This window comes from Algibacter sp. YIN40 (assembly GCF_057219435.1).
The window spans coordinates 346027-461369 of record NZ_JBXVVC010000001.1; the positions used below are offsets into that span (position 1 = coordinate 346027).

Sequence of the window (115343 nt, forward strand, 5' to 3'; positions counted from 1 at the left end):
CCAGATATTCTGAATGAAATATCAACCAACGTTTGGCTGAATATTATATTCTTTGTCATTTTTGTGTTTTTTGCTTTTTCATTCTTTGGTTATTATGAGTTAACTCTACCATCTAGTTGGACCAATAAAACAACACAAGGAGAACATGCTGGCGGTCTTATTGGTATCTTTTTTATGGCATTAACTCTTGCTATTGTATCTTTTTCATGCACTGGCCCTATTCTTGGATCCTTACTTGCAGGTTCTTTAACAGCCGATGGAGGCGCATGGCAACTTACAGCGGGCATGGCTGGATTTGGTGTTTCTTTAGGGCTCCCTTTTGCACTATTTGCAATGTTCCCTAACATGATGAATGCCTTACCAAAATCAGGAGGTTGGCTAAATACAACAAAAGTTATTTTAGGCTTTTTAGAGTTAGCATTAGCATTTAAGTTTTTGTCCAATGCCGATCTAGTAGACCATTGGGGGATATTAAAAATTGAGCCATTCTTAATACTTTGGGTTATTATTTTTGGTAGTTTAGCACTGTATTTATTTGGAAAAATAAAATTTCCGCACGATTCACCAATAAAAAAATTATCCTTTTCAAGAATTGCTGGAGGTATTCTAGTTGCATCCTTTACAATATATTTAGTGTCTGGTTTTAGAGTGAATAAAGAGAGGAATACATTTACTTCGTTATCTTTACTAAGTGGTTTAGCGCCACCTGTAGGATATAGTTTCATATATCCACAGGATTGCCCTAATAATTTAGAATGCTTTAAAGACTTAAAAACAGGTATAGCCTACGCAACAAAAGTAAATAAGCCCATCATGTTAGATTTTACAGGTTATGCCTGTGTAAATTGCAGAAAAATGGAAGAACACGTATGGTCCATTAAAAAAATAGACAATTATTTAAGAGACGATTATGTGTTAATTTCACTATATGTAGATGATAAAAAAGATTTACCAATCGAGCAGCAGGTAAAAGTAAATCGCGTTAATGGTGGCACAAGAGAACTTGAAAGTTATGGACATAAATGGGCTAATTTCCAAACGCAGTTTTTTAAAACCAACTCCCAGCCTTACTATGTTTTATTGAGTCCCGACGGAAAAGAAGTTTTAAACACGCCTGTTGCTTATACACCAGATGAGGATGAATATGAAGAATTCCTAAAATGTGGTTTAGAGGTTTTTAACAACCAAAAGTAGTGACATTATTAAAATGAAATCTGAATAATTATGCTTAGTTCAACAACAAAGAAAAAATCTAGTTTAGAGCAATATTTTGAAGCATTCAGAAATAATATTGTCGGGAATAATGAATATTTCGAATCTCCTTACGGAAGGAAAAAAATTATTTATGCCGATTGGACTGCTAGCGGAAGACTATATAAACCTATAGAAGAAAAATTACTTAACGAAATAGGGCCATTTGTAGCCAACACACATACCGAAACTTCTATTACAGGATCGGCAATGACACATGCTTATCATGAAGCTAGAAACATTATAAAAAAGCATGTTAATGCTTCAAAAGATGATATTCTCATAACTGTTGGAACAGGAATGACGGGAGCCATCAATAAATTTCAACGTATTTTAGGATTAAAGGTTAATGAAAATTTAAAAGACCATACAGAAATTCCAGAAGAAAAAAGACCCATTATTTTTGTGTCTCACATGGAACATCATTCTAATCAAACTTCTTGGTTAGAAACTATTGCAAGAGTAGAGGTAATTCCTTCAAATAAAGACGGCTTACCATGTCTTATAAAACTAGAAGAGTTAATAGAAAAAAATAAAGAGTGTCCCATAAAAATAGCTGCTTTAACAGGCTGTTCTAATGTTACTGGTATTAGAACCAATTACCATGACATTGCTAAGGTCATGCACAAAAACAACGGTTTATGCTTTGTTGATTTTGCATGTTCAGCACCTTATGTAAATATTGATATGCATCCAGAAACTGAAGAAGAATATTTGGATGCCATTACCTTCTCTCCTCACAAATTTTTAGGAGGTCCAGGTTCATCAGGAGTATTAATCTTTAATAAAAAATTATATAAAAACCTTGTGCCAGACAACCCAGGAGGAGGTACGGTAAGCTATACAAATCCTTGGGGAAATCATGATTATATTGATGACATTGAAACTCGTGAAGATGGAGGTACACCTGGGTTTTTACAGGCCATCAAAATTGCACTTTCAATTCAACTTAAAGAGCAAATGGGTGTTCAAAATATTTTAGACCGTGAACACGAATTAATCGACATTGTTTTTAACAGCCTTTCTGAAATTGATAATTTACAAATATTAGCCCCTAAGCACAAAGATAGATTGGGTGTGTTTTCGTTTTATATAGATGATGCGCATTATAATTTAATCGTTAAACTTTTAAACGATCGCTTTGGTGTACAAACACGTGGTGGCTGCTCTTGTGCTGGAACTTATGGGCATTATTTATTAAATGTAGATGAGCCAACATCAAAGGCTATAGAACAAAAAATACTAGAAGGCTGCTTAATTGAACGACCAGGCTGGATACGCATGTCTATTCATCCAACAATTACCAATACCGAAATGAAATTTATATGTGATGCTATAAAATCTGTTGCAGAAAACTATAAATTATGGGGAGAAGATTATGAATATGATGCTATTAAAAACGAGTTTATTCATAAAGGTAATAAGTCTATTGAAAAAGAAATAACTAAAGACTGGTTTAAACTTTAAAACTCTTCTCTTGTAATTAACTCATAATTATTCCGTCCAAAAGTTGTAGATTGAGTAACTAACTAAAGCCAACTTCATGTCGACCAATAAAATTGAGATTGCAAAACTTTCGGAATTAAAAGAGAAACAACCCGCTTACGCTTTAGTAAAAAACACCGACTTAGTAATTATTAAACATGAACAAGGGATTTCTGTTTTGTACGGAAGATGTCATCACCGCGGTGCTCTTTTATCAGATGGCCATATTGATGGTCATAATTTAATTTGTGGCGTTCATGGCTGGGATTACCGATATGATACTGGAATTAGCGAATATAATAACGATGAGCAGCTTCACAAATTTCAAGAGTATATAGAAGGAGATTCTTTATTAGTAGACGAAAACGAAATTAAAAATTTCGAACACAATCATCCACAACCTTTTAATCGTGAGGATTATTTAGGAACATACGCAGACACACATCCAGAAGACACCGAGCCTTATACAGGGTACATAAAAGAACTCGCTAAAAACGGATTAAAAAACATTGGTCATCACGGATTTTCAGCATCCATGGGAGTAGATAGAAACACGCTACCCAAATGGAATGATATTCAATTTTTACCAGCACAATTAGCAACACGTCCTTTATTGGATGATGAGTCTGTTGCAACCAAAGTGGTTATTGGTCCAAACGCAAAAAAGCCACTGGAATTAGATATGCCACTTTTTGTGAGTGATATGAGTTTTGGAGCACTATCTCGTGAAGCTAAAATCGCTTTAAGCAAAGGAGCCGAAATGGCTGGAACAGGAATTTGTTCTGGTGAAGGCGGTATGTTACCAGAAGAACAAGCAAGTAACTCAAGATATTTTTATGAATTAGCATCAGCGCAATTTGGATTTTCTTGGGATAAATTAGATAATGTACAAGCCTTTCATTTTAAAGGTGGTCAAGGTGCGAAAACAGGAACTGGTGGTCATTTACCAGGAAATAAAGTAAGCAAAGAAATAGCAGAAGTAAGAGGTTTAAAAGAAGGCGAAACTGCTATCTCGCCAGCAGCAAATCCAAATTTTCATTCAGCTGAAGATTTTAAGGTTTTTGCCGATAAGGTACGTGAACGCACGGGAGGCATTCCTATTGGATTTAAAATTGCAGCAAGTCATATAGAAAAAGACATTCAATTTGCACTCGATGTAGGTGTAGATTATATTATTCTAGATGGTCGAGGTGGTGGAACTGGTTCTGCACCAACCATTTTAAGAGACCATATTAATGTACCAACTATTCCTGCTTTAGCTAGAGCAAGAGCCTATATGGATAAAGTAGATGCAACTGATATCACATTAGTAATTACAGGAGGCTTACGTGTTGCCGAAGACTTTGCAAAAGCCATGATGCTTGGTGCAGATGCTATTGCCGTTTCAAACTCAGCTTTACAAGCTATAGGTTGTTTAGGCATGCGCGCTTGTGGAACTAATAACTGTCCAGTTGGTATTGCTACCCAAAAAGAATCTTTAAGAAGTAGATTAATTATCAATCAATCTGCTAAACAGCTTTATAATTATTTCTCAGCAACCAACAATCTAATTAAAGTTGTGGCAAGAGCTTGTGGTTATGACGATATTACCAAATTTAGTCATGGTGACTTGTCGACGTTCGATTTAGATATACACAAATTAACAGGCATTAATTACGCTGGACTCAGCTCTTAATTCATCAAAAGAACAAACTTTTTACTTAACAACAAACCGACTTGTATATCTATCGGTTTTTAAAATGTATACGCCGTTTGAAAAGGCACTTATATCAATACTAGTTTTATTTAATTCAACCGTAGTTTTATATATTAATTTACCAAAAATATCAAATATTTTAAGTAATCCTATTTTATCGATATTTGTTGAAATAAATAATTCGTCACTACTGGGTATAGGATAAATTTTAATTTTTTTTTCAAATTTAATATTCTCATTGACTGATAAGGAATTTAAAGCATCAAAGCCAATAGTTTGGCCAACATCAGCTAAATTGTAAGGACCAACTATACCATTGGCTCCAAATTCTTCTGCTCCCGCGTCAAAATCCAAGGCTCTATTACCGTAAAGAATATCTTTTGTTAAAAACGAATAGCTTCCTATACCAGCGTCAATAGCTGGACTGCCAGAGGCAAGTCTATAAAAATCACTTCCGCTAGTTAATAATCCAGAAGCTACTGTTTGGTTTGAATTTACTCCGTTAGTTAAATCCCAACTTCCATTTTGAGTTATATTTCCTTGATAAATTGAAGACCCTCCTGTTGGCGCTGTAAGCTCTTGAAGTGCCGAATCACTAGAATTCAGCATGATATTATTAGCAATAATTAGGTTTTCTGGTGCAAGGGTTGCACCGCTTAAACTAGTTCCAATTCTAATAGCTAAATCACAGTCAACAAGCGTATTATTTACAATCTGTACATTTTTAACTTGAAAATATTGATTTAATTCAGAATCTTGTATGCCATTCATAACATTTATACCTCCTGTTGCACTAGAACCAGCTCCTCCAGGTTTTCTATGATTAACGCCTTCAATATAGTTGTTGTATATTTTATGGTCTTCACCAATTACCCTAATACCTCCTGAAAAATCATTGTTTTCTGCAAAAAAGTAATTATTATATACCTCGGTACCATTGCCATGTCTTAAAGTTAAGGTGCCTTGATAGTCCCTAAAAGTGTTATTATAATATTTATTACTACCACATTTGTTTGAGATAATTTCTACTTCACCAGACCAGTTATTAAAAAAATTATCATAAACTTCGGTAAAAGAATCAGACATAGATGTAGTACTTACACCAATTCTTATCGCATCTTGATCGTTTAATCCATTTACATTATTATCAACAGGCACTCTATCTGCGAAATAATTGTGATGAATTTTAGAATAATCGGGCGTTGAATTATTATGATTATCATTAATAATACTACCTACGCCATTTTTTCCTAAAAAAGAGCAATAACTCACCTCATTGTATTCACCATAAATAATAATCCATTTAAATATATCCTCCTCTTGACTTACAGTACCGTTATACGAATCTATTTTTATATTCCTAACATGACAGTTTACACAATCATTATTACTAGAATCTCTAAACTCGATAATAGGTTCTATTCTATTACTACCTGAAATAAGTCCGGACGGATTTTGAAAAATAATGCCTTCAAAAATAACATAAGAACCTCCTATACTAATGTTACATCGTCCTTCAAAAAAAACATTTCCAGGGTTTTGAGCTCTTATAATACAAGGCTGAAGTTCTGTTGCATTTACATTAATAGATATTTGAATATCTGTCCAAGTACCATCAGTTAACTCAATAGTAGTTCCTGCAACTGCATTTGAAACAGCATTTTGAAGTTCCGTATTATTACTAACAACTTGCGAATTAGCATTAATAATAAATAACAACACTAATAAATAAAAATAATTTTTCATAGCTTCTTGCACTTTTGGAAAACCAAATTGGTTAACCAATTTTCAAATATAAGAAGTTTTATTTACAAATAACTGTAGTTTGGTTAATATTGAATTATATAAAACCATGTTGTTTTGCGTGCTGCAAGGCAAAATCGCTACTCTTAACCAAAAGAACTGGTGTTGCTTTATAATCTTTATATAATCTGGATACGCGAAGCATTTTCTTTTTATGATTTACACTTCTAAGATAAATAGCCAGAATTCTACCTGGAAAAGTTTCAGCAACATCCATATAAATATCGGCATCGTACTCACCACTATCACCTATTAAAATGAATTTAAGCTTAGGGTAGGTTTTTAAAATATTGATGATTTCAATATGTTTTTGAGGACGATCACCAGATTTTTTTTTGAATATATCCTTAAAACTTCGAAGTAATATGGGCCCTTTTGGAAAGGTATTCTGTTTTAAAAAGAACTCGAGATAACGATATAAATTCCACGGACTATGACTCACATAAAAAATAGGATTAGCGTTTTCTCCAGATCCGCCTCGATGTAATTTATGATAAAACTCTGCTGCACCTTCTAATGGGATTCGGCTTGCTGCACTTTTAAAAATACTATTGAGTAATACTTTCCATTTTAGCATTGAAACGACACCAGTATGAATAATGGTATCATCAATATCGCTAATCACACCAAAATTTGCTTGATCTGATGGTATCAATAGTTCTCCAGGAAACTGATTGGAATTTTGAATATTGCGTTTAATAGTAACATCATCATATGCCACCTCAAAATGGAGCCAACCTTCGGAATTGGTTAAAAGGTTTAAGTCATTAACTTTTTCGTCTATTTTAAAGTAACCATGCCCGTCAGTTGTCGTTTTTAATGTTTTTCCATTTGGTAAGGTAACATTAATAGTAGTGTGCTTGATTTCATCAGTCTCAAAACGCTTCCATGAATTTATAAATAATCCCAACAACCCTTTTTGCTCCAAATTAACACTTTCATCTTCAATAGCTCTTCCTCTTAAATATAAATGATTTGAAGTTCCATATGTTTGAAAAACAATTATTTGAAGTGCATCTTTTTTAAACATTAAGGTTATTATATTTGATTTAAAAATACAAAAAAACCACGTTTAAAAAACGTGGTTTTATATTTAAAAAGTTTTCTCTTGGTTAGTTTAGAACCTCTTCTTCAATAACCTTTTAAACTTTTATGTTTACATCTTTTACTTCTTCATTTAAAGCTTCTAAACTAGCCTTTACTTCTTCCTCTGTACCTTGAATAGTTTTGTAGCTAGTTGATGCTTCTCCATTTTCAGTTGTAACAGTAGTAACTACAGCTTTAACGGTTCCATCTTCATTATTATTCATTTCCACTTTTACTTCTTTTGAAACTTCAACCTGCTCTTTAATATCATTTTCAGAAAGATAAGCAGTAACTGCATCCGAAGACAATGCTATACTAGGCGCTATAACTAATGCCACTACAGACATTAATTTAAGTAATATATTTAACGAAGGCCCAGAAGTATCTTTAAATGGATCTCCAACAGTATCACCTACAACAGCTGCTTTATGAGCTTCTGTTCCTTTTCTACCTTCTTCCTCAATTGTTTTCTTTGCGTTATCCCAAGCACCACCGGCGTTTGATTGGAAAATAGCCATAAGAACACCACAAGTAGTTACACCTGCTAGTAAACCTCCTAACATTTCTGCACCACCTAAAAAACCAACAGCAACAGGAACGGCAATAGCTAATAACCCTGGTAAAACCATTTCTCTAATAGATGCTTTTGTAGAAATATCTATACATTTACTATAATCGGCAACACCATCGGCATCATCAAATATTTTTCTATCAGCATCAGATGCTTTAGACATATCTGAATCATACTTGCGCATAACTTCTAACGCAGCCTTTAATTTCGGAATGTCTCTAAATTGACGTCTAACTTCTTCAATCATTGCCATTGCGGCACGACCAACAGCATTCATAGACAACGCTGAGAATACAAATGGCAACATACCACCAACTAGCAATCCTGCCATAATTTTAGGCTGAGATACATCAATAGCAGTCACATTAGCTGTCTTCATAAAAGCAGCAAATAATGCTAAGGCTGTTAAGGCTGCAGAAGCAATGGCAAATCCTTTACCAACTGCTGCAGTTGTATTACCAACGGCATCTAATTTATCTGTACGTTCACGAACCTCACTTGGTAATTCTGCCATTTCAGCAATACCCCCTGCATTATCACATATAGGACCATAAGCATCAACTGCTAATTGGATACCTGTGTTTGCTAACATTCCAACTGCTGCAATAGCAATACCATATAAACCAGCAAAATGATGTGAAATCATAATAGCTGCAGCAATTAAAAGAATAGGAATCATTGTTGACATCATACCAACACCTAAACCAGCAATAATATTTGTGGCAGCCCCAGTCTCAGATTGTTTAACAATAGACATTACAGGTTTTTTACCTGTAGCTGTATAATACTCTGTTATTTTACCAACACCTAAACCTGCAACTAAACCTGCAATTGTTGCCCAAAATACACCCATAGCTCCGAAAGGCAACCCTTCAACAGATTCAGGAATTAAAGCATGTATAATAAAATAAGATGCCACAACCATTAAACCTGCAGAACCAAATTCGCCAATATTTAAAGCTGTTTGTGGATTTCCACCATCTTTTACTTTTACAAAGAATGTTCCTAATATCGACATGATGATACCTACAGCTCCAAGAACTAGAGGTAAATATACTGCTCCTAAACCACTAAAATCTGGTGTTAGAATAAAAGCACCTAATACCATTGTTCCTATAATAGAACCTACATACGATTCGAATAAATCGGCTCCCATACCAGCAACGTCTCCAACATTATCTCCAACATTATCAGCAATAGTCGCAGGGTTTAACGGATGATCTTCTGGAATACCAGCCTCAACTTTACCCACAAGATCGGCACCAACATCGGCAGCTTTAGTATAAATTCCTCCACCTACACGCGCAAATAAGGCTATAGATGAAGCTCCTAATGAAAACCCAGAAAGGACATTTAATACCATTCCTAAATTTTCACCTCCAGGCCACATACCTTGATATACAATAAATAACCCACTCAATCCTAAAATCCCTAAACCTACAACACCTAGGCCCATTACAGCACCACCAGCAAATGCCACTTCTAATGCACGTCCTAAAGATGTTCTTGCAGCTTCAGTAGTTCTAACATTTGCTTTTGTTGCTACTTTCATACCAATAAATCCTGCTAAGGCAGAACAAATAGCTCCAATAATAAATGATACGGCAACCATACCACTTGATCCTACTTCCGTTTCGCCTTTAAAATATAATAAGACAGCTACTGCAGCCACAAATATTGCTAAAACCTTGTACTCAGCTTTTAAGAATGCCATGGCACCGTCTGCTATATTCTTAGCAATACGAGACATTTTTTCATTACCAACGTCTTGTTTTGAAACCCATCCGCTTTTTAGAAAAACGAAAATCAAAGCTACAACACCAAAAAGCGGTAAAAATTTTACTATTAATTCCATATTAGTTAGTTTAAGTTAATTAATTTTCAACGTCGCCAAAAATAGGAAAATCTATGTGATAAAAAAAGCCACCTTATATTAAAGATGGCTCATTTTTATGTCGTTTTATTAAGAATCTATCAATTAAATAGTAAAAGTACGTTTTTTCTTGTGCTCACTTTCATCATAACGTTGTACACATTGGTGATAAATCTTTACAGCTTCTTCTGCATTTCCCCAACCACCTGTATCTACTTTTTTCTTTTCTAAATCTTTATATACTTGGAAAAAGTGTTCTATTTCTTTTAATCTATGAGGGTTTAAATCTGCGATATCAAACTTCTGATTCCAAACAGGGTCTGAAACAGGAATACAAATAATTTTCTCATCTGGTCCTTTTTCATCAGTCATATGAAAAACCCCAATTGGTCTTACCTCCATAACAACCATAGGATATGTTGGCTCTGTGCCTAAAACTAAAACATCCAATGGATCTTGGTCTAATGCTAATGTTTCAGGAATAAATCCATAATCTCCTGGGTACATCATTGATGAAAACAACATACGGTCAAAGCGAATTTTGTGTAATGTAAAATCGTATTCGTATTTATTTCTACTTCCTTTTGGTATTTCAATTAACACATCAAATGTTAAATCTTTTTTCTTAGTCATAATTTCAATTCTATTTTGGGGTGCAAAGGTACTGAACACTTTAACCTTTTACAACAAATAAGGAATCCCTTATAATCTTTTTACATAACCTTAATTGTTAGTTAAAGAATAATCTACGAAATATGATATTCACAAAATTTAACATAAATATTTATTACCTTGGAATCTTTATTTTGAATCTGACTAACTCACATCTTTATGAAATATTATATTACTTTTTTTTGTGCTTTGTTTATACTACCATTAGTGGCTCAAAATCAACCATGGCAAGGAAGATTTGAACCCATAGACAACCTCATGGCTTCGCCAAACAGTTATCGAACAGCGAGTGGCGCACCTGGGAAAGCGTATTGGCAACAACGTGCCGATTACAAGATTAGGGTCGTATTAGATGAGAAAAACAATACTATTTCTGGTGAGGAAACCATTACCTATTACAATAATTCTCCAGATGACCTTAGCTATTTATGGATTCAGTTAGAGCAGAATGTCAACAAAAAAGGGAATGAAGACTTTGGCAGCATAAACAACAATTTAAAAGATGGCATGAATGCACGCCAGATGCAATTTTTGACGCGAGCTATTGATTTTCCGGCAGGTTACACCATAAAACATATTAAAGACACAAATGGGGAGCCAATTAGATCTTTAGTGAATAACACCATGATGAAAGTATTATTGGAAGAACCTTTAAAATCTGGCACATCCATGAGTTTCTCTATTGCTTGGTCTTACCCAATTACAGATCGTAGCATGTATTTACTTTCTAGAGAAGGTTACGAGTATTTTCCTGAAGATGATAATACCGTTTACTTGATTGCGCATTGGTTTCCAAGAATGGCTGTTTATAATGATACTGAAGGTTGGCAGAATCAGCAATTTCAAAAACTAGGAGAATTTGCGTTAGAATTTGGTGATTACGAAGTTGAAATAACTGTTCCCGAGGATCATGTTGTAGCTTCAACAGGCAAATTACTTAATGCTGAAAAAGTACTTAGCAAAACACAACGTGATCGAATGGAAAAAGCGAAAAAATCGTTTGACAAACCAGTCATGATAATTACGAAAGAAGAAGCTGAAGCGAATGAAAAAACAAAATCATCTAAACAAAAAACGTGGAAGTATACTGCAACTAACGTTAGAGATTTTGCATTTGCATCATCTAGAAAATTTATGTGGGATGCTCAAACTGTAAAATTGCCTACAAATACTGTGATGGCAATGTCATATTATCCAAAAGAAGGACTTCCAGTTTGGCAAGAAGAATCTACAAAATCTATAATGCATGCATTAGAAGTATATTCTGAAGCGACTTTCGATTACCCTTACCCTGTAGCTATTTCTGTTAACACATCTAATATAGGAATGGAATTTCCTATGATTAGCTTTAATGGTGGGCGTCCAAAAAATGGTAAAATAAGCGATAAGGCAAAACAAGGCATGATAGGCACAATAATCCATGAAGTTGGACACAACTGGTTCCCTATGATTGTTAGTTCAGACGAGCGTAAATGGATGTGGATGGACGAAGGTTTAAATACTTTTTTACATCAAAGAACCGTAAGAGAGCGATACCCTGATTTCAATCACGTTACGCCTAAAACCATTACGCCTTTTATGAGTGGTGATAAAAATATATTACGCCCAATAATGACGACATCAGATAATGAGTTATTGTCTCAATTTGGAGCAAATTTTTATATGAAACCAACTGTGGGACTTCAAATGCTAAGAAATTCTATAATAGGAAAGGAATTATTTGATGCCGCATTTAAAGAGTACGCCAACCGTTGGAAATACAAACATCCAAATCCATCAGATTTATTTAGAACCTTAGAAGATGCAACCGCTACCGATTTAGATTGGTTTTACAGAGGCTGGTTTTTTACAACCGATCATGTGGATATGGAATTGAGTAATGTAAAATGGTTTAAAGTCTATGAAGAAAACCTAAATATTGAAGACCAAAAAAGAAGTCGACAAGTTAAAATTGAAGGTGATAGCAACAGTGAAAATCCAAAAGATTTCTCTAATGGTCCAGAAATCATTACTATGAATACGACTCCAGATAATGCTTATGGCGGATTTTTATCAAGACTTGATGAAGCTGAAGTTAAAAAGCAATTATCTGGGAAAAACCTTTACGAGATAACAATTAAAAATAAAGGCGGTTTAGTAATGCCTGTAACGATTGAATGGGTTTTTAGCGATGGCACTTCTGAAATTGATAAGCTCCCTGCTCAAGTCTGGCGTAGAAATGAATACGAAATAAAACAAGTTTTTGTTAAAGAAAAAGAAGTAAGAACGGTTAATCTTGATCCTAACTTTGAGTTTGCCGATACCGACACTAAAAATAACAGCTTCCCGAAAGTGGAAACACCATCTGAGTTTGATGAGTTTAAAAATAAGCAAGGGAGTAATTGATACGTTTATAATTCATATAGTTAAGTTAGGCACAAGTTGACATCAACCAATTTAAATAATCATGAAGAATCTTACTATTCATAAATTCAAGCCAATCGGTATTTTTCTTTCAATTACATTAGTACTAAGTGCAATTTATTATTTTCTTATAATTTATTCTGGCACTCTTGGTAGTGGCTGGGGACAATTTACAATGGGACTGATGTGGTGTCCTGGTATTTCTGCTTTGATTACTGTAAAGCTACTAAAAAGAAATATTTCTGATCTAGGATGGAAATGGGGCAAAACAAAGTATCAAATATGGAGTTACTTAATTCCTCTTATATATGCACTAATTGCTTATCTGGGTATTTGGGTGTTTGGATTGGGTGGCTTCTTTGACAAAGAATTTGTTGTTAGGTTAACCAACTCTTTTGGCTTTGGGGAAATAGGAAGTGGTTTTATAATAGCATTCTACTTCATTTTATTCGGAATTTTCGGAACAATCCGTGGTGCTGCAAGTGCTTTAGGAGAAGAAATTGGGTGGCGTGGATTTTTGGTTCCAGAACTATACAAAACAAAAGGATTTACAAAAACTTCAATGATTTCTGGTTTTATATGGGGGATTTGGCATTTGCCAATTTTGCTCTTTGCTGATTATAATAGCGGCACACCTTCTTGGTATGCAATGTCTTGTTTTATGGTATTAATTATTAGCATGAGTTTTATTTATACATGGTTTCGTATAAAGTCTGGAAGTTTATGGACGGCAGTTATACTTCACGCCAGTCATAATTTGTTTATTCAAAGGATTTTCTCCCCTCTAACTGAAGATACAGGAAAAACTGCTTATTATATAGATGAATTTGGAATTGTATTACCAATTATAGGAATTGGTTTTGCTATTTATTATTGGAGTAAACGAAAAGAATTAAACCCAGTAACTAACACCATATAAAATTAATTGCTCATAAAACACAATTTACGAAATTCCTCATAGCCCTTCTATCTGTGATTTATTTGCTAAATTTATTCCTTAAACTACGCAACTATTTTTATGCAACAATGTTGACTGTAATATGAATATAACCAAAAAAAGTAATGTAGATAAAGATAAGTTATGCATTGATGAATTGACAAATCGGTTCTTTGATTTATTCAATAATACAGATGGTAAAACTCCAAAAGTTAAAGACATAAAAAGCATTTTCATAGAACAAGGAATGATTATCAGTAATACCACAGGAAAACCTATGGTTTATGGATTAAAAGATTTTATTGAACCAAGACAGAAAATGTTGAGTGATGGAACATTAAAAGATTTTAGCGAAAATGAAGTGTCTCATAAAACTGAAGTTTTCGAAAATATAGCACATCGATTTTGTTTTTATGAAAAGTCTGGAAAACTTAATGGTAACCCTTTTAAATCTGAAGGAATGAAAACTCTTCAATTTGTAAAAATTAATGGTGAGTGGAAAATGACTAGTGTTGCTTGGAGTGATAAAGAATAAATATTACAGACAACAACCAGTATAATTAATTGCGTGATCTGTGTGTTCTCAGAAAATCCCAGTGAATTTCTCTCTAGTTTGCTTTCTTTTATTTAACTTGGTTCTTGCCAGCGTAACTAATTAATCAAAATATGAATTCTAATAAAAAAACTGGAAGGCTTGTAGGTCTATTATTCCTAATCATTTTTGCAGCTGGAATTACTATCTACCAATTTTTACAAGGTCCAATACTTTTTTCAGATAATTTTATAACTACTACTTCTGCAAACTCAAATGAAATCATATTTTCGACCTTACTTTTATTTTTAAGTGGTATAACATCTGTTGTTATAGCCACAATTTTATTGCCCATTTTTAAAAAACATAGCACTCCTTTGGCTTTTTTATATTTAGCATTTAGTATACTAGGTTTTATAGCCATATCTATTGACAATATTAGTGTTCTATCTATATTAGAATTAAGTATAGAATATACCAAAAATGGAACTGGTAATTCTGATATATTAAATACCTTAGGCAGAGTTTATTATAAAAAACATTGGTGGACACATTACTTGAGTCTTCTCATTTCTTGCTTACCAGTTTTTATTTTATACTATACATTATACGTGACTAAATTAATTCCAAAAATCATTTCAGTTTTTGGAATAGTAGCTGTAATGCTTATGTTTATTGAAATATTATTTTCGATTTTTGGAAATAGCATTAGTATGAATATGCTTCTTCCAATAGGGCTCATTCAAGTAATTCTTCCTCTTTGGTTAATCTTTAAAGGATTGGGTTCTAAGTTTTTAGAAACTGAAATGAAATAACGGAATTTAGATAGAAAAAACACATCATTAAGACGTATAAAATTAATTGCTGGTGCAAGGTTACTTGCGAAAATCTTTACGAATTTCTATTCGGTTTGTATTTGCTAATTTAGTATACAACAATGCTAAACAAAACATCTAAAAATAAAACCCAAAACTGCCAGTTACGCCAAATTTTCTAGCCTCTGGATACAGGAAATCATCTTTATAGTTTCCTCTAAAATTAAAGTCTATTCTAAAAACCTTAAAAATATTACCAATCCCAAAGCTATATTCGTAATAAGGTTGGGATGATGGCGCAACTAAAGGAATCGTGTTTGGATTGCTTGTAGAACTCAGTAATCTATTTTCTTCTGAAAGTTCTCCCCAAACACCTCGAATACTTATAATTTCTCTTAGGTTAAATTTTCGTAAAAATGGAATTCTTGAAAAGAAACGTCCGTTAAAATTATGCTCTAAATGCACTGAGGTATAAGTATCAGATACAAACTCATAAAAATCTAACTGAGAAAAAGTATTATAAATTGAAAAATAGGTTTGGTTTCCAGGGATAACACTTAATAAACCTAATGGTACTTCTCCAAAAGTTTTGCCAGCTTCCACTGTAGTTGTTAATCTACCAAAACCTCCTACCTGCCAAGGTTGTATATATGAAAACTGTACTTTGGTATAGTCGAAATCGCTGTCAAACATGCTTTTATCGCCACGACTTACTTGCGCAAATAAACGCGCAAAATCATCATTAGCTATTTTGCGCTCAACACCAAACCCTGTCATTTTTCTTTTTGGGAAATATGAGAGTGATAACGATGTTTCAAATTGTTTAATTTCTGATTGAATCCCATTCGCAGTATTGTAATCTAAGCTAAATGTTGGCGATGCAGATTCTAAGGTTCTATAATTAGCTCCCAATCTAAAAATAAGATTACGCCAAGGCTCAGCTTCAACAGCAAAACTTGTTAAATTTATGGATGTAAGTTTGTCGTTAGCACCTGTACCCACCACCGAAGACGATGCTAAACTTCGACCTAAAACATCGGTACTGGTTGTTAAACTAGCTCCTATTTGTTCTACATCGCGTCTGTTTCCACCAGAAATAATTATACGCCGCTTTTTATCAAGCAACCACTTTCCAGAAATACCATATTTGAATTTATCATCTCTAAATCCGTAGGCCAAAAAACCTTCTAAACGCCACAAATCATTTCTTCCAAAATAAGTGCGACCACCTGCGCGTAAACGCAAACCTTCTACTTCGTTAAAACCGAAAGTTGAAAATATAGGGCCATAATCTAAAGGCAAAGAGTTGAATTCAATATAACCCGATGCCAAAATACTGCCCAAATTATAAAGACGTTTAAACTTTTTAACCGTTTTTAAAGTGTCTAACATTTTATAAACACCTTTTTCATCTTTATTTAAAGCTTCGAGCCTATTTTCTGTCCAAAAAGTTTCATCTCTATCATATACATCCTTATCGTAATTATAAACTTCGGTTTCGTAGAATTTCTTGTCCTTTTCAATATCGAATTTATAATTATCGTAAAGTGTTGTACGTTTTCCATAGACGCCACGTGATTTTTCCTTTTTACTAAATGCAAAATCGGACATCATATAATCACGTTTCACTAGAAACAAAGAATCATTTAATACCTCAAATTCTTGTTCAATATAAATCTCCTTAACCCAATTGATATTAGCACTCTTAGATGCTTGAAGGTTTATTTCCTTAATAGCATAAGTAGAGTCTGCAACCCAAAAATCGCCTTTAAATGTCAATTCATTTTTTCGTCTTGGGTAATAAATAACATTATAACACCATTTATTATCTATAAAAGCGCTATCACTTAAAACATAATTATAAGTACTTATTCCGGTTTTAGATAACGGGCTAACAAAACTCTTATCAAAAAACTTTAGGTAGTTATCATAAACGTTAAAATCGGAATACAAATCGTCTACAAAGTCTATAATCACTTGATTATCGCTAAACCCAGAGTTCTTATTTCCTTTAAGTTCGTTTTTTTCCTTGTTTATAATGTTGTCTCCATAAACTTTTGAAACCGCTTCGTTAATAAACATTGGCAGGTATGTTTTTCCAGTAACGCGAGATGTATCAACCTCATCGAAAACAAACTCCATACCTCTAAAAAGTTTACTTTTTATTAGACCACTATCTATTGTATTAAGGTCGAATTCGACTTTTTCATATTTATCGTATTCGTATTGATTGAATTGCTTCAAACCATTACTTCGCTTATTATCCCAAATTTTTCGTAGTAAATCTATTGCTGGGTTATTCTTTTTAGATTGCTTTCCAGAAACAATAACCACTTGATTTAATTGTGATGCCTCTTCGTTAAGGGTAAATTTTAAATTATAAGTTACTTTTTTATCTAAAGGAATGTCTAAGGTTTCATAACCTATAAAAGAAACTGTTAAAGCATCCCAAGTTTCATCAGATTCTAAATAAAATCGACCATCTTCATTGGTGATAGTACCTTCCGTAGACCCTTTAAATATGATATTAGCAAAAGAAATGGGTTCATTAAACGCATCAAACACGTGGCCACTAACTTTAGTTTGAGCCATTCCGGAAAACATTCCGATAAAAAATAGGGTGATAAGTAATCGTAAGTTCATATTATAAAAAAAACTTCATCAACAATCATGCTAATGAAGTTTATATAACGTAAATTATATTAATTTATTTGTACAAAACCTTTTTTACTGCTTTTATCACATCTTCATGGTTTGGAAGCCACTCAGCAAGTAAAACAGGGGAATATGGCGCAGGTGTATCTGCTGTATTTATTTTTACAATTGGCGCATCTAAATAATCGAATGCTTCAGACTGCACTAAATAAGTGATTTCTGTTGCAACATTTCCAAAAGGCCATGCTTCTTCCAAAACAACCAATCGGTTTGTTTTTTTAACAGATTCAACAATAACTTTTCTATCCATTGGACGAACGGTACGTAAATCTATAATCTCGCAAGAAATGCCTTCTTTCTCAAGTATATCTGACGCTTTATAAGCTTCCTTAATTATTTTTCCAAAAGATACTATAGTAACATCTGTTCCTTCACGCTTAATATCTGCAACACCTAATGGCACGATGTATTCGCCTTCTGGCACTTCTCCTTTATCACCATACATTTGTTCACTCTCCATAAAAATAACTGGATCGTCATCACGAATAGCAGCTTTTAATAGTCCTTTAGCATCATAAGGATTAGAAGGCACAACCACCTTTAATCCTGGCGTATTAGCAAACCAATTTTCGAAAGCTTGTGAGTGAGTAGCTCCTAATTGACCTGCAGAAGCTGTAGGCCCTCGAAATACAATGGGGCACTTAAATTGACCACCCGACATCTGTCTAATCTTTGCTGCGTTATTTATAATTTGATCTATTCCAACTAACGAGAAGTTAAAAGTCATATATTCAACTATTGGTCTGTTACCAGTCATTGTAGACCCTATTGCAATACCTGCAAAACCTAGCTCTGCAATAGGCGTGTCGATTACACGTTTAGCACCAAACTCATCTAACATACCTTTCGAAGCTTTGTAAGCTCCGTTATATTCAGCAACTTCTTCACCCATTAAATATACGCTTTCGTCTTTACGCATTTCTTCGCTCATTGCTTCACAAATCGCCTCTCTAAATTGAATTGTCTTCATTTAATGTATTTTAAATCGAGTTGCAAAAATAACAATAAATGCTTTATATTCTTTAAAAGAATTATGCAAATTTACTATGCGTGCATAGTAAATATTCAAAATAAAATATTTAACTTCGTCCTCTGCAAAAATTACAATAATTAAAATCGATTATAATGAAAATTTTAGTGTGTATTAGCCATGTGCCAGACACGACTTCGAAGATTAATTTCACAGAAGACAACACAAAATTTGACACTAATGGCGTACAGTTTGTTATTAATCCGAATGACGAATTTGGACTTACACGAGCTATGTGGTTCAAAGAAAAACAAGGCGCCGAGGTTACGGTTGTAAATGTTGGAACTGCTGAAACAGAGCCTACACTTCGCAAAGCTTTAGCGATTGGTGCTGATGCTGCAATTCGTATAAACACCGTTGCGACTGATGGTTTTTCGGTTGCAAAACAATTGGCAAATGTTGTAAAGGATGGTTCTTACGATTTGGTTATTGCTGGTCGTGAGTCCATAGACTATAATGGTGGTATGGTTCCAGGTATGGTGGCCGGAATAATTGATGCCAATTTTGTAAACAACTGCATTAATCTTGAAGTTGAAGGAAACAATGCCACTGCTACAAGAGAAATAGATGGTGGAAAAGAAACCGTTTCCACTTCACTCCCTCTAGTAATTGGAGGTCAAAAAGGTTTAGTTGAAGAAAGTGATTTACGAATTCCAAACATGCGAGGTATTATGATGGCTCGTAAGAAACCTTTAACCGTTTTAGAACCAATAGATGCGACTGCTGAAACATCTTCGGTATCATTTGAAAAGCCTACACCGAAAGGAGCTGTAAAACTGGTGTCTCCAGATAATTTAGATGAATTAGTACACTTACTTCATAACGAAGCTAAGGTGATTTAGCTTGCTAAAGTATTCCGAACTTGTTTCGGAATCTTTTTAAAAACAGCAAAAAGATTAATAAGATCCTGAATCAAGTTCAGGATGACAAAATCAAAAATTTATGTCCGTTTTAGTATATACAGAATCAGAACAAGGAACTTTTAAAAAAACAGCATTCGAAGTAGCGTCTTATGCCAAAGCTGTTGCAGACCAAATGGGATCAACCGTTACAGCTATTACTATCAATGATAGTAATTACAACGAATTGGGTAACTATGGTGTAGATAAGGTATTAAACGTTAACAATGACAGCTTAAAAAGTTTTAATGCTAAAGGCTATGCTGATGTTATTAAGCAAGCAGCAGATAAAGAAAACGCCAAAGTTATTATTGTAAGCTCTAGTGCAGACAGTAAATATCTTGCACCACTTTTAGCTGTTGGCTTAAATGCTGGTTATGCTTCCAACGTTGTTGAAGCGCCATCAAGTATTACGCCTTTAACCGTTAAACGTAGCGCCTTTACAAATAAGGCTTTTGAAGTATCTCAAATAAACACAGATATTAAAATTATTGGTCTTTCAAATAATTCCTTTGGATTAGTAGAATCTAATGGTAATGCTTCCGCGGAAGAATTTTCACCTACTATTTCAAATGCTGGAGTTACAATTGAATCTGTAGATAAAGCTACAAACAAAGTAAGTATTGCTGATGCCGATATTGTAGTTTCAGCAGGTCGTGGCTTAAAAGGTCCTGAAAATTGGGGCATGATTGAAGAGCTTGCCGACATTTTAGGTGCTGCAACAGCTTGTTCAAAGCCAGTTTCAGATTTAGGCTGGAGACCTCATAGCGAACATGTTGGGCAAACAGGAAAACCAGTGGCCTCTAACTTGTACATTGCTATCGGAATTTCGGGTGCTATTCAGCATTTGGCTGGAATTAACGCATCTAAAGTAAAAGTAGTTATTAATACTGATGCCGAAGCACCTTTCTTTAAAGCTGCAGACTATGGTGTTGTTGGTGATGCCTTTGATGTTGTTCCGGCATTAATAGAAAAATTGAAGACTTTTAAAGCACAACAATAAAATATTTTTTATAAATTGTATACGCGTACAGAACTGCGTAAATTAGCATTTTGTTCTTTAATCTGTCATTGGCAGTTTGGTAAAGTTCTAATTTAAACAGTTCTTTGCTTTTTTATAAATTATGAGTTTAGTAAGATTAAATATAAAGGGAATATCTTATAGCCAAACCCAAAATGGTGCTTACGCCCTTATTTTAAATGAAGTTGATGGAGACAGGAAACTCCCTATTGTTATAGGTGCTTTTGAAGCGCAATCTATAGCTATAGCATTAGAAAAAGAAATTCGCCCACCAAGACCTTTAACTCACGATTTATTTAAAAATTTTGCCGATCGGTTTGACATTGTTGTCAAACAAGTGATTATCCATAAATTAGTCGATGGTGTTTTTTACTCCAGTCTAATTTGTGAGCGTGATAAAATTGAAGAAATTATAGATGCCAGAACGAGCGATGCCATCGCTTTAGCACTTCGTTTTGATGCTCCAATTTTTACATATAAAAACATTCTTGACAAAGCAGGAATCTACCTAAAAGTCAACCCTAGTAAGGATGATGAAGAAAACGAAGATAGTGTTTTGGTAGACGATTTACTTGCCGACGAGATAGAGCTCGATGTGCCTCAAGAAAGCTACAAAGGAAAAAGCTTAGAAGAACTTCACAACCTTTTAGACGAAGCTGTAACTAATGAAGATTATGAGAAAGCAGCTAAAATAAGAGACGAAATCTCAAAACGATAATTTTACATTACACTATGAAACAATTTCTTTTGCCTTTTGTCGCTATTTTTTTATTATCTACTTCAACAATTATAGCGCAAGACACAACAGAAACCATAGTTGTCGATTCACTTCAAACTAGTATTGCAAGTCAAGATTCATTAGAAAATATTTCTATAGATGTACAATCTTTAAATGAATCCATTTTAACAGATATGGCTGAAAAAGTATCTAAACCTGATAACACTTCTACCATTATTCCAAGCCAAGGATTTTCTGTAAACAGTTTGTGGCGCGGTGTTCTAGGTATGATAACATTGGTTTTTATAGCTTTTCTTTTTAGTAGTAATAAAAAAGCCATTAACTGGAGAGTTGTTGGAATGGGTTTGGCTTTTCAATTATTAATAGCGGTAGGTGTTTTAAAAATTGAATTTATTAAAGGAATTTTTGAGTTTGTAGGTAGTCTTTTTGTAAGCGTTCTCGATTTTACTAGAGCAGGAAGTAAGTTCCTTTTTGAAGGCTTGGTCGTGGACATGGATACTTTCGGATTTATTTTTGCTTTTCAAGTATTACCAACTATTATTTTCTTTTCAGCACTAACATCCGTTTTATTTTACTTAGGAATTATTCAGAAAGTAGTGAAAGGGATGGCTTGGTTATTATCAAAAGCTTTAAAAATATCTGGTGCCGAAAGCTTAAGTGTTGCTGGGAATATCTTTTTAGGACAAACTGAAGCACCTCTTTTAATAAAAGCTTATTTAGAAAAAATGAATAAGTCCGAAATGTTGCTCGTCATGATAGGTGGTATGGCAACCGTAGCTGGTGCTGTACTTGCAGCTTACATAGGTTTCCTTGGTGGCGACGATCCGGTTTTACGATTATTTTATGCAAAACACTTATTGGCGGCATCAGTAATGGCGGCACCTGGTGCTATTGTAATTTCTAAAATCCTATATCCACAAACCGAGGATGTTAATACAGATGTAACGGTGTCTCAAGAAAAAATAGGTACAAATTTTTTAGATGCGATAGCCAATGGCACCACCGAAGGATTAAAATTAGCCGTTAATGTAGGTGCTATGCTTCTAGTTTTTGTAGCTTTTATAGCTATGTTCAATGGTATTTTAGGTTGGGTTGGAGATGTGTCTTCTTTAAACGGATGGATAGCTAAGAACACTACTTACGATAATCTTTCTTTAGAACTTCTATTAGGTTATACCTTTGCTCCTCTTATGTGGCTTATTGGTGTGGCTAAAGAAGATATGGCTTTAATGGGACAACTACTTGGAATAAAATTGGCGGCTAGTGAATTTGTGGGTTACATACAATTAGCAGATTTAAAAAACATAACAAACGATATCCATCTTAGCTACGAGAAATCCATTATCATGGCAACATACATGCTTTGTGGATTTGCCAATTTTGCATCTATAGGTATTCAAATAGGTGGTATTGGCTCTTTAGCTCCCGGACAACGTAAAACATTATCTAAATTCGGTATGAAAGCTCTTCTGGGTGGCACAATAGCTTCTTTAATTTCTGCTACTATTGCAGGTATGATAATTGGGTAACAATTCACTTTCTTAGGTTAATAACTTTATAATAACATATTGCAAATCTTATCCTATCTTTTTGGCAGATTTTCATATTTTTAGCTCCATCAAAAAATGAATTAGAAGACCTAGTAAATGAAACAATACCACGATTTAGTAAAACACGTTTTAGAAAACGGGAACGAAAAAGGAGATAGAACAGGAACAGGAACAAAAAGTGTTTTTGGGCATCAAATGCGATTCGATTTAAGCGAAGGATTTCCCATGGTTACTACAAAAAAACTGCATTTAAAATCTATAGTTTACGAATTACTTTGGTTTTTAAAAGGCGACACAAACACTAAATACCTTACCGAAAATGGTGTACGCATATGGAATGAATGGGCTGATGAAAATGGTGATCTAGGGCCAGTTTATGGACACCAATGGCGCAACTGGAATAACGATGAGATAGATCAGATTAAAGAGGTGATACAGACTTTAAAAAGCAATCCTAATAGTCGTAGAATGTTGGTTTCTGCTTGGAACCCTTCAGTACTCCCAGATACTTCAATATCTTTTGGAGAAAATGTAGCTAATGGTAAAGCAGCTTTACCTCCATGTCATGCGTTCTTCCAATTTTATGTGGCAGATGGCAAACTTTCTTGTCAGCTTTATCAAAGAAGTGCCGACATCTTTTTAGGCGTTCCTTTCAATATTGCTTCTTATGCCTTATTTACTATGATGATGGCTCAGGTTTGTGGTTATGAAGCAGGCGAATTTATACACACCTTTGGTGATGCACATATTTACAGCAATCATTACGAGCAACTAGAATTACAATTATCGAGAGATATTCGACCGTTACCAAAAATGATTTTAAATCCTGAAATAAAGGATATTTTCGATTTCGATTTTGAGGATTTTACATTGGTTGACTATAATCCACATCCACATATTAAGGGTATTGTTGCAGTATAAAAAAAGCACCTTCTAAAAAGAAAGTGCTTTCAATAAATTTTTGATGTGTTTTAACTAAACAGTTACAACGCCGTTATCTGCTCCAGCAAAGTCATTCCAAGCATAAGAATCTGCTTCAGAATCATTTACATAAGCACCGTCTACGACATACTTAAACTCGTAAGAGCTGTCTTTGTCTAAATCGATAGTCCCTTTAAAGGTACCATTCTTTAATTTTTTAAGTGGTGCTTTTTTAGCGTTCCATTCGTTAAAACTTCCTACAACAGCAACTTTTTTAGCATCTTCTGCTTCAATAGAAAAAGTTACTTTACATATAGGTTTACTCTTTAAATACTGTTTTTTAATAGCCATAATAAAATGTGTTGTTTTATGGGACAAATTTATTAAAGAAATAGTTAATAATTAACACTTTAGCTCATTTACACTAAAGAATTATCAATTTATTAATATCTGTTCACATTAATCTAAAGTATATAAAAATTTAAGAATAAAAATGTATAATTATCATCCAAAAAGTATCTTTTTTTACTGATTTTAAGGATTTTTAAACTAAAACGATTTCGCTATTTAGCTCTATATTTTATTATAAATTAGTTAAAAAACTTTAACTTTACATGCATTAAAACGAACCCATGTTTGGAAAAAAGAAACCCATCCCTACTATAGATAAAGACCAATTAGAGCTCATTGAAAATGCTCAAAAACGTATTAAACAAAAGAAACGTTTGTATGTTCATTTTGTGATATTTTTAATTGGCGCCATCTTTTTAATAATAGCAAACACAGTTTTAGGTATTGGCAAAGACTTGAAATTTTTCGAAATAAACTGGTTTGTTTATGCCATTCTTTTGTGGTTATTCTTTTTTTTATACCACGCTTTCAATGTATTTATTACCCATAAATTTATGGGTAAAGCATGGGAGAAACAAGAACTAGATAAATTAGTTGCAAAACAACAAGAACGAATAGACAAACTAAAAGCCGGCTTTTTAAAAGAAGAAAAATTAATCGCTCATAGTGAAGTTTATAATGAATCCATTTCAAAAGTTCAAAATTTAGAATCAAATAATTCTAAATCAGAACTAACCATTATTGTTGCAGCAGCAGAAAACGATGCTATAGGGTTAGGGAACAAACTTATTTGGCATTTAAGTGATGATTTAAAACGTTTTAAATCACTAACAAATAAGCATCATATTATTATGGGGCGTAAAACATTTGAAAGTTTCCCAAAGCCTTTACCTAACAGAACTCATGTAGTTATTACGAGACAAAAAAACTATAAAGTCCCTGAGGGTGTAATAATTGTACATAGTTTAGAAGATGCTATTGATGCTGTTAAAAATGATTCTCAGCCATTTATTATAGGCGGTGGACAAATCTATAAACAAGCAATGGGTCTTGCAGATAAAATAGAACTTACAAGAGTTCATGAAGATTTTGAAGCGGATACATTCTTTCCCAAAATAGATGCATCAGTTTGGACTGAAATAGCCAATGTATTTCATAAAAAAGATGAAAATCATAAGCATGAGTTCTCTTTTGTGACCTATGAAAGAAAGTAGTATATGCGAATACCCCTTCTTATTATAAGTTTTATAACTCTTTTAGGTTGCAATACCAATAAGACAAAAGAAAAAACGTCTTCTATAGTTTTAGAAAGAAGTTTATTCTCAAAATACTTAAAAGATTCTATTAATTACTCAATCTATTTACCTGAAAAATTCGAGAACACTAAAAATCATCGCATCCTTTATCTAATGCATGGTCATGGTGGAAGTAACAAAGACTGGTTTAATGAAAAAGAAGGGAATATTAAGCACATTTTAGATAGTCTTATTAGAACTAAAAATATTAAACCAACAATTGCCGTATCACTTAACGCAGGAAATTCGTGGTACCTTAATAGCATAAAACCAATGGAGCTAATCTATATTAATGAATTTATTCCTTATATAGAAACTGAATATGACGTTTTAGTTAATCGCAAAACAAGAATGGTAGCAGGAAATTCTGCTGGAGGATTTGGCGCATTAAACTTTGGTTTAAAATACCCTGACTTATTTGAATCAGTTATTTTACTTAGTCCAGCCGCTTATTTTCCATCGCCACCCAAAATTTCTTCTTCTAGAGTAATTGATGTTTTCAAATATAACGGTGTTTTTAATGACTCAATTTGGAAATCCAACTCGTATAGAAATTTAATTGACGCTTCTAATGGCATAACAAATTATCCAAAATTTTATACCTCAACAGGTGACGATGATGCCTACGGTATTTCTAATGTAATATTCGAATTAAAATCATTTTTTATTACTAATCAAATAGACAGTGAAGTTTCAGTAATTAAAGGTGGACATGATTGGGCAGTTTGGAATGAATGCTTTACAAATGATTTAGTTCGAATCTTTAACGATTAAATAAATCAATGGTACAAGAAATCCAATTGCGCATTACACTTAAAGAGGAAAAACAACCAAATATATTGGTCATAAAATCCGCAATTAAGTTAGCCATAGACCGAAAACATATTTCAGGCATTAAAGTCTTAAGAAAATCACTTGATGCCAGAAAACCAAAGATTATATTTAATTATAAAGTTTCCGTATTTATTGATGAACCAGTTCCCAATAGTTCTGAATATACCTTTGATTACAAAGATGTTTCAAAGGCCGACCCCATACATATTATTGGTTTTGGTCCTGCTGGTATGTATGCGGCTTTACGCTGTATTGAGCTAGGCTTTAAACCCATAGTTTTAGAGCGTGGTAAAAATGTGCAAGACCGTAGACGCGATTTAAAAGCCATCAATCAAGACCATTTTGTAAACGAAGATTCTAACTATTGCTTTGGCGAAGGTGGTGCGGGAACCTATAGTGACGGAAAATTATATACGCGTAGTTTAAAACGTGGTGATGTCCGTCGTATTTTTGAAAATCTTGTCTTCCATGGTGCCACAGATCAAATTTTAGTTGATTCGCATCCACATATTGGCACTAACAAATTACCAAAAGTGGTTCAGAATATTCGTGAAACGATTCTTAAGTACGGGGGTGAAATTCATTTTGAAACACGCGTAACTGATTTCATAATAAAAGACAATAAAATTCAGGCTATACAGATTCAAAACGAAAAAGAATTGACTACCGAAAAAGTCATTTTAGCAACAGGACATTCAGCAAGAGATATTTTTTACCTGCTTGATAAAAAGCAAATTGCATTAGAAGCAAAATCTTTTGCAATGGGGGTACGAGTTGAGCATCCACAACATATTATCGATTCAATTCAATACCATTGTTCAGGCTCACGTAATGAATTACTCCCAGCGGCTTCTTATGGTTTAGTGGAACAAGTTAAAGACAGAGGGGTTTATTCATTTTGTATGTGTCCGGGTGGTTTTATAGTTCCTGCGGCTACAGCAAATGGCGAAGTAGTTGTGAACGGCATGTCACCTTCAAAACGAAATAATTTATATGCTAATTCAGGAATTGTAGTTGAAATAAATGTCGACACCGACTTACCTAAATATGAAAAATTTGGTTCTTTAAAAGGGTTAGAATATCAAAAAAACTTGGAGCGTTTAGCTTTCACTTCAGGTGGCAGAAGTCAAGTAGCACCGGCACAACGCTTAACAGATTTTGTTGAGGGTAGATTATCTAATAGTTTAAATAACACCTCTTACCAACCTGGTTTAAAATCAGCGCCTTTGCATTCTTTATTACCTAAATTCATTGGTGGTAGATTAAGAAAAGGATTTGAAGCTTTTGGAAGAAAAATGACAGGCTATTATACTGAAGAAGCAAATATTGTTGGTGTTGAATCTAGAACATCATCACCAGTTTCTATCCCAAGAAATAATCAATTACAACATCCACAAATCTCTAACCTCTTTCCCTGTGGTGAAGGTGGTGGTTATGCGGGAGGCATTGTTTCTGCGGCTATGGATGGCGAACGATGCGCAGAAGCAGCTACCAATAACCTATAGTTGCGATTTTATTACTATTTTTGCCACACTTAAAACTAACATTATGAACGCATATATTTTTCCTGGTCAAGGTGCTCAATTCTCAGGAATGGGTTTAGACTTATATGAAAACTCCCCTTTAGCTCAAGAATTATTCGAACAAGCAAATGATATTTTAGGCTTCAATATCACAGATACGATGTTTGAAGGCTCCGCTGAAGACTTAAAAGAAACCAAAGTAACACAGCCCGCAATATTTTTACACTCAGTAATTTTAGCAAAAACGCTAGGGGATAGTTTTAAACCAGACATGGTTGCAGGACACTCACTAGGTGAATTTTCAGCTTTAGTAGCAAACGGCGCTTTAACTTTTGAAGATGGCTTAAAATTAGTTTCTCAGCGTGCTTTAGCAATGCAAAAAGCCTGTGAATTGCAACCAAGTACCATGGCTGCTGTTTTAGGATTAGATGATGATGTCGTTGAAAAAATTTGTGCTATGACAGAGGGTGTAGTAGTTGCTGCTAATTATAACTGCCCAGGTCAACTTGTAATTTCTGGTGAAATTGACGCAATAAACAGAGCTTGCGAAACTTTAAAAGAAGAAGGCGCACGTCGTGCATTAGTTTTACCTGTTGGAGGAGCGTTTCATTCACCTTTAATGGAACCTGCTCGTGAAGAATTAGCTGCTGCTATTGAAAACAACGTCTTTAATACACCCAACTGTCCAATTTATCAAAATGTTACTGCTAATGCTGTTACTGATGAAGCGGCTATAAAAGGCAATCTTATTTCTCAATTAACAGCTCCTGTGCGTTGGACGCAATCTGTGCAACAAATGATTACAGATGGCGCTACATTATTTACAGAAGTTGGACCAGGTAAAGTTTTACAAGGCCTGGTAAAAAAGATTAATAGAGAATCTAAAACAATTTCTGTAACGCTAGAATCTAACAGCTAAATGAAGTTATCAAAACGCACCCTCTACATTTTATTAGTTATTATTTTAACTATTACTGCCGACCAAATTTCAAAAGTAATAGTTCGAGCTAAAGTTATAGCAGGAAGTCAAACAGAAATCATTGGTAGCTACTTATCATTACACAATGTAGAAAACGAAGGTGCCTTCTTAGGTATGGGCAGTGAATTAAATGATACACTTAGAATCATTTTATTACTTGTATTACCTGTTGTTGTTTTAGGTCTCGTTTTACGGTACATTTTAAAAGACAAGAATTTAGACAAATGGTCTTTACTTGCTTTTTCAATGATTATTGGAGGTGGTATAGCTAATGTTTTTGATAGAGTCGTATTCGGTTCCGTTACAGACTTTCTTTATATCAAGTTAACCGATTTATTGAGAACAGGTATTTTCAATATTGCCGATTTAGCTGTAACTACTGGGATGATTATTTTGGTGGTTGTTAGCTTTAAGAAGAAGAAAACAAGTAAGTGATAAATAAGCTTTACTTTGAAAAGTAAGCTTTTTATAAGTTGATTCGGATATTTTAGCTTTTCGATCTCACTTTCTGCTCCCACTTCCAAGCGGAACTCATGGCATCATCTAGGGATAATTCTGTTTTCCAACCTAACTCATCATTTGCTTTATTAGTATCGGCATAAGCAGAAATTACATCACCTTCTCTCCTACCTACAATTTTATAATTTAATTTTTTACCTGATACTTTCTCAAAGGAATTTACGACTTCCAATACGGAGCTCCCCTTTCCTGTCCCAAGGTTGAAGGTTTCATAATTAGATGTATTATTCCCATTTAGTAACCGTCCCAAAGCTATAACGTGGGCTTTAGCTAAATCTACAACATGAATATAATCCCGAACACATGTGCCATCTGGTGTTGGATAATCATCCCCAAAAACAGATAACTCTTTTCGTATACCAACAGCTGTCTGTGTAATAAAGGGCACTAAATTTTGTGGCACGCCTATTGGCAATTCACCTATTTTAACTGATTCGTGCGCTCCAATCGGATTAAAATATCGTAATGCAATTGCATTTATATTAGGAACAACTTTACAGGTATCTCTAATAATTTCTTCTCCAATTTGCTTCGTATTTCCGTAAGGTGACTCTGCCTGTTTTACAGGAGCATTTTCAGTAATTGGTAATTCATCTGCTTGTCCATAAACAGTACATGAAGAACTAAAAATGAATGAAGCATCTGGCAATTTTTTAAGTTCCTTTAGAAGGTAAACCAAAGTTCCAATATTGTTTTCATAATATAACAGTGGCTCCTTAACACTTTCTCCTACTGCTTTACTAGCCGCGAAGTGGATAACTCCTTTTATATCGCTATGCTTTGCAAAAAAGGCTTCAACTTTATCTTTCACTTTTAGATCTAACTTTTCAAAAATTGGTGTTTTACCTGTAATAGATTTAATCCCATCCAAAACATTTTCTGATGAATTAGATAAATTGTCTATAATTACAACCTCATATCCTTTATTTTGTAATTCAACTACCGTGTGCGATCCTATAAACCCTAACCCACCAGTAACTAGTACCTTATCCATTTATAAATTTTTTAATTGTTGAAGTAATAAATTCAATTTGTTTGTTATCTAATTCTGTGTGCATAGGTAATGAAATCACCTCTTTTACTAATTGATTAGTCACTATAAAGTCTGCATCATTATACCTTTCGTTTTGATATGCTTTTTGTTTATGCAATGGTATTGGGTAATAAACTCCGCAAGGAATTCCATTATCATTTAAATGTTTTGCTAAAGCATCTCTATTCACTCCCTTTATTCTTAAAGTATATTGATGAAAGACATGACAATCACAAGTATCACAGATATTACTACAATTACTACTAACTGTTTTAGGTGTGACAATACTATCTATTCCCTCAAAAGCTTTACTATATTTAATTGCGGCAGTTTGCCTAGCCTTATTATAGCTATCTAAAAGTGGCAACTTAGCATCTAGCACTGCCGCCTGAATACTATCCAATCTCGAATTTACACCTACCACATCATGATGGTAACGTTCATACATTCCATGATTAACTATACCTCTAATAGTATGTGCAAGTGCATCATCATTTGTGAAAATTGCACCACCATCACCATAACATCCTAAATTCTTTGATGGAAAAAAAGATGTTGCTCCAACATCGCCAATAGTCCCCGCTTTTACCTTGGTTCCGTTTTTATAAGTGTAATTTGCACCAATAGCTTGAGCATTATCCTCAATTACATATAAATTATGCTTCTTAGCAACCTCCATAATAGCCTCCATATTCGCACATTGACCAAATAAGTGAACAGGAACAATCGCTTTGGTTTTAGGTGTAATTGCTTTTTCTAAGGCTACCATATTTATATTGAAATCATCTTCGTTCACATCTACTAAAACGGGTATCAAATTAAGTAAAGCAATAACTTCAACCGTTGCTGCAAATGTAAAATCTGCTGTTATTACCTCATCTCCTGGTTTTAAACCTAAACCCATCATAGCAACTTGTAAAGCGTCAGTTCCATTAGCACATGGAATAACATGCTTGACACCTAGGTATTGTTCTAAGTTTTTTTGAAATTCATGTACTCTAGGACCGTTTATAAATGCGGTGTTTTCAATAACTTCTTGGATAGAAAGATTAACCTCATCTTTTATATCGGTGTACTGACCTTTAAGATCAACCATTTGAATTTTCTTCATTTTAAAAAAATTAAGATCTTTTTTTGTCAAATTAAAGATCAGATTAAAGAAAAACTCCTAAGAGTTTTGACTTCCAAAATTACAAAAATAGAGTAGGTTATCCATAGAAATCTTTCAAAGAAATGTATTTTAGCATTAAAGAAGAAAACATTGAGTTTCATTTACAATATTGGAATTAAAATATCGGATTTCGCACTAAAATGTGTATCACCTTTTGACAAAAAGATAAAATTTGGCGTAAACGGTCGTTCTGAAACATTTGACGTTCTGCGAAGTAACCTAAACACTAAGAGTAAAACGCTTTGGTTTCATTGTGCTTCTTTAGGCGAATACGAACAGGGGTTACCTGTTTTTAAAGTACTTAGAAATCATTATAACGACCATAAAATTGTGCTCTCCTTTTTTTCTCCTTCTGGTTATGAAATTCGCAAAAATAGTCCTATTGCTGATATTGTCATTTATATTCCATTAGACACCAAAAAAAATGCAAAACAATTCATAGATATTGTTAATCCAGAACTAACTGTATTTGTTAAATACGACATTTGGCCCAATTTTTTAAATGAGATTAAAACCAGTAACTTAAGAGCAATTTTAATCTCCGCTTTGTTCAGGAAAAATCAACCATATTTTAAATTTTACGGAAAAACACTAAGACAAGCGCTGTTTTCTTTTGAACATATTTTCACTCAAAACGAATCTTCAAAACTGCTCCTTGAGTCTATTAATTATAAGAACATCACTGTTTCTGGCGATACTCGATTCGATCGTGTTACAAATCAATTAGAGCAAGACAATACATTAACATTCGTTAAAAATTTTAAAAATAATCAGCTATGTCTTGTTGCGGGCAGTACTTGGCCAGAAGATGAACAGTTATTAATTAATTTAATTAACTCTGAAAAATCAAATAGTATCAAAATAATTATTGCTCCACATAATATTAAACAGAATCAAATAAAAAACTTAAAAGAAAGCCTTTTAGTTGATACGGCATTATACTCTGAAAGAGAAAATATAAACCTTGCTAAAGCACAAGTACTTATAATCGATTCTATTGGAATACTTTCGAAAATTTATAGCTATGCAGACATATCTTACATTGGAGGAGCGATGGGTAATACAGGGTTACATAATACACTTGAAGCTGCTGTATTTGGCATTCCGATTATAATTGGAAAAAATCATATTAAATTCCCTGAAGCACAAACTATGATTAATAATGGCGGTATGTTTTCCGTTTCAAACCAAGAAGAATTTAACGAAATATTAAATAAATTGATAAAAAGTAGTGACTTACGGTTAAAATATGGGTCTAAGAATTCAGAGTACGTAAGAAAAAACAAGGGAGCTGTCATCCAAATACTAGACTACCTGCGTATATAAACTATAAAATCAAGAATTGTTAAAGCTTTCTTAATTTTTTTTAAAAAAAGTCATTAAATTGGCACTTGACTATAAATAATTAACACTAAAAACAAAAAACATGAAAAAATCAATTTTAAGTATGGCATTAGTAATGGCATTAGGTTTATCTTTTACATCTTGTAGAGACACTAAAAAAGCAGATTCTGTAGAAGATGCTGTTGAAAATGCAACAGAAGCTGCAGGTGATGCTATTGAAGAAGCAGCTGAAGCAACTGGCGATGCAGTAGATAGTGCTGTTGATGCTGCTGGAGATGCAGTAGATAGTGCTGTTGATACTGCGGGAGATGCTGTGGATAGCGCTGTTGATGCTGCTGGAGATGCAGTAGATAATGCTGTTGATGCTGCGGGAGATGCTCTTAAAAAAGAAGCTGATAAGATTAAGATTAACAACTAAAAGTTTTGTCTTAATAATAAAAAAGCCACCCATAGAGGTGGTTTTTTTATACTCGAACTTAAAACATAAAAAAAGCCTTTACAAGAAAACTTGTAAAGGCTTGGTACTGAAGACGGGACTTGAACCCGTACGTCCTAATGGACATTGGATTTTAAGTCCAACGTGTCTACCAATTCCACCACTTCAGCATTGGTATGTTTAAAGAAAGTTTCAGAGCGAAAGACGGGATTTGAACCCGCGACCCCCACCTTGGCAAGGTGATGCTCTACCCCTGAGCTACTTTCGCAGTCTTTATAATGAACGTACAATATTGCTATTGCGGATGCAAATTTAAAATATTTCTAGGAATTGCAAAGCCTTTTATTAAAATAAATAAATTTTATTTTAAGCTTGTTTTTTCTTTACCAACATGCGTTTAATTTCATTAAGTTTCATAAGGGCTTCAACAGGTGTAAGTGTATCTATATCAATGTGTAATATCTCTTCTTTAATGTTTTCTAGTAAGGGATCATCTAGATTGAAAAAACTCAATTGCATATCTTCATGCAAAGTCTTTACTTTATCCGTGAGTTCTTCACTGGAATGTGATTTTTCCAATTTCTTTAGTATTTTATTCGCGCGATGTAATACTTGTTGTGGCATACCTGCCATTTTTGCCACATGAATACCAAAACTATGCGCACTGCCACCTTCAACCAGTTTTCTTAAGAATAACACATTGTCTTTTAACTCTTTTACAGACACATTAAAGTTTTTTATACGCCCAAAAGTTTCACTCATTTCATTAAGTTCATGATAATGTGTAGCAAACAGTGTTTTTGGTTTTGCAGGGTGCTCATGTAAATACTCACTAATCGCCCATGCAATAGAAATTCCATCATAGGTACTTGTGCCTCTACCTATTTCGTCCAATAACACTAAACTTCTATCAGAAATATTGTTCAAAATAGAAGCGGTCTCATTCATTTCAACCATAAAAGTTGATTCTCCCATTGAGATATTATCACTAGCTCCTACTCTAGTGAATATCTTATCTACCAAACCAATTCTAGCTTCTTTTGCTGGTACAAAACTTCCTATTTGAGCTAGTAAAACAATTAAAGCCGTTTGACGCAATATAGCCGATTTACCAGACATGTTAGGTCCAGTAATCATAATGACTTGTTGCTCTTTTCTATCCAAAAAAACATCATTAGCAATATACGCTTCTCCAAGAGGTAATTGCTTTTCTATAACGGGATGACGTCCATCTTTAATATCTAAATCGAATGAATCATCAAGATTCGGATAAATGTAATTATTATCTTTTGCCAATTGAGAAAAACCACATAAACAATCTAACTGCCCAATTAAATAAGCATTCTGTTGTATGGGTCTAATATATTGATTTAGCCAACTTACCAATTCAGCAAACAATTGCTGTTCTATAGCTTGAATTCTATCTTCGGCTCCTAAAATTTTAGCCTCGTATTCTTTAAGCTCTTCGGTAATGTAACGTTCAGCATTTACTAGAGTTTGCTTACGTATCCACTCTTCAGGAACTTTATCCTTATGTGTATTTCTCACTTCAATATAATATCCAAACACATTGTTTGATGCTATTTTAAGTGATGTGATACCAGTTCGTTCACTTTCACGCTCTAGCATGCTGTCTAGGTAATCCTTTCCTGATTTAGACAACCCTCTAAGCTCATCCAATTCTGAAGAAAAACCAGAAGCAATACTATTCCCTTTCAACACATTTACGGGAGCTTCTTCGTTAAGTGTTTCTTTTATTTTTTCACGAAGCACATCGCAACTTTGCAATTTGTCTCCAATAATTTTAAGTGATTCATTATCACAATTTGAAGCTATGGATTTTATGGGAACAATAGCTTCTAAAGAATTTTTAAGCTGAATCACCTCGCGTGGACTCACCTTTCCTGTAGCGGTTTTGGAAATTAAACGTTCTAAATCGCCAATGTGCTTGATGTGATTTTGAATTTTTTGAAGCACCGCATATTCTTTGGTTAGAAAATGAACCACTTCATGACGTTGCTTAATTTTTTCAACATTTTTTAGAGGCAATGCCAACCATCGTTTTAACAACCTTCCTCCCATTGGTGAAATGGTCTTATCAATTACGTTTAAAAGCGTAACCGCATTGTTATTAGTAGAATTATATAGTTCTAAATTCCTAATGGTGAACTTATCCATCCATACATAATCATCTTCTGCAATTCTAGAAATAGACGTGATGTGCTGTAATTTATGGTGCTGGGTTTCTCCTAAATAGTGCAAAATAGAACCCGAAGCGATAATGCCTTCATATAAATCTTCAATACCAAAACCTTTTAATGTTTTAGTGTCGAAATGTTTAATTAAAGTTTCATAAGCATAATCGGTTTGGTACACCCAATCTTCTAAATAAAAGGTATGAAAATCGTCGCCAAATGTTTCATTAAAAAGTGTTCTTTTTTGTTTAGACACCAATACCTCGCTAGGACGAAAATTTTGAAGTAGCTTATCAATGTACTCTGCATTTCCTTGAGATGTTAAAAATTCCCCTGTTGAAATATCTAAAAATGAAATTCCAATATATTTTTTATCGAAATACACCGAACATAAAAAGTTATTCGATTTAGATACTAATACCTCATCATTCAACGCAACACCAGGTGTTACCAATTCGGTTACACCACGTTTTACAATAGTTTTGGTTTGCTTTGGGTCTTCTAATTGATCGCAAATTGCAACACGCTCACCTGCTTTTACCAATTTTGGTAAATAGGTGTTTAACGAATGATGCGGAAATCCAGCCAACTCAGTTTCACTTTCGCTACCCGCACCACGTTTAGTTAAAATAATGCCTAAAATTCCAGCAGCTTTTACCGCATCGCTTCCAAAAGTTTCGTAAAAATCGCCCACACGAAACAGCAATAGCGCATCTGGATACTTTGCCTTAATGGCATTGTACTGCTTCATTAACGGGGTTACTTTTTTTGCTTTTTTAGCCAACGTAGAATCGTTTTTTAGTATTACTTTTGACAAAATTGTAGCATGCAATGTACCATTAATTTCATGTTTTTTGAGGTTGATTTTTTAGAAGTTATCTACAATTGGAACGAGATTTCAACAATATTTATCTTGTCATTCAGAATGAAATGAAGAATCTTGACAAAAAGATACTTCGACTGCGCTCAGCATGACACAAGAACTTAAAAAGTGAGAAAACTTAAAAACAGTGAATTAGACAGATTAAGTGTTGAGGGGTTTAAAGACGCTAAAAAAACACCTATTATTATCATTCTTGATAATATTAGAAGTCTGAATAATATTGGCTCAGTATTTAGAACCAGTGATGCTTTTTTAATTGAAAAAATTTATCTCTGTGGTATTACTGCAACGCCACCACATAAAGATATTCATAAAACGGCTTTAGGAAGCACCGATACTATAGATTGGGAGTATATTGAAGACACGCTTGAATTAGTTGAAAAGCTGAAAGCTGAGGGTATGAAAATTTGCTCCATTGAGCAAGCCGAAAATGCCACCATGCTTAACGACTTTATGCCTAAACAGCAAACGACTTACGCATTAATTTTTGGCAACGAAGTAAAAGGTGTTAATCAAGATGTAGTCTCTGCAAGTGATGTGGTTATAGAAATTCCGCAATATGGTACAAAACATTCTTTAAATATTTCGGTAAGTTGTGGGGTTGTGGTTTGGGATGTGTTTTCAAAGTTAGAAGTTAGAAGTTAGAAGTTAGAAGTTAGAAGTTAGAAGTTAGAAGTTAGAATATATAACCTTTCTGTCTTTTCGAGCGCAGTCGAGAAATCTGATAATATATGGCAAAAAAACCAAAAACACCTTGGCCAACTAAAGATGTCATGAATCAGATTTACAAAAGCAATCTTTGGGGTGGAAATGACTTCGATTTTTATTCTGGTGAAGGCTCTCATCATCCAAATATTATTAAGCCTTATTTAGAAGCTGTAATTACATTTTTTAAATCTTTCGATAAGCCATTAACCGTTTGCGATTTGGGTTGTGGTGATTTTAATATTGGGAAACACTTAGTTAAATTCACCAAAAAATATATTGGAGTAGATATAGTTGAAAACCTGATTGAAAGAAATAAAAAAACTTTTAAAGAAGAACGCTTGGCGTTTCATTGTTTAGATATTTCAGAAGAGAAGCTCCCAAATGCCGATTGTGTGTTATTGCGGCAAGTATTACAACATTTATCGAATACTGAAATTAAAAAAATCGTTGAAAAACTATCAACCTACAAATACATCATTCTTACCGAACATATCCCAAATGATAATTTTAAACCTAACACAGACATAATATCGGGACAAGGAAATCGCGCAAAATATAGTAGTGGACTTGACATTTTAAAAGCTCCTTTTAATTTTAAGGTGAAAGAAGTAAATGTTTTGAATGAGCATCATTTAGAAAACAATAAAGGAAGAATTGTGACCATGCTATTCAAAACCATCTAGATTATAAAATTAAAGTTTTAATCTGCAATTTATTATGATTCTTAATGTATGATATTCTAACTTCGCTTATCAATCAATATACCTTATTAAAACCAAACCTTATCTAATCTTTTGCAAGCATTTTCCATAAAGTCAATATTGTTACATGGAGATAGTTAAATTTAAGCAAAATGAAATACACTAATTTAAAGCCTTTATTAATTATAACATTATTATTTTATGCATTTGCAGCAAGTGCTCAAAGTGGTGCTGTTTACTCCTTCTTTTTTAAAGTGAATCCCGAACTTACTGATTTTATAAAGGTTGAGCGTAACAATCGGAATTGGTTTTCTGAATTTTCTATAAGTAAAATATTTCCTGAAGAACTTATAGATTCTATTAAAATTAAAACCGAAGAAGCATTTACAGACAAATTACAAATGCCAGTGAAAATGTGTTTTTATAGAGACAAACGGGGAAGGATTTATGACTCAGGAGGAACTGGTGGACTTGAAGGATTGCCTTCAAACACCTTTAAAGGAGCAAAAGTTGTTTGTCCTAAAAACAACCGATACATTAGATATTACGTACAGATTTCCAATGGAGGTAGTACCTCAGTAACCTTTGGGAATAACAAATCTAAAACTAACACTAAACCAAGTCTTAGAATATTAGCTACAGTTTTCGATGAAAACAAAAATAAGGTTTGGAAAAAAAAGATAGAAATAAATGACTTTGCAAATCTTCGTTCAGTAAAAAGATATTATGGAGGTCTTGATGTTACGAAATCTGAGGTGTTAAGTCATGTAGATATATATGCGATGTACATTATGGGGCTTGAGCAGTTGATGAAAGAATAGAAATAACATTTGCTAACGAGGCATAACCGCAATTACGACTATTTCGACTTAGTCAGAATCTGCTAGGAATTACTAAAGGCAGTGCTTAATAGAAAAATCATAACTTAAAACCTACAAAGATGTGTTATACGGACCGCCAATAAGCTTAAGTCCAAAATTAATCTCGACAAATCTCCCTCAAAACCCACAAATAGTCCGTTCGGTTTTCAATAAAATCTTTTTCGGATATATCAATAATTTTTACGTTAAAATCTTTTTGAGTTTTTAAGAAATCGAGATAACCTGCATTGATTTTTTCTAAATAATCATCGGCGATGTTTTGCTCGTAATCGCGCCCACGTTTTTTTATGTTTTGTTGTAAACGTTCCGTATTTTGGTATAAATAAATGTATAACTCAGGCTTTGCAATATCTTTATACATCAAGTAAAATAACTTTCGGTATAAATTAAATTCGTCCTCTTGCAAGGTTATTTTCGAAAAAATGAGTGATTTAAACACATCATAATCACTCAATATAAAATCTTTAAACAAATCGAGTTGTGACAAATCATCAGAAATTTGCTGATAGCGATCTGCTAAAAAGGACATTTCTAAAGTAAAGGCATAGCGATTTGCATCTTCATAAAACTTAGGTAAAAATGGATTGTCGGCAAAGCGCTCCAAAATAAGTTTCGCATTAAAATCATATGCTATTTTTGTTGCTAAACTGGTTTTTCCAGCGCCTATATTTCCTTCTATTGCTATATAATTGTATTTTGAAAAATCAAATGACTTGCTCGGATTTTTCAACCAAATATTAATAGGCTCTAATTTGGATTTATCATCACATTCATGCAATAAATCAGATACTTCTTTATCTAATTCTGGGTGCCTTATTTTAGAAGCAACATCGTTAAGTGGCAATAGTACAAACTTACGTTTGCTCATCTCTGGATGCGGCACTTGCAGCGATTTTGTATCAATTATTTCTTCTTCAGCAAAAACAATATCCAAATCAATGGTCCGTGCCTCGTAGGTTTTTGTCTTAGTTCTTTTTCTGCCCAAAGATGTTTCAATATTGAGCAAGCTTTCTAGCAATTTCTGAGGCTCTAAATAGCTTTCTAAAGCTAAACAGCAATTTAAAAAATCGTCGCTTTCAAATCCAAAGGCGGGTGATTTATAGACTTTAGAAATGAGTTTAATATTACCAATTTTTAAATGTATGGAATCAACAGCTTCCTGTAAATTTTTAAATTTATCGCCTTTATTACTTCCTAATGCAATATGAAACGTTGTTGGTTTTATCATGGGAAGGCAAAATAATAAAAAGTAAATGGTTTAACTTATATTTATGGTGAAGATTTGTTCACAAAATGGTTCTCGATGCAATGCTCCTCATGTTGCAGCACTCTAAATAATTTAATTATAAAAATGAATTTAAAAGACAAACTTGCCGCCCAACGAATTTACATACTACTAGGCGCTTTATTTATAACATCTTTAGTAGTTTCTAACCTTATTTTTCAAAAATTCTTTTATTGGTATCCGTTTGATATTGAAATTTTTGGAAGTAAGTTATTCGAAATTTCCGTTGGTATTCTTCCTTATCCAATAACTTTTTTGATTACCGATTTAATTAGTGAAATCTATGGCAAAAAACGTGCTAACGATATAGTAGTGGTTGGTATTTTTGCATCTTTATTTTCACTTTTAATTATTTATGCTGCTGATGCTGTTCCCGCTACATCTTGGTCTTACGTAAAAGATGATATGTTTAAGACCGTATTTGGAAACTCCATGATCGCAGTTTTTGCTAGTATGCTAACCTATCTATTTGCCCAGTTTGTAGACATCCAGATTTACCATTTCTGGAAACGTTTAACCAAAGGCAAACACCTATGGCTTCGTAATAATTTTTCTACTTGGTTTTCACAATTTATTGACACCTTTACAATTGTCTTCTTGTTGTGTTCTTTTGGAATTATTGATTGGGCTAACTTTAAAGGCTTGTTAGTAAGTGGTTTTTTATTCAAGGTAATGGTTGCTGCTTGTGATACGCCATTTTTATATTTAGGTGTTTATTTTTTCAGAAAACGTTTCAATTTAAAAGTAAATGAAGAGATTGATTTACTTTAAGTTTTGAGGAAGAATTAACATTAATAATAGATGAATTTCATCTTTTAAGGTCATTTTTGCGTATATATCTGTAATGGATATTTGATTATCTCACTCAAACGGAAAATCTAACACAACTTACCAATGAAAAAAACATTTAAAATTATTGGAATAACCCTACTTATTATTATCGCATTATTAATAGCCATTCCGTTTGCTTTTCAAGGGCAGATTAAGGGCATAGTAAAACGTTTTATTAATGAAAACCTAAATGCTAAAGTAGAATTTAGCGATGTCTCCCTTAGTTTTATTAGAAGTTTTCCTCAAGCACAAGTAAATGTAAGTGATTTAGTTATTACCAATTTTGAACCTTTTAAAGATGAAACTTTTGCTTCAGTAAAGGACATATCATTTACAATGTCAGTAAAAGAATTATTTAAAAAAGCGAACGAAGACCCAATTGTTATAAACTCTATTAATATTAACGAGGCTCTTTTAACGCTAAAGACTGATAAATTCGGAAATAATAATTACGACATCACCAAAGAGGATGACAAGCAAGTATCAGAAGAAAATGAAACCAACAACTTCTCCTTTAGTTTAGAAGATTATAAAATTAAAAATAGTGCGCTTACCTATTTAGATGAAGTTTCTAAAACACGTGTTCACCTTACCGAACTCAATCATGAAGGACATGGTACTTTTTCAACGGATGTTTCCGAATTAGAGACACAAAGTAATGCAAATGTTAGTTTCACAATAGACCGCACCGCTTACTTAACAAATAACTCCATTAAATTAGACGCCTTAATTGGTTTAGATTTAAAGAATAGCAAATACAGTTTTGAAGAAAACAAAGGTTTTATTAACCAATTGCCTTTAGAGTTTAACGGCTATGTACAACAGCTAGATAATGGACAGGATATAGACATCACTTTTGAGAATCCAGAATCCGATTTTAAAAATTTCTTAGCCATTATGCCCAAAGAATATTCTAAAAATATTGAAGATGTTCAAACCACAGGCGACTTTAAAGTAAAAGGGCGTATTAAGGGGTTGAGTTCCGAGGAAACTATTCCTAAACTTGATATTAGTATTACTTCTAACAACGCCTCATTTAAATATCCCGACTTACCAAAGCGCGTAAACAATATTACCATAAATGCCGCCTTAAAAAACAAGACAGGAAAAGTAGATGACACTTATATCGATATTAAAACGCTCATTTTTAAAATAGATGACGATGTTTTTAAATCCTCCGCAACTTTAAAAAACATAACTAAGAACATGTTGGTTAATGCCAATATAGATGGTGTTTTAAATTTAGCAAACATTACAAAAGCCTATCCAATAGAATTAGACAATACACTCACTGGTATTTTAAAAGCGAAACTAAATAGTGCTTTTGACATGAATGCCATTGAAGCTAATGCCTACGAACGCATAAAAAATAATGGTTCTGCGAGTATTTCTGATTTTATTTTTTCTTCGGAAGATATTGTAAACCCTATTCATATTTCACAAGCAAATATGACCTTTAATCCTGGAACAGTCTCATTAAACAATTTCAAAGCTAAAACGGGTGACAGCGATATAAATGCTAAAGGAACTATTAAAAATTTATTAGGTTTTTTACTAAGTGATAATACGCTGAAAGGTAATTTCGATGTAAAATCTAATCTTTTTAAAGTAAGTGATTTTATGACTGAAGATGGAACAATTTCTGAAGACAATAAAATAACAAGCGATGTTGAATCTTTAAAAATTCCAGATTTTTTAGACTGTACTATAAATGCAAATGCAAAAACTGTTGTATACGACAATTTGAATTTAAAAGATGTTACCGGAACACTTTATATAAAAGACCAACAGGCTTCCATACAAAATATGACATCTAGTGTTTTTGATGGTGTTTTATCTATAGCTGGAGATGTTTCAACAAAAAACGAAACACCAACTTTTAATTTGAATTTAGGTGCCGATGGTTTCAATATTGCAAAATCGTTTAAGGAAATAGAATTACTGCAAAATTTAGCACCTATTGCAAAACTTCTTCAAGGAAAATTAAATACAAATCTTAATCTTTCTGGTGATTTGGACAAAGAGTTTTCACCAAACCTAAATACCGTATCTGGTAATGCCTTGGCGCATTTATTAACAACAAAAATTAATGCAAATCAAGGAGAACTCTTCAATAAGCTAGAAGGTGCATTAAATTTTATAGATTTTGATAAGCTAAATCTAAAAGATTTAAAAACCAAGTTAGCATTTGCCGATGGAACAGTGAGTGTTAAGCCTTTCGACATACAATATGAAGATATTACCATTACGGTTTCTGGCGGTCATGGTTTTGATAAGACATTAGACTACAATGCCGTTTTTAACGTGCCAGCAAAATATTTAGGTAGTGAAATAAATCAATTGATTGGGAAAATTGATTCCGATGCAGCGAAAAACATTATCATTCCCGTAACTGCAAATATTGGAGGTAGCTACTCGAATCCAACCGTAAAAACAGATTTAACTAGTGGGGTTTCTAATTTAACGAAACAACTTATTGAAGTTCAAAAACAAAAATTGCTAAATCAAGGAAAAGACAAAGTAACAGATATGTTGGGTGATATAATTGGCGGTAACAAAACAAAAACAGATTCTATTAAAAAAGGACAAAACTCGGTAGTCAATGATGTTCTAAAAGATATCATGGGAAATAAACCAAAATCTAAGGACACCACAACAACAAAAACCGATTCTATAAAAACGAATCCAACAACGGAAGCTGTTAAAAATGTACTAGGTGGATTATTAAGTAAAAAGAAGAAGACAAAAGATACGATTAATTAGGATTTTTTGATAAAAAGTCTCAACTTTGCATCCCTTTTTAGGAAATCCTTGAATACGAAATAATAAAATATATTTATGTTAAAGATTATAGTTAAAGATGGTGAGAACATCGAAAGAGCTTTAAAACGTTACAAAAGAAAGCACAGAAACATTAAAGTAATGCAGAATTTAAGAGAAGGACAATTTTTTACAAAACCTTCTGTTAAACGTCGTCGTGAAATTCAAAAGGCTGAGTATATCCAAAATTTAAGAGATCAAGAAGATATATAAATCTTAAATTACCTTATAAATGAATCCCATTTGCATTAATTGTAAATGGGGTTTTTAGTTTATGGTAATATTTACCACCAATCCTTCATTAGCACGGATATTGAACACCGTCTGGTCTTCAAAAATAAGATACTGTCCCTTTATTCCAACAAGCTTTCCCGAATATTGATGTTGCTTTATAATATTTAAACTCTTTGGTTTTTCAGGGTACTTATTTACCGGAAATTCTAAATTAGTTTCTGTATTACTTTCTATAAAGTAATCCTTTGCTTCTTGTGGAATATATTGTTTTAAGCGATTGCGCCACTCAACTAAGTTCTCGTCCTTAATATCATTCTTAAGCATACTTCGCCAATTGGTTTTATCGCCTACATAATCCTTCAAAGCTACTTCTGTAATACCAGCCAAATAGCGATTGGGAACCTCAACAATTTCAATAGCTTCATGCGCACCTTGGTCAATCCATCGCGTTGGAACTTGGCTTTTTCTGGTAACACCAACCTTCACATTACTTGAATTTGCTAAATAAACTATATGCGGTTGCAATTGTGCCTTTTTTTCATATTCTAAATCACGATCTTCTTTACCTAAATGTGCTGTACTAAGTTCTGGGCGCATAATCCAATCTCCTGCACGAGCAGTATCGTAAAAACATTGTTTATCAAAGCCTTGTCTGTAAATAGGCTTATCTAATCCACAGTTTAAACATTGATACTTAACAAATTGAATAGTAATGGATTTATTGAGCAACTGATTCATATTCAAAAAGTCATTTGCAAATACCAAATAATATTGAATTGGTTGCGAAAACTCGGTTTCCATTTTTGTTAAAACACCTTGGTAGGTCATAAAAAAAAGTCTTATTTTTAAGAAATTAAATATAAAACAAATATGCCAATTCCTTTAGTAAATTCTATTGCTTCTTGGTTCTTAAAAAAGCGATTTCACCAAATTGAACTCTTTTTAAAATACCCTAACGAAGTACAAAACGAATTACTTTTAAGTTTAATAGATTATGCTAAAGATACCGAAATAGGCAAGCAATATGATTTTGCTTCAATAAAAAATTATAAAACTTTTGCTGAACGAATTCCGATTAAAAATTATGAAGCTTGCCAAGATTTGATTCAACGTTCAAGACGAGGTGAAAATAATATTTTTTGGCCTTCATCAATCAAATGGTTCGCAAAATCAAGTGGCACCACTAGATCTAAAAGTAAGTTTATCCCTGTTAGCCCTGAATCATTAGAGGATTGTCACTACGCCGCTAGTAAAGATTTACTTTGCATGTATTTAAATAACAACGAAGACTCTCAGCTATTTAATGGTAAAAGCTTACGCTTGGGAGGTAGTAAAGAGTTATACAAAGAGAACGGCACTGTGTTTGGTGATTTATCAGCTATTTTAATTGACAATATGCCGTTTTGGGCAGAATTTAGTAGCACCCCAAGTAGTAAGGTATCTCTAATGAGTGACTGGGAACATAAAATGCAAGCAATAGTTAATGAAACCATAAACGAAAATGTAACCAGCTTAGCAGGTGTACCTTCATGGATGCTCGTACTACTCAACGACGTTTTAAAAATTACAGGTAAAGAAAACTTATTTGATATTTGGCCAAACCTTGAAGTCTATTTTCATGGTGGAGTAAGCTTTACACCTTACATAGACCAATACAAAAATATTCTTCCAAAAAAAGATTTTAAGTATTATGAGATTTATAATGCTTCGGAAGGCTTTTTTGCTATTCAAGATCAAAATAATTCTGATGAATTATTACTCATGTTAGATTACGGTATTTTCTATGAATTTATCCCGATGAACATCTATGCCTCTGAAGAAGAAAAAGCAATCCCATTAAGCGAAGTACAATTAAACCAAAATTATGCCGTCATTATAACTACTAACGCTGGATTATGGCGTTATAAAATAGGTGACACAGTAAGATTTACATCCTTAAGCCCTTATAGAATAAAAGTTACTGGTAGAACCAGACATCATATAAATGCTTTTGGCGAAGAGCTTATTATAGAAAACGCAGAAGCGGCATTAAAAAAAGTTTGCAAACGCACCAAGGCTGAGATAGTCGATTATACTGCTGCACCCATTTTTATGGAAGGCAAAGAAAAAGGCGGGCACGAATGGCTTATGGAATTTAAAACACCACCAAAAGACCTCAACTATTTTACTGAGTTATTTGACAATGCATTAAAGTCTTTAAATTCTGATTACGAAGCAAAACGCTATAACAACATCACATTAAATAAGCCTAAAATACATGTAGCACGAGAGCAACTCTTTTATGATTGGCTAAAACAAAACAATAAGCTTGGTGGACAACATAAAATACCTAGACTCTCTAATTCCAGAAATTATCTCGAGGCATTATTAAACTTGGATTCTTGAAAATCTTATTTATTCGATGAAGTGTATTGCTAAAAGTTTTTAAACGAGTATTTCATCTAATCATCTAAAAGCTATTGAATTCTTTTGTAAGGCAGTTTATTAAGTATATTTTTATTGAAGTTTAATAGACAAACGAAAAATTCCTCATAATGTCCATTATTAATTAAGTCCAAATAAAAAAACCACGCTAAAAGCGTGGTTTTTTGTTTAACTCAATTTTATTCTATGAAACAGCTTTCAACTTTTTCAAAGTAGTTTTAGTTAGTTTCTCTTCGGCATATATTTTTGTAACATTGAACTTCTTCTCATCACTACTTGGCAATTCGAACATAGCATCAGTTAAAATCTCTTCACATAAAGACCTTAACCCTCTAGCTCCAAGCTTATATTCAATAGCCTTACCAACAATAAAGTTTAATGCCCCTTCTGTAATACTAAAATCTATTTCATCCATCAAAAAGAGCTTCTTATACTGCTTGATAATGGCATTTTTCGGCTCAGTTAAAATAGCTCTTAGTGTCTTAGCATCTAAAGGATCCATATATGTAAGCACTGGTAAACGACCTATAATTTCTGGAATTAAGCCAAAATCTTTTAAATCTTTAGGAATGATATACTGAAGTAAATGATCTTGATCTACAACATCATCCGATATAGAAGCACTATAACCAACAGCTTGCATATTCAAACGTTTAGAAATTACACGTTCGATACCGTCGAAAGCGCCACCAGCAATAAACAAAATATTTTCTGTATTTACTTCAATAAATTTTTGGTCTGGATGCTTTCTACCACCTTTTGGTGGAACATTTACAACCGTTCCTTCTAACAATTTTAACAAGGCCTGCTGCACACCCTCACCAGAAACATCTCGAGTAATCGAAGGATTGTCACTTTTACGGGCAATTTTATCTATTTCATCAATAAAAACAATTCCTTTTTCAGCTTTATCGAGGTTGTAATCTGCAGCCTGTAATAAGCGGGTTAAAATACTTTCAACATCTTCCCCAACATAACCTGCTTCGGTTAAAACAGTTGCATCTACAATGGCCAAAGGCACATTAAGCATTCTAGCAACGGTTTTTGCCATAAGGGTTTTACCCGTACCTGTCTGCCCAACCATAATGATATTACTTTTTTGAATATCAATATCATCATTTGACGCTGGCTGCAACAATCTTTTATAATGATTATAAACAGCTACAGACATCACTTTTTTAGTCATTCCTTGACCAATAATATATTCGTCTAAAAACGCTTTTATTTGTTGTGGTTTGCGAAGTTTTAGTTCGGCCGACAAGTCACTACTATCAGTCTGTTTCGACTCTTCTATAACAATACCATGCGCCTGCTCGATACATCTATCACAGATGTGTGCATCTAAACCAGCTATTAATAAATTAGTTTCTGGTTTCTTTCTTCCGCAGAAGGAACATTCTAATTCTTCTTTTGCCATTAATTAATTTTTAATATAAATCGTTTCAAATCAATGATTAACGATTTATAAAACTACAAAAATTTATTTATTCGCGTACTAAAACTTCATCAATCATCCCGTACTCCTTAGCTTTATCGGCTTTCATCCAATAATCTCTATCACTATCGGTGTAAACTTTGTCGTATTCTTGACCTGAATGCTTACTAATAATTTTATAAAGCTCTTCCTTTAAAGTTAATATCTCACGTGCTGTAATTTCAATATCACTCGCCTGTCCTTGTGCGCCACCCAATGGTTGATGAATCATAACCCTAGAGTGTGTTAATCCACTACGTTTACCTTTTTGACCCGCACATAATAAAACGGCGCCCATAGAGGCAGCCATTCCTGTACAAATAGTTGCAACATCTGGTTTAATAAACTGCATAGTATCGTAAATACCTAAACCTGCATACACACTTCCACCTGGCGAATTGATATAAATTTGAATATCTTTAGAAGCATCCACACTTTCTAAAAACAACAGTTGTGCCTGAATAATGTTAGCCACTTGGTCGTTAATAGCAGTACCCATAAAAATAATACGATCCATCATCAAACGTGAAAACACATCGAAAATTGCGATGTTCATCTGGCGTTCTTCAATAATATTAGGGGTTAAACTAGTTGGATACATGCTACTTACTATTTTATTATAATAAGTGCTGCTTATTCCTTGGTCTTTTATCGCGAATTTTTCAAATTCTTTTGCGTAATCCATAATTGTTCTAAAATATTAATTTGATTTAAAATCCTGATTCACATCAAGATACATAAAGCTTTCTCTCAAAATATAATTGAATAAAAAAGCGCTCAAACGAATGCGTTTAAGCGCTTAAATATAATGAATTATTATTTGATTATTTGTCCCCGTAAACTTCTTTAACAAAGTTTTCGTAACTCATTTCTTTTACCTTCAAATTAGCCTTTTCTTTATATACTTGTAAAAGTTTTTGACTAACTAACTGTTCTGAAATTCGACGCGCTTCATCTTGGTTTGATAATACGCGTGCAGCGATATCGTCCAATTCTTTATCTGAAGGATCCATTTGACCAAATTGGGCCATTTGTCCCTTAATCATTTCTCTTGCATGACCTTTAATATCATCCATGGTTACCTGAACGTTATTTTCTTCTATCAATTTTCCTTCAATTAATTGGTAACGCAAGCTTTTTTCAGATTTTTCATATTCCTCTTTTGCTTGAACTTCATCCATTTCTTTTTCTCCAGCTGTTTGCATCCATTTTGTTAAGAATTCCGCTGGCAAATCGAACTTAGTATTTTCTACTAAGTACTCTGTAACATCATTCAATAATTTCTGGTCTGCCTGTTGAACGAATTGCTTCTCTGCATCTTCTTTAATTTTCTCTTTCAATTCTGTAACAGAAGTAACGGTTCCCTTACCAAAAAGTTTGTCAAATAACTCTTGATCTAAATCGGCTAATTCTCTTTGATTAATTTCTGAAATTGTGAAAGACACTTCAATATCTAAACCATGAACATCATCATGGCTTAATTTTAAAGCGTGCATTAACTCGTGGTCGTCGCTGTAAAGTCCTTTTGTTTTTAAAACAATAACATCGCCAGCTTTTGCCCCAATAAATTGTTTTGAGGTTGCTTTCCCTTTAAACTTATCTAAAGTTAAAGTTACCGTATTATCGATTTCACGTTCTTCATTTTTAAAAGTCCCAGTAATTTCACTGTCTTTTTCAACAGTTTCTTGCGAAATTAATTTTCCATATTGCTTTTGAATACGCTCAATCTGCTCATTTATCATTTTATCATCAGCAACAATGTTGTATTGCGTAATCGCTTTTTTACTTTTTAAGTTTACTTCAAATTCTGGTGCCAAACCTAATTCAAATTCAAAAGAAAAAGCATCAGAATCCCAATCAACAGCATCTTGAGGCTTTGGCAATGGCTGTCCAAGTACATCCAATTTTTCTTCGGTTAAATATTTATTTAAAGCTTCTTGCAATAGTTTATTAACCTCATCTACCAATACGGCTTTACCATATTGTTTTTTAACCATTCCCATTGGTACATGTCCTTTTCTAAAACCTGGAATGTTTGCTGTTTTACGATAATCTGTTAAGATCTTTTCAACTTTATCGCTATAATCTTCTTTAGCAATATCCACTTTCACAACCGCATTTAATGCATCAACGTTTTCTCTTGTAATATTCATTTTTAAATATAAATTAGTATAACTAAAATTGGGATGCAAAAATATAACATTTTTCGCACCCCAACAAAGTTTTAATTGTTTGATTGTTAAGCTATTTTTTATCTTCTTTTAAAAGCGAATGTAGTATAGATTGTAGTATTGAAAGTAACACACTAAAAAGTATTGCCCACCAAATATTAGTCACCGAAAAACCTTCAACTAATTTATCAGCTAATAAAATAATTAACGCATTTATTACAAGCAGAAAAAGCCCTAATGTTACAATGGTTATAGGTAATGTAAAAATTACCAAAATTGGTTTAACCAAAAGGTTTAAAATAGACAATACGACGGCTACAATAATTGCGGTAACATAACCGTCTACAAAAACACCAGATAATACTTTTGATAGGATTACAACAGCAACCGCGTTTAGGAGAAGTTTGAGAATTAGTTTCATGATTATATTTTTAATAAATATACAAATAACTTATTTACGAATTGGATTGAAAACAATTAACAGCACTCATTAAATCAATCTTTGTAGAAGTTACTAATACCTTCTACTAAAATTAATTAAAGCGTTTTTTAAACACTAAAATATCTTGAAATTCCTTTTTTGACTGATCTCTAATATCATCTTTCCAAAACCCATCAACAATTTTAACAAATTCCAGATTTGCTGTTTTAAGCATGCCTTGTAATTTCTCTTCATTTATAGCAATATTTCCCGACTTAACATCATCATTCATTAATCGGAAATTGTCTTTTTTAAAAGGAAAATTAAAGTCTCTTCTTGTAGAAATATATTGCTCGTTACTCGAATTATATAAAAAAAATGTCGAAAAGCATAAACCATTTGGTTTTAACACTCTTTCAATTTCAATAAAATAATGTTGAATTTCTTCAATTTGCATATGAGTAAACAATGAGAACGAAAATATCTTTTGAAAACTATTTGCTTCATAAGGGAAATTAAAATCTGTTGCTTTTATTTTCGATGTGTTGTATAGGTCATTAAAAATTGGGACATACTTAAAATTGAAATTTGAGAAATCTTTCCCTAAACCTGCATTACACCAATCTACTCCCTGTTTAACTACATCAAATCCATCATAAGAACCATTTCTATCAAGAAAACCACTAATTGCAATAGCTGTCCTACCTACCCCACTTCCTATATCCAAAATTGAATCTAGTGGTTGCAAATTAATCTCATCCTTTAAAAGCTCTAACTGACTTAAACCTTGTTGCAAATAATCTTTAGCACTTGCAGGCGAACCTGTATAAATATAACCTCTAGGAGGAACATATTTATTTGTAGCACCTCTAATTTTATCATACAAATCAACAGGTACATAATATAATCGACGTACTAAAAATCTTTGCTTTGTACTTAACCCATACCATAAATCACGTAATTTTCTTGTCTTCTTCATTACTGGTTTACTTTTCTATTAGCATTAATCACGGTATTTTATTCAATACTGAGAAATAAAACTACCGCTTCAAAAAACTCCTTTGGATTTTCTGCATGTAACCAATGCCCAGAATTAGAAATGGTAATAATTTGAGCTTTCGGAAAATGATTTGAAATTAACCTTTCATCTTCTAACCCAATGTATTCTGATCGATCACCACGCATAAACAAAGTGTCATTTTCGAATCTCGCGTAGGTTGGTAATGGTTCTCCAATTTCGCCAACTTCATTCTTTAAAACCTCCAAGTTTATTCTCAATGCCAACTTTCCTTTCTCAATCCAATATAAATTTTTAAGTAAAAACATTCGTGTTCCAACATCTGACACATAATTGCTTAACAATTTATCGGCCTCTCCTCTACTTTTTATAATGTCAAAATCTAAAGAACTTAAGCCTTCTAAAATTGCATCGTGATGTATTGGGTAAAATCGTGGTGAAATATCGGCTACTAATAATTTTGAAACTAGCTCTGGGTATTCCGTTGCAAATAACATGGCTGTTTTACCTCCCATAGAATGGCCAAGAAGTATAATGCTTTTTAGGTTATGAGCATCACAGTATTGTTTTAAATCTTCAGCAAGGGCTTCATAATTGAATTCGTTATCATGAAAACTACGCCCATGATTTCGTTGATCTACTAAATGAACTTGAAACCCTAACTCGCTAAATTGCCCTCCAAGTGTTTTCCAGTTATCACTCATTCCTAAAAAGCCATGAAGTATTACAAATGGTTTTCCTTCTCCTATAATATTTGAATGTAGCAGCATTATTTTAGTCTATGTAAATACATTTGAATTACATTTTCAACACCCAAATACAAACTTTCAGAAATAAGTGCATGCCCAATAGATACTTCCAATAAATTTGGAATTTTATCTTTAAAAAACTTGATGTTTTCTATGGATAAATCGTGTCCAGCGTTAACACCTAATTCTAATTTGTTCGCTAATTTAGCGCTTTCTACATAAGGTTTAATAGCCTCTTTGTTCCCTAAACCATACTGATGCGCAAAAGCCTCTGTATAGAGTTCAATTCTATCGGTTCCTGTTTCTTTAGCACCCTCAATTTGTTTTAATACTGGATCCACAAAAATGGACGTTCGTATATTATTATTCTGAAACTCCTTTATAACATCGATTAAAAAACTTTTGTGCTTAATGGTATCCCATCCAGCATTACTTGTAATAGCATCAACTGCATCTGGAACCAAGGTAACTTGTGTTGGCTTAACTTCTATGACCAAATCAATAAACGATTCAATTGGGTTCCCTTCAATATTATATTCTGTATAAACTTCTGATTTTAAGTCATGTGCATCTTGATAACGAATATGGCGTTCGTCTGGTCGTGGGTGAATTGTAACCCCTTCTGCCCCAAAACGCTGAACATCTTTAGCAAATTCAACAACATTAGGCAGATCACCTCCTCTAGAATTTCTCAAGGTGGCAATCTTGTTAATATTAACACTTAGCTTAGTCATATATAATTTTTAAACCACAAAAATACAAAGTAGAACAGGCTTAAGTGTTATTTTTTTAATTAATTTGCATACCAATACAAACGAATCTTTAAAATTAGGTGAAGCTCTCAGAATACATAATAAACGATATAAAACCTATTGCTAATGATAGCAAAATAAGTGACTTGCAAGTTTTGTTTAATCAATTAACATATTCTCATATCCCCATTAAAAATAAGGATAATGAGTTTATTGGTAGTTTATTTGAAACTGATGTACACTGTTTTGAAAGTGACAAACTAATAAGTGATTATGCTTATGCGCTTGAAGATTTTCACGTAAAAGACAAAACGCTTTGGCTAGATGTTTTAGAAGCTTTTGCAAGAAACTCAAGCAATATAATGCCTGTTTTAAATGAAAGCAATAGATATCTTGGTTATTACGAATTAAGTGATGTAATAAGTTTATTTAGTGAGTCACCTTTTTTCATTGATCCCGGTGGCATTTTAGTTGTAGAAAAAGGTGTTTCCGATTATTCATTTAGTGAAATTAGCCAGATTGTAGAATCGAACAATGGGAAATTACTTGGAGCTTTTGTTTCCAAAATGAAAAATGATGTCGTTCAAGTAACCCTTAAAATTGGCAATGCTTCTTTAAACGAGATTATTCAAACGTTTAGGCGCTATAGTTATAATATAGTTTCTGGGCATGAAGATGATGGTTATAATCAGAGCCTGAAAGAGCGATCTGATTATTTGAATAAATATTTAAATATGTAAACTATGAAGGTTGCCGTTTTTGGACGATTTTATAATGAAACGACTTCATCATCTGTTATAACACTTTTCAATTCGCTTGTTAAAAAAGATGTGGATGCTTATATAGAGACACATTTCTATGATCTCATTAAAGCACAAAATTCCAATTTAGACGACTATGTTGCATTTAATACGTTTGATGTCCTTGACAGCTCGTTTGATTTACTGGTAAGTGTTGGTGGTGATGGTACTATTTTAAGAGCCATAACTTTTGTGAAAGATATGGGCATACCCATTATTGGTATTAATACAGGTAGATTAGGGTTTTTAGCCACAATTCAAGTTGATTCAATAGAAAAAGCTATTCAAGATATTATTGATGGAAATTATAAAATTTCAGAGCGCAGCTTACTCGAAATAGAAACTTCACCTGAAAATGATGAGATTACATCACTTAATTTTGCTTTAAATGAAATTGCTGTAAGTAGAAAAAATACAACTTCTATGATTACTGTTGAAACGCATCTAGATGGTGAATATTTAACGTCTTATTGGAGTGACGGTTTAATAGTTTCCACAGCAACAGGATCTACAGGGTATTCTTTAAGTTGTGGAGGCCCAGTAATAACCCCTGGTACAAATAGTTTTGTTTTAACGCCTATTGCACCACATAATTTGAGTGCGCGACCTTTAGTTATTCCCGATTCTACTGAAATACATCTTAGAGTTGATGGGCGTGAGGAAAACCATTTAGTGTCTTTAGATTCTAGAATTGCCACTTTAGATAACGGAACTCTTATAAAAATTAAAAAAGCATCATTTAAAATTAAAATGATAGATCTTTTAAATGAAAGCTTTTTAAGTACACTCCGAAAAAAGCTACTTTGGGGCGAAGACAAGCGTAATTAAACAATAATTTAGTCGAAATACAGTTTTACACTAATACAATTTAGCTCAAATTATACTTAGCTAATCTTATTTATTATATTTGCAAACTTTTGAACGTATATGAAGCATTTAACTGTATTGGTTTTTAGTATTTTAAGCTTTTATTTAGGGCATGCTCAAATAAATGAAGTTGGTATTTTTATTGGTGGCAGTAATTTTATAGGAGATGTAGGTGCAACAGATTATATTTCTCCCAATCAGTTAGCCATTGGTGGGGTTTATAAATGGAATAGAAGTCCAAGACATTCTTATAGGATATCCTTAATTTTCTCCGAACTAGAAGGTATAGACAATAATTCTGATGACCCTAGGCGAATTCAAAGAGGTTATAGTTTTACAAATCAAATTATAGAAATATCTGCTGGAATGGAATTTACTTTCTTTGATTTTGATTTACATACTGGCAAAAAACTGGGAACTCCTTACTTATATACGGGTATTAGTGTTGCAAATCATGATAATCATTATTTCCTAAACGGGGTTCAAACTCAAGAAAATAATTCTAGTTGGGCTTATGGTATTCCCATGGCATTAGGGTTCAAAACAACATTTCTGGATAATTTCGTGCTTAGTTTAGAAATAGGCGCCAGATATACATTCTCTGATGAAATAGACGGCAGTATTCCAGATGATGAATTCAGAGAACAATTCAGATTTGGAAATATAAATAATAATGATTGGTATGTGTTTTCAGGAATTACCTTAACATACACTTTTGGACTAAACCCTTGCTATTGCGCTGCAAATTAAAATGGACTTACTAAAAGACATACAGCCTAATAAATTACCCAAACATGTTGCCATTATTATGGACGGCAACGGTAGATGGGCAAAACAAAAAGGTATGCTGCGTACTTTTGGTCATGAAAATGGTACAAAATCAGTTAAGAATGTGGTTGAAACTTCTGCAGAATTGGGGATTGAAAATCTGACACTTTATGCTTTTTCTACTGAAAACTGGAATAGACCAAAACTAGAAGTTCAAACACTCATGAAACTTTTAGTCTCTTCTTTAAAAAAAGAGATTAAAACCATGCAAGACAACAATATTAAATTAACAGCTATTGGTAATTTAAAGACATTGCCATCTAAAGTTTATAAAGAACTTTTCGATGTTATTGATGCCACAAAAGATAACAATAAAATGACTTTAACTTTAGCATTGAGTTATGGTTCTAGGGAAGAATTGCTAAACACTGTTAAAGAAATTAGTATTAAAGTTAAAAATAATATAATTTCGCCCGAAAAAATTGATGAATCGATTATAAATGAGCATCTTTACACGCAAAATTTACCAGACGTGGATTTGCTTATTAGAACAAGTGGCGAAAAACGTATAAGTAACTTTTTACTCTGGCAGATTGCTTATGCCGAATTGTATTTTACCGATACACTTTGGCCAGATTTTACAAAACAGCATTTGTATAAAGCTATTATTGAATATCAAAAAAGAGAACGACGATTTGGGAAAACAAGTGAACAACTTAGCTAATAGTTTAGCTTTTTCTACTTATATAAAAAACTGTTTAGTATTACTATTTATAGTTTTTAGTTTTAGCCTTCAGGCACAGGACATATCATACGATGATGGCAAAAAATATATTCTTGGTGGTGTTTCTGTATCTGGAAATACTAGTTTCAGCGAAAAAACCATTGTCACATACTCAGGTTTAAGAAAAGGTAAAGAAATAACCATCCCTGGTGAAGATATTAGCACAGCCATTAAGAAATTATGGAACTCTAAACTTTTTAACGACATAGAATTATACATAATCAAAATAGATGGTAATACAGCCTATTTAGAAATTCGCCTTTCAGATTTACCTCAACTTAATGAACTAAAAGTTAATGGTGTAAAAAAGTCTAAAGTTGAAGGTATTATAAAAGAAAACAAACTTGACAAAGGAGTTAAAGTAACGGAAAACTTAATTACTACTACAAAAAATTTCCTTGAAACAAAATACAAAAAAGAAGGGTTCTTAAACTCTAAAGTCTATATAAACACTATTGAAGTAAAAGACTCTATTCAAACTGCTAGAGTTAATATGGTATTGAATATTGATAAAGGCGAAAAGGTTAAAATTAAAGATATAGTTTTCAATGGCAACGAAGTTTTAAAAAGCAAAAAACTTCGAAAAAGCATGAAAAGCACTAAAAAAATTAATCGTCTTAGAATATTAAAGCGATCAAAATTTATAGATTCTGCTTATCAAGCCGATTTAGGTCACATTATAGACACCTATAAAGAGAACGGCTATAGAGATGCCCGAGTATTGTCTGATAGTGTTATAATAAATAATGATAAAACTATATCACTTCAAATTAATGTTAATGAAGGTGAGCAGTATAAATTTGGTGATATCACATTTATAGGGAACACAGTATATTCCAATGATCAACTAACTAGAATGTTGCGTATTAGAAAAGGAGACACCTATAATGGTGTTTTACTTGAAAAACGAATTGCAGACAATTCTAAACCAGATGCACTAGATATTACAAACCTGTATCAAAATAATGGTTATTTATTTTCAACTATAAATCCTGTTGAGGTTAGCGCGAAAGAAAATGTTATTGACATGGAAATAAGAATTGTTGAAGGAAAACCTGCATACTTTAACAATGTTAGTGTTTCTGGAAATGACAAAACGAATGACCATGTTATTTACAGAGAAATACGAACGCGCCCAGGTCAATTATATAGTAAAGCAAATGTAGTTAGAACCATCAGAGAACTAGGTCAATTAGGCTTTTTTGATGCACAAGAGTTAACTCCAGATATTAAAAATCCAAATCCAAATGAAGGAACTGTAGATATTGATTACGTTCTTAAGGAAACAGGATCCAGTCAAATAGAGTTGCAAGGTGGTTATGGCGGAGGTGGCTTTATAGGGACGCTTGGCTTATCATTTAACAATTTCTCAATAAAAAACATCTTTAATAAAGATGCTTATAAACCAATCCCAATGGGGGATGGTCAAAAATTAGCGTTACGTCTTCAAGCAAGTCGTTTTTTCCAAACATATAGTTTCTCATTTTCAGAACCTTGGTTAGGCGGAAGACGCCCTGTACAGTTTTCAACGTCAATATCACATACAAAACAATTCTTATTTAATCCAGTAACAAGAGATGCAGATAAATCTAGACGATTTAATATTACTGGACTTTCTATTGGTTTAGCAAAGCGTCTTTCTGTGCCAGATGATTATTTTACCTTATCTCAGGCAATTGGATATCAACACTACGACTTACAAAATTATAATACGGGACTATTTACATTTGGTGATGGAAGCTCTAACAACCTATCATATACAGTTGGTCTTAGCAGAAACAATACCAGTGTAGACCCTATTTACCCGACTGGAGGTTCAAATTTTGGAATAACCGCGAAAGTATCTCTTCCATATTCTTTATTTAATGATGTTGATTATGGGGCATTAAAAGAAGAAAGAGAAATGAATAACGACATTCTAAGTGATGTTGCTGCTTCAGATGCAGATCGTACAGATGCTTCTACTAGAATTAGTGAAATAGACCAAGAACGTTATAAATGGTTAGAGTTTTATAAAATTAACTTTAAAGGAGATTGGTATACCGAAGTAATTAACAATAGTAAATTAGTTCTTAAACCTAGTGTAGAATTTGGTTTTCTAGGAGCTTACAATAATGACAGAGGTGTTATTCCTTTTGAACGTTTTTATTTAGGAGGTGATGGCTTGGGTAACTTTTCACTGGATGGTAGAGAGGTAATTGCATTACGTGGTTATCCAAACCAATCATTGTCTGATCAAGATGGAGGTACCATATATAACAAATTTTCTTTAGAATTACGCTACCCTATAACGCTTGCAGCATCTGCTAAAATATTTGCACTTGCATTTGTAGAAGGTGGTGCTTCTTATAACAGTTTTAGAGACTATAATCCATTCAATATTAACCGTTCTGCAGGTTTAGGTGTTAGAATATTTATGCCAGCATTTGGTTTATTAGGAATCGATTTCGGTCATGGATTCGATCCATTAGATGGAGAAGTTGGGAAACATGGATGGGAAACACACTTCATAATTGGGCAACAATTTTAACGAACATATTTATTTTGGCACGATATTTTCTAATAACCTTTTGATGATTTGAATGAGAATGAAATTTTTAAAATTAAAATTCGTTAATTTTGAAGATAGAATTCATAAACCGACGGAGTTCAAAACAAATTATCATCTGTCGTTTCTGAAATTTATGAGCTATAAATTATAAAAACATTAAACAGATGAAACTAAAAGTTCTTTTTTTATTGACATTCTTGTTCATGCTAAGCTTTTCTGTAGATGCGCAAAGAGGTGTAAGAATAGGTTATATTGATACAGAGTACATTTTAGAAAATGTACCAGAGTATCAAGAAGCGACGGCTCAACTAGAAAATAAAGTTCAGAAATGGAAAAGTGAAATTGATTCTAGATTGAGTGAAATAGCACAAAAAAGAAAGGACCTGGGTAATGAAAAAGCACTTTTAACAAAAGAGTTGGTTGATGAACGTGAAGAAGATATTTATTATGAAGAAAAGGAAATATTGGACTATCAGCAAAAGCGTTTCGGTCCCAACGGTGATTTAATGATTCAGAAGAAACAATTAATGCAACCTATTCAAGATCAGATTTTTGCAGCAGTCCAAGACATGGCTTCTAGTAGAAAATATGATTTTATTTTCGATAAATCGGCAGATGTTGTAATGCTTTATTCAGCGAAGCAATTCGATTTAAGCGAGCAAATTTTAAGAAGTATTACAAGAGCTTCAAAGCGTAAACAAGTAAAATCTAAAGCAGAACGAAAAGAAGCTGAAAAAGAAGAGTTGGTTCCAGAAATTAACTATGAGTTAGAAGAACGAGAGAAAGCACTTGAAGAAAAAAAGGCAAAAAGAGCAAGTGCTATTGAAGAAGCGAGAGCAAAGAAATTAGCAGCTCGTGAAGCCAAAGTAAAAGAAGCTGCGGATAGAAGACAAAAAATATTAGATGAAAGAACCAAAGCAAGGCAAGATAAAATAGATGCAAAAAATAAGACGACTGAAACATCTACTGAAACTGAAGAAGGAAGTGAAATAGAAGGTAAATCTGCAGAAGGCAAAGAAGCTAGTGAAGCTGACAAACCAAAGACAAGAGCAGAGCTTATAGAAGAAAATAGACAGAAAAAATTAGCAGACCGCGCAGCTCGTAAAAAGGCTTTGGATGACAAGAAAAAGAAAATTTTAGAAGATCGTCAAAAAGCGAAAGATTCAATAAATAATAATAAAAACAATTAATAACACACTTAATACAATTTAAAAAATGAAACACTTAAAAACTATTTTATTAGCAACGGCATTATGCATAGGAACAATTAGTTTTACTCAAGCTCAAAGTAAAGTTGCACATATAAACACCACTGAATTAATTCAAGCGATGCCCGAAATGAAATCGGCACAAGCAGAATTAGAAACTTTAGGTAAAACATACCAAACAGATATTCAAGCTTCTATAACAGAATACCAAACAACTGTTAAACAATATGAAGCCGAAGCAGCTACTAAAACTGATGAGGAAAACCAAAAAAGAGGTTTAGAATTGCAAGAAAAACAACAACGTATCCAACAGTTTCAAGCAGATGCTCAAAAAGATTTACAGAAAAAGGAAATTGACCTTTTAGGCCCTATTACTGAAAAGGCTAAAGCAGCAATTTTAAAAGTAGCTAGAGCACAAGGTTACGAGTATGTTGTAGACGCCGCACAAAGCGTTGTAATTATGTCTGATGGTAAAAATTTACTTGACGATGTTAAAAAAGAATTAGGTATATAAAATTATACTCGAAATAAATATTTTAAAGCTGTCTTTTACAAGGCAGCTTTTTTATTTTTGTTAAATATGAACAAACAACCTATTGGTATTTTCGATTCTGGCGTTGGTGGTACTTCCATTTGGAAAGCTATTACTAAGCTGCTGCCTAACGAGCATACTATATATTTGGCTGATAGCTCAAATGCTCCTTATGGCCCTAAAGGAAAAGATGCTATTATTGAGTTAAGTATTAAAAATACCGAATACCTATTAAGTAGAGGTTGTAAACTTATAGTAGTAGCATGCAACACAGCTACAACAAATGCTATCGATTATTTAAGGAGTAATTATAAAGTTCCTTTTATAGGTATTGAACCTGCCATAAAACCTGCCGCACTACAGACAAAAACGAATACTGTTGGAATTTTAGCAACTAAAGGAACTTTAAGCAGTGCTTTATTTTCTAAAACTTCGAACTTGTTTGCTAGTAATATTAATGTTTTAGAGCAAAACGGCGATGGTATTGTAGAACTTATAGAAACGGGGCAATTGTATTCTGAAGAAATGAAATCGCTTTTAAAAATATATCTAAAACCAATGATAGTGGCAAATATGGATTATTTGGTTTTAGGATGCACGCATTACCCTTACTTAATGCCTTTGCTCATTGAATTACTGCCTAAGCACGTAAAAATAATAGATTCTGGAGAAGCAGTTGCGCGACAAACAAAAACCGTTTTAGCATCTCACAAACTATTAAATAATTCTTCATCAATTGGTAACTCAGAATTTTTTACTAATGGAAGTCTAAATGTATTAAAGTCGCTCGTAAATAATAAATCTGATATTCAATATTTAAACTTTTGAAAGAACTATTTAAACCAACCAGAATATTTAATATAGTTATCAGCAATTCTATTTATTTCACCTGATATTAATTCTTCACTGATATCTTTTACTTTTTTTGCTGGTACTCCTGCATATATACTTCCAGCTTCCACAATGGTGTTTTTAGTGACTACTGCTCCAGCAGCAATAATAGAGTTACTATTAATAATACAATTATCCATTACGATGCTTCCCATTCCAATTAGCACATTATCATGTATAGTACACCCATGCACCAAGGCATTATGACCAATTGAAACATTATTACCAATAGTGGTTGGCGCAGTTTTATAAGTCCCATGAATTACGGCACCATCCTGGATATTAACTTTATTGCCTATTTTAATAAAATTAACATCACCTCGAACAACTGCACTAAACCATATGCTACATTCATTTCCCATAGAAACATTACCAACAATGGTAGCATTTTCGGCTATAAAGCAATCTCCTGGTATTTCTGGGCTTTTGCCTCCAACTGATTTTATTACTGGCATAGATTTAAATAATTATTTTTTATTGGCAATTGATTAATTAAAGGTTCTTCGCTTCGCTCTGAATGACAAGATTATTTAATATGACAAAAAAGTCAACTTTTCAGAGGCCGAAACCATTACTTCTTTCCCATTACTTAACACAACCCTTCCACCTTTTCCTTTTACATATTTTACTACTTCATTTACATTAACAAGATACTATTTATGTACACGAAAAAAAATAAAATTAAATACAAAACGCAAAGTGTATGTATTAAATCAGCAAAAAATAATACGAATAATTTAGAAAATGCCATGATAAAAAAGCCATAAAAGAACAAGCTTAAAAAAAATTATTTATGGGAATAAAAAAAGGTTCGCTAAACGAGCCTTTAATATTTTTAGTTTACAGCAGGACATTTACAGTCGTATTGTTTTCTTCTGCAATTAAAATTATATCCTAATGTTAATTGGTGAAAACCACCACTTGTAAAGACTACTGAATTAGATTGGTATGTATAATTATAGGCGAACATGAACTCATTGTAATCTACACCAAGAATTGGAGATATTAATTGTAATTTTTGACTACTCACTCCAGAGCCGTCTAAAAACTCAGCACCATCAAAACTTCTTCTATAGGATAATCCTCCCCATAATTTACCAAATTCCATCTCTTTGTAAGCCTTAGCATTAATATCTATTGATGACTCTCCTGTGCCATCTTTATGCATAAACATTAAAGAAGGCTCGTAAGTCCATTCACTTCCTAACTTACCAAAAACACCTCCTACAGAGACCAAATAACGTCTTAGGTTGCTTGTAATTTCTATATCATTATTAATCCCTGAATTTTCTAACAGATTCTTAATCGTGCCGTGTGCATAAAAATCTAAGTAGTGATATGAAAACCCAAAATCAATATTTAAATTTGTTTCGCTTTGTACAATACCATCAATAATAGGGTCTGGACCTTCAAACAGGAAAGAAGTTTCATCAAGTTTGTATTGAATAAACCCAACACTTAATCCAAAAGAAAGCATATTTAAATCTACTTCATTTCTGGAAAACAACAAGTGGTGTGCATAAGTAGCATAAGCCCCTGTTTGTGAATGATATCCGTTTTTATCGGTATACAAAATACCTCCTATTGCAGATTGGGTATCGCCAATTCTTCCGTTAAGACTTAAAGTTAAAAGTTTAGGTGCTTCATCATGTCCAAACCATTGTTGGCGTGCTGTAAGTCTAACCTTAGAACAGTTAGCAACACCAGCCATAGATGGGTGAATGAGGTAATAATTATCGGTTAAATAATCAGTATATATTGGTAATCCCTCTTGGGAAGTCGCAACATGACCTAATAATAGTCCAATTACAACTACTAAAATGTTTTTCAATTTCATAAATTCTAGATCAAGGTAGGTTGAGTTTATTATAAACGTCTTGATTATTAAAAAATTACACTTAATATATGTAAAAGAAATTCCTTCAACACAAACATAACCAATAAAGGCAATGAAAGCCAAATATATGGATATCTATAGTTTTCTTTTAGTATTTTTGCAAAAAAATAGCTAAAATGAGTGCTTTCAAGGTTAGTATACAAGAAACTTCAAATAATTCAATTATAAAATTTGAGTTAAACAAATTCATTACAAAACATCAAAGTTTTGAATTTAATAATATAGATGATGCTAAATCTTCTCCTCTAGCTCAGCAACTATTCTATTTACCTTTTGTTAAAAAAGTTTATATCTCAGGAAATTTTGTTGCGGTAGAACGCTATGATATTGTTGAATGGACAGATGTAGAAGATGAAGTTGCCCAACAAATAGAGGCTTATTTAAATGATGGTGGTCTTGTAGTTGAAGAAACTGCAGAGTCTAAAAAAGTACCTGTTACTGTCTATGCCGAAAGCACACCGAATCCAGCTGTAATGAAATTTGTAGCCAACAAAAAAATGGTTACTGCCCTTTTCGAGTTTACTTCTATTGATGATGCCAAATTATCTCCTTTAGCTACCGAATTATTTCACTTCCCTTTTGTTAAAAGTGTTTTTGTTGAAGATAATTATGTGTCAATTACAAAGTATGACATGTCCGAGTGGCAAGAAATTGTTATTGAGCTTCGTGAATTTATAAGAAAGTTTATTGAAGATGGGAAGGAAGTCGTTTTAGCCAATGCTGTTGAAACACTTCAAAAATCTGAAAAAGATCAAGATTCGCATTTTGAAAATTTAGATGATACTTCAAAAGAAATTGTAAACATTCTTGAAGAATATGTAAAACCAGCTGTAGCTAGTGATGGTGGTAATATTCAATTTATTGCTTACGATGCAGACACAAAAAATGTTCGAGTTATGCTTCAAGGTGCTTGTAGCGGATGCCCATCTTCTACTTTTACCTTAAAAAACGGTATAGAAAACATGCTTAAACAAATGCTTCCTGGTAAAGTAGATATGGTTGAAGCAATAAATGGCTAGTCATTTCTCATTATAAAAGTGACTAGTTTAATTTTCTTGTGTCTTAAATACAGTCATCTCCATGAGGGGGTTTCACTTAAAAATTTAAAATCGTAAAAAATGGCAGTATTAAAAGTAATAGAGATTTTATCAAACTCAGATAAAAGTTGGGAAGATGCTACTAAAAAAGCAGTAAAGCATGCATCAAAAAGTATAAAAAATATCCGTTCTGTATATGTTCAAGATCAAAGTGCTAGTGTAAAAGATGGTGAGGTTACAGAATTTAGAGTAAATCTTAAAATAACATTTGAAGTAGAATAACTTTTTTTGCTCCCAAGCATTTAAGAGCGTTCATAACTTGAACGCTTTTTTTATGCTATAATTTCGCTAACTTTGGGCTATGAAACACTTATTAATATTTGCTTTTATTATTCTAATTATGGGCTGTAAGGGTCAGAATTCCGAAACTATGAATCATCAATACACAAATGCCCTAGTAAACGAAACAAGCCCATATCTTTTACAACATGCTCACAACCCAGTTGATTGGAATGCTTGGAATGAGACTACCCTAAAACAGGCGAAATCTGAAGATAAATTAATACTTATAAGTGTTGGGTATGCTGCGTGCCATTGGTGCCATGTTATGGAACACGAAAGTTTTGAAGATAGTTTAGTGGCCCAGGTTATGAATAAAAATTTTATTAATATAAAAGTTGATAGAGAGGAACGCCCAGATGTAGATCAAGTATATATGAATGCCGTTCAACTAATGACTGGTAGCGGTGGTTGGCCTTTAAATGTGATTGCGTTACCGGACGGAAGACCAGTTTGGGGTGGCACTTATTTTAAGAAAGAACAATGGGTTAGCGCCTTAAAACAGATATCAAAATTATATACTGAAAAACCTGAAAAACTTCATGAATATGCCGACAAATTAGAAGAAGGCATTAAATCGCTAGACGTTGTTCAATTAAATACCGATGAACCTATTTTCGAAAAAAACTATATAGATGAAGCTGTTAAAAAATGGTCTAAACAATTCGATAATCGAGATGGTGGCTTAAATAGAGCTCCTAAGTTTATGATGCCTAATAATTATCATTTTCTATTGCGATACGCTTATCAAACAAATGATGAAAAGCTGCAAGAATTTGTAAACTTAACACTTACCAAAATGGCATTTGGTGGTGTTTTTGATCAGATTGGTGGTGGGTTTTCAAGATACTCTGTAGATTCTGTATGGCATGTTCCTCATTTTGAAAAAATGCTTTATGATAACGGTCAATTAGTTAGCCTTTATGCAGATGCATATCTCATTACAAAAAATAAATTGTATAAGAACATCATTACCGAAACATTAGATTATGTAGAAGAGGAAATGACAACCGAAAATGGTGCATTTTATTCTTCATTAGATGCGGACAGCAATACTCCCGAAGGAGAACTTGAAGAAGGTGCTTATTACGTATGGACTAAAGAAGAACTTAAAACTCTTATTGGAAATGACTTTGAATTGTTTTCAGATTATTACAATATTAACAACTACGGTCTTTGGGAACATGGAAACTATGTTTTAATTAGAAAAGATGATGATGCTTTAATCATGAAAAAACATGATTTAGCACCTGAAAATTTATCAGAAAAAGTAAACTCTTGGAAAAGCACGCTTGTAAATGAACGCAATAAAAGAGACAAACCAAGATTAGATGATAAAACTTTAATCTCATGGAATGCATTAATGCTAAAAGGCTATTTAGATGCATACCGAGTTTTAGGTAATGCTGAATATTTGGCTGTTGCTGAAAAAAACGCAAAATTTATCATTAATAATCAGTTAAGAGAAGATGGAGGTCTAGACCACACGTATAAAAATGGCAAAAGTAGCATCAACGGTTATTTAGAAGATTACGCTGCTACAATTGATGCTTTTATTACCCTTTATGAAGTCACACTAAATGAGACTTGGTTAAACAACGCAAGAGATTTAACCAATTATACCTTTGATCATTTCTTTGATGAAACTAGTAAGATGTTCTTCTTTACTTCTAATGAAGACGACCCATTAGTAACTAGAAGCATCGAATATCGCGATAATGTTATTCCAGCGAGTAATTCAATTATGGCAAAAGGTTTGTTCAAATTATCTCATTATTTTGAGAATACACACTACAGCAAAATAGCTATGACCATGCTAAATAATGTAAAACCAGAAATGCAGGAATATCCTTCTGGTTATTCGAACTGGTTGGACCTCATGCTAAATTATGCACAACCTTATTATGAGGTAGCCATTGTGGGTGCAGATGCTAAAGAAAAAATAGAAGCTTTAAACAAAACTTATATACCCAACAAGCTGATTGCTGGAAGCATTTCAGAAAACGATATGCCGTTATTAGAAAACAGATATAATCCGGAAAACACACTAATTTATGTATGTGTAAATAAAGCCTGTAAACTTCCAGTCTCTGAAGTTGATAAAGCCATTAAATTACTATCACAATGAGTTATTTAACCATATTTTTAATTACTGTAGTAGCACTTGAACATATTTACTTTCTAATTTTAGAAATGTTTTTCTGGACTAAACCAAAAGGCATTAAAGCTTTCGGTTTAAAATCAAAGGAATTCGCAGAAGAAACTAGAGTCTTAGCTGCCAATCAAGGGCTATATAATGGTTTTTTAGCCGCTGGACTTATATATTCAATTATACAGAAGGATATAGAAATAGCTAATTTCTTTCTTATTTGTGTGACCATTGCTGGGATTTATGGGTCTTATTCCACAAAGCAAATAAAACTATTCTATGTGCAAGCGGTTCCTGCAATTATTGCACTTGTTTTTTGCTTTATAACAAATTAATTAATCATTTTTTATCATTAAAATACTTAAGAGCTAACACTTAGTTTTTAAGTTTGCAATTATTAAAACTTAAAAAAATTATGAATTTAGAAAACATTAACACAGAAAAGTGGCTAGAATTAGGCATAGATTACGGGCTGAAAATTCTTGGAGCCGTTCTTATTTGGATTATTGGCTCATGGGTAATTAAAAAATTACTAAAAACTACCAAAAAATTAATGTCTAAGAAAGATTATGATGAAAGCCTTCAAAAGTTTTTATTAAATCTTTTAGGTTGGATATTAAAAATTATCCTAATCGTAGTTATTTTAGGAACAATTGGAATAGAAACTACATCTTTTGCGGCGATTTTAGCTGCTGCTGGTTTAGCTATTGGTTTAGCTCTGCAGGGGTCATTAGGCAATTTTGCGGGAGGTGTTTTACTTATGATTTTCAAACCTATTAAGATTGGGGATTTAATTGAGGCCCAAGGTGAAATTGGTGTTGTTAAAGAGATTGAAATTTTTACAACTAAACTTACTGGACTTTCAAATAGAGAAATTATAATTCCTAATGGATCTTTGTCTAACGGTAATATTATTAATTATACTACAGAAGGAACACGACGTGTAGACCTTACTTTTGGTGTAGGCTATGATTCTGATATTAAGAAAACAAAAGAAGTACTAATGAATGTTTTAACATCACATCCAAAAGTATTAAAATCTCCAGAGCCAACAGTAAATGTTTCTGAATTAGCAGATAGTTCAATCAATTTTGCTGTAAGACCCTGGAGTACTGCTGATGATTACTGGGATGTTTACTTTGGAATTACAGAAGACGTAAAAGAAGCACTTGACAAGGCTGGAATTGAAATTCCTTATCCACATCAAGTTGAGATTCAGAAAAAAGGTTAAGATTTAGGTTTTAACGCCACAAAATCTTTTAAATAATATGGTTCAAAATAAGCGACATCTTCGATGTTGCTTATTTTGAATTTATTATAAGCTAACTGACTCATCTCATTTGAAGAAGGTAGCATCTCTTCGATAAAAACAGCATTTGGATGATTGATAACTTCCATTGTTTTTTCAACACCATTACCAATAAAATAGACTTTACCTTTCTCTAAATATCTTTCAAAAGACCCTTCGTTTAATATTTGAGCTTGCGTCTCTCTTATTTGTTCATAATCAGAATCAAAAATAGCCGAATACACTTCCATTCTTCGAGCATCCAACATGGAAACGATAACGCCATTTTCATTTTTGACCTGATGTACTAATGCCTCTAGAGTAGAAACAGAAATTAAAGGAATATCAAGCGCAAAACAAAGTCCTTTAGCTGCTGAAACTCCAATTCTTAAGCCAGTATAAGAACCCGGACCTTTACTTACTGCAATAGCATCCAAATCCTTAAAAGTTATGTTAGCTTCATTTAAAATAGTATCAATATAAACATGCAACCTTTCAGCATGTGAATATTTTTTATCATAATCTTCTTTTAAGACTATCGTTTTACCTTCTTTTGAAACCGAAACAGAACAGTTAGTTGTAGCTGTTTCTATATTTAGTATATATGCCAATTTAATCAGTTAAAGATTTTCCCAGGTAAAAGTCTAAAACTTTTGTCTTAAAAACAAAATCATATTTAGCATTTATTAAAGAGGACTGTGCATTTATTAATTGAAGTCTTGCTTGCTCCAAATCGAAAGCTGTCATGGCACCAAGATCATAGCGCTCTTTAGAATTGTTAAATGCTAATTCTTGAAACGTTAATGACTTTATCGCAGCATCGTAAGCTTTTAGTGCAGCTTGAGCATCTGTGTAAGCTCTTTGAATATTAGATTCTAAATCTAGCTTTGCTTGTTCCATTAGAAGTTTGCTATTTTCTTGTTGAATCTTAGATACTGCAACATTGGTTTTATTTTGAAATCTAGAAAAAATTGGAATGTTGATATTCAAATTGAAGTTATGCCCTTTCAACAAATCCAATTCTCTAAAAAATGCTTGTTTTATAAAATCGTTTTTAGATTCACTCCAAACAGATCCAAAACCATATCCAAAAGTTACATTAGGATAGTACCCAGCTTTTAAGATTTCGGTATTTAATTCGGCATTTTCTATGCGCTTTTCTGCAATCTTGATTTCCGCTCTATTTTCAAGAGCATATTCTAAAATAGGAGTAACATTATTATACAATAACCCTTCAGAAGGTGTATTGACATCAATAATTTCAACATCAAAACCATAAAAAGGAATCTGAAGTAATTGGGATAATGATAATAATGACAAATTAAAACTATTCTCAGCCAAAGTAACTTGTTGTGAATCTCTACTTAAAGTAGCTTCAGCATCATAAATATTTGCTTTTGGTTGCACTCCCGCATCGACTAATTCTTTTATTTGTTCTAGTTGTTTTTCACTAAAAGCAAATTGTGCATTGGCAATTTCTAAATTTTCAATATTAAATAAGACATTCAAATAAGCATTAACAACATTTAAAGAAATATCATCTTTTATCCGACGTAATTCTAAAACACTTGTTTCTTTAGTAAGTTGTGATTGCTTATATAAATTCAACGTTCTAAATCCGTTAAACACATTTTGATTTAAACCAATATTATAATTAAACGAATGTGTTGTTTGATTCGTTATACGTTGATTTGTTACTGGATCGAAACCTGAACCAATACTCATACGATTCCCTGTACTTGCAGTTACAGATGGCAAAAACTGACCTTTTGCAGCGATGATATCTTGGTCGTTTAAAAGAAGTGTGTTTTCACCTTGCTTAACGGTTATGTTATTTACAACAGCATGATTAACACATTCTTGTAGTGTCCATTTTTTTTCTTGGGCATTTAACGAAACTGACACTAATAATAGTAATAGTGAAAGACTGTTTTTTGTGAGTTTAATATTGAAATTAATCATATTTCTAGTCTTAATTTTCTTTTGATACTTTATTCCAAACTTTAATCTTATCACCTTGCTCAATACCATCAACGATTTCAACATTTATTCCATCTGATAAGCCTAGTTTAACATCTTGTTTTTTAAATGAATTATCTGTTTGCTGAATTTCAACATATGGTTTCTCAGTTATTCTATCAAATCGGACTAAAGATTCTTTTATAGCAAAAAGACTATCTCTACTTTCAATATCAATTTCAGCATTGGCACTATAGCCTGCCCTAATATTGGCATTTACCTCAACTTCTACATCGGCTTTTATAGTAAATTGGACAGCGCCAGCGTTATCTGAAACACCTTTTGGAGCAATGAATGTTAATTTTGCAGGAAGTTTTTTCTCCTCTAAAGCACCAATTACTACACCTATGTCTTCACCTTCTTTAAGTTTGCCCACTTCAGACTCATCTACAGTTCCTTCAAAAATCATATTACCCATATTGGCAATTGTAGCTATGCTAGTACCGGCATTGAAGTTGTTACTTTGAATCACTTGATCACCAACCCGAACAGGAATTTCTAATATTGTTCCTGCTATTTGAGCAATAATGTTTGTATTGGCAGAACTACCCCCTGAAATAGATCCCTTTTTAATGATTTGATAATCATTTTGAGCTTGCTGCAAAGATTCCTTGGCTTGATTGAACGATAGTTCGCTATTTTCAAAATCTTGTTTCGAAATAACACCTTTATCAAATAACACTTTATTTCTTTTGTAAAGAACATTAGCATTATCATAAGATAACTTTGAGCTATTTAATCTACTATTGGCACTAACTAATGATTGCTCGTTTGGCACCACTCTAATTTTGGCAATTAAATCACCTTTATTAACTATATCACCTTCTTCTATCATAATAGCATCTACTATTCCTGTAATTTGAGGTTTTAATTCAATTTCCTCTTCAGGGTTTAAACTACCTGTTGCTACTATTTTTGTGCTTATTGAGGTGTAAAAAGGTGTTTCAGTATCAAAAGCCTCTGGAGCTCGATTATTTGCATCATAAAAATATTTTAAGACCCAAGCAAATAATATTATTGCTATAACAATAAAAACGATTTTGATAATTTTTTTCATTTTATAAATTTAGTTTATTCTTCTCTTAATGCGTCGATAGGTTTAATACTTGTAGCCTTAAAAGCAGGAATTAACCCGATTAAAGTACCAAGAATTGTAACTATAAACAGTGCAAAAAACACCATACCAATTGATACTGAAGGATTTCTCATAAAAGCATCTTCACCCTGAGCTACAAAATTATTAAGTAGTATTAATATTAAACCACCACTTATAATTCCTAAAAAACCTGAAATTAATGATATAGCAACAGCTTCTACAATTATTTGTCTTTTAACAAGGTATGGTGTTGCTCCTAAGGCACGCCTTATACCAATTTCTTTGGTGCGTTCTTTTACCGATATTAATAAAATACCACCAATGGCAAATACACCAGCAATTAAAGTTGCAATACCTACAAACCAGGTTAAAAATTGCATACCTATTATAAATCCTGTAAACTGTTCAAACCTATCTCCAAGATTAAATCCATTAAGCGCTCTATTATCATCTGGGTGAATATTATGTATGTTTTTTAGCAATAATTTTACATCGGCGTCTAATTGATTAATATCAAAATTTGCATCACCAGTAACGGTTAGTAAGTCAACACTATTTCCTCTATTATAAATTTGTTGAGCTGTTGTATAAGGGATATTAAAATCTATTTGCGGCCCGCCAAAATTGACGGCTTTATAAACGCCTATTACTGTAAAACCTACGTTTTCTCCCTTTACCATTTTCCCAATAGGGTTTTCGCCTTTTTCAAATAATTGCTTGTAAACATCGTCTGAAATAACAGCCACTTTTTTGCGTTCATCAATATCAGACTGATTAATATATCGTCCCCAGAGTAAATCTTTTTTTGCTAAAACGTCTGCAAATGGAAACTCTCCTCTACCAGTAAAATTTCCATTTAATGTGTTTCTACTTATAGTTATTTGGGTTTGAAGGCTTGGCAAAACATACTCAACCCCTTTTATATTTTCTTTTATTTTTTCAACATCTTCAAGGGTCATTTTAATTCGGCGTCCTTCTTGATAACCTTTAAAAGGAATTGAAGTTGTACCGCTAAAAAGGAATAAACTATTAGTAGCGAAATTTTGAAATCTAATATTGAAATTATTTTCGACACCTTTAGCAGAACCTAATAACCCTATAAGTAAAAGAATACCCCACCATACACCAACCATAGTTAAAATAGACCGGAGTTTATTTTTACTAAGGCTGTCAAACACTTCTTGCCAAGTATCTTTTTCTAATAAAAACTTTATCATTTAACCATTTCTTAAAGCTATTATCGGTTTTATTTTTGATGCTTTTTTTGCAGGTACGAATCCAGCTATAGCACCAGCAATTACTAAAACAATAGTTGCTGAAACTAAAATGGATGAATTTACGCTAGGGTCAGTAATAAAATAACGCTCTAAACTAGAGCCAATGGATCTTAAAACGCCAACTCCAATTAACAAACCAATATATCCTGTTAATGCTGTTATTAAAATAGACTCCAATAAAATTATTGATACTATTGATCTAGGGGAAGCACCTAATGCTTTACGAATTCCGATTTCTTTTGTTCGTTCTTTTACAATAAAAATCATGATATTACTAATACCCAAAATACCAGCGATCAGTGTCCCAAATCCTATAATAGGGATTAAAGCTCCCAAACCAGATGAAATATTGTCAAGACGTTTTTTTGCTGTGAGAACTCCATTGCCAATTCTAACACCTCGTTGATCGTTTGGAGCTACATCAAATCTGTTCTTTAACTTAGCTGTCATTTCTTTTACTAAATTTAAAGCCTGATCTATGTTTAATTTAGGATTATAAGTAAGTGATATATTTCCTATATCATCATTACCCAAATACAGCTTTTGTATTGTGGTATATGGAGCATAAATAATACGTTCTTGACTATCTCCTCCACCATCTGAATAAACACCTACCACTTTATATTGAACACCTTCTAAATCTAAATATTTTCCAATAGCTGATTCTTTTAAAAATAAATCTTCCTCAACAAGGCGTCCTATAACACATACTTTATCCTTAGCTTTTACATCTTTTAAGCTAATAAATCTTCCATCTTTTATTTCTGCTTTTTCTATATATTGATAGTCAGGAGACACCCCAGTTATTGAATAACCCCCTTTTTGCTTTTTATAACTAACCTGATAATTTCTTGAAATTTTTGATGACATGTACTCAATGTCTTCTCCAAATTCCTTTTTCAAATAATCTAAATCTTTACTAGTAGGCTGAATTTGTCTTCCAATTTGTAGTCCTTTATAGGGTTTTGATGTGGTTCCAAATCGAATATTAATAGCATTTTCAGCTGTTCTGATAAAAAATTTCTCGAAGGTGTTTTCTAACCCATTGGCAATTCCAAAAAGTATAGTGAATAGCATAATAGCAAATGCCACTGTAAAGCCAGAAAGTAAAGCTCTTGTTTTATTTTTATTTATACTCTGGAATATTTCCCGCCAAAGATCTAAATCAAACATAGTGTTCTGCTCTAACTTGGGTTACTTTCTTATCCTCCATAATGACGCCGTCACGAAGCCTTACAATACGTTTGCACATATTGGCAATATCTTCTTCGTGTGTTACCATTAATATGGTTTTGCCTTCATCATTTAATTGCTGAATAAATTCCATGATTTCGTAAGACGTTTTAGTATCTAAAGCTCCTGTTGGTTCATCTGCCAATAATAATTTCGGATTCGCTGCTAAGGCTCGTGCAATTGCCACGCGCTGATTTTGCCCACCAGAAAGTTCTTTAGGCAAATGTTTAGCCCAATCAGTCAACCCTACTTTTCCAAGGTGAAACATTGCTTGCTCTTGCCTTTCTTTTCGATTCACACCCTGATAATAAAGTGGAAGCGCCACATTTTCAAGTGCTGTTTTATAATTTATTAAATTAAATGATTGAAAAATGAACCCTAAAAACTTATTTCTATAAACAGCAGCTTTTTTTTCGGTAAGGTCTTTAATAGGAAGGTCATCTAAAATGTATTCGCCAGAATCGGCTTCGTCAAGCATACCAATTATATTAAGTAATGTAGACTTACCAGATCCAGAAGAGCCCATAATAGCAACCATTTCACCATCTTTTACAGACAGATTAATTCCTTTTAATACATGTAAACTTGAGCCACCTATAGGATAGGATTTATGCAATTCGCGAATTTCTAACATTATGCTATTAATTAATCAACTAACCTTATGAGTAAGACACTAAAAGCAACTAAATGTTACAAAAATAATTTAGCTGTTTTGCTTATTGGCTTTACTATATTTTCTGTAAATAATATATCCTATTCCCCCAACAAGAATATATGGAATCGCCATAAGATAAACAATCCCATCGTTAATACCCTCAGCCACCGTTTTATTTCCTTCACTTTCTAAAACTGCTCGACACATAGCGCATTGTGCATTAGTCTCTAGAAAAAAGAGAAAAGAAAAGAGAAAAAAGGCTATTTTTTGTTTCATTATTAAAAGTTATACGCTACGCTTAGAATGACATTAAAGGTAGTATGGTGAAATCATAATATAAACAACAACACCACTTACTGCTACATATAGCCACAGCGGAAACGTAATTTTTGCTATTTTTTTATGTTTCTCAAAATTATTAGTTATAGCTCTTACATAGGTTATTAAAACAAAAGGTATTACCGCCACAGACAGTATGATATGGCTTAACAATATGAAAAAATAAATTGACCTATATTCTCCCTGGTAACTCGTTGAATCACTAGTCATGTGGTATAAAATATACATAGTCAAGAATAATACTGAAAGTGTTATCGCAAATTTCATAAGTCTTTCATGAAATTTTCTATTTCCTTTCTTTATTTGAAATACAGCAAAAATTAAAACCAAGGCCGTAATACCATTTATTGTCGCATAAATTGGTGGTAAAAAAACCGGTAATTCAATATCTATTTTTATACCGAAAAGCGCTGCAACTGCAGCTGGAATTATAATAGATAAAGCAACAATTAATTTGTTGTACTTTTTATCATCTAAAATTTCAGGTTGTTCTTTATTCATTAAGCAGTTTTTTAATATCTTCTTTTAGAGAACTAATTTCTTCTTTTACACCATCATCATCAACTTTTTCGGCTTCAGAAACGATGCCTCTATAATATATTATTGGGTTTCCAAAGTCATCTTGTCTTGAACGTATAAAACCATTTTTATCAATTAAGGCGAAATTTCCTGAATGTTCAAAGCCGCCTTCTACATTTTCATTTTCAGCTGTATAAATATAAAAACCTTCGTTGGCTAGTTTATAAATAGCCTCTTGTGCTCCAGTTAATAAATGCCAATTCGGATTTATAACTCCGTAATGTTCTGCGTAATTTTTTAGAATTTCAGGTGTATCGTAATCCGGGTTTATAGTAAATGATGCCACACCAAAATTCTCAAAACCTTTAAATGCATTCTGAATTTGAATTAAATTAGCATTCATCTTAGGGCATATAGTTGGACAGGTTGTAAAAAAGAATTCTACCACATATACCTTACCTAAATAATTTTGATTGGTAATTGTTTCTCCATCTTGGTTTGTAAAACTAAATGGTGGCACTTTTCTTTTAACACCATTGTTTTCAATGAAAACTAAAGCTTCTGAATCGACTACTTTATTTTCTTCTTTCAAATCGCTTCTACTTTCTTGTCTGGAAATATCATTATTCGATATTCTATCAATGATTCTTGGTATAAAAATGATTCCAAAAACCAAAATAATAAAGGCAATCCCTATGTATGAATAATTTGTTTTTTTTATTTTATTCATAAGTCTCTAATTTTAAATCATCTGCTCTTCTAGTATCAGAATTAAATTGTCCTTTTCTTTTCTGACGATACTCGGTGAATAATATCCGTAAATCATCACTCATTTTATTCTTGATTTCTGATACTTCAATACAATCATAAGAAAGCAAAGGATACATGGCTTTATTCTTTTCAACTTCTTTATCTGTTCTGTCGTCTATTCTCCCTCTTTGGTTTAAATCTTTATCAACCAAAAAAACCATATCGGTACTTAATTTTTGACTCAAACCTTGTTTATATTCTAAACTTTCAAATACAGCCTGTATTTCTTTTGGACTTCCAAATACGAAATGCCAAAATCTTAAATCTTCATAAGAACTTATTTCAGATTTTAACTTTTCAATAGATTCTTCCGTTCCTATTGGCATGATAATAACCACTTGAAAACGTTTAAATCCTTTAAATTTATCGTAAACTAATTCTTTTAAATTTAATGCTGTTGTGGATTTATCGTTTGGATTTTCACCAAAAAATCCGACTACCGTTATGTGGCCTTTTAAAAGCACTTTTTCTTCAGATTTTGAAGTAAATGTATCTAAATCTGAGATCTCATCATTTACAATATCTAATGGTGTATAGTTATGCGTTGCTGGATATAAAAACAATAAAAAGGTAACTGGAAGAAAGAATAAAATTCCCAAGACAACATATCTGCTAACTTTCTTGTAATCCATTTTTTATGGTGTTTTTACCTATCAATTTAATCTCGTGCAAAAATAAAAAAAGGCGGTTTAAAAACCGCCTTAATATATCTATTTAACTATATATTATAGTTAAAAATCTCTTTTTACAAATCCGTCTTTATAAACATCGAAAACGTATCCGCCTTCTTGTAATAATATAAATATTAAATAAAGAATTAAGAATATAGCTGTCCATACAACCATGCGTCTTAAAGATATAGTTTCATCGCGCATGTGCATGAAATCCCATGTAATATAGTAAGCCTTTACAATAGTTAAAATAATGAATATCCAGTTTAAAATTTTCATCCCTAAAAACATAGCCATTAAAGATTCTGGCTTATAAATTCCCAAAACTACTTCAATACCGGTTACAATAGTTAAAAAGACTAAAACTCCCCAAATTTTTTGAGTATTGGATTTAAACTTAACTAAGCCTCTAAATATTTCTAATTTATGTGCGTGTGCCATTTCTAATTATAATTTTCTTATTAAACTAGGTAGAAGAATGTAAATACAAATACCCAAACTAAATCTACAAAGTGCCAGTATAATCCAACTTTTTCAACCATCTCGTAATTTTTACGCCTTTCGTAAGTACCCAAAATTACATTAAAGAAAATAATGATATTTATAACCACTCCGGAGAATACGTGAAATCCGTGAAACCCAGTTATAAAGAAAAAGAAGTCAGCAAATAACGGCGAACCATATTCATTAACATGCAGATTTGCTCCTTCTACTACGGCTACACCATTCTCCTTAATTTGCCTTAAAGATTCTGATCTAGTCAAAACTGTTTTTTCTCCTGCTTCATTAATTATTTGCGTTCTTACCAATACATTGTCATGAGACTCCAATCCATGAACAACTTCATCAACAGTATATGTTGGTAAAGTTCCTTCTTGCACAAACCAAAGACCATCTTTTCTATTATGTTCAGTTCTATATTTTTCTTCAGCAACTACAAAATCTCGTAAAGCAACTCTGTGACCATCAGTATCAACAAATTGTAAAATATTACCTCCTTTTGTTTGTACAGCACCAAAATCTCCTTGAATAAACGTTGCCCATTCCCATGCTTGAGAACCAACGAATATTAAACCGCCAATAATGGTTAAGAACATGTAAATGGTAACCTTAGCCTTATTTAAATGATGTCCAGCATCAACAGCCAAAACCATAGTAACCGAAGACATAATAAGGATAAAAGTCATGAAAGCTACATAAATCATAGGTAGCTCTTGACCATGTAAAAAAGGAACGTGTGTAAACACTTCATCGGCAATTGGCCATGAATCTATGAACTTGAATCTTGAAAAGCCATAGGCCGCTAAAAAACCTGAAAATGTCAAGGCATCAGATACAATGAAAAACCACATCATCATTTTACCATAACTTGCATTTAGTGGTTTATTTCCGCCACCCCAAGTTTTACCTTCTGTTCCAGTATTTACAACTGTAGTACTCATATATGTTGGTTGTTATTTAAAAGTTGCACAAAAATACTCAATTTATTTATCTAAAGAAACATCCAGCTATAAATTATACACACTCTAAATAAAAGTACATCGAGATGTTACTTTAGACCTTGAAATACCCAATAAAAACTATCTAAAAAAATATAAAAACAAAAAGAGTAACACCCATAGTACATCTAGAAAATGCCAAAAGGTTGCTGCTAGTTCAAATCCTAACATATTTGTGGATGTATACTTTTGTTTAAAATGATTATAAATTACTACTAACAAACAAATTAGACCTACCACAACATGCAAAATGTGCATAAATGCAATTATAAAGATAAATGTCATGGTAATATTACTAGTTGGGCCCGTAAAATGATAACCATCTCCTATTATCTCGTTAAAAGCCGAAAATTGATTGTAAATAAAGGCAAACCCCAAAACGAGTGTTGCCAATAATAACCAAGTAACTTGACTTCTCTTGTTATTTTTTAGCGCTTTTCCAGCGAACACAAACGTGACACTACTAACTACAATTATTAGTACACTTATTATAAATGCATGAGGTAAATCGAAATCTTTCAACCAATCTGGTCTCGATTTACTCACTATATATGCACTTGTCCATCCAGCAAACGACATTATTAATGAAATAATACCAAACCAAAGCATCATCTTTTTAGCTCTGCTATTTTTTTCTTCTAAAGTGCCTTGTGTTAAATCCATAACTACCTAATAAATTTATCAATTACGTATACTATTTGTACTAATGAAATATAAGAAACACTCACTAGCATTAATTGTTTTGCAGCCTTTTCAGTCATTAATTTAAATAAACGAATGGCATAATAAAACATCCATAAACCTAAAAGAAAAACAATAGCAGCTGAGACAATCGATAATTCTAAGCTTCCGGTAAACCCAAAAACAGGGATTATTGATACTATCAAAGTCCAGATGGTATACATTATTATTTGAACTGCAGTTCCTTTATCTTGCTTTCCTGTCGGAAGCATAAAGAATCCTCCTTTTTTATAATCTTCGAATAAAAACCAGCCAATGGCCCAGAAATGGGGAAATTGCCAAAAGAACTGCAACGCAAATAAGGTTCCTGGTTCAATACCAAAATCGTCTTTAGCTGCTACCCACCCTAACATAAACGGGATTGCTCCTGGAATGGCCCCTACAAATACCGCCAACGGTGTTTTCGTTTTTAAAGGTGTATATACACAGGTGTACAAAAAGATTGAAATAGCACCAAACATAGCTGTTTGCTTATTAATAGTGTAAAGTATAATGACTCCTAACAACGTAAAAACAGTAGCAATAATGAAGGCTGTATTCACAGACATACGTCCCGCTGGGATAGGTCTGTTTTTGGTACGACTCATTAAAGAGTCCAAATCTTTTTCTATAATCTGGTTGAAGGCATTTGATGCACCAACCATAAAGTAACCACCTAAACCTAATAACAATAGAGTTTTGTAGTCAACCGTTTCTACTCCCAATAAATAGCCTGCAATAGACGAAAAAACAACACTTAAAGCGAGTCGCATTTTAGTGATTTCCTTAAAGTCTGAAATTACCGAAGATGTTGCTAATGAAGATTTTGATTTACTCAATGGTCTATTTGCTTGTTCGCTTTCTATTTGCGAGTGCAAAGATACTTTATTACAGCATTTTGAGCAATGCTTTTTAACTGTTATTTAATTCTCACTTCTGAAATAAAAAGTCGTATTTTTAATCAATATAACATCAATTAAATTCATTATGAAACTTTATAAATCTATCTCGGCATTTTTAATCTTTGGTTTTATATTAAGTGCTTGTTCCCAAAACAAAGAGGTCACAATAAAAACTCATAAACTGACTGAGAACATTTATATGCTAGAGGGGCAAGGTGGAAATATCGGTATTTCTATTGGTGAAGATGGTGTATTAATGATTGATAGCCAATTTGCAAAATTGACACCGAAGATTCTTGAAGCTATAAAAGCGTTAAGCGACAAACCTATCAAGTTTTTGGCAAATACGCATCACCACGGAGACCACACTGGTGGCAATAAAAATATCTCGAAACTTAATGCCAACATTATAGCTCATGATAATGTCTATAAACGTGTAAAAAATAATAAAAGACAATCTGATGAATCCTTGCCTACCATCACTTTTAACGATAAATTAAGCCTTTATATTAACGGCGAACAAGTTATCGCTATGCATTTTGATAATGCCCATACTGATGGCGATAGCATGCTTTATTTTACTGAAAGTAATGTGTTACACACAGGTGATGTATTCTTCCATAATCGGTACCCATATATCGATTTAAATTCTGGCGGAAGTGTTACAGGTTATATCGATGCTGTTAAAGACGTATTGATACTTATAGATGAAAACACTAAAATTATACCTGGTCATGGAAGCATCTCAAATAAAAAAGAATATGAAACTTTTTTAAAAATGCTAATAGACTTAAAATCGAACGTATTAACTGAAATTAAAAATAGTAAAACTGAAGAAGAAGTATCTTCTAATGCGTCTTTGACAAAAACATACGATGATTTAAATTATGACTGTTGCTATATTTCTTCTGAAAAAATGAGACGTACGCTTTATAAGAGTTTGAAAGAGTGATAACTATATTCAATAAGATTCCTTCCTGTTAGTTCTCCTGATTCGGAGGAATAACAAATTTAAAAATCAAAATACCAATTAAATAAGTCGGTTCTAATACCAAAATTAAACCAAACAGTATCACTTTTAAAAGTAGAGGTCGTTGTGCTTTCTGGATTAAAGTTTCTAAAGGTAATATCCGTAAATATTTTAAGGTTAGATGCTGGGTTAATTAAATATCCAGCTTGTAAATTACCATAAAATGTTTTCGCTTTTATACCTTGCCCAACTTCAACACCTGTATTGAAAGGTCTTTCATTATAATTCCTATAGATATCACCGCCATAACTAAAATTATCTACGCCATCATTAAAGTCCAATCCACGAGAACCAAAAATAATTTTAGCATTTGCATACCATCTATTGTAATGATAACGACCAATTAAAACTGTTTCACTAAAGTTAGCTCCCCATAAGTGTGCCATAGACTGGTTATTATGACCATAATTCAGAATAACCGTATTATGAGAATACGTATAAGGACGAACACGATTGTATTCTAACTGAAGTAATAAATTATCAACCTTAAACGCATTGAAATATTTAACTCCTAATTGATAACCAAACTTATTTTTCCAACTTTTCTCACCACCTTTTACATCATTTAGAGAGAATTCATCTAAGACAAATTGGCTATAGGCATAAATATTATCTTTAAATTTATATTTCGCTGAAGCTCCTAAAATAGCATTTCCAGCTCCTTGGCCGGTTTCAAATTCAATGGCTCGATAAAAAATAACAGGATTTAAATAATTGATGTCGAAGCCGCGTTCGTTGGTATTTGTCCACAAAACCGATTCAAAGAATCCTAAGTTTAATCGTTTAGACACATTCCAACTTAAATAATGATTCGCCATATACTTTGTTAAAAATGCGCCATCCTCAGTCACTTCTGGTCGAACATCTTTCAACCACATCCATGTATTGGTATATTTAATTTTCCAAAATTTTGTGTTTAATTTTAAAAATGGCCTCGGGCTTGCAACATCACTTAAAAACAAAGAACGATAGCCATCTCCAATAAAATTTTTGCCATGACCAAACTGAATATTAATAAACTTAGCCGGAGCATAAGACAAATAAGCCTCCGCAACTGGATAATCGTAGGAATCACTTTTAAAACTCTTGGCTATACCACGTCCAGGAATAATTGCAGGATCCGGACCAAAGGCTTTTAAACTTTCTGCATACGTATTAACGTATTGTGCAAAACGCCCTTGACTTTCAAAAACAGCTGTATAAAAATTGAACTTTTTTCCCAATCCACCTTGTACCAAAAAACCACGTGTATTGTTGTAAGTCGAACTAAAATCGGCATCAGTATCTTTTCCAACTTGCAAGTCGAAAATAGGATCGATTGTAAACCAATAATCCTTTCCTTGTAATTGTACTAAATGCTCATTCCATAGCTTTTTACCTGCCCAAGTACTTGTTTCTTTCTTTAGTTTATCCTTTTCTACTTTAAAATCGTAATACTTCGCAACCTCATCGTATACAAATGGTTTTGAGGCAGAGTGACTATTTGTGCCAATAACATTTATATTTCTATCAAATCTAGCATAATCGCTATGCGTAAATGGAATATTTAATTGACTTGAATACCCTTTATTTTCAAAAGGTATCAATGTGGCATTAACGCTGTCAAACTCGGCTTTTGCTTGTTGTTCTAATTTAGATATCTCATTTTCTTTAGCTAAATCTTGAGACACCGTTTCTTGATTTACCAAAGGAATCTTAATCGGCATAGAATACTGCTTATAAGTTTTTCGCCCATTATATGTTGCTGGTTGAATTTTAGGAAACATATCAAATACCCGTTTTGTTTCATCTTTCAACTCGCTATAAATAGCATCAACATAGATTACTCGAAATACCCCTGTCGTATCTACTTCAAAAAGTACGACAACTTCGCCTTTATAACTTTCGTCTAGAGCTTTTTGAGGCACTTTAAAGTTTTCATAAATCTTTTTAAACACATTAGTGTCAAAACATTTTTGAAGTGAGTCAATCGTGATGTTTTTACATTCTGAAAATACAGGCGGCTTCTCATTAAAAGGAGTGCTTTGTGCGGAGATATTATATTGAACTAAAAGTAGGAGTAGTACAACGAATCGCTTCATGGTATTTTGTTAAGCATTGATTTAGAGCTGAAAGATACTATATTTTTTTAGATTCGGTAACCGTTCGTTTATTTGAATTTGAATCAATATTTGTAAGAAAATGAAACAAACAGGAGCCAAGAAAAAACCGTTACTAAATTAACATTAATAACGGTTTAATATCATAAATACTTTAATGTTTAATAATTCTCGACTTGAAAAATGATAGGCAGACTATAAATCACTCCTACATTTTTGTTATTTTGCTTTCCAGGTGTCATTTTCGGGATAATACCGATAACTCTTTTCGCTTCTTTATCTAATTCAGGATGAGGGCCTCTAGTTATAATATCCGCAACATTTCCTGTTTTGTCTATTTTAAAGGTAACATTTATACGTTGTCTTCCTGATAACCCATATTCACTTCCAATACCCGTATCAAATTTTCTTAAAATAAGCTTAGAAATTTTCTCGGACATGCATTTTTTTCTATCGTCATTTTTTTTGAATCTTTCACAACCAGGATAAATAGGAACGTCATGAACTAAAGATATAAGCACGTCCACTTCTTCCTCAATTTCAATTACTGATGGTATTTCATTTGGTGAAAGAGGATTTCCTTTTGATTCTGGTTCAGTAAAAATTTCAGGAGTTTCTTCAACACTAGGATCTTCAAAAATAACAGGTTCCTTTACAAGGATAGTTGGTTTCTTTTTAACTTCTTCTTTCTTAAACTCTTCTTCAAAAACTTTTACAACATCATTAAACACGTATAAATTATCGTCTTCAATCGTTGGCTTAGGTATTTCTGAAGGAACGTTTGTTTCAAATTTCATTTCAAACAAACCATAGGTAAATAACAAACAGACTATTAATCCAATTTGGAAATAGAGGGTTGAGTTTTTTTGTAAATTTACATCATGCTTTTGTGATTTTTTCGCGATATGCTCATTTTGCCGAATGAGTTCGCGAGACTTCTTTGAAGTTCTCATAATAATTAAAGTTTAAATGCTAATGTTATGATAAAATCACAATAAGCATACCAAAAAAAGAAATCCCGATACAAAATTTGTAACGGGATTTTAATTTATTTGGTTGTTCCTTTAGAGGAATACTTCTTAATCTTGCACTTGAAAAATAATCGGTAATGAGTATGGAACTGTTACAGCTTTACCACGTTGTTTTCCTGGTTTCATTTTTGGCAGTAGATTAATTACTCTAGCTGCTTCTTTTTCTAATCCCGGGTGTGGTGCTCTTGCACGTACTCCTGTTATATCACCCGTTTTACTGATTTTAAAAATAACATTAATACGTTGTCTACCTGATAAACCTAAATCGCTAGCTAATTCTGTATTAAACTTTCTATTAACAAATTTTGAGATTTTTTCAGACATACAAGCTTTCTTAGCGTTGTTTCCGCTTTTGTTTTCACATCCTGGAAAAATTGGCACATTTTCAATAACTGCAAATGGAACTTCTATATCTTCATCTACTTCTTCTACCTCTACTTCTTCCACCTCAACTATTTCTTCTTCCTGATCAGTCTCGGTCGATTCAATTACTGTTTCCTCTACCTCTTCTTCATCTTCTACAATCTCGATAACCTCTGGAGCTGCAGGCGGTGGTGGTGGTGGTGGTGGAGTTTGAATTTGTTCTGTGATTGGAATTTCTTCATCATCTAACTCATCTAAATTCAATTGTCCAATATCTATATTAGACTTATCATACGTTTTGTAATTGATAGCGTAGTTTGTTAAAAACAACATTAAAGCTAAACCAATTGCGAAATACAGCGAACTGTTACGTCCAACATTTGCTTTAGGATTTTTCTTAGGTTCCATATCTTATTGTTTTATCAGGATTGCTAAAATAACCATTTATTTGTTAAAAAAACAAGCGATTATCTCTTTTTAACTTCTTTTATGTTATAAACTATTAATACAAATACAGCAATAATAATACCAAAGGTGTTTGCCCCAACATCGTAAATATCTGAAACTCTGCTTTCTGTTAAACATCCTTGAAGTAATTCAATAATGACGCCAATAATAAAAGAAAATATCCCTGAATAAATAATTGCTTTTGTTATTCCTATCTTATACTTGTGATAAAAAACAAAATGCCATAAAATAGGCAATACAAAATACGCCAAAAAATGAAATATTTTATCATTAAAGGAAGTTCCTAAATCTGGTAATTTTCCTAGTTTAATCAGGCTTAAAGAGACTAAAAAAGCCGTGTATAAAACAGCAAAAAATAAAGCGTGTTTTTTAAGCACCTATGAGTACTTTATAATCATCAGCAGACATAAGTGTATCTGTTTGTGACATATCAGAACATTTTAGTTTTATCATCCAACCATCACCATAAGGATCTGTATTCACAGTTTCAGGCTGGTCCTCTAAAGAATCATTGAATTCAATAATCTCTCCAGACATTGGTAAAAATAAATCCGACACTGTTTTAACTGCTTCTACTGTTCCGAATATTTCTTCAGCATCTAAAGTTTCATCAACAGTTTCAACTTCTACGTAAACAATATCACCAAGTTCGCCTTGAGCAAAATCTGTAATTCCAATAGTAGCTATGTCTCCTTCTATTTTAACCCACTCATGGTCCTTAGTATATTTTAATTCTGATGGTATATTCATTATATTTCTTTATTTAGTTTTAGCAAATGTATTTATTCAAAATTAATTATCAAACCTCAATGTATTAATAAAGCACTATTTTTAATTCAAAATAAAACTTCTAGCATATTATTTAAAAAATTCCAATGGTTCTTTCTTTAAAAACAAAAAATAAAATCGATTCTAGCAAAACAATCCGGCTATTAAACAAGTAGTTCGCACCAACAAACATGAGTTTTGTACATTTCTTTTGACAGTTCAAGCTTTTCTAGTTAATTTTCAAGAACTATATGCAAATTCTAAATAAATATATTTCTCAAGCTCTAGTTCACATCCTCTTCTGGATGCTCTTTGTATTTGTATCACTCTTTTTGTTTTCAGATTTTTATTGGAAAGAAAATCCGTTTCTTCAGTACTTAACCCTTTTAATAATCATAGTATATATTAATAATTTTTTACTCCTACCCTTTTTTGTTAGAAAAAAACTATACGTTTTATATGTGTTTGTTTTTGCCACTGTTTCATTTTTAGCAACTCAACTCTATTGCTATTCTTTTGCACAATGTGGATGTTCCGTTTTTAAATGCTTAAGTGATTATTTATGGCAATCTTTAGTACCTCTTATTTTCTTTTCTTTTATCTGGGTATTATATCGGTTTATTGATAAACAAGAAGAGGTTGAAATCATTAAAAAGGATCATGCCGAAATGGAATTAAAATTTCTAAAATCGCAAATAAATCCTCATGTATTATTCAATAATTTGAATACTATTTATTCCTACTCTTTAGAAAAACCAAATGAAACGCCAGATCTTGTTTTAATGCTTTCAGATAATCTAAAACATGTTTTGTATGAAAGTAATGAGAAAACAATTTCTCTAAAAAAGGAAATAAGGTTTATAGATAATTATATAAAATTTCAAAAAATCCGAACCGAAGGTGTTAAACAAATTAATTATTCAACTAATATTGATTCTTTACAACATAAAATTGCGCCATTATTATTAATCACCATCATTGAAAATGCTTTTAAACACAGTACTTTAAATAGCCATATTAATATAAACATAGAAGTTAAAAATGGGGTCTTAAATTTAATGTGTGAAAATAATTTTGATGAAAATAAAACAAGCTCATCCGATTTAAAAATTGGCTTACAAAATCTAGAAAAAAGATTAGAACTCATTTATAAAGACGTGTATGAGTTTAACATTAATAAGTCAGAATTATTTAAAGTGACGCTAAGCCTTAATTTGACAAAAATCTAATTAATTGACACTTTTGAAAACCAGCATATGAATTGTATCATTATAGAAGACGAAATACCTGCGCAAAAAATTCTAAAAAGTTTTATTGCTAGAATACCAAGTCTCAAATTAATCTCGACGTATCAAGCTGCTATTGAAGCCAATTCATTTTTAAATAATAACGCCATCGATATTGTTTTTTTAGATATTAATTTACCCGATATGTCTGGGCTTGATTTTATCAAGACTATAAAAAACCCTCCTGCTATTATTATCACTACAGCATATCCAGAGTATGCTGCAAATAGCTTTGAGCTTGACACCATTGTAGATTATTTGGTCAAACCCTTTTCATTCAATCGGTTTTTTAAGGCTGTAAACAAAGCCAAAGACAGACTAGAAGGAAATAATAATACCTCTGATGATAATGAAGAAACTATCTTTTTAAACGTCGACAAAACGCTTCATAAAATAATTATAAACACTATTCTCTATATTGAATCAGACAGGAATTATATTACGGTAGTTACCGAAAACCAAAAGCTCTCGTACATTGATTCTTTGAAAAATTGGACAATAAAGCTTTCAGATAATCAATTTGTTCAAGTACATAAATCCTTTATTATCAATAGTAAATTTGTAGATAAAATTTCAGGCAATATCATTTTCGTGAAAACAAATAAAATTCCTATTGGTAGAACTTTCAAACAAGAACTACTTCATAAATTAGGCGTGTGAATTTTTATTGGAAGTCTGTATCTTTACATTTATGCAGCATATTTCTAAACTCCCAAACGTAGGCACAACAATTTTTTCAATAATGAGTCGGTTGGCTAAAAAGCATAACGCAATTAACTTATCTCAAGGTTTTCCAGATTTTGGTAGTGACCAAAAACTTATAGACTTAGTTGCTAAGGCCATGAATTCTGGTTACAACCAATATGCGCCTATGCCTGGTAATTTAGAATTGCGTGAAGCAATTGCAAATAAAATGGCTCTCCTATATAATTCAAGTTACCATCCAGAAAATGAAATAACCATTACTGCCGGAGCGACACAAGCTATTTTTACTATTATTAACACCTTTGTAAAACCAAACGACGAGGTTGTTATTTTTAAACCAGCCTATGATAGTTATGAACCTGCAGTAAGACTTAATGGTGGAAAAATTATTCCCATTCAATTGGAAGCTCCCGATTTTGGCATAAACTGGAATACTGTAAAACAGAAAGTTAATAGTCGCACAAAAATGATTATTATCAATACCCCTCACAACCCATCTGGGATGGCGTTCTCTAAAGAAGATATGCTCCAGTTACAAAGCATCACAAAAAACACCAACATTATAGTGCTTAGTGACGAGGTGTATGAACACATGATTTATGATGAAGAAAAGCATCAAAGCGCCTGTTTATTTCCTGATTTAAAATCAAGAAGTTTTGTTGTAGCGTCATTTTGCAAAACCTTCCACAATACAGGTTGGCGTGTTGGTTATTGTTGTGCACCCAAAGAGTTAATGGCTATGTTTATACAAGTACATCAATTTAATGTGTTCTGTGTTCATCATCCCACTCAAAAAGGCATTGCAGATTATATGCAAGAACCCAACCATTACTTAGAACTCTCTGAATTTTACCAGAAGAAAAGAGATTTGTTTTTGAGTCTAATTCAAGATTCTAAATTTAAATTTAAACCCTCAAAAGGCACTTACTTTCAAGTTTTAGATTATTCTGAAATTACTCAAGAATATGATGTTGACTTTGCCAAACGAATGACCATTGATTTTGGTCTCGCATCCATTCCCCTATCTGTTTTTAATCATAATAATTTAGATAATAAGGTATTACGATTTTGTTTTGCCAAAAAGGATAACACATTAAAACAAGCTGCAGAAATTTTAAATAACATTTAGCAAACTACCCAGATGCAAGCCCACAAGGTATTCAAAAGGAAAATGTATTATCGTTTTCTAAACAATTACCGAGGATTTAAATCTCGATTATACAGTAACTTTTTATAAAGTTTTGTGTCCAAATAGCAAGTTTAATTTTATAACACAAAAATTATGAAGTTTTTAATAACACTATTGTTTATCGGTTTTGGCTTTTTACTAAGCTCAAGAAGTGAATGTTAATGGCGCAACTTACGACGTTAAAAAAGAAAAAATCTTTAAAGGTGATGTTGATGTAACCGAAACTTTATCTGTTGAGGAAAGAAGACAAATTCGAACTACTTTCAACAATAAAATGTCTCGAATTAAAGAAACTGAAGAAACTCAAAAACAACTAGAAAAGGCAGGAAAAGACCAGAAAAAAGCAGAAAAGAGACAAAAAAAGGCAGAAAAAGCGTTAAAAAAGAGAAAAAAGGCGCAATTAAGTTTTGATAAATCTGCAAAAAAATATCAAGGAGCTATAAAAAAGTATGAAAAATTAAAAAAGAAAGGTAAATTGTCTCCTGAAGATGAAGCAAAATGGCTTGAAAAGATTGAAAAATTCGAAAAGTCTCACAATACGGCTAAAAAGAAACTATAAAAGGCATAATTACTAAATGCAAAAGCAGCTTAATATAGCATTAATTCAATCTGATTTAGTTTGGGAAAACCCTGAACTTAATCGGATTAATTTTACCAAAAAAATTGAAACAATCTCTGGTGATCTAGATATTATTGTATTACCCGAAATGTTTGCCACAGGATTCACAATGAATGCTTCTCAAGTTGCAGAATCGATTGATGGCGCCACTGTTAAGTGGATGCGAGAGCAAGCCAAAAAAATGAATGCTGTTATTACTGGAAGTTTAGTAATAAAAGAAAATAATAAATATTATAACAGATTGCTTTTTGTTGAACCTTCTGGATATATTTCGACTTACAATAAACGACATACTTTTACGCTCGTTGGTGAGGACAAAGTTTATACAGCAGGCTCTGAAAAAGTGATTATAAATTACAAAGGCTGGAAAATATGTCCGTTAATTTGTTATGATTTACGATTTCCTGTTTGGGCAAGAAATGTAGCCGATTATGATGTTCTAATATATGTTGCCAATTGGCCAAAACCCAGAGTGTCTGCATGGGATGCTTTACTAAAAGCACGTGCCATAGAAAATATGAGTTATTGCATTGGTGTTAATCGCTTAGGCAAAGATGGACTCAATAGTGAATATTCAGGGCACTCCGCAGTATATGACGTATTAGGAAATACGTTAACTTCTTTTCAGCCAAATAAGGAGCAAATAGAAATTGTTACTTTAGAAAAAAAACATATCGAGACTTATAGAAATAAACTAAAGTTTTTAGATGATAAAGATGATTTTACTCTTGAATAAATTGTAAAGTCTCAATTAATCCCCAATCAGCTCGAACCTCTTCCGTCATTTCAAAATGACTTACCCGCTCTGGTTGTGTTTTTTTTAGGTAGTTGCCTGTGTCGTATTTTTTATTTCCGTTGGAATCAAAAACAGCCCGAACAAAATATTTCCCTGGATTCACATTTAAAAAGTCTAAAGGCTTGTTTTCTATAGCATAGCGTTCTTCTTTCACTTCGCCTTTTTCATCAGTTAATTGAACAATAATAGGATATACTGCATTCACCAAATTAAACCGTATATAACCAAAATCTGATAGCTTTTTTGTGTTAACCGAATAATTTAATGTATCATTCTTTACATCGAAAAACCCAGTGAAGGCTTCCGGCAATATTTGAATATTATATCTATTCTCTTCAGTTTTCTCAAAATCTATAGCATAAATATTGGTAATACTATCAAACTTTGAAGTGAATGTGACCGCAGTGGAATCTTTGTCTATAATGGCCACTTTAGAAGCATCAATATTCTTAAACGGTGTGCTTCCAAAAATTTTGATGGAATCATCATAACCAATACTTCCGGATGGGGAAATATCTAAAGTTAAAGAATCACGTTTCTGTTCGCTAATTCTAGCTGTAAACTCTTTTTCGAAAGTTGGATGTGACACTTTAAAAATTAAAGAATCTACTTCTTGTCTTGGTGTATACCAATAATAAAGCGAATCTGTTTCTTTATCTTTTGTTATTCTATATGAAAAGTCTTCTGATACATCTGAGAGTATTTCAATTCTCATGTCCTTATAATCGCCTTCATATCCAAAAGCTATTTTTTCGCCAGAAATTAATCGAGGTCTTACCGCTTTAAAGTCTAAATCTTCATTAAACAATTTTAGAGTATATACAGAATCTGTTGGCACATCAATTGGTGTTTCATAAAACCCAATTTGGTCTGTTTTTTGTTGAAACTTATTATCGCCATTACTATCTTTTAAAGCTACTAACAAATACTTTCCTTCTTTTATGTTTTCTATAGTAAAAGTGGTTAAACTATCTAAAGTATTAGTTATGTACTTAGGTGTTTCTTTATAAACTATGGAATCACTAAATGTAGAATCTACTTCATAAAGGGCAACAGAAACAAAGGTTTCTGGTTGTCTTTTTGTTGCGTCAACAATATTTCCTTTAACAGTTAAAGAATCTATATAATCACCCGTCGAGAACACATATCTGTAATATGAATAAGGGTTTCCTTCATTATTATCTTGTATGCTGTTTCCAAAATTAAAAGCATAGGTCGTATTAGGTTGAAGCGTGTCGTAAATTTTAACTGTAATAAACTTGTTAGCACTCCCTATTGGTTTAATCTCCGGTTGTGTTATCATAGGTGGCGAAATAATTAGTTGCTTTTGTAAATCTTTTAGCTTAACAAATTCATTAAAATAAATCTTTATTTCATCACCTTTAAAATTAGTAGAATAGTTTTCAGGTTCAGACTTTATTATTTCTGGAGGCAATTCATCTTTCGGACCCCCATCTGGTGTTCCTCGGTTAGCGCAATTGATAAAAATAGCTCCTACAGCTACTGCTAAAATAAAATTTGAAAGGGTCTTATTCATCAACAATTTTAAATTTCCAGCAAAAGTACATGAATTTTTTTGTTCTGGAATTCTTAAAAACAGAATGAAAAAAATTCATGTACTAGCGAAGCGGTTACTAAAGTGAAACAAAATTTTCTATTTTTTCAATCTAAATTTGATTCTTCACAGAAGAAACCTACATAATTTTAAAGAGATAACGAATAACTCTTTAGGCTATTGCCATAACTGCAATGCTAATTTTAATATTGTTAGCTTGATTTAGTACATTTATACAAGCTTCCAGGGTTGCTCCTGTTGTAATAATATCATCAACTAAAAGAATATGTTTATTCTCAATTGCATTCTTATTTTGGAGGGTGAATAACTCGTCACTTTCATTCCATCTAGCAAATCGTCTTTTATTTACTTGGGATTTGGTATTGGTGATTTTTAAAAGAGCATCATCAACATATTTAGCATTTAAAGCTTTTGCAATTTGTTTACCAAATTTGGATACCTGGTTATAGCCTCTCTTTTTTAATTTCTTTTTATGCAAGGGTACAGGAATTACCAAATCTATAGTATTGTAATGTTCAATAGTTTTTAACTCGCCTCCAAGCCAATCTCCAAGTAAATATCCGATATTTTCATATCCTATATATTTAAGTCCATGTATTAGTTGTTGTACAGTGCCCTTTTTCTCAAATCTAAATAATGCTGTGGCTTTTTCAACTTTAACACGTCCAAAAAAAACTTTTAAAACTGTATCATCATCATTAAAATGAAAGTTAGTTACTGGTAAATCGTGTCTACAATTAATACAAATTGTATCCTGATTGTCCTCTAATAAATTAAGACAAGCATAGCATATTTTTGGAAAGAATAAGTTTACTAGAGATTGTATCATAAATTTCTAAGGTCATGACATGTAAACATAAATAAAAAATTACTTAATTTTTAACGAACAAGGCTTTTAGTTTCAAGTGGTTTTTTATTTTTGCACCTATGGCAAATCAAGATGATCAATTTAAGAAGGTAATTTCGCATGCAAAGGAGTACGGATACGTATTTCAGAGTAGCGAAATATATGATGGTTTAAGCGCAGTTTACGACTATGCCCAAAACGGAGCAGAATTAAAAAAGAATATACGCGACTACTGGTGGAAAGCCATGGTGCAAATGAATGATAACATTGTTGGTATTGACGCTGCAATTTTCATGCACCCAACTACATGGAAAGCATCAGGACACGTTGATGCTTTTAACGACCCTTTAATTGATAATAAAGATTCTAAAAAACGTTATCGCGCCGATGTTTTAATTGAAGACTATTGTGCTAAAATTGAGGCTAAAATTGAGAAAGAAGTTAAAAAAGCGGCAAAGCGATTTGGCGATGCTTTTAATAAAGAGGAGTTTATATCCACCAACGGACGTGTTTTAGGTTATCAAGAAAAAATAAATAGTACGCTTTCTCGAATGGCGAAATCTTTAGAGAATGAAGATTTAGCCGATGTAAAAGCTCTTATTGAAGAATTAGACATAGCAGATCCTTTAACGGGAAGCAAAAACTGGACAGACGTAAAACAATTTAATTTGATGTTTGGGACGAAGCTTGGTGCCTCAGCAGAAAGCGCGATGGATTTATATTTACGCCCTGAAACAGCTCAAGGTATTTTCGTCAACTTTTTGAACGTACAGAAAACAGGGCGCATGAAGATTCCGTTTGGTATCGCTCAAACCGGTAAAGCTTTTAGAAATGAAATTGTTGCAAGACAGTTTATTTTTAGAATGCGTGAGTTTGAACAAATGGAAATGCAATTTTTCATAAAACCTGGTACGCAACAAAAATGGTATGAGTATTGGAAGGAACACAGAATGAAATGGCACTTGTCTTTAGGTATGGGAGCGGATAATTATCGTTTTCATGACCATGAGAAATTAGCGCATTATGCTGATGCCGCTGCCGATATTGAGTTTAAATTCCCATTTGGATTTAAAGAATTAGAAGGTATACATTCTAGAACCGATTTTGATTTAAAAGCGCACGAAGAATTTTCCGGAAAGAAATTGCAGTATTTCGATCATGAAGAAAATGCGAGTTACACCCCTTACGTTTTAGAAACCTCAATTGGTTTAGACCGTATGTTTTTAGCAGTTTTCTCAAATTCGTTGCAAGAAGAAGAACTCGAAAATGGAACAACAAGAACAGTTTTAAAACTTCCAAGCGTTTTAGCACCTGTGAAAGCTGCCATTTTACCATTGGTTAAAAAAGATGGATTACCTGAAATAGCAAAACAGATTGTAGAAGATTTGAAATGGGATTTTAATATAGATTACGATGAAAAAGATGCGGTTGGAAGACGTTATAGACGACAAGATGCCAACGGAACGCCTTTCTGTATTACCGTAGATCATGATACCAAAGAAGATAACACAGTTACCATTCGGCATAGAGATACTATGGAACAAGAGCGTGTAAAAATTGAAGATTTAAGAGCTATCATTAAACAAGAAGTGGATGTGCGTTCTTGGTTGATGAAGATGTGAAATTCTTTTTAGCTTCTACGTTTTGTTACGTTTCATTCTAGAAACCCTATTTCTGTTGTAAGGAATTAACCTTTTTTCATACAAAGTAAACAGCTAAATTTAGCTTTAATTATAATCAACTAATTATGAAACTATATTTAAAAAATGCTTTTTTAAAAGTAACACCATTAATTGTTACTACAATATTTCTTTTTTCTAGCGAAATTAAAGCGCAAAAAGGTGATGAAAAATCATTAGAACTCTTAAATGCTTTGGTAAAAGAAAATGGTGGGTATCAACATTTGGCATCTAAAAAAGATGTAGAATTTAATTATTCATATGACAATTTTGATGCGGGTAAAGATGTGTCTCTAGAACGTCATATATTTCATGGTGAACATTCTTGGGGATTATACAAACACCACGAAAGAAATGTTTTACCAAAACAAAAGGGAACAGCAATTCAATCTTTAGTATATGGAAAACCTGCCTTAACCTTAGAAGGAAAGGTAATTAGTGATGAAAAGGCTATTGAAGGAACGATTTTTTTACGTAAAGTGAATTTTTATTGGTTTACTATGATGTATAAATTAAAAGATCCTGGAACGACATACAAACATTTGGGTACTGAAAAGGTAAATAACGTTCTATATGACAAAGTAAGCCTAAAGTATGATGCTGATATTACTAAAAAAGAAAAAAATGATGAATATATTTTATATTTCAACCCAAACACACATTTAATTGATTGGTTCTATTTTTCTTTACCAGATTGGGGTATTAATGACCCTATTTTAAAAATGACTTTAGAGTACGAAAAGGTAGATGGCGTTTATATTTCTACAGTTAGGAAATCTTTTGCGCCAAATGAAAAAGGGGAATATATATTAAATGGGCAATACATATTTAGCAACATTAAATTTAATAATGGTTTTAAGCCAGAAGATTTTATATTACCTAAATCTTAATTTGTCTTTCTATTTGCTGATCTAAAGAAATAAATGTTTCAGTTCTAGCTACTCCAGAAATGTCTTGAAGTGTATTCAATAACTGCATAAGATGGTCGTTGTTACGGCATAAAACCTTTAAAAAAACATTCCAATTTCCTGTGGTGTAGTGACATTCTAATACTTCTGGAATCCGTTTCAATAATTTAATAATTGTAGAAGCATCACCTGCTTTATCAAAATAAACACCAACAAAAGCCGATGTAGAAAACCCCAATACTTCAGGATTTATAATAAATTTAGATCCAGAAATCAACCCAGATTTCTCCAGTTTACGAAGCCGTTGATGAATTGCCGCTCCCGAAATACCGACATTACGAGCAATTTCTAAAATTGGCGTTCTAGCATCTTCCATTAAAGTCCTTAGAATTTTTTTATCAATACCATCTATAGTTATGGTTTTATTATTTCGTTTCATGCATTTCAATTTAAAACATAAAAGTAATTAATTGGTTTTAAATTGAAATATATCTTTTTAGAATTAGTAAGAATTTAGAGATAATTTTATCCTTAATTATTTAACGGATTATAACCCAAGTATGGTACTTCCTTTTCGTTAAATACAACACCAAAACTTTCAAGTTCTTTTAAAATAGGCTCATACACCTCTCTTGTAATAGGAATTTGAACCCCAGGAGTTGTTATTTTTCTATTTAAAATGGCAAGTGATGCCATTGCAACTGGTAATCCAACTGTTTTTGCCATAGCTGTATACGTTTGGTCTTCACCAAGAACTACCATATTAGAATCAATTTGGTGTTTTTTTCCATTCAATTCATATCCGAATTTGTGATACATAACAATCATATCCTTATCATTTTGCGCAAGCGTCCAGCTATCCATAAGAATTTTTTGAAGTATTTTTGCTGGAGTTGCTTTTTTGAGTTCTACACGTTTATTAGGATTAAAAATATCCAGTTCCTCCAATTTATCCCAAACAATGTCATCTTGGTCGATTTTAAGTGCGTGTCGTAATTTTAACTCTACAGAATCGGTATGACTATAAGGTAAAAAAGCATTTACAAAATCTCTATAACTCATGTTTTCACTATCATCTATAATGTAACTATCATCTGTCATTCCGAGTATAATAAAAATATTCCAAGCACGACTAAAGCCAACACGTCTCATAGTTCCACGATAAAGCGTCTTCACATCATCCAATCCATATACACTTTGATATTTTAATGAATCTCTATTGGCATAGGCTTCAAAACGTCCAAATCCATCAATATGTAAAAATTCTGTTCGTCTAAATAATCTATGATAAGGAATGTACTTATATGTACCCTCCTGTAAAAATTTAGCAGCGCCTCCTTGTCCAGCAGTTACAACATTTCTAGGATTCCAAGTAAATTTATAATTCCACAGATTATTATCACTTTCAGGCGCAACCAAACCTCCCGTAAAGGATTCAAATAAAATTACATTCCCACCCTTATCTCGAATACCATCCAAAACCTGCATCGCACTCATATGGTCAATTCCCGGGTCTACGCCTATTTCATTCATTAATATGAGTCCTTTAGCTTTAGCCTCATCATCTAAAGCCTGCATTTCTGAACTAACATAAGACGCAGTGACCATATTTTTTCCATACAAAATGCAATCCTTTGCTACCTCAATATGAAAGCGAGCTGGAAGCATAGAAACAACGATATCGGCATTTTTTATAGCCTTAGTTCTTATATCAGTATCAAAAACATCGAACTCAATTGCTTCAGCATTTTTATGATCATTAATTAACTTTTTAGCGTTGTTAATACTCAAATCGCCAACAGTTATAAAAAGATTTTCTAAAGTGGACTTATCTAAGAGATATTTTATAAGGTAGGATGATGATTTTCCAGAACCAATGATTAAAATTTTTCGCATTTCGGACTTTGTTAAGTAATTTTGTTTTAACTAATGAAGCTATTAAAAGTGCTTTTTATTTTGCGAATTTAATAAATTTAAAAGGTATTTATTACGAATAATATATATAAATATGAACAAATCAATATTAATTACCGCATCGATTTTTGGTGTTTTAGGAATAATTTTAGGTGCCTTTGGGGCCCACGGATTAAAAGAATTAATAACAGCTGAAGCACAACAAACTTTCGAAACTGGTGTACGCTACCAAATGTATCATGCCCTTTTTTTATTATTTGTTGGTAACACAAATTACTTACAGCCAAAAGGAAAAAAAATAATACTTTATTTAGCTGTGATAGGTCTATTATTTTTCTCAGGCTCAATCTATGGTTTAGCAACTAATTCAATAACAAATTTTGACTTTAAAATGATTGGATTTATAACACCAATAGGAGGCTTACTCTTAATATTAGCTTGGGGCGTAATGCTTGTGAATTTCTTAAAAATAACCCCTAAAAATCATTCAAAATAATGAATGTATTAAAATAATAGTATTAATTTTGCGTGATAAATAATTTATTATAGAAGTATGGGAAATTACGGCCAACTTACGAAAACGATTTCGTTGGAAAAATACGGAATTAAAAATGCGAAAATTAATTATCAATTATCTCCAGACGAATTACACAAAGCTGCTATTAAAAAAGGACAAGGTGTTGAAGCCTCTTCGGGAGCTTTAGCTGTAAATACTGGCGAATTTACAGGACGCTCTCCTAAAGACCGATTTATTGTAAAAGACGATATTACCAAAGATCGTATCTGGTGGGGTGACATCAACATTCCTTTTGATTCAGGAAAGTTTTATAAACTCTATGATAAGGTCGTAAATTATTTATCTTACAAAGATATTTTTGTAAGGGACTGTTATGCTTGTGCAGATGACAATTACAAATTAAACATTCGTGTTATAAATGAATACTCTTGGAGTAACCAATTTGCTTATAACATGTTCTTACGACCTACCGAAAAAGAATTAGAAAGTTTTACTCCAGAATGGACGGTTGTGAATGCCCCCGGATTTATGGCAAAACCAGAAGTAGATGGTACGCGTCAACATAACTTTGCCATATTAAACTTTACAAAAAAAATAGCTTTAATTGGCGGTACAGGATATACTGGGGAAATTAAAAAAGGTATTTTTTCAGCTTTAAATTTTATACTTCCTGTGTTTAAAGAAACTTTACCCATGCACTGTAGTGCAAATGTTGGAAAAGGTGGCGATACAGCCGTTTTTTTTGGGCTTTCAGGCACAGGAAAAACAACACTATCTACAGACCCTAATAGAAGCTTAATTGGTGATGATGAGCATGGTTGGACAAAGGAAAACTCTATTTTTAATTTTGAAGGAGGCTGTTATGCTAAAGTAATTAATCTATCTAGAGATAACGAACCAGAAATTTTTGATGCCATTAAAAAAGGAGCTATTCTTGAAAATGTTATTTTAGACAGTGATGGACATGTTGATTTTGAAAATACTTCCATTACTCAAAATACCAGAGTAAGCTATCCAATTGATCATATAGAAAATATCCAAATACCTTCAACGGGTAAAAATCCAAAAAATATTTTCTTTTTAACAGCTGATGCTTTTGGAGTTTTACCTCCAATATCTAAGCTTACACCTAGCCAAGCAGCTTACCATTTTATTTCGGGATACACAGCTAAAGTCGCGGGAACTGAAGCAGGTGTTGTTGAACCTGTACCTTCTTTCTCAGCATGTTTTGGCGCACCATTCATGCCTTTACATCCATCAGAATATGCAGAAATGCTCAGTAAAAAAATGATTGAGGCTGGTGTTAATGTTTGGTTAGTAAATACTGGTTGGACAGGAGGTCCATACGGCGTTGGAACTAGAATGAAACTAAAATATACACGCGCTATGATTAGTGCTGTTTTAAATGGCGATTTAGGACTCTATAATTACGATAATTATCACATTCATTCGGTATTCGGAGTTGCACAACCAAGAACATGTCCCGGAGTACCAACTAGTGTATTAAGTCCAAGAGCCACGTGGAATGATGATGAGGCTTACTACAAAACAGCCTTTAAATTAACCAATGCGTTTCGTGAAAACTTCAAAAAATTTGAAGCACATTGTAATGAAGAAATAAGACGAGGTGGTCCCCAGCGTTATGCGTTCTAGATTTTAAATAAAAGTGACTAATTCAAAATCAAAAAAAGCGATTTCAAAATTCTGAAATCGCTTTTTTAATATTTTAATTTAAGAGAATTACTTCCCTTTATTAACTTTATCAATATACTTTTTTAACGCCATAGTCATTGAAGGAGTTTCAGGTGTTGGTGCTGCAATATCAACACGCAACCCTTTTTCCTTAACAGCTTTAATAGTGGTATTTCCAAAAACAGCTATGCGCGTTTCATTTTGTTGAAAATCCGGAAAGTTTTGAAACAAGGATTCAATACCTGAAGGGCTAAAAAATACTAGCACATCATAATAAACATTTGCCAAATCAGACAGGTCACTTACTACTGTTTTATAGAATGTAGCTTGCTTCCAATTTACACCTAATCCATTTAATATTTCAGGAACTGCAGGCTTTACCTTATCTGTGTTAGGTAATAAGAATTTCTCATCCTTGTATTTTTTGATTAAAGGAGAAAGTTCAGCAAACGTACGTTTACCAACATAAATTTTTCGCTTTCTATATACTACGTATTTTTGCAAATAATACGCAACCGCTTCAGACTGACAGAAATATTTCATTGAGTCTGGAACTTTAAAACGCATTTCTTCCGCAATTCTAAAAAAATGATCTACAGCATTTCTACTCGTTAAAATAATTGCCGTGTAATTATTCAAATCTATTTTTTGATGTCTAATTTCTTTAGCAGGGACACCTTCAACATGAATAAATGGTCTAAAATCAATTTTCACCTTTTGCTTTTCTTGTAAATCAAAATAAGGAGAATTTTCTATTTTAGGCTCTGGTTGCGATACCAAAATCGTTTTCACTTTCATATGCAGCAAGTAGTTTGTTGTATTAATTCGAAATAAAAACCTTATATAAAATGATATAGGGTGCGATTTCAAGAGCGCAAAGATACAAAATAAAATAAAACAAGTTGTTTTTTATTAAACTTTGATGCGTTTTAAATGAAGTAATTAACCCAATTATATTAACCGTTATTAGTAGAGTCCCTATTATATAAAACAAAACTAATGTTGGGCTTAATGTGAAGATTAGAAGCGCATTAATTGGCAATAATAAAAGGCCTAAATAATTTTTGTAAGTTATTTTTTGAAATAAATATTCATCAATTAATTTATCAATTTCAAAAAGGCTTCCAACTAATCGTTCTACCAAAACTTTTATTAAAAAAAAAGCTCCAATACCAAACGTTAACTTAAACATAAAATTTATTGATATAACAGTAGCATCTATAAGGTATTGATATAAGATAAAGACAAAAATACCTGCAGAAACAATAAGGTTTGTAAACAACAAAGCATCAAACCTATCAAAAAATTTCTGCTCTCTCGCATATATCTTGAGGTACTTAGTACGTCCGAACACAAATACAAAATCGTAAAATCGCTTTGGAGAAACGAGTTTTGCCATGGTAATTATCACTAAACTAGCAACAATTAATACCGTAAACAATTCATTTGAAGAGACAGCGCGAATCATGGGTTAAAATTATTATAAATATTTAATTCAGGCTTAATTATTAGGAAATATTTAAAATAAATAATCCCCTAATAGTTTACATTTGCTAAAAATTATAGGTTTTAACCAAACAGGCCAATGCAAAACACCGTTGTCATTATTCCAACATATAATGAAATAGAAAACATAGAAGCTATTATAAAAGCTGTGTTTTCGCAATCGGAAAACATTCATATTCTGATAGTGGACGATAATTCCCCAGACCTAACAGCCTTAAAAGTAAAAGAATTACAACAAGGTTTTCCTAACAGATTGTTTTTAGAATCTCGTAAAGAAAAATCTGGATTAGGCACAGCATACATCCATGGTTTTAAATGGAGCTTAAAAAAATCGTATCAATACATATTTGAAATGGACGCTGATTTTTCACATAACCCAAAGGATTTAATTCGTCTTTACAATGTATGTAAAAATGATGGCGCAGATTTAGCCATTGGGAGTCGTTACGTTACAGGCGTGAATGTAGTTAATTGGCCTATGAGTCGTGTTTTAATGTCTTATTTGGCTTCAAAATACGTGCGCTTAATTACGGGAATGAAAATACACGACACTACTGCAGGATTTATTTGTTACAAACGAAAAGTGCTCGAATCACTTAATTTAGAAGCAATTAAATTTATTGGTTATGCGTTTCAAATAGAAATGAAATTTAAAACCTATTTAAAGAAATTTAAAATTGTTGAAGTACCTGTGATATTTACAGATAGAACTAAAGGGGAATCTAAGTTGAGTTCTGGAATAATATCTGAAGCCATTTTTGGTGTTATTTCAATGAAAATAAAAAGTATCTTTAAAAAAAGTTGAAAGAAGATGAAGTTAAAAACTACGCTAATAAAAAATGCCAATATTGTTAATGAGGGTAAAATTTTCAAAGGCGAGATATTAATTGAAGGTGAGTACATTAAAGAAATTAGCGACTCCATAAGTGCAAAGTCGGCCGATGTTCATGTAATTGATGCTGAAGGCAAATATTTAATACCTGGTGCTATAGATGATCAAGTGCATTTTAGAGAACCCGGATTAACGCATAAGGCAGATATTAAAACAGAATCGAGAGCGGCTATCGCTGGTGGTATTACTTCGTTTATTGAAATGCCTAATACAAATCCGCAAACTACTACAATTGAGAAACTAGAAGAAAAATTTGAAATAGCGTCCAAAACCTCAGCTGCCAATTACTCATTTATGTTTGGAGGAACTAATGATAATTTAGATGAAATATTAAAAGTTGATCCTAAAGCTGTTGCAGGATTAAAGTTGTTTTTAGGCTCGTCTACAGGCAACATGTTGGTTGATGATCCTGCCGTTCTTGAAAAAATATTTAAGAGTACCAATATGGTTATTTCGGTTCATTGTGAAGATGAAGCTACTATCAAAAAAAACCTAAAAGAACATATCGAAAAGTATGGAGAAGACATTCCAATTAACAAGCACCCTATTATTAGAAGTGAAGAAGCTTGTTATTTGTCTTCTTCTAAAGCCATCGAACTTGCAAAAAAAACAGGCGCACGATTGCATGTTTTTCATTTATCAACTGGAAAAGAAACGAATTTATTTACTAATAAAATCCCTTTAAAGGATAAAAAAATAACCGCTGAAGTTTGCATTCATCATTTATGGTTTTCAGATAAGGATTATGATAAAAAAGGGACTTTTATTAAATGGAATCCTGCAGTAAAAACGAAAAAAGACAGATCGCAATTACTCGAGGCTTTATTGGATGATAGAATTGATGTTATAGCAACAGATCATGCACCACATACATTAGAGGAAAAAAATAATACTTATACAAATGCTCCTTCTGGGGGCCCTCTAGTGCAACACGCTTTACCAGCTATCTTGGAGATGTATCATAAAGACCAAATTTCAATTGAAAAGATTGTTGAAAAAATGTGTCATAACCCTGCTATTTTATTTGAAATTGAAAAAAGAGGGTATTTAAAAGAGGGGTATTATGCCGATATGGTTTTAGTAGATTTAAATAATCCGTGGACGGTAACAAAAGAGAATATTCTATATAAATGCGGATGGTCTCCTTTTGAAGGAGCCACCTTCAAATCTAGAATAACACATACTTTCATAAATGGTAGTATGGTTTATAATAACTTCCAGTTTTATGAAACAAATGCAGCTAAAAGATTAACTTTTAATAGATGATTTTAAAACGATTCACCATTCTTTTAGCCGTTCTTGTTTTAGCAACAGGTTGTTATAAACTCAAAGGCCCGAAAAAACCAAATAATTTGATTTCTAAGGAACAAATGGTTAATATATTAATAGATATTAGACTATTATCTTCTGCAACTGGAACCAACAAAAAAGTATTAGATAATCATAATATAATTCCCGAAGTATATATTTACGAAAAATATAAAATTGATAGTTTACAATTTAGTTTAAGCAATAATTATTATGCTTATCATGTTGATGATTACGATGACATTTATGCCAAAATTCAGGATAGCCTTAAATACTTAAAAGATTTTTTTACGAAGCTAGAGAAAAAAGAACTTGAAGAACAAAAAGAAAAAGACTCAATCAATGCTCTGGTAGCTAAAGACACCCTTATTCAAATTAAAAAATTAGATTCAATAAGAACATTTCTAAAAAAAGATTCTTTAAGACAACAATTAACACAAAAGAAACTTGAGAAAGGGCTTATTCAACCTGTTTCAGATAGTGTAACCCAACAGCAGTAATAGTATTGTCTATAGATTTAAAATCATAATTTAATCTCGATTTAATTTTATCACTACTATAAAAACCTTCGGTTTGTAGCGACCTTGCAATATGTTTTGTAAGTTTTCTTTGCTTTCCTGTTATTTTATTTTTCAACCAATCTAATTTCCATACCAAACTTAACAACCAAGAAGCGGCTAATTTTTGAGGTGGTTTCGTATTCACAGAAATGGCAAGACCTTGTAAAAAATTTTTATATGACCAATTCTCTGCAACTAATAAAAATCGTTCGTTTTTAATATCACTGTTCAACAAGGTTAACATTATTGTCACAACATCCTCTACAGCAATAAGTCCTACATTTCCAGTAGTGTAAAATTTCAATCCTTTATAAGCCCTTTTAAACAAACTTCCTGAACCATTGGACCAAATACCTCCACCTAAAATAACCCCTGGATTAACAATAACAACTTCTAATCCTTCTTGGGTTGCTCTCCAAACTTCCATTTCTGCACCATATTTTGTTATCGCATAGACATTATTATCTTCATCCGGATTCCAATTAGTATCCTCTGTTATCAGCTTATTATTTAATTCTTTTCCTAAAGTTGCTGCTGAGCTAACATAGCACAGTTTTTTAATCTTGTTAGCAATACAAGCATTCACGATATTGGCAGTTCCTTCAATATTAGTGCGTCTTAAAAGATGATACTTCTCGGACTCGAAAGACACAAACGCTGCGCAATGGTAAACATAATTAATGTTTTTAAAAGCCTCGGTTAATGCGGGAACATCTAAAATATCGGCTTTAACCCAATCTATTTTTTTAAATGCGCTTTCAACATCTTCTGTATAACAAGAAAAGACACTTTTAACATTCTTAAGTTTATTGTCGTTCCTATAAATAGCCCTTACCTTTTCATTGGCTATAACTAGTTTGTAAAGTAAATGTGCTCCAACTAAACCTGTGCTTCCTGTTACTAAAATCATACAACTAATGTAAAGAATTATTCAGAATGAGTGAGTAATTATACTTGTATTTTTATATTTGCCATAGTTTATAAAAGATCCTATAAAATGATTAAAAATTTTGTTGAAGAATTAACTTGGAGAGGTATGATTCATACCGTAATGCCTGGAGCAGAAGAACATTTAAAGGAAACTATACGCAGCGCTTATATTGGTTTCGATCCTACTGCAGATTCTTTACATATTGGAAACTTAGTCCCAATTATGTTATTGGCACATTACCAACGATGCGGACATAAACCCGTTGCTCTAGTAGGTGGAGCTACTGGTATGATTGGTGATCCTTCAGGGAAATCTAATGAGCGTAATTTATTAGATGAAAAAACATTGCGTCACAATCAAGAGGCTATAAAAAATCAATTAGCACATTTTTTAGATTTTGAAAGCAATTCTGAAAACGCCGCTATTTTAGTAAATAATTACGACTGGATGAAAGACTTTTCATTTCTTGAATTTATACGTGACGTAGGGAAACACATAACGGTAAACTATATGATGGCAAAAGATTCTGTTAAAAATAGAATTTCTTCAGAAGAAACATCGGAAGGTATGAGTTTTACAGAATTTACTTATCAATTAGTTCAAGGTTACGATTTTCTTCACTTATATAAGGCAAATAATTGTACCATTCAAATGGGTGGTAGCGATCAGTGGGGAAATATTACCACGGGTACCGAATTAATTAGACGTATTGGCGGTGGTAAAGGATTTGCTATAACCTGTCCATTAATTACAAAATCTGATGGCTCTAAATTTGGCAAGTCTGAAGGTGGCAATGTATGGTTAGATGCCAATAGAACATCACCTTATAAATTTTATCAATATTGGCTAAATTCTAGCGATGAAGATGCTGAAAAATACATTAAGATTTTCACATTTTTAAATGAAGAAGCTATTAATAGCTTAATTAAAGAGCATGCTGAAGCACCTCATTTAAGAGTTTTGCAAAAACGTTTAGCAGAGGAGTTAACAACAATGGTGCACTCTAAAGAAGATTTAAATAACGCTGTAAAAGCAAGTAGTATCCTATTTGGAAAATCAACTAGTGACGATTTAAAAGCACTCAACGATCAAACGTTTTTAGATGTATTTGATGGTGTGCCACAAACAGAAATCTCCAGCGCAGATCTTGAAAACGGATTAGATATTATAGCTGCATTAGCAGAAAAAGGTGGCTTTTTAAAATCTAATGGAGAAGCACGCCGCGCTTTAAAAGAAAACTCTATTTCTGTAAATAAAGAAAAAGTAAAAGAAGACTATAAAATTACTGCAAAAGACTTGATTAATAATAAGTTTGTATTGTTACAGCGAGGGAAGAAAAATTACTTCGTATTATCCATAAAATAAAGAAAAGCCTGGTTTAAAACCAGGCTTTTAACTAACCAACCAACTAAAAAAATTAATTTTTCTTTTTCTTAGCTATTATATAGTCGTAATGTTTTTACAAACCTTACAACACCATTAAATTACATCCTCGAATATCTGAATTGTCGAAGCGTCCAACAATTTCAAAAGAGCCTTCTTTATGTACTTTACCTAAATCCTGTGTAGCAATGAAAGAGCAAGAATTAATATTTGCTAAGTCGATAATATTAATCCCACCTGTTTGTCCACTTTCCTGAATTGTTAAAGCATCCTCTGTATCTCTAGTCAATACTTTCATCCAACTTGGGCATTTAAAAACGCCCTTCCCATTAGAATATGCCTGACTTAAAAGTTCCGTCATCCCATATTCACTATGGATAGTTTCAACACCAAAACCCTCTTTTAATTTATTATGAAGATCTGCTCGAATTAATTCTTTCCGTCTCCCCTTCATTCCTCCTGTTTCCATAATTATGGTGTTTTTTAAATTGAATTTATGTGATTCAACTAGGTCCAATAAGGCAAATGAAACCCCAATCAATAATACTTTTTTACCATTGGAATCAAGTTTCTTTAAAGTACTTGTTAACTCTGACAAATTATTCAGATAAAATCCGCTTTCGGTAGAATTTGATTGTTTAATCAAATCATCGACCATGTAGATTAGAGACGAGCCTTCTCTCTCTAAGTACGATGGCAAAAGCGCTAAAATAGTATAGTCTTCAATGTTGCCATAAAACTGAACGAATCCATCAGTAAAACTATGCTTGTATAATTCAAGGTTGGTTACATAGTGTTTACTAGTAACACTTCCCGTTGTTCCAGAACTTGTAAAAGTAGCTTCAATTGCTTCCTTTGAACTTAAAACATCATGTGTTTTAAAAAATTGTATAGGTAAAAAAGGAATATCCTTTATAGTGCTTACATCACTAGGATGCCTATTTATTAAATCGCAGAAAGATCGATACACCTTATTATTTTCAAATTGAAAATTAAAAACCTCAAGAGCCATATTTTTAAAGTCGCTTTCAGTTATTATGTTGAATATGGCTTCGGTATCTATCATAAAATTATAATAGTCAAAAATAGTCAATTAAAAAAGCGTCGCCAATAAGCAACGCTTTTAAAATATATAAGAAAATTATATTTATTGAACAACTAGTTTCTTGGTAGTTGATACTTCATCCTGAGAAATTTTAATAATATAAACTCCACTTTTTAAGTTAGAAACATTTAATTTATTATTTGAAATTGTTTTATTCAAGATCTGTTTTCCTAAAATATCAAAAACAGAAACTTGCATATTCAAATTATTTCTGTTGAATATGTTTACATAACCTAAATTTGTCGGATTAGGAAATACTGCAAAACTATTCTTTTCAACCATATCTGTAGAAAGCACTATTGTTACACTAAAATCGTTCGTGTCCCTTGCGGTAAGATAATAAGGCCCAAACCTTTCTGAAACTATCCCTGTTATGTCGGTAGGATCGACTGGCACTTCACCAGATTGTACGACATAATCAACATTTGGGTATGATGACCTAAAATTAAATGTATCCCCCCCTTGAGTCAACCCATGAGTAGATCCAGAATTAAAAATTGAAGTTGAATTATCCATGGTAACTGCAGTAACCTTAACCAATTCCGACTCATAATTCTCAGAATTCATATCTAATTCTGATAGAGTAATACTTTGAGGAGTCAAGGCGTTACTCGAAGAAGTTGCCGCTCCTGGGTCCGATGATGGCACAAATTGAAGTGTTCCTCCAAAATCAGATAATCGACCTGTAATTCCAGAAATACCATCACCTAAGTTATAGGTTGTTTTAATTATATTATCAGCATCATCAATAACAATTCCTTGACTTGAAGAATTCCCAGGGTCATCCTCAATAACTTTTTGATATCTACTATCCTGTTGAAAGGTTAAAATACCCTCTCCAGTCAATGTATAAAAATCTCCTACCGAACCCATTCTTAACTCTCCTATTGTGGCTACTGTATTTATTTGTTTAACTGAGAAAGTTGTAGTGTCTGAGTCCAATATACCTCCATCAACTAAATCAACAGTAACATTAACAACAGATCCATCCAATGTGGGGATGGATACGGATGGCTGATTTGCGGGGTAGTTAATTGTAGTGCTTTCAATTGTAACATCTACAGTTTCTGATCCTGATAAATTTGCAGTAGACCAAGTCAAATCTACACTTGTAGTACCCGGATCAAATTCAGAACCATTCGTTGGCGCTGTAATTGTAATGCTAGGCATAGCAACAAAGCCATCAATAATTCTGATATCATCCAAAGCAATATCCTCATCTGAAGAAGTTAATCCTCCAAATGTTATCCTGATATCGATAACACTTCCTGATCCCGAAATAGCAGCAGTAAACTCAGTAAAAGTATCGGTTACGGAGGCACCATCTCCATTTCCATCAAAATCCAAATCTACTTGGGGCTCTGTATTAAAGGTAGCCCCATCATTTTCAATCCATAATAAATTAGTAAAAGACCCTGAATTATCAATATCATATTCAATATGCAAAAAGTCGCTATTATCCCAATCTTGATTTGAACCGTCATCATCTTCAGCTAATAAAATTAAAAAGGTTAAATCAGTAAACGTAGAAATATCAATATCATCAAATGTCATTGTTGCAGGTGAGCTCATGCCATCAGCATCCAAATCGTGTGCAGCAAAAAAATTAGAGCCTTCAGGGCCATTATAAACTCCTGATAAATCAGTTCCATCTGTTACTGTAAAATAATCGAAGCCGCCATCATTTTGCTCAGGCATTGATGTTGTATATGATGCTGCGCCTTCAAAATTTTCTTGAAAGACAGTTGTCTGCCCAAAAGAAAGGCCATAAATTAAAAAAGTAAAAAGTAAAGTTTTTTCATTGTAAAAATTATTTAAAAAATTAGTCACTCTAAAAATAAGAATACTTTTTAATATAAAACTAAAAAAACAGCCATTTAGGCTGTTTTTTTAAAATGTATTAACTTTATCCTTACTTTATTACCAATTTTCGGGTCTCACTAATATTATTTTCTGTGATTTTTATAAAATACACTCCAGTGGATAATCGAGAAATATTAAGTTCTCTACCATTTAAAACGGTTGCATAAATTTTCTTCCCAATAACATTAAAAAACTCTATTTGTTTTATACTATTGAGTCTGGTAGTAATATTGATAAATTGTCTATTGTTACTTACTGGATTAGGATAAATAGAGAGTGCTTCTATTTTTTGGGTTACAGAATCTTTTCCATTAATATCTTGTGCAAATCCTTTTGGGATTGTAAAGAATGATAAAGTGAAAAATAAAATAAAAACGTAGTTTTTTATCATAGTAGGATTTTATAAGCTAAAGTTAATAAATAATAACGAAAGTTGTACCAAATAGATAATAAAAATTTATTCTTTTTCCCGCAAGGTTAATAGAGTGTTACTATATTGTTATTTGTTGTACCATTTCTAAAAATTACCCTTATAAGTTTTATATTTACTTTTGTAATAGTTATAAACTATCAAACTTTATAATGGATAAAAAGGATATTAAAATATTATTAGTTGATGATGAACCAGATATTCTAGAGATAGTTGGGTATAATCTATCAAGTGAAGGTTACCAAATTATTACTGCAAAAAATGGTTTTGAAGGTTTAAAAAAAGCTAAAAAAGAATTACCTCAATTAATAATTCTGGATGTTATGATGCCTGAAATGGATGGTATCGAAGCATGCGAGCAAATACGGAAAGTCCCCAATTTAAAAGATACCATTGTCACCTTTTTAACAGCAAGAGGTGAAGATTACTCACAGGTGGCAGGTTTTGATGCTGGCGCCGATGACTATATTACAAAACCTATAAAACCTAAAGTTTTAGTTAGTAAAGTTAAAGCACTTTTAAGACGTTTTAAGGAAGATGATATTATTACTACTGTAAAAATTGGGAATCTTGTTATTGACAGAGAGGAATATAAAATAAGCCTAAAAGGAGAAGAAATAATTTTACCTAGAAAAGAGTTTGAATTACTGTCTTTATTAACTTCAAAACCAGGAAAGGTTTTTAAGCGTGATGAAATCCTAGATAAAGTTTGGGGAAATGAAGTTATTGTTGGAGGGCGAACCATTGATGTTCATATTCGAAAACTGCGTGAAAAAATAGGCGATGAAAGTTTTAAAACAGTGAAAGGAGTTGGCTATAAGTTTGTAGATTAGCACCACGATGCAACCTAAATTTAAAAAAACATATCGATTTGCTGCTAAAACATCGCTTTATATTACTTTGTGCGTAACACTCTTAATGAGTGTTTTTTTCTATTATTTTTTTGAAATAAATTGGTTTCTTTTGTTAGCACTTACTATAACAATATACTTAACCTCATTCATACTTATCCAATTAAGCATAGAACGCTTTATTTATAGCAGAGTAAAAAAAATATACGATGATTTAACACTTTTAGAATCCACATCATTACCCAAAAGCGCAATTACTACAGACATGGGAACGCTTACACAAGAAATCGATAGGTTTGCACGTGATAAAAAATTAGAGATTGAAACTTTAAAAATAAGAGAACAATATCGAAAAGAATTCTTCGGAAATGTTTCTCATGAATTAAAGACACCATTATTTACGATTCAAGGTTATATTTTAACGCTTTTAGATGGCGCTATGAATGATGAAAAAATTAGAGAAAACTATTTAAAGCGTGCCAGCAAAGGGGTCGAAAGACTGAGTTATATAGTAAAAGATTTAGACATGATTACTAAGCTTGAAGTTGGTGATCTAAGTTTAGATATTGAAGAATTTGACATCGTAGAGCTTGTTAAAAATGTTTTCGAAATGTTCGAGATGCGCGCCAATAAAAAAAAGGTAACTCTTACATTCGATACAGATTATCCCAATCCAATATTGGTTAAAGCAGACAAAGAACGCATACAACAAGTATTAAGCAACCTCATCGTTAATTCGATAAAATATGGCAACCTAAAAGGAACTACAGAGGTAAGTATTGAAAACCTTATTAAAAATAAAGTTATTGTCCGTGTCACTGATAATGGAGAAGGCATTGAAAAAATCAACATACCACGCCTCTTCGAACGTTTTTATCGCGTCGATAAAAGTGGTGCACGTAGCGAAGGAGGATCTGGGTTAGGTCTCGCTATTGTAAAGCATATAATTGAAGCTCACGACGAAAAAATTTACATAGAAAGTGAGTATGGGGTAGGCAGCGAATTCTCATTCACTTTGGAAAAAGTCAAATAACTCTTTAAAATTTGGTGTTGATTCTTTAGTTGAAAATCCTTTATAAGAATTAATACTTTCAAGTTTATCTAAACTAAATTCATCTTGTGCACAACTTGGAGCTATGCCCAAATATGTTAATCGTTTAGCTAGGTACTCCTGTTCAAACTGCCCTGGTGTTGGAATAAAAAAAGCTTTTTTTTCTAATTTGGCTACATCCATTATGGTGGTATAACCCGATCTTGAAATAATAAGAGCACTTTCATTTATAGTCTTTTCTAATTCTTCAGAAATCATAAAATTATAAATAGTCATATTCTCTTTTACCTCAGAAGTTTGTTCGTCTTGCATCATACCTTTTATAAAAACTACTTTTCCTTTATAGTTTTTTAACTCATGTAATAGTTTTTCTTCTAAAAACGTTCGCTGTGGTTCTGGCCCCGATAACAATACCAGTAAATCATTTTTAATAGGTAAAGTGCTTTTAGAAAATCGACTTAAGGGACCTAAATATTTCGGTGGTATTTCAAAACGATCAGAATGTCCTAGCCTCCCACTCAAATTAATATCACCATCATAATCAGGAACCCAGCATTCATCAAACCTACTAATAAATTGTTGATGCACTTTTGTGCTGAGCCAAGTAGTGTTTCCGCTTAGAACATTTAATTGATGTGTAATAATTACCGATGGTATATTATTACTATAAACTCCTAACCTATTGTCTGAAATGATTGCTGAAATATTAAAGTCATCTATTATAGCCTTAGTAACTTTCTTTTCGTTTTTAATTGCCTTTAATAACTTAGGTGAATCTTTAAACAATTTTAGTTTAAAATATTTTCCAGTCTTTGTATAAGTAATATTATAAGTCGGAAGCTCAATAGATACTAACCCCAAGAACTCTTTTTGCAAAAGCAATAAGGCGTTACCATCACTAGCAAGAATTGGTTCTAAACCACAATCTATTAAAGCCTTAATAATAGGAATGCAGCGTGTTGCATGACCCAAACCCCAATTAAGAGGCGCAACTAAAATTCTTTTTTTCATAAGCCCATATCTAGAACGAAACATATGGTTTAAAAACCTTTAGGTTAGTTTTCGATAAATTCAAAGATACGCATATAAGCACTCTTATATATTTCCTTAATTTTACCAAAAATAATTACATAATAAGAAATAGTTAATAAACTTTGGGAAGCAAAAACAAACTTAGGAGATTTAAAGAAAATGAAACGTTTACTAATGTGCTTCAACCAACTCGTGATGAATTAGTTAATACTAATTTCAACCTAAAAGGTCATTGGCAAAAAGATGTTTTTAAAAACAAAAACGAGGTAGTACTAGAATTAGGCTGCGGAAAAGGCGAGTATTCTGTTGCTTTAGCAAAAAAATACCCTAATAAAAACTTCATTGGTATAGATATTAAAGGTGCTCGTTTTTGGCGTGGCGCTAAAACAGCTATTGAAGAAAATATTCCAAATGTCGCTTTCCTTAGGACTCAAATTGAATTAATTGACCATGCTTTCGCCGAAAATGAAGTTGATGAAATCTGGATTACTTTTCCTGATCCGCAAATAAAATATAAACGTACAAAACATCGCATGACCAATACTAAATTTCTAAACCGTTACAAAAAAATATTAAAACCAGATGGTGTTGTAAACTTAAAAACCGATAGCGAGTTTATGCATGGTTATACACTTGGATTGCTACATGGTGCTGGACACGAAGTACTTTATGCAAATCACAACGTTTATAAGCAAGAAGGAAGCCCAGAAGAAGTTACAAGCATCCAAACTTTTTATGAATCGCAGTATTTAGAACAAAACAAACCAATTACTTATATTAGATTCAAAATTAAATAATAGTGGATATAACTTTCATTTTCTTATTAGGTTTATTTTTTGCTTTTATAGGTGTTATTCCTCCTGGGTTATTAAATATGACTGCGGCTAAAATAAGCTTAAAAGAAGGTCATTCCAGAGGCATCATGTTTTCGATAGGTGTTTGTGTTATTGTTTTTTTTCAGACTTATATTGCCTCTATTTTTGCACGTTATTTAAGCATGCATCCTGAGATTGTAAATATCCTTCAACGCGTAGCTTTAATAATTTTTATTTTAATAACTGTTTACTATTTATTAATTGCAAAATCTAACCCAAAGCAACAGGTTGAGCCTAAAATAAGAAGTAAACACAGTCGCTTTTTTCATGGTGTTTTCTTATCTGCAATAAATGTATTTCCAATTCCATACCAAGCTTATATGACGATTACTCTTGCGTCCGTTGGATGGCTTTCTTTCGACCAAACTGTTATTATATCTTATGTTTCAGGAGCTGCAATGGGCACATTTGTTATGCTATATATGTATATATTTTTTTTCGATAAAATAAAAAGTAAATCATTTACATCTCAAAAGAATATGAATCGAATTATTGGAGGTATAACTGGTATTATTTCTATTGTTACTTTAATTAACATCATAAGAGACTTTTAAAAATGAAACCTGAGACTCTTAACTTCTTTGATAAGGTATACGAAATAGCAAAACAAATTCCCTATGGTCGTGTAACAAGCTACGGCGCTATTGCAAAATACCTTGGTGCAGCAAGAAGTGCTCGCATGGTTGGGTATGCTATGAATGGTTCTCATAATAAAGATGTTCCAGCACATCGCGTTGTAAACAGAAAAGGTTTACTAACAGGAAAACATCATTTTGATGGTACAAACCTAATGCAACAACTACTAGAAAGCGAAGGAATAAAGGTTGTTGATAATCAAATTCAAGATTTGGATACCGTTTTTTGGGATCCAATATTACTTCAAGAACATTTATAGTGCTATAAAATTAGACATTATTAACATTGATACATTTTCATCTGAAGATATTCGGAACTAGATTTGTTTCATTTGCCGCAATGATTTTTTTATAATTTATACTAATGTTTGCATAAATAAAAGTTGTTAGAGCACCAACTTTAATATGGTATTTATGTATATATTTGCATTTTAGAATGATTCTTAATAGAATAAAATGAAGCTCAATAAGCAAGATATATTAAAGGCTCTAGAGTCTATTACGGTGCCAGGAGAAGGACAAAACATGGTAGAAAGTGGCGCTGTTAAAAACGTGATAACATTTGGTGATGAAGTTATTGTAGATATCACCATCAAAAATCCAAGTTTACAAGCAAAAAAACGTACAGAAGTTGATATTTTAAAAACTATTCATGAGCAAGTTTATGAAAAAGCTAAAATAACCGTGAATTTAAAAGTTGATGCACCTGCAAAACCTAAAGCGAACATAATAAAAGGAAATCCAATACCAGGTATACAAAATATTGTTGCGGTGGCTTCTGGAAAAGGAGGTGTTGGTAAATCTACAGTAACTGCAAACCTAGCAGTTACATTAGCTAAAATGGGATTTAAAGTTGGTGTTTTAGATGCTGATATCTATGGTCCATCAATTCCTATTATGTTTGATGTTGAAGCTGAAAAACCTTTGGCAGTTAATATTGATGGTAAATCTAAAATGAAGCCCATAGAGAATTACGGTGTAAAAGTTTTGTCAATAGGATTCTTTACACAGCCAGATCAAGCCGTTGTCTGGCGAGGACCCATGGCAGCTAAAGCGCTAAATCAAATGATTTTTGATGCGCATTGGGGAGAATTAGATTTCTTATTACTTGATTTACCTCCAGGAACGGGAGATATTCATTTGAGCATTATGCAATCACTTCCTATTACGGGAGCAGTAATAGTAAGCACACCCCAAAATGTAGCTTTGGCAGATGCTAAAAAGGGAGTAGCAATGTTTCAGCAAGAAAGTATTAATGTCCCTGTTTTAGGGATAATAGAAAACATGGCTTATTTTACACCTGAAGAACTTCCAGATAATAAATATTATATCTTTGGAAAAGAAGGTGCTAAAAATTTAGCTGAAGATTTAGAAGTTCCTTTCTTAGGTGAATTACCATTAGTACAAAGTATTCGTGAAGCAGGAGATATAGGTCGTCCTGCAGCATTGCAAACAGCAACTGCCTTAGAACAAGCATTCGAAAAATTAACTCGAAATGTAGTAGAAGAAGTTGTGAGACGTAATGATGATTTACCACCAACCGAAGCCATTA

Annotated in this window: 110 protein-coding genes, 2 tRNA genes and 1 pseudogene (2 of these 113 only partly in view); 59 read left to right on the forward strand and 54 right to left on the reverse strand. The window is 32.5% G+C overall.

What is annotated here, in order from left to right; all coding sequences use genetic code 11:
- From AC2D6V_RS01675 to AC2D6V_RS01685, 3 genes are all read left to right on the forward strand, one after another.
- Positions 1–1194, forward strand: the final stretch of a protein-coding gene (locus AC2D6V_RS01675; protein WP_484646302.1) for a protein-disulfide reductase DsbD family protein. Its footprint begins 1293 nt before the window's first position; 1194 of the gene's 2487 nt are visible here — the last part of the coding sequence; its start codon lies off the left edge, out of view; its stop codon occupies positions 1192–1194.
- Between the two features lie 30 nt (positions 1195–1224).
- Positions 1225–2718, forward strand: coding sequence for an aminotransferase class V-fold PLP-dependent enzyme (locus tag AC2D6V_RS01680; RefSeq protein ID WP_484646303.1), 1494 nt, complete (start codon positions 1225–1227; stop codon positions 2716–2718).
- Positions 2719–2794: 76 nt separating this feature from the next.
- On the forward strand, positions 2795–4411 hold the full coding sequence (locus AC2D6V_RS01685; RefSeq protein ID WP_484646304.1) for a glutamate synthase-related protein: 1617 nt from the start codon (positions 2795–2797) through the stop codon (positions 4409–4411).
- Positions 4412–4432: 21 nt separating this feature from the next.
- Here AC2D6V_RS01685 and AC2D6V_RS01690 read toward each other — a convergent pair whose 3' ends face one another.
- From AC2D6V_RS01690 to AC2D6V_RS01705, 4 genes are all read right to left on the reverse strand, one after another.
- Positions 4433–6178, reverse strand: a complete 1746-nt coding sequence (locus AC2D6V_RS01690; protein ID WP_484646305.1) for a chondroitinase-B domain-containing protein — start codon at positions 6176–6178, stop codon at positions 4433–4435.
- A 94-nt stretch (positions 6179–6272) separates the two neighbouring features.
- Complete coding sequence (locus tag AC2D6V_RS01695; protein WP_484646307.1) at positions 6273–7265, reverse strand: App1 family protein phosphatidate phosphatase; 993 nt, start codon at positions 7263–7265, stop codon at positions 6273–6275.
- Positions 7266–7377: 112 nt separating this feature from the next.
- Positions 7378–9747 carry a sodium-translocating pyrophosphatase gene (locus AC2D6V_RS01700; RefSeq protein ID WP_484646308.1) on the reverse strand — a complete coding sequence of 790 codons (2370 nt, stop codon included), beginning with the start codon at positions 9745–9747 and terminating at the stop codon, positions 7378–7380.
- A gap of 123 nt (positions 9748–9870) precedes the next feature.
- Complete coding sequence (locus AC2D6V_RS01705) at positions 9871–10398, reverse strand: inorganic diphosphatase (protein ID WP_484646309.1); 528 nt, start codon at positions 10396–10398, stop codon at positions 9871–9873.
- A gap of 198 nt (positions 10399–10596) precedes the next feature.
- Between AC2D6V_RS01705 and AC2D6V_RS01710 the strand changes: the two genes are divergently transcribed.
- From AC2D6V_RS01710 to AC2D6V_RS01725, 4 genes are all read left to right on the forward strand, one after another.
- On the forward strand, positions 10597–12822 hold the full coding sequence (locus AC2D6V_RS01710; RefSeq protein ID WP_484646310.1) for a M1 family metallopeptidase: 2226 nt from the start codon (positions 10597–10599) through the stop codon (positions 12820–12822).
- 61 nt (positions 12823–12883) lie between these two features.
- Complete coding sequence (locus AC2D6V_RS01715; protein WP_484646311.1) at positions 12884–13759, forward strand: CPBP family intramembrane glutamic endopeptidase; 876 nt, start codon at positions 12884–12886, stop codon at positions 13757–13759.
- A gap of 121 nt (positions 13760–13880) precedes the next feature.
- The gene (locus AC2D6V_RS01720) at positions 13881–14312 is read left to right on the forward strand and encodes a hypothetical protein (protein ID WP_484646312.1); all 432 of its coding nucleotides are present in this window, start codon (positions 13881–13883) and stop codon (positions 14310–14312) included.
- 131 nt (positions 14313–14443) lie between these two features.
- Positions 14444–15124, forward strand: coding sequence for a DUF4386 domain-containing protein (locus AC2D6V_RS01725; protein WP_484646313.1), 681 nt, complete (start codon positions 14444–14446; stop codon positions 15122–15124).
- A gap of 138 nt (positions 15125–15262) precedes the next feature.
- On the opposite strand, the gene AC2D6V_RS01730 is transcribed toward AC2D6V_RS01725, so the two are convergent.
- A complete protein-coding gene (locus tag AC2D6V_RS01730; protein ID WP_484646314.1) occupies positions 15263–17767 on the reverse strand; it encodes a DUF5686 and carboxypeptidase-like regulatory domain-containing protein in 2505 nt (834 codons plus the stop codon).
- A gap of 64 nt (positions 17768–17831) precedes the next feature.
- Positions 17832–18809, reverse strand: coding sequence for a pyruvate dehydrogenase complex E1 component subunit beta (locus tag AC2D6V_RS01735; RefSeq protein WP_484646315.1), 978 nt, complete (start codon positions 18807–18809; stop codon positions 17832–17834).
- Between the two features lie 155 nt (positions 18810–18964).
- Between AC2D6V_RS01735 and AC2D6V_RS01740 the strand changes: the two genes are divergently transcribed.
- The 5 genes from AC2D6V_RS01740 (at position 18965) to AC2D6V_RS01760 (ending at position 23999) form a co-directional block, all read left to right on the forward strand.
- Positions 18965–19711, forward strand: coding sequence for an electron transfer flavoprotein subunit beta/FixA family protein (locus AC2D6V_RS01740; RefSeq protein WP_484646316.1), 747 nt, complete (start codon positions 18965–18967; stop codon positions 19709–19711).
- Between the two features lie 100 nt (positions 19712–19811).
- Positions 19812–20771 (forward strand): electron transfer flavoprotein subunit alpha/FixB family protein, encoded by a 960-nt coding sequence (locus AC2D6V_RS01745; RefSeq protein ID WP_484646317.1) that lies wholly within the window; start codon positions 19812–19814, stop codon positions 20769–20771.
- A 121-nt stretch (positions 20772–20892) separates the two neighbouring features.
- A complete protein-coding gene (locus tag AC2D6V_RS01750; protein ID WP_484646318.1) occupies positions 20893–21507 on the forward strand; it encodes a bifunctional nuclease family protein in 615 nt (204 codons plus the stop codon).
- 194 nt (positions 21508–21701) lie between these two features.
- Positions 21702–23057: a NupC/NupG family nucleoside CNT transporter gene (locus tag AC2D6V_RS01755; RefSeq protein ID WP_484647504.1), complete on the forward strand. Its 1356-nt coding sequence runs from the start codon at positions 21702–21704 to the stop codon at positions 23055–23057.
- 117 nt (positions 23058–23174) lie between these two features.
- Positions 23175–23999, forward strand: coding sequence for a thymidylate synthase (locus tag AC2D6V_RS01760; protein WP_484646321.1), 825 nt, complete (start codon positions 23175–23177; stop codon positions 23997–23999).
- Positions 24000–24053: 54 nt separating this feature from the next.
- Here the strand turns inward: AC2D6V_RS01760 and AC2D6V_RS01765 are convergent, their stop codons facing one another.
- Positions 24054–24350 (reverse strand): isoamylase early set domain-containing protein, encoded by a 297-nt coding sequence (locus AC2D6V_RS01765; RefSeq protein ID WP_484646322.1) that lies wholly within the window; start codon positions 24348–24350, stop codon positions 24054–24056.
- Positions 24351–24631: 281 nt separating this feature from the next.
- Between AC2D6V_RS01765 and AC2D6V_RS01770 the strand changes: the two genes are divergently transcribed.
- From AC2D6V_RS01770 to lspA, 5 genes are read left to right on the forward strand one after another with little or no spacing between them, the layout of a single operon-like run.
- Positions 24632–25564, forward strand: coding sequence for a dihydrofolate reductase (locus AC2D6V_RS01770; protein ID WP_484646323.1), 933 nt, complete (start codon positions 24632–24634; stop codon positions 25562–25564).
- Between the two features lie 3 nt (positions 25565–25567).
- Positions 25568–26419 carry an alpha/beta hydrolase gene (locus AC2D6V_RS01775; protein WP_484646324.1) on the forward strand — a complete coding sequence of 284 codons (852 nt, stop codon included), beginning with the start codon at positions 25568–25570 and terminating at the stop codon, positions 26417–26419.
- An 8-nt stretch (positions 26420–26427) separates the two neighbouring features.
- A complete protein-coding gene (locus AC2D6V_RS01780) occupies positions 26428–27984 on the forward strand; it encodes an NAD(P)/FAD-dependent oxidoreductase (RefSeq protein ID WP_484646325.1) in 1557 nt (518 codons plus the stop codon).
- Between the two features lie 43 nt (positions 27985–28027).
- The gene (fabD, locus tag AC2D6V_RS01785; RefSeq protein ID WP_484646326.1) at positions 28028–28921 is read left to right on the forward strand and encodes an ACP S-malonyltransferase; all 894 of its coding nucleotides are present in this window, start codon (positions 28028–28030) and stop codon (positions 28919–28921) included.
- Positions 28922–29416, forward strand: coding sequence for a signal peptidase II (gene lspA, locus AC2D6V_RS01790; RefSeq protein ID WP_484646327.1), 495 nt, complete (start codon positions 28922–28924; stop codon positions 29414–29416).
- Between the two features lie 52 nt (positions 29417–29468).
- On the opposite strand, the gene galE is transcribed toward lspA, so the two are convergent.
- Together galE and AC2D6V_RS01800 are read right to left on the reverse strand one after the other, a co-directional pair.
- Complete coding sequence (galE, locus tag AC2D6V_RS01795) at positions 29469–30494, reverse strand: UDP-glucose 4-epimerase GalE (RefSeq protein WP_484646328.1); 1026 nt, start codon at positions 30492–30494, stop codon at positions 29469–29471.
- Positions 30487–31644: a DegT/DnrJ/EryC1/StrS family aminotransferase gene (locus AC2D6V_RS01800; protein ID WP_484646330.1), complete on the reverse strand. Its 1158-nt coding sequence runs from the start codon at positions 31642–31644 to the stop codon at positions 30487–30489. The genes galE and AC2D6V_RS01800 overlap by 8 nt, the downstream gene beginning before the upstream one ends.
- A gap of 150 nt (positions 31645–31794) precedes the next feature.
- Between AC2D6V_RS01800 and AC2D6V_RS01805 the strand changes: the two genes are divergently transcribed.
- Both AC2D6V_RS01805 and AC2D6V_RS01810 read left to right on the forward strand, forming a co-directional pair.
- On the forward strand, positions 31795–33030 hold the full coding sequence (locus AC2D6V_RS01805) for a 3-deoxy-D-manno-octulosonic acid transferase (RefSeq protein WP_484646333.1): 1236 nt from the start codon (positions 31795–31797) through the stop codon (positions 33028–33030).
- A 100-nt stretch (positions 33031–33130) separates the two neighbouring features.
- Positions 33131–33466: a hypothetical protein gene (locus AC2D6V_RS01810; protein ID WP_484646334.1), complete on the forward strand. Its 336-nt coding sequence runs from the start codon at positions 33131–33133 to the stop codon at positions 33464–33466.
- A gap of 101 nt (positions 33467–33567) precedes the next feature.
- Here the strand turns inward: AC2D6V_RS01810 and AC2D6V_RS01815 are convergent.
- The 3 genes from AC2D6V_RS01815 to mutS all read right to left on the reverse strand — a co-directional run bounded on the left by AC2D6V_RS01815 (position 33568) and on the right by mutS (position 36463).
- Positions 33568–33654, reverse strand: a tRNA-Leu gene (locus AC2D6V_RS01815).
- Positions 33655–33680: 26 nt separating this feature from the next.
- Positions 33681–33752, reverse strand: a tRNA-Gly gene (locus AC2D6V_RS01820).
- Positions 33753–33850: 98 nt separating this feature from the next.
- On the reverse strand, positions 33851–36463 hold the full coding sequence (gene mutS, locus AC2D6V_RS01825) for a DNA mismatch repair protein MutS (protein WP_484646335.1): 2613 nt from the start codon (positions 36461–36463) through the stop codon (positions 33851–33853).
- 207 nt (positions 36464–36670) lie between these two features.
- On the opposite strand from mutS, the gene AC2D6V_RS01830 reads away from it, so the two are divergent.
- The 3 genes from AC2D6V_RS01830 (at position 36671) to AC2D6V_RS01840 (ending at position 38792) form a co-directional block, all read left to right on the forward strand.
- Positions 36671–37207 carry an RNA methyltransferase gene (locus tag AC2D6V_RS01830; protein ID WP_484646336.1) on the forward strand — a complete coding sequence of 179 codons (537 nt, stop codon included), beginning with the start codon at positions 36671–36673 and terminating at the stop codon, positions 37205–37207.
- An 86-nt stretch (positions 37208–37293) separates the two neighbouring features.
- Entirely contained in the window at positions 37294–37953 is a 660-nt protein-coding gene (locus tag AC2D6V_RS01835) for a class I SAM-dependent methyltransferase (RefSeq protein WP_484646337.1), read from the forward strand.
- 170 nt (positions 37954–38123) lie between these two features.
- On the forward strand, positions 38124–38792 hold the full coding sequence (locus AC2D6V_RS01840; protein WP_484646338.1) for a hypothetical protein: 669 nt from the start codon (positions 38124–38126) through the stop codon (positions 38790–38792).
- Positions 38793–38949: 157 nt separating this feature from the next.
- On the opposite strand, the gene folK is transcribed toward AC2D6V_RS01840, so the two are convergent.
- Complete coding sequence (gene folK, locus AC2D6V_RS01845) at positions 38950–40080, reverse strand: 2-amino-4-hydroxy-6-hydroxymethyldihydropteridine diphosphokinase (protein ID WP_484646339.1); 1131 nt, start codon at positions 40078–40080, stop codon at positions 38950–38952.
- A gap of 123 nt (positions 40081–40203) precedes the next feature.
- Between folK and AC2D6V_RS01850 the strand changes: the two genes are divergently transcribed.
- The 3 genes from AC2D6V_RS01850 to rpsU all read left to right on the forward strand — a co-directional run bounded on the left by AC2D6V_RS01850 (position 40204) and on the right by rpsU (position 44001).
- Positions 40204–40908, forward strand: coding sequence for a queuosine precursor transporter (locus AC2D6V_RS01850; protein ID WP_484646340.1), 705 nt, complete (start codon positions 40204–40206; stop codon positions 40906–40908).
- Between the two features lie 123 nt (positions 40909–41031).
- The gene (locus AC2D6V_RS01855; protein ID WP_484646341.1) at positions 41032–43731 is read left to right on the forward strand and encodes an AsmA family protein; all 2700 of its coding nucleotides are present in this window, start codon (positions 41032–41034) and stop codon (positions 43729–43731) included.
- Between the two features lie 75 nt (positions 43732–43806).
- Positions 43807–44001, forward strand: a complete 195-nt coding sequence (gene rpsU, locus AC2D6V_RS01860; protein WP_484646342.1) for a 30S ribosomal protein S21 — start codon at positions 43807–43809, stop codon at positions 43999–44001.
- A gap of 54 nt (positions 44002–44055) precedes the next feature.
- On the opposite strand, the gene AC2D6V_RS01865 is transcribed toward rpsU, so the two are convergent.
- Positions 44056–44850 (reverse strand): DUF2797 domain-containing protein, encoded by a 795-nt coding sequence (locus AC2D6V_RS01865; RefSeq protein WP_484646343.1) that lies wholly within the window; start codon positions 44848–44850, stop codon positions 44056–44058.
- A gap of 42 nt (positions 44851–44892) precedes the next feature.
- On the opposite strand from AC2D6V_RS01865, the gene AC2D6V_RS01870 reads away from it, so the two are divergent.
- Positions 44893–46407: a GH3 auxin-responsive promoter family protein gene (locus AC2D6V_RS01870; protein ID WP_484646344.1), complete on the forward strand. Its 1515-nt coding sequence runs from the start codon at positions 44893–44895 to the stop codon at positions 46405–46407.
- Between the two features lie 223 nt (positions 46408–46630).
- Here AC2D6V_RS01870 and clpX read toward each other — a convergent pair whose 3' ends face one another.
- From clpX to AC2D6V_RS01905, 7 genes are all read right to left on the reverse strand, one after another.
- Positions 46631–47863, reverse strand: coding sequence for an ATP-dependent Clp protease ATP-binding subunit ClpX (gene clpX / locus AC2D6V_RS01875; protein WP_484646345.1), 1233 nt, complete (start codon positions 47861–47863; stop codon positions 46631–46633).
- Between the two features lie 67 nt (positions 47864–47930).
- Entirely contained in the window at positions 47931–48605 is a 675-nt protein-coding gene (gene clpP / locus AC2D6V_RS01880) for an ATP-dependent Clp endopeptidase proteolytic subunit ClpP (RefSeq protein ID WP_484646346.1), read from the reverse strand.
- A gap of 139 nt (positions 48606–48744) precedes the next feature.
- Complete coding sequence (tig, locus tag AC2D6V_RS01885) at positions 48745–50073, reverse strand: trigger factor (protein WP_484646347.1); 1329 nt, start codon at positions 50071–50073, stop codon at positions 48745–48747.
- Positions 50074–50164: 91 nt separating this feature from the next.
- The gene (locus AC2D6V_RS01890; protein ID WP_484646348.1) at positions 50165–50512 is read right to left on the reverse strand and encodes a phage holin family protein; all 348 of its coding nucleotides are present in this window, start codon (positions 50510–50512) and stop codon (positions 50165–50167) included.
- A 112-nt stretch (positions 50513–50624) separates the two neighbouring features.
- The gene (locus tag AC2D6V_RS01895) at positions 50625–51491 is read right to left on the reverse strand and encodes a class I SAM-dependent methyltransferase (protein WP_484646349.1); all 867 of its coding nucleotides are present in this window, start codon (positions 51489–51491) and stop codon (positions 50625–50627) included.
- Between the two features lie 38 nt (positions 51492–51529).
- Complete coding sequence (locus AC2D6V_RS01900) at positions 51530–52300, reverse strand: alpha/beta fold hydrolase (protein WP_484646350.1); 771 nt, start codon at positions 52298–52300, stop codon at positions 51530–51532.
- Positions 52300–53013, reverse strand: a complete 714-nt coding sequence (locus AC2D6V_RS01905; RefSeq protein ID WP_484646351.1) for a pyridoxine 5'-phosphate synthase — start codon at positions 53011–53013, stop codon at positions 52300–52302. The genes AC2D6V_RS01900 and AC2D6V_RS01905 overlap by 1 nt, the downstream gene beginning before the upstream one ends.
- 98 nt (positions 53014–53111) lie before the next feature.
- Between AC2D6V_RS01905 and AC2D6V_RS01910 the strand changes: the two genes are divergently transcribed.
- The 8 genes from AC2D6V_RS01910 (at position 53112) to murI (ending at position 61369) form a co-directional block, all read left to right on the forward strand.
- The gene (locus tag AC2D6V_RS01910) at positions 53112–53771 is read left to right on the forward strand and encodes a CBS domain-containing protein (protein WP_484646352.1); all 660 of its coding nucleotides are present in this window, start codon (positions 53112–53114) and stop codon (positions 53769–53771) included.
- A 3-nt stretch (positions 53772–53774) separates the two neighbouring features.
- Entirely contained in the window at positions 53775–54659 is an 885-nt protein-coding gene (locus AC2D6V_RS01915; RefSeq protein ID WP_484646353.1) for an NAD kinase, read from the forward strand.
- A 99-nt stretch (positions 54660–54758) separates the two neighbouring features.
- Entirely contained in the window at positions 54759–55448 is a 690-nt protein-coding gene (gene porG / locus AC2D6V_RS01920) for a type IX secretion system protein PorG (protein ID WP_484646354.1), read from the forward strand.
- Position 55449: 1 nt separating this feature from the next.
- Positions 55450–56190, forward strand: a complete 741-nt coding sequence (uppS, locus tag AC2D6V_RS01925) for an undecaprenyl pyrophosphate synthase (protein WP_484646355.1) — start codon at positions 55450–55452, stop codon at positions 56188–56190.
- The gene (locus tag AC2D6V_RS01930) at positions 56162–58780 is read left to right on the forward strand and encodes a BamA/OMP85 family outer membrane protein (RefSeq protein WP_484647505.1); all 2619 of its coding nucleotides are present in this window, start codon (positions 56162–56164) and stop codon (positions 58778–58780) included. Before uppS ends, AC2D6V_RS01930 begins: the two co-directional genes overlap by 29 nt.
- 185 nt (positions 58781–58965) lie before the next feature.
- Positions 58966–59991: an OmpH/Skp family outer membrane protein gene (locus AC2D6V_RS01935; RefSeq protein WP_484646356.1), complete on the forward strand. Its 1026-nt coding sequence runs from the start codon at positions 58966–58968 to the stop codon at positions 59989–59991.
- 25 nt (positions 59992–60016) lie between these two features.
- On the forward strand, positions 60017–60523 hold the full coding sequence (locus AC2D6V_RS01940; protein ID WP_484646357.1) for an OmpH/Skp family outer membrane protein: 507 nt from the start codon (positions 60017–60019) through the stop codon (positions 60521–60523).
- Positions 60524–60589: 66 nt separating this feature from the next.
- Positions 60590–61369: a glutamate racemase gene (gene murI, locus AC2D6V_RS01945; protein ID WP_484646358.1), complete on the forward strand. Its 780-nt coding sequence runs from the start codon at positions 60590–60592 to the stop codon at positions 61367–61369.
- A 5-nt stretch (positions 61370–61374) separates the two neighbouring features.
- Here the strand turns inward: murI and AC2D6V_RS01950 are convergent, their stop codons facing one another.
- The 3 genes and pseudogenes from AC2D6V_RS01950 to AC2D6V_RS01960 all read right to left on the reverse strand — a co-directional run bounded on the left by AC2D6V_RS01950 (position 61375) and on the right by AC2D6V_RS01960 (position 63269).
- On the reverse strand, positions 61375–61887 hold the full coding sequence (locus AC2D6V_RS01950; protein WP_484646359.1) for a gamma carbonic anhydrase family protein: 513 nt from the start codon (positions 61885–61887) through the stop codon (positions 61375–61377).
- 75 nt (positions 61888–61962) lie between these two features.
- Positions 61963–62106, reverse strand: a pseudogene (locus AC2D6V_RS01955) (LytTR family transcriptional regulator DNA-binding domain-containing protein); the annotation flags it as partial.
- 161 nt (positions 62107–62267) lie between these two features.
- On the reverse strand, positions 62268–63269 hold the full coding sequence (locus AC2D6V_RS01960) for a PorP/SprF family type IX secretion system membrane protein (RefSeq protein ID WP_484646360.1): 1002 nt from the start codon (positions 63267–63269) through the stop codon (positions 62268–62270).
- 176 nt (positions 63270–63445) lie between these two features.
- On the opposite strand from AC2D6V_RS01960, the gene AC2D6V_RS01965 reads away from it, so the two are divergent.
- From AC2D6V_RS01965 to AC2D6V_RS01985, 5 genes are all read left to right on the forward strand, one after another.
- Positions 63446–64348 (forward strand): NifU family protein, encoded by a 903-nt coding sequence (locus AC2D6V_RS01965; RefSeq protein ID WP_484646361.1) that lies wholly within the window; start codon positions 63446–63448, stop codon positions 64346–64348.
- A 99-nt stretch (positions 64349–64447) separates the two neighbouring features.
- A complete protein-coding gene (locus AC2D6V_RS01970; RefSeq protein ID WP_484646362.1) occupies positions 64448–64648 on the forward strand; it encodes a dodecin family protein in 201 nt (66 codons plus the stop codon).
- 148 nt (positions 64649–64796) lie between these two features.
- Positions 64797–66833 (forward strand): thioredoxin domain-containing protein, encoded by a 2037-nt coding sequence (locus tag AC2D6V_RS01975; protein ID WP_484647506.1) that lies wholly within the window; start codon positions 64797–64799, stop codon positions 66831–66833.
- A complete protein-coding gene (locus AC2D6V_RS01980; RefSeq protein WP_484646363.1) occupies positions 66830–67189 on the forward strand; it encodes a DUF1304 domain-containing protein in 360 nt (119 codons plus the stop codon). Before AC2D6V_RS01975 ends, AC2D6V_RS01980 begins: the two co-directional genes overlap by 4 nt.
- A gap of 80 nt (positions 67190–67269) precedes the next feature.
- Complete coding sequence (locus AC2D6V_RS01985) at positions 67270–68085, forward strand: mechanosensitive ion channel family protein (RefSeq protein ID WP_484646364.1); 816 nt, start codon at positions 67270–67272, stop codon at positions 68083–68085.
- Here the strand turns inward: AC2D6V_RS01985 and tsaB are convergent.
- From tsaB to cyoE, 14 genes are all read right to left on the reverse strand, one after another.
- Positions 68082–68753 (reverse strand): tRNA (adenosine(37)-N6)-threonylcarbamoyltransferase complex dimerization subunit type 1 TsaB, encoded by a 672-nt coding sequence (gene tsaB, locus AC2D6V_RS01990; RefSeq protein WP_484646365.1) that lies wholly within the window; start codon positions 68751–68753, stop codon positions 68082–68084. The two genes, AC2D6V_RS01985 and tsaB, sit on opposite strands and share 4 nt — an antisense overlap.
- 1 nt (position 68754) lies before the next feature.
- Positions 68755–70104, reverse strand: a complete 1350-nt coding sequence (locus tag AC2D6V_RS01995) for a TolC family protein (RefSeq protein WP_484646366.1) — start codon at positions 70102–70104, stop codon at positions 68755–68757.
- A 10-nt stretch (positions 70105–70114) separates the two neighbouring features.
- Complete coding sequence (locus AC2D6V_RS02000) at positions 70115–71218, reverse strand: efflux RND transporter periplasmic adaptor subunit (protein ID WP_484646367.1); 1104 nt, start codon at positions 71216–71218, stop codon at positions 70115–70117.
- A 14-nt stretch (positions 71219–71232) separates the two neighbouring features.
- Entirely contained in the window at positions 71233–72474 is a 1242-nt protein-coding gene (locus AC2D6V_RS02005) for an ABC transporter permease (protein ID WP_484646368.1), read from the reverse strand.
- Positions 72475–73707 carry an ABC transporter permease gene (locus AC2D6V_RS02010; RefSeq protein ID WP_484646369.1) on the reverse strand — a complete coding sequence of 411 codons (1233 nt, stop codon included), beginning with the start codon at positions 73705–73707 and terminating at the stop codon, positions 72475–72477.
- A complete protein-coding gene (locus tag AC2D6V_RS02015) occupies positions 73700–74401 on the reverse strand; it encodes an ABC transporter ATP-binding protein (RefSeq protein WP_484646370.1) in 702 nt (233 codons plus the stop codon). Before AC2D6V_RS02015 ends, AC2D6V_RS02010 begins: the two co-directional genes overlap by 8 nt.
- A gap of 69 nt (positions 74402–74470) precedes the next feature.
- A complete protein-coding gene (locus AC2D6V_RS02020; RefSeq protein ID WP_484646371.1) occupies positions 74471–74698 on the reverse strand; it encodes a hypothetical protein in 228 nt (75 codons plus the stop codon).
- A 33-nt stretch (positions 74699–74731) separates the two neighbouring features.
- Entirely contained in the window at positions 74732–75262 is a 531-nt protein-coding gene (locus AC2D6V_RS02025; protein WP_484646372.1) for a DUF420 domain-containing protein, read from the reverse strand.
- Entirely contained in the window at positions 75255–76010 is a 756-nt protein-coding gene (locus tag AC2D6V_RS02030) for an SCO family protein (RefSeq protein WP_484646373.1), read from the reverse strand. Before AC2D6V_RS02030 ends, AC2D6V_RS02025 begins: the two co-directional genes overlap by 8 nt.
- Complete coding sequence (locus AC2D6V_RS02035; RefSeq protein WP_484646374.1) at positions 76003–76722, reverse strand: hypothetical protein; 720 nt, start codon at positions 76720–76722, stop codon at positions 76003–76005. The genes AC2D6V_RS02030 and AC2D6V_RS02035 overlap by 8 nt, the downstream gene beginning before the upstream one ends.
- Positions 76723–76821: 99 nt before the next feature.
- Positions 76822–77202 (reverse strand): cytochrome C oxidase subunit IV family protein, encoded by a 381-nt coding sequence (locus AC2D6V_RS02040; protein WP_484646375.1) that lies wholly within the window; start codon positions 77200–77202, stop codon positions 76822–76824.
- Between the two features lie 20 nt (positions 77203–77222).
- On the reverse strand, positions 77223–78203 hold the full coding sequence (locus AC2D6V_RS02045) for a cytochrome c oxidase subunit 3 (RefSeq protein ID WP_484646376.1): 981 nt from the start codon (positions 78201–78203) through the stop codon (positions 77223–77225).
- A gap of 138 nt (positions 78204–78341) precedes the next feature.
- On the reverse strand, positions 78342–78923 hold the full coding sequence (locus AC2D6V_RS02050) for a cytochrome c oxidase subunit 3 (protein WP_484646377.1): 582 nt from the start codon (positions 78921–78923) through the stop codon (positions 78342–78344).
- Between the two features lie 2 nt (positions 78924–78925).
- Positions 78926–79819 (reverse strand): heme o synthase, encoded by an 894-nt coding sequence (gene cyoE, locus AC2D6V_RS02055; protein ID WP_484646378.1) that lies wholly within the window; start codon positions 79817–79819, stop codon positions 78926–78928.
- 148 nt (positions 79820–79967) lie between these two features.
- On the opposite strand from cyoE, the gene AC2D6V_RS02060 reads away from it, so the two are divergent.
- The gene (locus AC2D6V_RS02060; protein ID WP_484646379.1) at positions 79968–80834 is read left to right on the forward strand and encodes an MBL fold metallo-hydrolase; all 867 of its coding nucleotides are present in this window, start codon (positions 79968–79970) and stop codon (positions 80832–80834) included.
- Positions 80835–80893: 59 nt separating this feature from the next.
- On the opposite strand, the gene AC2D6V_RS02065 is transcribed toward AC2D6V_RS02060, so the two are convergent.
- The 5 genes from AC2D6V_RS02065 to gcvH all read right to left on the reverse strand — a co-directional run bounded on the left by AC2D6V_RS02065 (position 80894) and on the right by gcvH (position 85623).
- Positions 80894–82993 (reverse strand): gliding motility protein RemB, encoded by a 2100-nt coding sequence (locus AC2D6V_RS02065; RefSeq protein ID WP_484646380.1) that lies wholly within the window; start codon positions 82991–82993, stop codon positions 80894–80896.
- Positions 82994–83172: 179 nt separating this feature from the next.
- The gene (locus AC2D6V_RS02070) at positions 83173–83964 is read right to left on the reverse strand and encodes an energy transducer TonB (protein WP_484646381.1); all 792 of its coding nucleotides are present in this window, start codon (positions 83962–83964) and stop codon (positions 83173–83175) included.
- A gap of 126 nt (positions 83965–84090) precedes the next feature.
- Positions 84091–84813: an energy transducer TonB gene (locus AC2D6V_RS02075; protein WP_484646382.1), complete on the reverse strand. Its 723-nt coding sequence runs from the start codon at positions 84811–84813 to the stop codon at positions 84091–84093.
- A gap of 59 nt (positions 84814–84872) precedes the next feature.
- Positions 84873–85250 (reverse strand): VanZ family protein, encoded by a 378-nt coding sequence (locus AC2D6V_RS02080; RefSeq protein WP_484646383.1) that lies wholly within the window; start codon positions 85248–85250, stop codon positions 84873–84875.
- Positions 85243–85623 carry a glycine cleavage system protein GcvH gene (gene gcvH, locus AC2D6V_RS02085; RefSeq protein WP_484646384.1) on the reverse strand — a complete coding sequence of 127 codons (381 nt, stop codon included), beginning with the start codon at positions 85621–85623 and terminating at the stop codon, positions 85243–85245. Before gcvH ends, AC2D6V_RS02080 begins: the two co-directional genes overlap by 8 nt.
- 323 nt (positions 85624–85946) lie before the next feature.
- Here gcvH and AC2D6V_RS02090 point away from each other — a divergent pair, with 323 nt between their 5' ends.
- The 5 genes from AC2D6V_RS02090 to AC2D6V_RS02110 all read left to right on the forward strand — a co-directional run bounded on the left by AC2D6V_RS02090 (position 85947) and on the right by AC2D6V_RS02110 (position 90176).
- Entirely contained in the window at positions 85947–86870 is a 924-nt protein-coding gene (locus tag AC2D6V_RS02090; protein WP_484646385.1) for a sensor histidine kinase, read from the forward strand.
- Between the two features lie 27 nt (positions 86871–86897).
- Positions 86898–87587: a LytR/AlgR family response regulator transcription factor gene (locus AC2D6V_RS02095; RefSeq protein WP_484646386.1), complete on the forward strand. Its 690-nt coding sequence runs from the start codon at positions 86898–86900 to the stop codon at positions 87585–87587.
- A 31-nt stretch (positions 87588–87618) separates the two neighbouring features.
- Complete coding sequence (locus AC2D6V_RS02100) at positions 87619–88761, forward strand: methionine aminotransferase (protein WP_484646387.1); 1143 nt, start codon at positions 87619–87621, stop codon at positions 88759–88761.
- A gap of 211 nt (positions 88762–88972) precedes the next feature.
- Positions 88973–89380 (forward strand): hypothetical protein, encoded by a 408-nt coding sequence (locus tag AC2D6V_RS02105; protein ID WP_484646388.1) that lies wholly within the window; start codon positions 88973–88975, stop codon positions 89378–89380.
- A gap of 16 nt (positions 89381–89396) precedes the next feature.
- On the forward strand, positions 89397–90176 hold the full coding sequence (locus AC2D6V_RS02110; protein WP_484646389.1) for an amidohydrolase: 780 nt from the start codon (positions 89397–89399) through the stop codon (positions 90174–90176).
- Here AC2D6V_RS02110 and AC2D6V_RS02115 read toward each other — a convergent pair.
- A complete protein-coding gene (locus AC2D6V_RS02115; protein WP_484646390.1) occupies positions 90163–91773 on the reverse strand; it encodes an Ig-like domain-containing domain in 1611 nt (536 codons plus the stop codon). The genes AC2D6V_RS02110 and AC2D6V_RS02115 overlap by 14 nt on opposite strands.
- 190 nt (positions 91774–91963) lie before the next feature.
- Positions 91964–92641, reverse strand: coding sequence for a ComF family protein (locus AC2D6V_RS02120; RefSeq protein ID WP_484646391.1), 678 nt, complete (start codon positions 92639–92641; stop codon positions 91964–91966).
- Positions 92642–92739: 98 nt separating this feature from the next.
- Here AC2D6V_RS02120 and AC2D6V_RS02125 point away from each other — a divergent pair, with 98 nt between their 5' ends.
- The gene (locus tag AC2D6V_RS02125; protein WP_484646392.1) at positions 92740–94281 is read left to right on the forward strand and encodes a glycine--tRNA ligase; all 1542 of its coding nucleotides are present in this window, start codon (positions 92740–92742) and stop codon (positions 94279–94281) included.
- Positions 94282–94406: 125 nt separating this feature from the next.
- Positions 94407–95228: a DUF6503 family protein gene (locus tag AC2D6V_RS02130; RefSeq protein WP_484646393.1), complete on the forward strand. Its 822-nt coding sequence runs from the start codon at positions 94407–94409 to the stop codon at positions 95226–95228.
- Here AC2D6V_RS02130 and AC2D6V_RS02135 read toward each other — a convergent pair.
- Entirely contained in the window at positions 95218–95685 is a 468-nt protein-coding gene (locus AC2D6V_RS02135; RefSeq protein ID WP_484646394.1) for an Lrp/AsnC family transcriptional regulator, read from the reverse strand. The genes AC2D6V_RS02130 and AC2D6V_RS02135 overlap by 11 nt on opposite strands.
- Before the next feature lie 92 nt (positions 95686–95777).
- Positions 95778–97142 carry a saccharopine dehydrogenase family protein gene (locus AC2D6V_RS02140; RefSeq protein ID WP_484646395.1) on the reverse strand — a complete coding sequence of 455 codons (1365 nt, stop codon included), beginning with the start codon at positions 97140–97142 and terminating at the stop codon, positions 95778–95780.
- A gap of 112 nt (positions 97143–97254) precedes the next feature.
- On the opposite strand from AC2D6V_RS02140, the gene AC2D6V_RS02145 reads away from it, so the two are divergent.
- Both AC2D6V_RS02145 and pckA read left to right on the forward strand, forming a co-directional pair.
- Positions 97255–97656, forward strand: coding sequence for a DUF423 domain-containing protein (locus tag AC2D6V_RS02145; protein ID WP_484646396.1), 402 nt, complete (start codon positions 97255–97257; stop codon positions 97654–97656).
- A 57-nt stretch (positions 97657–97713) separates the two neighbouring features.
- Positions 97714–99330: a phosphoenolpyruvate carboxykinase (ATP) gene (gene pckA, locus AC2D6V_RS02150; RefSeq protein WP_484646397.1), complete on the forward strand. Its 1617-nt coding sequence runs from the start codon at positions 97714–97716 to the stop codon at positions 99328–99330.
- Positions 99331–99417: 87 nt separating this feature from the next.
- Here the strand turns inward: pckA and AC2D6V_RS02155 are convergent, their stop codons facing one another.
- Entirely contained in the window at positions 99418–100167 is a 750-nt protein-coding gene (locus AC2D6V_RS02155; RefSeq protein ID WP_484646398.1) for a uroporphyrinogen-III synthase, read from the reverse strand.
- A 22-nt stretch (positions 100168–100189) separates the two neighbouring features.
- Positions 100190–100837, reverse strand: a complete 648-nt coding sequence (locus tag AC2D6V_RS02160; protein WP_484646399.1) for a DUF4271 domain-containing protein — start codon at positions 100835–100837, stop codon at positions 100190–100192.
- A gap of 117 nt (positions 100838–100954) precedes the next feature.
- Here AC2D6V_RS02160 and AC2D6V_RS02165 point away from each other — a divergent pair, with 117 nt between their 5' ends.
- The 3 genes from AC2D6V_RS02165 to AC2D6V_RS02175 are packed head-to-tail and all read left to right on the forward strand — an operon-like array spanning position 100955 to position 103575.
- Entirely contained in the window at positions 100955–101680 is a 726-nt protein-coding gene (locus AC2D6V_RS02165) for a polyprenol monophosphomannose synthase (RefSeq protein ID WP_484646400.1), read from the forward strand.
- A 6-nt stretch (positions 101681–101686) separates the two neighbouring features.
- On the forward strand, positions 101687–103033 hold the full coding sequence (locus tag AC2D6V_RS02170; protein WP_484646401.1) for a dihydroorotase: 1347 nt from the start codon (positions 101687–101689) through the stop codon (positions 103031–103033).
- Positions 103030–103575 carry a DUF4296 domain-containing protein gene (locus tag AC2D6V_RS02175; protein WP_484646402.1) on the forward strand — a complete coding sequence of 182 codons (546 nt, stop codon included), beginning with the start codon at positions 103030–103032 and terminating at the stop codon, positions 103573–103575. Before AC2D6V_RS02170 ends, AC2D6V_RS02175 begins: the two co-directional genes overlap by 4 nt.
- On the opposite strand, the gene AC2D6V_RS02180 is transcribed toward AC2D6V_RS02175, so the two are convergent.
- Positions 103535–104545 (reverse strand): NAD-dependent epimerase/dehydratase family protein, encoded by a 1011-nt coding sequence (locus tag AC2D6V_RS02180; protein WP_484646403.1) that lies wholly within the window; start codon positions 104543–104545, stop codon positions 103535–103537. The genes AC2D6V_RS02175 and AC2D6V_RS02180 overlap by 41 nt on opposite strands.
- Positions 104546–104632: 87 nt before the next feature.
- Here AC2D6V_RS02180 and tyrS point away from each other — a divergent pair, with 87 nt between their 5' ends.
- Positions 104633–105931 carry a tyrosine--tRNA ligase gene (tyrS, locus tag AC2D6V_RS02185; RefSeq protein ID WP_484646404.1) on the forward strand — a complete coding sequence of 433 codons (1299 nt, stop codon included), beginning with the start codon at positions 104633–104635 and terminating at the stop codon, positions 105929–105931.
- 103 nt (positions 105932–106034) lie between these two features.
- On the opposite strand, the gene AC2D6V_RS02190 is transcribed toward tyrS, so the two are convergent.
- The 3 genes from AC2D6V_RS02190 to AC2D6V_RS02200 all read right to left on the reverse strand — a co-directional run bounded on the left by AC2D6V_RS02190 (position 106035) and on the right by AC2D6V_RS02200 (position 109308).
- Entirely contained in the window at positions 106035–107015 is a 981-nt protein-coding gene (locus tag AC2D6V_RS02190) for a LuxE/PaaK family acyltransferase (protein ID WP_484646405.1), read from the reverse strand.
- 81 nt (positions 107016–107096) lie between these two features.
- Positions 107097–108884, reverse strand: coding sequence for a T9SS type A sorting domain-containing protein (locus AC2D6V_RS02195; RefSeq protein ID WP_484646406.1), 1788 nt, complete (start codon positions 108882–108884; stop codon positions 107097–107099).
- An 82-nt stretch (positions 108885–108966) separates the two neighbouring features.
- Complete coding sequence (locus tag AC2D6V_RS02200) at positions 108967–109308, reverse strand: T9SS type A sorting domain-containing protein (protein WP_484646407.1); 342 nt, start codon at positions 109306–109308, stop codon at positions 108967–108969.
- Positions 109309–109499: 191 nt separating this feature from the next.
- Between AC2D6V_RS02200 and AC2D6V_RS02205 the strand changes: the two genes are divergently transcribed.
- Both AC2D6V_RS02205 and AC2D6V_RS02210 read left to right on the forward strand, forming a co-directional pair.
- Positions 109500–110180: a response regulator transcription factor gene (locus AC2D6V_RS02205; RefSeq protein WP_484646408.1), complete on the forward strand. Its 681-nt coding sequence runs from the start codon at positions 109500–109502 to the stop codon at positions 110178–110180.
- 7 nt (positions 110181–110187) lie between these two features.
- Positions 110188–111231, forward strand: a complete 1044-nt coding sequence (locus AC2D6V_RS02210; protein ID WP_484646409.1) for a sensor histidine kinase — start codon at positions 110188–110190, stop codon at positions 111229–111231.
- On the opposite strand, the gene AC2D6V_RS02215 is transcribed toward AC2D6V_RS02210, so the two are convergent.
- A complete protein-coding gene (locus AC2D6V_RS02215) occupies positions 111205–112260 on the reverse strand; it encodes a glycosyltransferase (RefSeq protein WP_484646410.1) in 1056 nt (351 codons plus the stop codon). The genes AC2D6V_RS02210 and AC2D6V_RS02215 overlap by 27 nt on opposite strands.
- Before the next feature lie 143 nt (positions 112261–112403).
- On the opposite strand from AC2D6V_RS02215, the gene trmB reads away from it, so the two are divergent.
- From trmB to AC2D6V_RS02235, 4 genes are all read left to right on the forward strand, one after another.
- The gene (trmB, locus tag AC2D6V_RS02220; RefSeq protein ID WP_484646411.1) at positions 112404–113078 is read left to right on the forward strand and encodes a tRNA (guanosine(46)-N7)-methyltransferase TrmB; all 675 of its coding nucleotides are present in this window, start codon (positions 112404–112406) and stop codon (positions 113076–113078) included.
- A gap of 2 nt (positions 113079–113080) precedes the next feature.
- Entirely contained in the window at positions 113081–113710 is a 630-nt protein-coding gene (locus tag AC2D6V_RS02225) for a LysE family transporter (protein WP_484646412.1), read from the forward strand.
- Between the two features lie 2 nt (positions 113711–113712).
- Positions 113713–114051: an MGMT family protein gene (locus AC2D6V_RS02230; protein WP_484646413.1), complete on the forward strand. Its 339-nt coding sequence runs from the start codon at positions 113713–113715 to the stop codon at positions 114049–114051.
- Between the two features lie 196 nt (positions 114052–114247).
- Positions 114248–115343, forward strand: partial view of an Mrp/NBP35 family ATP-binding protein gene (locus tag AC2D6V_RS02235; RefSeq protein WP_484646414.1) — the 5' portion only. 41 nt of this gene lie beyond the right edge of the window; 1096 of the gene's 1137 nt are visible here — the first part of the coding sequence; the start codon lies at positions 114248–114250; its stop codon lies off the right edge, out of view.

Excerpts from the sequence above, each read along its gene's own strand:
- AC2D6V_RS01680 (WP_484646303.1), top strand. The coding sequence starts at position 1,225 with ATGCTTAGTTCAACAACAAAGAAAAAATCTAGTTTAGAGCAATATTTT.
- AC2D6V_RS01685 (WP_484646304.1), top strand. The coding sequence starts at position 2,795 with ATGTCGACCAATAAAATTGAGATTGCAAAACTTTCGGAATTAAAAGAG.
- AC2D6V_RS01690 (WP_484646305.1), bottom strand. The coding sequence starts at position 6,178 with ATGAAAAATTATTTTTATTTATTAGTGTTGTTATTTATTATTAATGCT.
- AC2D6V_RS01695 (WP_484646307.1), bottom strand. The coding sequence starts at position 7,265 with ATGTTTAAAAAAGATGCACTTCAAATAATTGTTTTTCAAACATATGGA.
- AC2D6V_RS01700 (WP_484646308.1), bottom strand. The coding sequence starts at position 9,747 with ATGGAATTAATAGTAAAATTTTTACCGCTTTTTGGTGTTGTAGCTTTG.
- AC2D6V_RS01705 (WP_484646309.1), bottom strand. The coding sequence starts at position 10,398 with ATGACTAAGAAAAAAGATTTAACATTTGATGTGTTAATTGAAATACCA.
- AC2D6V_RS01710 (WP_484646310.1), top strand. The coding sequence starts at position 10,597 with ATGAAATATTATATTACTTTTTTTTGTGCTTTGTTTATACTACCATTA.
- AC2D6V_RS01715 (WP_484646311.1), top strand. The coding sequence starts at position 12,884 with ATGAAGAATCTTACTATTCATAAATTCAAGCCAATCGGTATTTTTCTT.
- AC2D6V_RS01720 (WP_484646312.1), top strand. The coding sequence starts at position 13,881 with ATGAATATAACCAAAAAAAGTAATGTAGATAAAGATAAGTTATGCATT.
- AC2D6V_RS01725 (WP_484646313.1), top strand. The coding sequence starts at position 14,444 with ATGAATTCTAATAAAAAAACTGGAAGGCTTGTAGGTCTATTATTCCTA.
- AC2D6V_RS01730 (WP_484646314.1), bottom strand. The coding sequence starts at position 17,767 with ATGAACTTACGATTACTTATCACCCTATTTTTTATCGGAATGTTTTCC.
- AC2D6V_RS01735 (WP_484646315.1), bottom strand. The coding sequence starts at position 18,809 with ATGAAGACAATTCAATTTAGAGAGGCGATTTGTGAAGCAATGAGCGAA.
- AC2D6V_RS01740 (WP_484646316.1), top strand. The coding sequence starts at position 18,965 with ATGAAAATTTTAGTGTGTATTAGCCATGTGCCAGACACGACTTCGAAG.
- AC2D6V_RS01745 (WP_484646317.1), top strand. The coding sequence starts at position 19,812 with ATGTCCGTTTTAGTATATACAGAATCAGAACAAGGAACTTTTAAAAAA.
- AC2D6V_RS01750 (WP_484646318.1), top strand. The coding sequence starts at position 20,893 with ATGAGTTTAGTAAGATTAAATATAAAGGGAATATCTTATAGCCAAACC.
- AC2D6V_RS01755 (WP_484647504.1), top strand. The coding sequence starts at position 21,702 with ATGGCTGAAAAAGTATCTAAACCTGATAACACTTCTACCATTATTCCA.
- AC2D6V_RS01760 (WP_484646321.1), top strand. The coding sequence starts at position 23,175 with ATGAAACAATACCACGATTTAGTAAAACACGTTTTAGAAAACGGGAAC.
- AC2D6V_RS01765 (WP_484646322.1), bottom strand. The coding sequence starts at position 24,350 with ATGGCTATTAAAAAACAGTATTTAAAGAGTAAACCTATATGTAAAGTA.
- AC2D6V_RS01770 (WP_484646323.1), top strand. The coding sequence starts at position 24,632 with ATGTTTGGAAAAAAGAAACCCATCCCTACTATAGATAAAGACCAATTA.
- AC2D6V_RS01775 (WP_484646324.1), top strand. The coding sequence starts at position 25,568 with ATGCGAATACCCCTTCTTATTATAAGTTTTATAACTCTTTTAGGTTGC.
- AC2D6V_RS01780 (WP_484646325.1), top strand. The coding sequence starts at position 26,428 with ATGGTACAAGAAATCCAATTGCGCATTACACTTAAAGAGGAAAAACAA.
- fabD (WP_484646326.1), top strand. The coding sequence starts at position 28,028 with ATGAACGCATATATTTTTCCTGGTCAAGGTGCTCAATTCTCAGGAATG.
- lspA (WP_484646327.1), top strand. The coding sequence starts at position 28,922 with ATGAAGTTATCAAAACGCACCCTCTACATTTTATTAGTTATTATTTTA.
- galE (WP_484646328.1), bottom strand. The coding sequence starts at position 30,494 with ATGGATAAGGTACTAGTTACTGGTGGGTTAGGGTTTATAGGATCGCAC.
- AC2D6V_RS01800 (WP_484646330.1), bottom strand. The coding sequence starts at position 31,644 with ATGAAGAAAATTCAAATGGTTGATCTTAAAGGTCAGTACACCGATATA.
- AC2D6V_RS01810 (WP_484646334.1), top strand. The coding sequence starts at position 33,131 with ATGAAAAAATCAATTTTAAGTATGGCATTAGTAATGGCATTAGGTTTA.
- AC2D6V_RS01835 (WP_484646337.1), top strand. The coding sequence starts at position 37,294 with ATGGCAAAAAAACCAAAAACACCTTGGCCAACTAAAGATGTCATGAAT.
- AC2D6V_RS01840 (WP_484646338.1), top strand. The coding sequence starts at position 38,124 with ATGAAATACACTAATTTAAAGCCTTTATTAATTATAACATTATTATTT.
- folK (WP_484646339.1), bottom strand. The coding sequence starts at position 40,080 with ATGATAAAACCAACAACGTTTCATATTGCATTAGGAAGTAATAAAGGC.
- AC2D6V_RS01850 (WP_484646340.1), top strand. The coding sequence starts at position 40,204 with ATGAATTTAAAAGACAAACTTGCCGCCCAACGAATTTACATACTACTA.
- AC2D6V_RS01855 (WP_484646341.1), top strand. The coding sequence starts at position 41,032 with ATGAAAAAAACATTTAAAATTATTGGAATAACCCTACTTATTATTATC.
- rpsU (WP_484646342.1), top strand. The coding sequence starts at position 43,807 with ATGTTAAAGATTATAGTTAAAGATGGTGAGAACATCGAAAGAGCTTTA.
- AC2D6V_RS01865 (WP_484646343.1), bottom strand. The coding sequence starts at position 44,850 with ATGACCTACCAAGGTGTTTTAACAAAAATGGAAACCGAGTTTTCGCAA.
- AC2D6V_RS01870 (WP_484646344.1), top strand. The coding sequence starts at position 44,893 with ATGCCAATTCCTTTAGTAAATTCTATTGCTTCTTGGTTCTTAAAAAAG.
- clpX (WP_484646345.1), bottom strand. The coding sequence starts at position 47,863 with ATGGCAAAAGAAGAATTAGAATGTTCCTTCTGCGGAAGAAAGAAACCA.
- clpP (WP_484646346.1), bottom strand. The coding sequence starts at position 48,605 with ATGGATTACGCAAAAGAATTTGAAAAATTCGCGATAAAAGACCAAGGA.
- tig (WP_484646347.1), bottom strand. The coding sequence starts at position 50,073 with ATGAATATTACAAGAGAAAACGTTGATGCATTAAATGCGGTTGTGAAA.
- AC2D6V_RS01890 (WP_484646348.1), bottom strand. The coding sequence starts at position 50,512 with ATGAAACTAATTCTCAAACTTCTCCTAAACGCGGTTGCTGTTGTAATC.
- AC2D6V_RS01895 (WP_484646349.1), bottom strand. The coding sequence starts at position 51,491 with ATGAAGAAGACAAGAAAATTACGTGATTTATGGTATGGGTTAAGTACA.
- AC2D6V_RS01900 (WP_484646350.1), bottom strand. The coding sequence starts at position 52,300 with ATGCTGCTACATTCAAATATTATAGGAGAAGGAAAACCATTTGTAATA.
- AC2D6V_RS01905 (WP_484646351.1), bottom strand. The coding sequence starts at position 53,013 with ATGACTAAGCTAAGTGTTAATATTAACAAGATTGCCACCTTGAGAAAT.
- AC2D6V_RS01915 (WP_484646353.1), top strand. The coding sequence starts at position 53,775 with ATGAAGGTTGCCGTTTTTGGACGATTTTATAATGAAACGACTTCATCA.
- porG (WP_484646354.1), top strand. The coding sequence starts at position 54,759 with ATGAAGCATTTAACTGTATTGGTTTTTAGTATTTTAAGCTTTTATTTA.
- uppS (WP_484646355.1), top strand. The coding sequence starts at position 55,450 with ATGGACTTACTAAAAGACATACAGCCTAATAAATTACCCAAACATGTT.
- AC2D6V_RS01935 (WP_484646356.1), top strand. The coding sequence starts at position 58,966 with ATGAAACTAAAAGTTCTTTTTTTATTGACATTCTTGTTCATGCTAAGC.
- AC2D6V_RS01940 (WP_484646357.1), top strand. The coding sequence starts at position 60,017 with ATGAAACACTTAAAAACTATTTTATTAGCAACGGCATTATGCATAGGA.
- murI (WP_484646358.1), top strand. The coding sequence starts at position 60,590 with ATGAACAAACAACCTATTGGTATTTTCGATTCTGGCGTTGGTGGTACT.
- AC2D6V_RS01950 (WP_484646359.1), bottom strand. The coding sequence starts at position 61,887 with ATGCCAGTAATAAAATCAGTTGGAGGCAAAAGCCCAGAAATACCAGGA.
- AC2D6V_RS01960 (WP_484646360.1), bottom strand. The coding sequence starts at position 63,269 with ATGAAATTGAAAAACATTTTAGTAGTTGTAATTGGACTATTATTAGGT.
- AC2D6V_RS01965 (WP_484646361.1), top strand. The coding sequence starts at position 63,446 with ATGAGTGCTTTCAAGGTTAGTATACAAGAAACTTCAAATAATTCAATT.
- AC2D6V_RS01970 (WP_484646362.1), top strand. The coding sequence starts at position 64,448 with ATGGCAGTATTAAAAGTAATAGAGATTTTATCAAACTCAGATAAAAGT.
- AC2D6V_RS01975 (WP_484647506.1), top strand. The coding sequence starts at position 64,797 with ATGAATCATCAATACACAAATGCCCTAGTAAACGAAACAAGCCCATAT.
- AC2D6V_RS01980 (WP_484646363.1), top strand. The coding sequence starts at position 66,830 with ATGAGTTATTTAACCATATTTTTAATTACTGTAGTAGCACTTGAACAT.
- AC2D6V_RS01985 (WP_484646364.1), top strand. The coding sequence starts at position 67,270 with ATGAATTTAGAAAACATTAACACAGAAAAGTGGCTAGAATTAGGCATA.
- AC2D6V_RS01995 (WP_484646366.1), bottom strand. The coding sequence starts at position 70,104 with ATGATTAATTTCAATATTAAACTCACAAAAAACAGTCTTTCACTATTA.
- AC2D6V_RS02000 (WP_484646367.1), bottom strand. The coding sequence starts at position 71,218 with ATGAAAAAAATTATCAAAATCGTTTTTATTGTTATAGCAATAATATTA.
- AC2D6V_RS02005 (WP_484646368.1), bottom strand. The coding sequence starts at position 72,474 with ATGATAAAGTTTTTATTAGAAAAAGATACTTGGCAAGAAGTGTTTGAC.
- AC2D6V_RS02010 (WP_484646369.1), bottom strand. The coding sequence starts at position 73,707 with ATGTTTGATTTAGATCTTTGGCGGGAAATATTCCAGAGTATAAATAAA.
- AC2D6V_RS02015 (WP_484646370.1), bottom strand. The coding sequence starts at position 74,401 with ATGTTAGAAATTCGCGAATTGCATAAATCCTATCCTATAGGTGGCTCA.
- AC2D6V_RS02020 (WP_484646371.1), bottom strand. The coding sequence starts at position 74,698 with ATGAAACAAAAAATAGCCTTTTTTCTCTTTTCTTTTCTCTTTTTTCTA.
- AC2D6V_RS02025 (WP_484646372.1), bottom strand. The coding sequence starts at position 75,262 with ATGAATAAAGAACAACCTGAAATTTTAGATGATAAAAAGTACAACAAA.
- AC2D6V_RS02030 (WP_484646373.1), bottom strand. The coding sequence starts at position 76,010 with ATGAATAAAATAAAAAAAACAAATTATTCATACATAGGGATTGCCTTT.
- AC2D6V_RS02035 (WP_484646374.1), bottom strand. The coding sequence starts at position 76,722 with ATGGATTACAAGAAAGTTAGCAGATATGTTGTCTTGGGAATTTTATTC.
- AC2D6V_RS02040 (WP_484646375.1), bottom strand. The coding sequence starts at position 77,202 with ATGGCACACGCACATAAATTAGAAATATTTAGAGGCTTAGTTAAGTTT.
- AC2D6V_RS02045 (WP_484646376.1), bottom strand. The coding sequence starts at position 78,203 with ATGAGTACTACAGTTGTAAATACTGGAACAGAAGGTAAAACTTGGGGT.
- AC2D6V_RS02050 (WP_484646377.1), bottom strand. The coding sequence starts at position 78,923 with ATGGATTTAACACAAGGCACTTTAGAAGAAAAAAATAGCAGAGCTAAA.
- AC2D6V_RS02060 (WP_484646379.1), top strand. The coding sequence starts at position 79,968 with ATGAAACTTTATAAATCTATCTCGGCATTTTTAATCTTTGGTTTTATA.
- AC2D6V_RS02065 (WP_484646380.1), bottom strand. The coding sequence starts at position 82,993 with ATGAAGCGATTCGTTGTACTACTCCTACTTTTAGTTCAATATAATATC.
- AC2D6V_RS02070 (WP_484646381.1), bottom strand. The coding sequence starts at position 83,964 with ATGAGAACTTCAAAGAAGTCTCGCGAACTCATTCGGCAAAATGAGCAT.
- AC2D6V_RS02075 (WP_484646382.1), bottom strand. The coding sequence starts at position 84,813 with ATGGAACCTAAGAAAAATCCTAAAGCAAATGTTGGACGTAACAGTTCG.
- gcvH (WP_484646384.1), bottom strand. The coding sequence starts at position 85,623 with ATGAATATACCATCAGAATTAAAATATACTAAGGACCATGAGTGGGTT.
- AC2D6V_RS02090 (WP_484646385.1), top strand. The coding sequence starts at position 85,947 with ATGCTCTTTGTATTTGTATCACTCTTTTTGTTTTCAGATTTTTATTGG.
- AC2D6V_RS02095 (WP_484646386.1), top strand. The coding sequence starts at position 86,898 with ATGAATTGTATCATTATAGAAGACGAAATACCTGCGCAAAAAATTCTA.
- AC2D6V_RS02100 (WP_484646387.1), top strand. The coding sequence starts at position 87,619 with ATGCAGCATATTTCTAAACTCCCAAACGTAGGCACAACAATTTTTTCA.
- AC2D6V_RS02110 (WP_484646389.1), top strand. The coding sequence starts at position 89,397 with ATGCAAAAGCAGCTTAATATAGCATTAATTCAATCTGATTTAGTTTGG.
- AC2D6V_RS02115 (WP_484646390.1), bottom strand. The coding sequence starts at position 91,773 with ATGAATAAGACCCTTTCAAATTTTATTTTAGCAGTAGCTGTAGGAGCT.
- AC2D6V_RS02120 (WP_484646391.1), bottom strand. The coding sequence starts at position 92,641 with ATGATACAATCTCTAGTAAACTTATTCTTTCCAAAAATATGCTATGCT.
- AC2D6V_RS02125 (WP_484646392.1), top strand. The coding sequence starts at position 92,740 with ATGGCAAATCAAGATGATCAATTTAAGAAGGTAATTTCGCATGCAAAG.
- AC2D6V_RS02130 (WP_484646393.1), top strand. The coding sequence starts at position 94,407 with ATGAAACTATATTTAAAAAATGCTTTTTTAAAAGTAACACCATTAATT.
- AC2D6V_RS02135 (WP_484646394.1), bottom strand. The coding sequence starts at position 95,685 with ATGAAACGAAATAATAAAACCATAACTATAGATGGTATTGATAAAAAA.
- AC2D6V_RS02140 (WP_484646395.1), bottom strand. The coding sequence starts at position 97,142 with ATGCGAAAAATTTTAATCATTGGTTCTGGAAAATCATCATCCTACCTT.
- AC2D6V_RS02145 (WP_484646396.1), top strand. The coding sequence starts at position 97,255 with ATGAACAAATCAATATTAATTACCGCATCGATTTTTGGTGTTTTAGGA.
- pckA (WP_484646397.1), top strand. The coding sequence starts at position 97,714 with ATGGGAAATTACGGCCAACTTACGAAAACGATTTCGTTGGAAAAATAC.
- AC2D6V_RS02155 (WP_484646398.1), bottom strand. The coding sequence starts at position 100,167 with ATGAAAGTGAAAACGATTTTGGTATCGCAACCAGAGCCTAAAATAGAA.
- AC2D6V_RS02160 (WP_484646399.1), bottom strand. The coding sequence starts at position 100,837 with ATGATTCGCGCTGTCTCTTCAAATGAATTGTTTACGGTATTAATTGTT.
- AC2D6V_RS02165 (WP_484646400.1), top strand. The coding sequence starts at position 100,955 with ATGCAAAACACCGTTGTCATTATTCCAACATATAATGAAATAGAAAAC.
- AC2D6V_RS02170 (WP_484646401.1), top strand. The coding sequence starts at position 101,687 with ATGAAGTTAAAAACTACGCTAATAAAAAATGCCAATATTGTTAATGAG.
- AC2D6V_RS02175 (WP_484646402.1), top strand. The coding sequence starts at position 103,030 with ATGATTTTAAAACGATTCACCATTCTTTTAGCCGTTCTTGTTTTAGCA.
- AC2D6V_RS02180 (WP_484646403.1), bottom strand. The coding sequence starts at position 104,545 with ATGATTTTAGTAACAGGAAGCACAGGTTTAGTTGGAGCACATTTACTT.
- tyrS (WP_484646404.1), top strand. The coding sequence starts at position 104,633 with ATGATTAAAAATTTTGTTGAAGAATTAACTTGGAGAGGTATGATTCAT.
- AC2D6V_RS02190 (WP_484646405.1), bottom strand. The coding sequence starts at position 107,015 with ATGATAGATACCGAAGCCATATTCAACATAATAACTGAAAGCGACTTT.
- AC2D6V_RS02200 (WP_484646407.1), bottom strand. The coding sequence starts at position 109,308 with ATGATAAAAAACTACGTTTTTATTTTATTTTTCACTTTATCATTCTTT.
- AC2D6V_RS02205 (WP_484646408.1), top strand. The coding sequence starts at position 109,500 with ATGGATAAAAAGGATATTAAAATATTATTAGTTGATGATGAACCAGAT.
- AC2D6V_RS02210 (WP_484646409.1), top strand. The coding sequence starts at position 110,188 with ATGCAACCTAAATTTAAAAAAACATATCGATTTGCTGCTAAAACATCG.
- AC2D6V_RS02215 (WP_484646410.1), bottom strand. The coding sequence starts at position 112,260 with ATGAAAAAAAGAATTTTAGTTGCGCCTCTTAATTGGGGTTTGGGTCAT.
- AC2D6V_RS02230 (WP_484646413.1), top strand. The coding sequence starts at position 113,713 with ATGAAACCTGAGACTCTTAACTTCTTTGATAAGGTATACGAAATAGCA.